The following is a 115,343-nucleotide window of genomic DNA, read 5'->3' on the forward strand; positions in this document are numbered from 1 at the left end:
ACTGCCCGCACTACACCCGCCCGGAGGTGTATGCGGATAAACGTGTTCCTGAAGTGTTGCTTAGTGGCAACCACGAACACATCCGGCGCTGGCGTTTGCAGCAGTCCCTTGGTCGGACCTGGCAGCGCCGCGCTGATCTTCTGGATAGCCGCTCGCTTTCTGGAGAAGAGAAGAAGCTGCTGGAGGAATACATCCGCCAGCGGGACGATAGTTAACGTATCGATGGCAGGCCGGGAGGCTTGTCTTAGGAGCGCAGCATGACCAACAAGATTATCCAGATGCTCGAAGCTGAGCAGATGAACAAAGAAATCCCGACTTTCGCCCCGGGTGACACCGTAGTGGTTCAAGTGAAGGTGAAGGAAGGCGACCGTCAGCGTCTGCAGGCCTTCGAAGGCGTCGTGATCGCCAAGCGTAACCGCGGCCTGAACAGCGCCTTCACCGTGCGCAAGATCTCCAGCGGTGTTGGTGTTGAGCGTACCTTCCAGACCTACTCGCCGCTGGTCGACAGCCTGAGCGTCAAGCGTCGCGGTGACGTGCGCAAAGCCAAGCTGTACTACCTCCGCGATCTGTCCGGCAAAGCCGCACGCATCAAGGAAAAGCTGTCCTAAGTTCGGACGCTTCTCAAGAAAAAAGCAGCCTGCGGGCTGCTTTTTTCGTTTCTGGGCCGCGTTGACCGACGGGTTTCGCGGTCAGCTCCATCCATCGAATGAGCAGTCGTGGCATGACCTTGAGAGAGCAAGAAATTCAGCGGCGCACTGCGCTGTCGGAGACCCGCGTGACCAAGGCGGTATTTCCGCCAACCACCAATCATCACAACACGTTGTTCGGCGGCACGGCGCTGGCCTGGATGGACGAGGTGTCGTTCATCGCTGCCACGCGTTTCTGTCGTTTGCCGTTGGTGACGGTGTCCAGTGATCGTATCGATTTCAAGCATGCGATACCGGCGGGCTCCATCGTCGAGTTGGTCGGCCGGGTGATCAAGGTTGGCAATACCAGCCTCAAGGTGGAGGTCGAGGTGTTCGTCGAGGGCCTGTATCAGGAAGGGCGCGAGCGGGCGATCAGTGGCAGTTTCAGCTTCGTCGCCGTCGATGACCAGCAAAAGCCCGTGCCGGTATTACCGGGCTTCGCTCACTAGGCCGTCATCGCGGTCAGGGGCGCAGGCTGATTTTCAGGCTGGCCTGTGACAGGTCGATATTGTGCAGGCTCAGGCTGCCGAAACTCTGGCTGGTCGGGGCGTCCTTGACGCGGATGTTGTCGAAGCGCAGTTCGCCGATGGAGCTGGGCAGGTTGACGTTGAACGAGCCATCGTCGTTCAGCGTCGAGCGCAGCTTGCTGGTGTCGTAGCGCACGTCGCGCAGGCTGGTTTCAGCGTCCAGGTTGTCGAGTACCGGCATCACCAGCTTGGCCAGTTGCTTGACCGTGCCCAGGTCGTCACCGCTTTCCGCGCGCAGCAGCAAACCTTGCAGTGCTTCGTCGAGGCCTTGGGCGCTGACCGCGCTCATCTCGCTGTCGCTCAGCGACTGCATGCCGCGCGGCGTTTCATCCTGGCTGATGGTGCTGGGGGGCTGCAGTCGCTGAATGTCGGCGCTGGCCATTTGAAACGGTGTCATCAGCGCTGCCACCAGGGTGGCGGCCAGGCGCAGATTGCTCTGCTTCTTCAGTGCCTTGCTCAGTTGTTTCTGGGTCAGCAGTCCCTGCTCCACCAGAACTTCGCCGAGCCGCTTGTGGCTGGTCAGTTGGGCCTTGATTGCAGCATCCAGCTGCGTGGCGCTAATCAGTCCCTTGTTGATCAGAATCTGGCCGAGTCGCGAGTTGACGTGTTGGGACATGAGAAGCTACCGGGAAGGTGATGGCATGGTGAAATCATCGTTCCGCCCGGCCTGCCTGTCACCCAACCAAAGATAGGCTGGCCGCGCGAATCGTCATGTGGCTGCGGGTTCTTGCTGCACAGTGCTCTCGGTCGTTGTTTCTTCTGTTTCGATTAGTGCCATCAGCGTCCAGCCTGTGCCGGGTGTGAAGGTCAGGGGTTGCGTGGCGATATGCAGCCAGCCATTGGGCGCGCGGGCCAGCAGCAGGGTCGCGCGTTTGCCGTACAGCGCGTTGTAGGCGTTCCAGTCGAAGGTCTCGGTGAGGGTGGTACTGCGCACTTCGTCACCACGTGCCAGGCGGCTGGCGAACTGCGGATAGCTCAAGGCCTGGCCGCCCAGCGCCAGGCCGCGCACCTCGTCACTGCTGCGGTGCTTGTCGCTGCGTCGTCCGTCGGCGCTGGTGGGCAAGGTAAAGCGCCGGTTGCTGGGGAAGTCGTGACGGTAGTGCATGCAGGCCAATGCGTTGAGTTCTGCCGAGGGCGCCAGTGCCAGCAGGTGACCCAGGCCGACCAGGTCCAGGTGTGCTTCGGCATGCTGCGAGGTTGGATTGCCAAAGTAGGTGGGTAGACCGGACATGCGCGCCGCGCGAATATTCTCCCAGCTGGAGTCGGTCAGCAGGACCTGGCTACCCAGGCCCTGGATGGCCTTGCCTATCGCTCGCGCGACCGGGTTGGCGCCGACGATCAGAAAGCCGCTGGGAGAGGGCTCGGCGACCTTGAGCAGGCGCGCCAGTGGGCGTGCGGTTGCGCTCTGCAGGACCACGGTGCCAATGATCACCAGAAAGGTGAGCGGCACCAGCAGTTGCGCCTGCTCATTGCCCTGTTGCTCCAGGCGCAAAGCGAAGATCGCCGAGACCGCAGCGGCGACGATGCCGCGCGGTGCGATCCAGGCCAGCAGCGCGCGTTCGCGCCAGTTGAGGCTGGAGCCCAGGGTGCAGACGGCGATATTCAGTGGGCGCGCGACCAGCTGGATGACCGCGAGCAGGGCCAGCGTTGCCGGGCCCAGCGCCAGCAGCGCCTGCAGGTCGAGGCGGGCGGCGAGGATGATGAACAGGCCGGAGATCAGCAGCACGCTGAGGTTCTCCTTGAAGTGCAGGATCGGCCTGATGTCCACGCCGCGCATGTTGGCCAGCCACATGCCCATGACCGTCACGGCCAGCAGGCCGGACTCGTGCACCATCAGGTTGGCGGCGATGAATATGCCCAGTACTGCAGCGAGGGAGGCGAAGTTGTGCAGGTATTCCGGCAGCCAGCGCCGCCGCAGGACGACGCCGAAGGCCCAGCCGGCAGCCGCGCCGAGCAGGCTGCCGCAGGCGATCACCGCGGCGAAGGTGCTCAGGCTCTCGCTCAGGGCGTTGCCTTCTGCGTAGCTGACGATGAAGGCAAAGGTCACCACGGCCAGCAGGGCGCCGATGGGGTCGATGACGATGCCCTCCCAGCGCAGGATGTTCGCCACTGCCGAGGTGGGGCGCACCACGCGTAGCATCGGGGCGATCACCGTCGGGCCGGTCACCAGGGTCAGGGTGCCGAACAGCAGTGCCAGGTCCCAGGAAAACCCCAGCAGGTAATGACTGGCGATGCTGATCACTGCCCAGGTCAGCAGTGCGCCGATGGTCACCAGGCGATGCACGACCTTGCCGATCTCGCGCCACTCGGAGAGGTGCAGGGTCAGACTGCCTTCGAACAGGATCAGCGCCACGGCCAGCGAGATGAACGGAAACAGCAGTGGGCCGAACAGCTCCTGCGGGTCGAGCACGCCCAGCAGCGGCCCGGCGAGAATGCCGCCGAACAGCAGGAACAGGATGGCCGGCAGGCGCAGTCGCCAGGCCAGCCATTGACTGGCCAGGGCCAGCAGGCCGATGCCGCCCAGGCTCAGCAGGATGTGTGTCTCGCTCATCGGATCTCCCTATCGAGCATTTCTGGCAACTGGCTGTGGTGCCATTGCCGCGTTGAAGGCGAGCGCCTGTATGAGTCAGATGGCATGCCCGATAAACTTCGCTTCTCGCCTGCTTGATTCGCTGGCGCTGACCCTTCGGGCGTTACTCCCGTTGGTCGTTGTGTCTTGCTCTGGCGGCCCCGTCTGCGTTTTTCAGTTGCCCTGTCGCGGTGGGGCTGTGGAACACTGGCGCTCATCTTTCTTCGTGGACTCTCGATGGCAACGTTAACTCATCCTCTGATCGAGCGCTTCCTCGAAGCCTTGTGGTTGGAGAAGGGGCTCTCCGCTCACACCCAGGCCGCCTATCGCAGTGATCTGGAGCACTTCAATGCCTGGCTCGATGCTCGCGGGCTGGAGCTGCCGCATATCGGTCGTGACGCCATTCTCGATCACCTGGCCTGGCGTCTGGAACAGGGCTATCAGGCGCGCTCCACCGCACGTTTTCTTTCGGGGCTGCGCGGTTTCTATCGGTTTCTGCTGCGTGAAACGCTGATCGGCGAAGACCCGACCTTGCAGATCGATTTGCCACAGATAGGTAGGCCACTGCCCAAATCGCTGTCCGAGGCGGATGTCGAAGCGCTGCTGCAGGCGCCGGATCTGGATGACCCGATTGGTCTGCGCGATCGCGCCATGCTCGAGGTGCTCTATGCCTGCGGTTTGCGCGTCAGTGAACTGGTCGGGCTGACGCTGGAGCAGGTCAACCTGCGCCAGGGCGTGCTCCGGGTCTTCGGCAAGGGCAGCAAGGAGCGTCTGGTGCCGCTGGGTGAAGAGGCGATTGCCTGGATCGAGCGCTACATGCGCGAGGCGCGCCCGTTGTTGCTGGGCGGCAAGCCCAGTGATGTGCTGTTTCCCAGTCTGCGCGGCGAGCAGATGACCCGGCAGACCTTCTGGCATCGCATCAAGCACCAGGCGCAGGTCGCGGGAATCAGCAAGTCGTTGTCACCGCACACGTTGCGCCATGCCTTCGCCACCCACCTGCTCAATCACGGCGCCGACCTGCGTGTCGTGCAGATGCTGCTGGGGCATAGCGACCTTTCTACCACGCAGATCTACACCCATATCGCGCGTGCCCGATTGCAAGAGTTGCATGCCAAGCACCACCCGCGCGGCTGAGGGCGCCGTCTGGTCGTCCAGGCGCTGCCGGCCGGGTCATCTGTGGTAGGCTGTAGCGATTTTCACCGGTCCGTCGTTCGACAGGAGTGTTCATGTCCCTGCCCCGTATTTCCATTGCTCTGGCGCTCGCGCTGGGCAGTAGCGTCACCCTGGCTGCCGACCCTGATCAGGTCATTCGGCAGTCGCTCAAGTCGCTCGACGCCAACCTGCCGATCGAGGCCATTGCCGAGAGCCCGATGACGGGTATTTACCAGGTACAGCTCGAAGGCGGTCGTCAGCTCTACACCAGCGCTGACGGTCAGTTCCTGATTCAGGGCTATCTGTTTCAGGTCAAGGACGGCAAGGCCGTCAACCTGACCGAGATCGAGGAAAGCCGTGCGGTGGCGCAGCAGATCAATGCCATTCCGGCCAAGGAAATGGTGGTGTTCGCGCCGAAGGATCCGAAGACCCACATCACCGTGTTCACCGATACAGACTGTGGCTATTGCCAGAAGCTGCACAGCGAGGTGCCCGAGCTCAATCGTCTGGGCGTCGAAGTGCGTTACGTGGCCTTTCCGCGTCAGGGCATGAACAGCCCGGCTGCCAAGGAACTGGCCAGCGTCTGGTGCAGCAAGGATCGCCAGGCGGCGATGAATCTTGCCAAGACTCGCCAGCCAGTGCCGGAAGCGACCTGCGACAACCCGGTGGCCAAGCAATACCAGCTCGGCCAGATGATCGGGGTCAACGGTACGCCGGCCATCGTCCTGGCCAACGGCAAGCTGATTCCGGGCTATCAGCCGGCGCCGCAGCTGGCCAAGATTGCGCTGGAGTCGAACGACTGACGGTGGATTGACTAACAAACAGCCGCTTCGTAAGGTGCGGCTCTTTATCTGCGGCCGGAGCATGCTCCGGCCGTTTCGTGCAGTGCTGATGGGGAATTGAGTGTGAAGCCGGTCAAAGTGGGCATCTGTGGGTTGGGCACCGTCGGTGGCGGTACTTTGAATGTACTCAAGCGCAACGCCGAGGAGATTACTCGGCGTGCCGGTCGCGGCATCGAGATTGCCCAGATCGCCATTCGTTCGCCCAAGCCGCAGTACGACACCACCGGCATTGCCATGACCAGCGACGTATTCGAGCTGGTCAACAATCCCGAGATCGACATCGTCATCGAGCTGATCGGCGGCTACACCCTGGCCAAGGATCTTGTGCTCAAGGCCATCGACAATGGCAAGCACGTGGTCACCGCTAACAAGGCGCTGATCGCCGTGCACGGTAACGAGATCTTCGCCAAGGCGCGCGAGAAGGGCGTGATCGTCGCCTTCGAAGCCGCCGTAGCCGGCGGCATCCCGGTGATCAAGGCGATCCGTGAGGGGTTGGCGGCCAACCGTATCAACTGGCTGGCCGGCATCATCAACGGCACCGGCAACTTCATTCTCACCGAGATGCGCGAGAAGGGTCGTGCCTTCGAAGATGTGCTCAAGGAAGCGCAGGCGCTGGGTTATGCCGAGGCCGATCCGACCTTCGACGTCGAAGGTATCGACGCCGCGCACAAGCTGACCATCCTGGCGTCCATCGCCTTCGGGATCCCGCTGCAGTTCGACAAGGCCTACACCGAGGGCATCACCAAGCTGACCACGGCCGATGTGAACTACGCCGAGGCGCTGGGTTATCGCATCAAGCACCTGGGCGTGGCTTGCCGCACCGAGGCCGGTATCGAGCTGCGCGTGCACCCGACGCTGATCCCGGCCGATCGCCTGATTGCCAACGTCAATGGCGTGATGAATGCGGTGATGGTCAATGGCGATGCTGTTGGCAGCACGCTGTACTACGGTGCTGGCGCCGGCATGGAGCCGACCGCTTCGGCGGTGGTGGCCGACCTGGTGGATGTGGTGCGTGCGCTGACCACCGATCCGCACAATCGCGTGCCGCACCTGGCCTTCCAGCCTGACTCGCTGTCCGATCACCCGATCCTGCCCATCGAGGCATGCGAGAGCGCCTACTACCTGCGTATCCAGGCCAAGGACCATCCGGGTGTGCTGGCGCAGGTGGCGAGCATCCTGTCCGAGCGTGGCATCAACATCGAGTCGATCATGCAGAAGGAAGTCGAGGAGCAGGACGGCCTGGTGCCGATGATCCTCGTGACCCATCGCGTGGTCGAGGCGCGTATCATCGAAGCCATCGCCGCCATGGAAGCGCTGGATGGCGTGACCTCGCCGGTCATGCGTCTGCGCGTCGAACAGCTCAACTAATCCCGTGTCCATCCGCAGGTTTCGCCCTGCGGATGCTGCAGAACGAAGGTTTATCCCATGCGCTATATCAGTACCCGTGGCCAGGCGCCGGCCCTGAATTTCGAAGATGTGCTGCTGGCTGGCCTGGCCAGCGATGGCGGCCTCTACGTGCCGGAGAATCTGCCGCGCTTCACCGTCGAGGAAATCGCTTCCTGGGCGGGCTTGCCGTATCACGAGCTGGCCTTCCGGGTAATGCGCCCGTTCGTTGCCGGCTCCATCGCCGATGCCGATTTCAAGAAAATCCTCGAAGAAACCTACGGCGTGTTCGAGCACAACGCTGTCGCGCCGCTGCGTCAACTGAACGGCAACGAATGGGTGCTGGAGCTGTTCCACGGCCCGACCCTGGCGTTCAAGGATTTCGCCCTGCAGCTGCTCGGTCGCCTGCTCGATCACGTGCTGGCCAAGCGCGGTGAGCGCGTGGTGATCATGGGCGCCACCTCCGGCGACACCGGCTCGGCGGCCATCGAAGGCTGCAAGGCCTGCGATAACGTCGACATCTTCATCATGCACCCGCACAAGCGCGTGTCCGAGGTGCAGCGCCGGCAGATGACCACCATTCTCGGTGAGAACATCCACAACATCGCCATCGAAGGCAACTTCGACGACTGCCAGGAGATGGTCAAGGCCAGCTTCGCCGACCAAGGCTTCCTCAAGGGCAATCGCCTGGTGGCGGTCAACTCGATCAACTGGGCGCGGATCATGGCCCAGATCGTCTACTACTTCCACGCTGCGCTGCAGCTCGGCGGCCCGGCGCGTTCCATCGCCTTCTCGGTGCCGACCGGCAACTTCGGCGACATCTTCGCCGGTTACCTGGCGCGTAACATGGGCCTGCCGGTCAGCCAACTGATTGTCGCCACCAACCGCAACGACATCCTGCACCGCTTCATGAGCGGCAATCAGTACGTCAAGGAAACCCTGCATCCGACCCTGTCGCCGTCGATGGACATCATGGTGTCGTCCAACTTCGAGCGCCTGCTGTTCGACCTGCACGGTCGTAATGGCGCTGCCATCGCCAGCCTGATGGATGGCTTCAAGCAGGGTGGTGGTTTCAGTGTCGAGGAAGATCGCTGGGTCGAAGCGCGCAAGCTGTTCGATTCGCTGGCGGTGAACGACGAGCAGACCTGCGAGACCATCACCGAGGTGTACAAGGAGTGCGGCGAGTTGCTCGATCCGCACACTGCCATCGGTGTGCGTGCCGCGCGTGAGTGCCGCCGCAGCCTGGCAACGCCGATGGTGGTGCTGGGCACCGCGCACCCGGTCAAATTCCCCGAGGCGGTGGAAAAAGCCGGTATCGATGCCGTTCCGGCGCTGCCGGCGCACCTGACCGATCTGTTCCAGCGCGAGGAGCGCTGCACGGTGCTGGCCAACGACCTGAAGGCCGTGCAGCAGTTCGTCGCTGCCCACGGTAATCGCGGCAAGCCGCTCTAGGCTGGCTGCTTCGATGAAACCGGCGCCCTAGTGGCGCCGGTTTCGTTTGGGCGTTGCTCAGAGGGCGAAGATCAGCGCCGCAAGCGCCATCAGGACGATCAGTGTCAACCAGATCAGCGCATTGAGGCGGCTGGCGCGGAGGATGGCGGCGCCGCGCAGGTGCGCGGGCGGGTTCTCTTCCAGGTACTGATCGACGCGGCGCTCGGCTTCCTCCTGGTCGTTCGCCAGGTATTCGCTCAGCAGGTCGATGGCTGCCTGGCGTTGGTCGGCCTGTGCGAGTTGGCGTACTGCGGGTGGAAGTTCTTGCATGACGCTACCTCTCTCCTGGGGTTGGTCAGGGGCGCAACTGCGACCCGGTTAGCGCTTTTTTCCGTGCGCGGCGAATGCGCCTGAGGTTTAATTCGACACTTCGCGAATGGATGCGTTTTAACCGAATCATGGATGACTTCTGCTGCCTGTCTCTTTTCTTTCCATTTCAGTCTGCTTTTCGGCCAGCCTTGCGCCGAGGATGACATCTGCGCGCTCATCTGACGAACGGCATCACATTTATCACATGTGATTACTTTACGGTTTACATGTAAGGGTCTAGGCTGCATTCATGGATAGCAAATCATCAGCCCATTACCAGCGTCTTTATCGTCAGCGCCTGCGCGAGCAGGGGTTGGTCAAGAAGGAAGTCTGGATATTGCCCGAGCACGCGCCGCTGTTGCTTGCGTTCGAGCGAAAACTGCGCCAGCCACAGTCGCTGCTGGCTTCGATGGAGAAGGAGGAGGGTATGAACATGCCTCAGGTTTGGACCGCTCAGGCGCTGCATGAAGCGCTGGCGGCAACGGAACTGTTCCAAAACGGCCAGGCCGGCATCGAGCTGCTTCAGGGGGCCGACGCCAGTCTTCACATCACCATGCACGAGTACGGCGACCTGCCGCTGTTCGTCGCCGTGTTCGGCGAGCAGATCATCGTCGAGGCACTGCTTTGGCCGGCGGCGGACGTCGAGGATGCTGCAGCCTTCAATGAAGAGGTGCTGCGTACCCACAAGCTGTTCCCGCTATCGTCCATCGGCCTGGAAAGAACGGCTGACGGACGTGATTGCTACACCATGTTCGGCGCACTGAGTTCGTATTCGAGCCTGTCCGACGTGGTGTTCGAGATCGAGCTGCTGGCGGACAACGTGATCAAGGCCACCGAAGCCTACGAAGGCTTCCTCAAGGGTTAAGGGAGAGTGCGATGAACGTCTGGAGCAAATTGCTGACGGCGCTGCGTGGCGGCGCCAATGAAGTGGGTGAGGCTGTGGTCGATGGTCAGGCCCTGCGTATCCTCGATCAGGAAATCCGCGACGCCGATGTCGAGCTGCGCAAGTCCAAGGAAGCGCTGGCCGAGATCATGGCCAAGCACAAGCTGGCCAGCGACAAGGTGAGCAAGAGCGCGGCGAGCATCGCCGAGTACGAGCAGTACGCGCTCAAGGCGCTGGACGCCGGTAATGAGACTCTGGCCAAGGAAGTGGCCGAGAAGATCGCCAATCTGGAGCTCGAGCAGGCCAGCGAGCGTGAGCAGGCCGAAGGCTTCGCCGCCAGCGTGGCGCAACTGCGCAAGGCCGTGACCCAGGCCGAGGGCAATATCAAGCGCCTCAAGCAGCAGGTGGATACGGTCAAGGCCACCGAGAGCGTGCAGAAGGCGCAGATGGCCGTGGCCCAGCGTTACGGCGGCTCCCAGGCCAAGCTGCAGACGGCGGTCGAGTCGCTCGAGCGCATCAAGCAGAAGCAGGCCGAGCGTGCGGCGAAGATGGAGGCCTCGGCCGAACTGGCCGCCACCAGCGCGCCGGACGACTCGCTGGAGGTCAAGCTGCGTGCCGCTGGTATCAAGGCCGATAACGCCAGCGCCGACAGTGTGCTGGCGCGCCTGAAGGACAAGTCCAAGGCTTGACCCTGGTGTGAAAGATACGGGGCGCTCGCGCCCCGTTTCCCTGATTCGGGAAAGGAATAAATGGAACTCTTCCTGCAGACTTCGCTGTCGTTTCCCACTGCCATCTACAGCTTCCTGCTGTGTGTGGCGGTCATCTATTGGCTGGTGGTTGCGGCTGGTTTGATCGAAATCGACCTGCTCGACATCGAGGCCGATTCGATGATGGACGGCGGCGGCCAGACCGAGGGCCTCGCCGGCCTGCTCTACAAGTTCAAGCTCGACGGTGTGCCGGTGACCCTGGTGCTGACCCTGCTGTTCTTCATCGGCTGGTTCATCTGTTATTTCATCGAGCTGTGGCTGCTGCGTCATTTGCCGCTGGGCATTCTGCGCTACCCGCTGGGGCTGGTGGTGATCGCCGGCGCGCTGGTTGTGGCGGCGCCGCTGTGCGCGGCCATCTGCCGGCCACTGCGCCCGCTGTTTCACAAGGTCGAGGCGATCAGCAGCAAGTCGGTGCTGGGGCAGGTGGCGGTGGTGCGCAGTGGCCGCGTTACCGCCAGTCATGGCGAGGCGTTGCTGGAAGACGGTGGCGCCGGGTTGATCCTGCGCGTACGTGCCGATGAGGCGCTGGGCTTCAAACGCGGCGACCGTGTGGTGTTGCTGGAATACCTGGCCGCCGAACACGCCTATCGCATCATCACCGAAGAAGAGTTTCGCGGCGTATAGCGTCTGCCGACAATCCGTACGTCACACAGGGCTGGCAGGGTAGGGCATCACCGAGCCGGTCTGCACAATTAGCAAAGGAGTACAGCTGTAATGGAAAACCTCATCCCCTTCATCGTCGGGGCAGGGCTGGTCGTCCTCTTCGTGATCGCCTTGATCGCTCTGTTCAAGGCCTTCTACATCAAGGTTCCACAAGGCACCGCGCTGATCGTCAACGACATGAGCTCGACGCCCAAGGTGCACTTCACCGGCTCCCTGGTGTATCCGGTGATCCACCTCAAGGAGTTCATGAAGATCTCCCTGATCACCCTGGAAGTCGACCGCCGCGCCAAGGACGGGTTGATCTGCCGCGACAACATGCGCGCCGACATCACCGTGGCCTTCTACCTGCGCGTCAACGAGACCCAGGAAGACGTGCTCAAGGTGGCCAAGGCCATCGGCGTGGACCGCGCCTCCGATCGCGCAGCAGTGAACGAGCTGTTCAACGCCAAGTTCTCCGAAGCACTGAAGACCGTCGGCAAGCAGTTCGATTTCGTCCAGCTGTTCGAGAATCGTCAGGACTTCCGTGATCGCATCGTCGAAGTTATCGGCAACGACCTCAACGGTTACGTGCTGGAAGACGTGGCCATCGATTATCTGGAGCAGACAGCCAAGCATTCGCTGGACCCGAGCAACATTCTCGATGCCGAAGGTATCCGCAAGATCACCGAGCTGACTGCCGCACAGAACGTCATCACCAACGAGCTGGAGCGTAACGAAGAGCTGGCGATCAAGAAGAAGAACGTCGAGACCCGCGAGGCGACCCTGTCGCTGGAGCGCCAGCAGGCCGATGCCGAGGCCCGTCAGAAGCGCGAGATCGAGACCATCCAGGCCCGTGAGGAAGCGGAAACCCTCAAGGTGCGCGAGGAGGAGCGTCTGAAGGCCGAACAGGCACGTATCCAGACCCAGCAGGAACTGGACATTCGCGCCGAGAATCACCAGCGCGAAGTGGAAGTGGCGCAGCAGAACCGCCAGCGTGCCGTGGTCATCGAGGTGGAGAAAGTCACCCGCGCCAAGGATCTGGAAGTGGTCTCGCGCGAGCGCGAGGTCGAGCTGCAGCGCATCGAGAAGGAAAAGGCGCTGGAAGAAGAGCGCAAGAACATCGCCGCCGTGGTGCGCGAGCGCGTCGCGGTCGAAAAGACCGTGGCTCAGGAAGAAGAGCGCATCAAGGAAGTGCGCGAAGTGTCCGAGGCCGAGCGCTTGAAGCAGGTCACCGTGCTCAACGCCCAGGCCGAAGCCGAGCAGGAGCTGGTGCGTCAGGTCAAGCAGGCCGAAGCCGACGAGACCCGCTCCAAGCACAAGGCGGTGGAAATCAACAACCTCGCCCAGGCCGAGCTGGAAGCGGCGGCCAAGAGCGCCGAAGCCAAGAAGAAACTGGCCGAAGGTATCGAAGCCGAGCGCGCCGCGCCTGGCCTGGCCGATGCGCGTGTGCGTGAAGTCACTGCCGCGGCCAAGGAGAAGGAAGGTCTGGCCGAAGCCCGCGTGCAGGCCGAGCGTCTGATCGCCGAAGCCAAGGGCGAGCAGGAGAAGGGCCTGGCCCTGGCACGTGTCACCGAAGCGCAAGCGGCGGCCAAGGAAAAAGACGGCCTGGCCGATGCCAAGGTGCTGGAAGAGAAGCTCGGCGCCCAGGCCCGTGGCGAAGAACAGCTCGGCACTGCCAAGGCCAAGGCCACCCAGGACCTGGGTATGGCCGAGGCGCAGGTCTTGCTGGAGCGTCTCAACGCCGAGGCAGAAGGCCTGAGCAAGAAGTTCGGCGCCCTGGATGCGCTCAGCGACAACGCGCGTCAGCACGAAGAGTTCCGCATGCAACTGGAAAAGAGCTTCGAGGAGGCCATGGCCGCCATCGCGGCGAACAAGGAAATCGCCAAGGATCAGGCCGAGGTGCTGGCTACCGCGCTGGCCAAGGCGAAGATCGAGATCGTCGGCGGCGAGGGCGACTTCTTCAATTCCTTCGCCAAGTCGCTGTCGGTGGGCAAGGCCATCGAAGGCGTGGTGGGCAAGAGCCCGGTGGTACAGGACGTGCTTTCCCGTCTGCTGGCGGGCAAGGCAGCGCCAGCCGCGCCGGTGGCCGCACCGAACACCGGTTCGGAGCAGGCCTGAGTCAGGCCTGAAAAGTGTAGGGTGGACAACGCGAAGCTTGTCCACTGCTCTAGGCGTCGCCAATGGTGGACAAAAAGAGCGTTGTCCACCCTACCGGCCACAGCATGCCGAGCCTTGTGGGAGGGGCTTTAGCCGCGAGCCTCCCACGCTTTTTCCAGACCCCTTGCCTGCTGAACGGGCGAGGGTGCTCGATGCCGCATATCCAGGAAGAACACGATGTCGGACGCACAAACACAGGACGTATTGGACAAGGCCGTCGCCGAGGGTGGCGCCTACGAGGTGCTGCACAAGCGCCTGCAGGAGCAGGGCCAGCGCCTGCGCAGTTTGACCGAGACGCTCAATGGCCAGCGTCTGGCCGAGTTTGGCAGCAGCCACATGGAGGCTGTCGGTCGGGTGCGTATCCGCACCGAGAACAACTGCATCGCCCGCGACATCGTCCAGGTCGGCGACTGCCTGCTGTTTGGCTACAACGTGTTCATCGGGCTGAAGAAGGAAACCGGCGTTTCCGACGTGTTCTCCCTCTACCGCCTGGTGGAGAATGCCGAAGGTTACGAGGCCGAGCCGGTGCCGCTGGAAGGCAGCTTCCTGGCGCAGTCCAGTTTCGTCGCCGACTTCAACGAGCTGTACACCTACTACAAGAACACCCGCCTGCTGCAGCTGGCCATTCGTGACGGCAAGCTGCTGGCGAGTTTCCAGATCGGCGAACGGATCACCGATATCCGCGTGTTCCGCTGGTCGATCTCGGTGGATGGGCGCGAAGTGCGCTACATCGACAACCGCGGCGAGCGCGATATTGCGCTGCCGGCGCCGTTCGACTTCGAATGGCAGAAGACTTCCCGCGAGATGGTGGTCATGGGCCGCCATCCGCACATGAACATCCTCGACACCGTATTCGTCGAGACCGTGGGTGGCGACCTGACCATCAAGGTCGAGAACAACACCCAGGACGGCCTGGGCATCTACCGTGAGCCGGTGGTGGACAAGACCCAGTCGCTCGATGATGCGCAGATCGAATACGCCCGCCTGGGCAGCCTGATCCTGCTCAAGGTGCTGCCGTACCGCGAGGAGCAGTGGCGCTATCTGGTGTTCAACAGCCTGACCAATCAGGTCGAGCGCATCGATGCCATCGGCCTCGCCTGCGTACAGCTGCCGGAAGACCACGGCATCATCTTCCCCGGTGGTTACTACCTGCAGAGCGGCGAGTACAAAACCTTCGAGCAGCCCATGGGCGGCATGCGCTTCAAGCGCTCGGTGCGCTCGCCCAATGGCGAGGACGTGCAGTACATCTTCTATCACCCGGAAGAAGGCCGCGCGGCGCTGTTCACCTACAACATGATCAACCGCCAGCTGCATAACCCGATCTTCGGCCACGGTTATGCGCGCCTGGAAGACGGGCGCATGGTGATCTTCTCCGCCGAGGGCAGCGAGCCGACCCGCATCCACCCGATGCAGATCTGGCAGACGCCGTTCGAGAGCGACGACCATGCCGCCCGCCAGCCGGCGCGCAGCGGCTTCTTCGGGCGTATCGGCAACGCCGAGCTGGTGCGCGGCGTGTCCGACCTGTTGGGCCTGAGTCGCGAGATCGACAGCCGCGAAGTGTCGGTGGCGCGTTACACCCAGCTGTGCCAGAACACCCGCCGCCTGTTCGACGTATACCACTGGCTGGGCGACGCTCAATGCGCCGAGCTGGCGCCGCTGCTGCGTGAGGTGGCGGCCACCTCCGAGCTGGTGCTCGATGAGTTCGAGAAGGTCGAGAGCATCCGTCAGCAATCGGCCCGCGCCATGGCCGAGGCCGAGACGCAGCACAAGAGCCTGCTTTCCGGCCTGCTGGTCGACAGCTGGGACGAGGTGCAGCACTTCGTCGAGGCGCTGGGTGCCATCAACGCGCAACGCGGCCAGCTGCTGACCATCCGCGATTATCGCTACATCGACGTGGCGCGCATCGACGCCATGGAAGCCGAGTTGCTGCAAGCTCAGGAGCGGGTGGCCACAGCCACCTCCGCCTTCCTCGCCAGCGACGCCGCACTGCAACCCTACGTGCAGCGCCTGGGGGAACTGGATGGCCTGGCGCAGAAGGCCGAGACCGTCACCCAGTTGAACGAGCCGCTGGCCGAGATGCAGGTCATGGCCGGCAACCTCGACATGCTGTCGAGCCTGATGGCCTCGCTGAAGATCGACGATGCCACTCAGCGCACCGCCATCGTCGAGTCGATTTCCGAGGTCTACGCCCACCTCAACCAGGCCAAGGCGCGTGCCGAACAGCGGCGCAAAGGCCTGGGCTCGGCCGAAACCGTGGCGCAGTTCGGTGCCCAGTTCAAACTGTTCAGCCAGGGCATTACCAACGCCCTGGCGCTGGCGCAGGATCCGGAGAAGTGTGACGAGCAGCTGTCGCGCCTGCTGGTGCAGCTCGAAGAGCTGGAAAGCCAGTTCGGTGACCACGAACAGTTCCTCAGCGATATTCTCGGCAAGCGCGAAGAGCTGCTGGAGACCTTCGAGTCGCACAAGCAGAGCCTGCTCGACGACCGCCAGCGCCGCGCCCAGGGCGTGCTCGACGCCGCTCAGCGCATCCTCGATAGCCTGGGCCGACGCACCGCGCGCCTGAGCCAGATGGAGGAACTCAACGCCTTCTTCGCCGCCGACCCACTGATCCTCAAGCTGCGCGAGATGGCCGAGCGCCTGCGCGAGCTCAAGGACAGCGTCAAGGCCGATGATGTCGAGGCGCGCCTCAAGGCCGCCCGCGACCAGGCGGTGCGCGCCCTACGCGACAAGAGCGAGCTGTTCGAAGAGGGCGGCAACGTCATCAAGCTCGGCCCGCGTCACCGCTTCAGTGTCAACACCCAGGAACTCGACCTGACCCTGATGCCGCGCGGCGATGCGCTGTACCTGCACCTGACTGGCACCGATTTCCTCGAACCGCTGCGCGACGAGACCCTCGAAGGCCTGCGTGACTACTGGCAGGTATCGCTGGAGTCCGAATCGCCCTCGCTGTACCGCGCCGAATACCTCGCCGGCCTGGTGCTCGATGCCGCCGTGGCGGGCCGGGAAGGCCTGAGCCTGGATCTGCTCAAGACCCACCTGGCGCAGCCGGAAACTCTGACCCGGTTGATCCGCGACTTCGCCGCGCCGCGTTACAAGGATGCCTACGAGAAGGGCATTCACGACCACGACGCGGCGCTGATCCTCGCCCAGTTGCTGCCGCTGCGCGAAAGCGCCGGTCTGCTGCGTTACGCGCCGAAGGCGCGGGGCTTCGCCGCGCTGTTCTGGAATCGCTGGGGGCAGGATATCGAGGCCGAGCTGTGGCCGGAGCGGGCGCGCAGCAGCCTGCACCTGCGCCAGTTGTTCGGCAGCGAGGACGGCGTGCAGCGCCTGCGCGAAGAGATCGACGCGGCCATGCTGCGCTTCCTGGGCCAGCATCCGCTGCCTGTGGATACTGCGCAGCGCCAGGCGGCAGCGGCCTATCTGATCGAGGAACTGGCGGCCAAGCCCATCGAATTCAGCTTCAGCAAGTACGCCCGGCAACTGCTCGACACCCTGCAGCAGCGCATGCAGGCCAGCCATGTCTGGGACGATTACCGCGCCGCGCTGGACAACCTGCGTGGCCGCCCGCTGCAGCGCTGGTCGCTGGCGCAGACCTGGCTCGACGGCCTGTGCGCGCAGGACGCCGCCATGGCCGAGCTGGCCGACTACGTGCCCGAAGCGATCGCCGTCAGCCTGCTGGATGACGAGTTCCCGCGGCGCTTCACCGAGGTCGACCTGCGCTTTACCGTCAGCGGCCTGCTCGGCGATCACCCGCGCTTGCACGAGGGACGTCTGTCCCTGGCCATCGACGACTACTTCGCCCGCCTGCAGCAGCATCTGCACGACTTCGTGCCGCAGTTGCAGCGTTACCAGGCGTTGCGCCAGGAGGTCATCAACCGCGAACGCGAGGCGCTGCGCCTGAGCGAGTTCAAGCCACGGCCGTTGTCGTCCTTCGTGCGTAACAAGCTGATCAATGACGTCTACCTGGGCTTTATCGGCGACAACCTGGCCAAGCAGATGGGCACCGCCGGCGAGAACAAGCGCACCGACCTGATGGGCCTGTTGATGCTGATCTCGCCGCCCGGCTACGGCAAGACCACCCTGATGGAGTACGTCGCGCACCGCCTGGGCCTGATTTTCATGAAGGTCAACGGCCCGGCGCTGGGCCACGAGGTGCGCTCCATCGACCCGGCGCAGGCGCCGGACGCCACCTCGCGCCAGGAGCTGGAAAAGCTCAACCTGGCGCTGGAAATGGGCAACAACGTGATGCTCTATGTCGACGACATCCAGCACACCCACCCCGAGTTCCTGCAGAAATTCATCTCGCTGTGCGACGGCACACGGCGCATCGAAGGCGTGTGGAAGGGCAAGACCAAGACCTACGACATGCGCGGCAAGAAATTCTGCGTGGTGATGAGCGGCAACCCGTACACCGAGTCCGGCGACGTGTTCAAGATTCCCGACATGCTCGCCAACCGCGCCGACATCTACAACCTCGGCGACACCCTGGGCGGCATGCAGGAGGCCTTCGCGCTGTCCTACATCGAGAACAGCCTGACCTCCAACCCGGTGCTGGCGCCGCTGGCCACCCGCGATATGGCGGACGTCTACCGCTTCGTCGCCAAGGCCGAGGGCAAGCCGTTCTCCGCCAACGAGCTGAGCCACACCTACGGCGCTGCCGAGATCAACGAGATCAGCTCGACCCTGCAGCGTCTGATGCAGGTGCGCGACGTGGTCGGCCGGGTCAACCAGCAGTACATCGTCAGCGCCGCGCAGGCCGACAGCTACCGCACCGAGCCGCCGTTCAAGCTGCAGGGCAGCTACCGCAACATGAACAAGATGGCCGAGAAGATCAGCTCGGTGATGAACGATGCCGAGCTGCTGCAACTGATCGCCGACCACTACCAGGGCGAGTCGCAACTGCTCACCACCGGCGCCGAGGAGAACCTGCTCAAGCTCGCCGAGCTGCGTGGCAATCAGACCCCCGAGCAAGCCGAGCGCTGGGCGCAGATCAAGCGCGACTTCATGCGCAACAAGGCCATGGGCGGCAGCGATAGCGACGTCGGTGGCCGCGTGGTGGCGCAACTCAACGACCTGGTGGAAAGCGTGCGTGGCCTGGGTGCCGGCAAGCCGGCCAGCGAGGCGGCGAGCATTCCCTGGGCGCAATTGCTGGCCGGGTTGGACAACCTCGGCAAGCTGCATCCGCAGGTGGAGGTGATCGCACCGCCGCAGCCGGGCACGCAGAAATTGCTGGAAAGCCTGGCCGATAGTCTGGAAAACAGCTTCCTGCCGCTGATCAAGTCGATGGACAAGAAGATCGACATCGACTTGCGTACCCACAATCGCATGCTGGAAATCTCCACCCAACTGCGTGACCTCGGCACGCTGCTGGGCCAGGAGCGACGCAGCGACCCAGCCGATAACGAGGCGCCGTGAGACGAGGGTGGCTGATCGAGCTGCGCCCGCTGCTGCTGATCAGCGGCGTGATGCTGCTGGTGCAACTGGTCAATGGTGCCCTTGGCGGTGCCTTGAATGTCTGGGGCCTGCTGCCCCGGCATATCGAGGCGCTGCCCGGGATTCTCTTCGCGCCCTGGTTGCATGGCAGTTGGGCGCATCTGCTGAGTAACCTCAGCGGTCTATTGGTGCTCGGCAGCCTGGTGCTGCTGCGCTCGCGCCGCGATTTCTTCCTCGCCAGCGCCTTCATCATCATCGGCAGTGGGGTGCTGGTCTGGCTGTTCGGTCGCACCGGTCTGCATGTCGGCGCCAGTGGCTGGCTGTTCGGCTTCTGGGGACTGTTGCTGGCGCGCGCCTGGTTCGAGCGCAGCCTGCTCGATCTGCTGCTCGCCGTGCTGGTGTTCTTCCTCTACGGCGGCTGGTTCTTCGGCCTGCTGCCGCGTGCCGGCGTTTCTTTCGAATACCATCTGGCGGGGGCTTTTTGTGGCGTGCTGTACGCCGCCTTGTCTCGCCCTCGCCGCAACCATCGATAAAAGGGATTTTCCATGGACTTCAATCGCCTTGATCAGCAATTGCGCGAGAGCATCGCCGACCTGCGCCTGAGCAATGAGGAGCGCGACGAGCTGCGCCAGCTGGGCAGCGAGCTGAGCAGCGATCAGGTGCGCTTCATGCGCAACCGCGCCTTTGCCCTGGCCCGTGAGCTGATGCGCGAGCCGGGCAATGTCGAACCGGTGCTGAAATGGCTGGAGCAGGTGGTCAAGACTCTCGACAGCGTTGGCAGCGCGCCGCGCGTGGAACATGCCACGGCGCACTTCAGTCCCGGCGAGAGCTGCCGGCGCAAGATCCGCGAGTTGTGCCGGCAGGCGCGCAAGAGCGTGGAGATCTGCGTCTACACCATTTCCGATGATCAGCTCAGTGAAGAGGTGTTGGCGTGCCATGAGCGGGGTATCGCCGTGCGCGTGATCACCGACAACGAAAAACAGTTCGACGTTGGCAGCGATATCCAGTGGCTGCGCGACAAGGGCGTGCCGCTGCGCATCGACGCCGGGCCTTATCACATGCACCACAAGTTCGCCTTGTTCGACGGTCGCCTGTTGCTCAACGGCAGTTTCAACTGGACGCGCAGTGCCAGCACCAGCAACGAGGAAAACCTGCTGGTGATCGACCACCCGCAACTGGTGGCGGCCTACAGCCGTGAATTCGAGTCGCTCTGGGCGCGTTACGAAGGTAACTGATGAGTCAGCCTCACGCCCGCCAGCTCCTCGGCTTTTATCGCAGCTGCTACCTGGCCGACAGCCGTGATCTGGATCTGGATAACCTGGCCAAGCTGCCCGCCAAGCGCTGGGCCTGGCTCGATGGACGTGAGGAACTGGCCAGCGGTGGCGTGCCGCTGTTGCCATTGTCGGCTGAACTGGGCCAGGCCCTGGCCGAGGCGCAGGCGCTCTATCAGCGCGAGCTGCAACTAGTTTACGGCGTATTGCCGATCTGTGGCCGTCTGCAACTGGAAACCGGTGCCTCGCAGGCGATCTGTGGTCCGCTGTTCTATTACGAGGCCAGCCTGCAAGCGACGGTGGATGGCCAGAGTCAGCTGCTCGCCATCGACGTGCAGCGTGCGCATGGCAACTGGCGCCTGTTGCGCCGCTTGTTCGAGGAGCACGGCAACGAGAGCCTCGATGCTCTGCCGCTTCCGACAGGCGCGTTGGATGCCGCCTCACTGGGGCAATTGCTGGGCTGGGTAGAGCGCAACACGCAGGTGCGTGAGGTCAGCGAAGCCGCAGGTTTTCCGCAGCTGGCCGGTGACGAGGTGTTGGCCAAGGCCCTGCGTCGGCGCAGCCTGTCGCTGCAGCCCGGCGCCTTCGTCGCGCTGGTGCCGCGTGGCAGCGGTAGCCGCGGTATCGCCCATGAGCTGCAGCTGCTGCAGGAAGCCGAGCAACTGTCGCCTGCCTTGCTGCAACTGCTCGGTGAAACGCCAGCCGTGCAGGCGCCGGGCTCGATCAGCACGCCGCAGCGCTTGCCGGCGCAGCTCAGCGCGGCCCAATGCCGGGCGCTGGCCAATGCCGCACGTTATCCGCTGAGCCAGATATCCGGCCCGCCCGGCACCGGCAAGAGCTACAGCCTGGCCGCACTGGCACTGGATCGTTACCTGCAGGGCGAGAGCGTGCTGCTGGTCAGCCGCAGCGCCCAGGCGGTGCGGGTCATCGCGCACAAGCTACGCGAGGATTTCGGCCTGCGCGACGGCGTGCTCGAAGGCGATGGCCAGAGCCTGCGTCAGGCTCTGCGCGAACGCCTGGAACGCATGCTGCAGGGTGAGATTTCCGATGTCTCCGAGCAGCTCGAGGCGCGTCAGCGCAGCGAACTGGAAGTGCTGACCCAGGCCGAGCGGCGCCTCTACGCGGATTTCCGCCAGCGCTGCGAACAGGCCGTGCGCTGGAGCCGCTTGCTGCTACGCGCCCAACGCGGCAGCCTTGCCTTCTGGCAGCGCTGGCTGCAGGTGCCCTGGGTGCGCAAGCGGGTTGGCAGCAGCGTACGTCCCTGGGCCTTGCTGGACGAATTGCGCGACAGCCAGCAGCACCGCCAGTTGCTCAGTCGCGAGCACCTCAACAGCCATCGCAGCCTGGCGCTCAAGCGCCTGCTGCTGGCTGACCGTGGGTTGTTCGTGCGTTACAACCAGGCCATTCGCGCGCGCAATTCGCAGCGCCAGCTGGCCCTGTTCGAGGATATCGACCCGGCGCGTCTGCTGGCGGCCTTCCCGATCTGGGTGGTGACGCTGGACGAGCTGCACCGCCTGCTGCCGCTGCGCCCGCAGCTGTTCGACGTGATGGTGATGGACGAGGCGACCCAGTGCGACATCGCCTCGGCGCTGCCGGCGTTTCAACGCTGCAAGCGTGCGGTGGTGACCGGCGATGCGCGCCAGTTGCGGCACATTTCCTTCCTCTCCCGTGTGCGCGAGACGCAGCTGTTGCAACGCGCCGGCCTGCAGGCCGAGGCGCGTGAGGCCTGGAGCTACCGCGACAATAGCGTACTGGATCTGGTCGGCCTGCAACTGGCCAGCCAGGAGGCGGTGGTGTTTCTCGACGAGCACTTTCGCAGCCGCCCGGCGCTGATCCGCTTCAGCAACGAGCTGTTTTATGACCAGCGCCTGCGGGTGATGAAGGAGCGGCCGGGCGGTGAGGCTTGCGACAGCCTGCAGTTGCTGCGCATTCAAGGCCAGCGCGGGCGCAATGGCGTCAATGAGGCAGAAGTGGAACGGGTGCTAGCGCTGATCACCGCGCACCTGGCCGAGTACGGCGGCAGCCCGATCAAGCCCAGCATCGGCGTGTTGTCGCCGTTTCGCGATCAGGTCGAGCGCATCCGTTTGCGCATCGGCGAAACCCTGCCGCTGGAGCGACTGCGCGAGTTCCGTCTGCTGGTGGATACGCCCTACGGCTTTCAGGGCGAGGAGCGCGATCTGATGATCCTCAGCTTCGCCATCGACCGAGAATCGAGCCAGGCGGCGGCCTACCTGAATCGTGCCGACCTGTTCAACGTCGCCATCACCCGCGCCCGCGAGCGCCAGGTATTGCTGTTCAGCGGCGACGAGCGCCAGCTGCCGGCCACGCACCTGTTGCGCCGCTATCTGGAGTACCTGGAGAAGCCCAGCGCGGTCTGGCAACCCGGCGCCACCGAGGCGGCGCGGCAGACGCTGTGCGCCGCGTTGCAGGCCCAGGGCGTCAGCGTCTGGAACCACTACCCTTTGGCCGGGCAGGTGCTGGACCTGTTCTGCCGGCGTGGCGACAAATGCCTGGCCATCGACCTGATCGGTTTTCCGGGGGAGGGCGAGGGCTTCCTCGAACTGGAACGCTACCTGGTGCTGATACGCGCCGGCCTGGAAACCCTGCCGCTGAGCTACGGCCTCTGGCACGAGGCGCCGGAGCAGGCGCTGCAAGCGGTGCTGGCGCGGCTCTGAGTGGTATTCAGCCAGCACCCTGGATGTCAACTTGCCCCCAGCTGCGCCAGGACTGGTCGTCGTTCAGACGCTCATGCAGTTGCGTTTGCAGACGCTGATAGCGTTGCGCATCCGCCTCCTTCATCGCCGCGATGGAGTGGTGCAGGCGCTGCAGGTTGGAGGTGCCACAGCTACCGATCAGCGTGTGCAGGTCGATGCAGGCGAGCGCTTCCTCCAGCAGACCGGCATCGAGATAAGCCGTCATCAGCGGCTGCTTCATGCCGTTATCGGCACGCTTGCGAGTCAACATGTCCCTGGCTTGCTCGAGTTCGCCCATGTCGATCAGAGCCTGCGCGATTTCGTTGTAGTGATAGCGCGCATCTTCTGGCTCGATATCCTCTCCTGCCTCCAGTTGCTGGCGCAGCTGCTGCAGTAGATCCCTGGCCGCCTCGGGTTGACCCAGTTTATCCAGTAGCTGGCTGTAGAGGATGCGCTCGCTCAGGCTGTCTTCGGGGGCGAGTTCGGCGTGCAGCCGTTCGGCCTCTTCGAGGAAGTTGCGCAACGACCAGGTGTCGCGCTGAGCAGGCGTGCGGCCGGCCTGTTCACGTAGCAGGTGCTGCAGGTGATAAAGGCGCATGCCTGGCCATGAGGCCTTGCCTTGTTCGCCGACGAGCAGGCGCTCGGCCTGGCGCCGCAGGCTGGTCGCCCATGACGCGTTGCTCTGGGCATGCTCCTCGGCCAGGCTCAACACCAGCCAGTGCTGCACCGAGGCATCCAGGCGCTGTATTTCTCGATCCAGTAGTTGCTGGGCCTGGGTGATGTCGCCACGCCGTGCATGCCAGCTGACATGGCACTGCAGCAGTTGCGACGTCAGACCGTCCTTCTGCGTTGCAAGCAGGCGCTGCAGGAGCTCGGGACGCTGGGCTTCGATGAAATACTCGAAGAGCTGCGGCGCGTCGATCATGTAGGTTTTCGAGGCATCCGTAGCTGCCAGCAGTTGCAGTGCCTGGTCATATCGTCCGTGGGCCGCCAGAAGCTCCACGATGCTGTATCCGGGCAGATCGCTGCGCTGGGCAAGTTGCAGCAGCTGTGGAAAGCGTTGCAGATCGGCCAGTGTTTGCAGCAGCGGGCGCCAGCTGAAATCGGGTTCGTTATTGCTGTCGAGCTGCGCCTCGACCCTGGCCAGAGCAGCATCGGCCAGCTCTGTCTGGTCGCAAACCTGTCGCAGGCGAGCGAGTTCCAGCAGTTGCCCTTCACCGATCTGCTGATTCAGGTCCAGGGCGTCCAGTGCTTGGCGAGCTTCTTGCGTTTTGCCCTCGGCCAATAACAGCGTGCCGTGCGCTAGTGGTGAGTTGGAGCAGGTGACGTCGAAACGGTTCTGCAATTGGAGAGCCTTGCCGGTATCGCCTCGGTTCACCAACTCCTGCAGCATCGTTTGCAGGGCCTGCTCGCGGTAAGCGGAGTCAAGTTTCCAGAGCAGCTCCAGAGCCTCTTCTTCGCGATCCAGCAGCATCAGTCTTGAGCTGAGGGAGACGTGGGCGAGTTGCCAGGCGTCGCCCCAAAGCTGTGCGGCCAACTGCAGGGCGAGGTCGGGGGCGCTGCCTTGCAGCACGAATAGGCGGTTGAGTTGAGTCGCCTCGCTGGGGGTGAGGCGAGCGGTGCCGCCCTGCAGCTCTAGCCTGGGCTCTTCAGGCGCATTGGACAGGTGAAGAACGAACAGAACAACGACGACAGCGATGACCCCAACGAACAGCTCCACGACGACTTCCTTATCAGCTAACGATCCCTGGCCAGCCTTTTGCTCATGTTTCGGCCGAGGCGTTTTATACGGATTGCCAAGCGGGCTTACAACCGCGTTGCACAGCATTTGCCAACCGGTTTGAAGGTGAGGCGCATGTTCCCGGCAGCGGGGCGTGTGGCAAGCTAATCTCGCGGGGTGGCGTGACGAACGAAACGAGGGTGACCTAGGTCTTCTGAAAGACCATCTAGATGCCGGGGGGCTCATGACATTGCGTAACGCTGTTCAGCTGATCACCTATCCCGACCGCCTGGGGCGCAACCTGGGGGAACTCTACCAATTCCTGGATCGGCACCTGGGCGATGCCCTGGGCGGCGTGCATATCCTGCCGCTATATCCGTCCAATGCCGATGGCGGCTTCTCGCCGCTCACGCACATGGAGGTGGACCCGCGCTACGGCGACTGGACGGATGTCGAACATATCTCCGCACGTTTCGACCTGTGCGTCGATCTGGTGATCAGCCATATCGCCGATGAGTCGCCGGAGTTTCTCGACTTCGTCGCCAAGGGTCAGGACTCGGCCTACGCCGACCTCTTCGTGCAGGTCGACGGCCTGGGTGAGATCAGCCATGACGACCTGGCCAAGATCCATATCCGTAAGGAAAAGGAGCCATTTCGCGAGGTGCGTCTGGCCAATGGCGAGACCTGTCGGGTCTGGTGCACCTTCACCGAACGGCAGATCGACCTCAACTACGATTCGCCGCAGACCTACCAGTTGATGGAACAGTACATGGCCTTTCTCGCCGCGCGCGGGGTCAAGCTGTTCCGTCTGGATGCCTTCGGCTATACCACCAAGCGCATCGGCACCAGTTGCTTCCTAGTCGAGCCGAACGTCTACCGCATCCTCGAGTGGTTCCGCGAAACCGGGGCCAAGTACGATGCCGAGATGATGCCGGAGGTACACGACCACATCAGCTACCAGTACGCCATCTCGCGGCGGCAGATGCGTCCTTACGGCTTCGCCCTGCCGCCGTTGGTGCTGCATGCCCTGCTCAGCGGCAGCAGCCGCTACCTGAAGAACTGGCTGCGCATGTGCCCACGCAACCAGGTCACCGTGCTCGATACCCATGACGGCATCTGCATCCCGGATGTCGAAGGCATGCTGCCCGAGGCGCAGATCCAGTACCTGATCGATGAAGTCTCGACCCGCAGTGCTGACCCCATCCTGCGGCGCTCGGCGGTGAACGTGCATAGCGTCGGCGCCATCTATCAACTCACCTGCACTTTCTACGAAGCCTTGATGCGCAATGACGAGGCCTATATCGCCGCGCGTGCCATCCAGTTCTTCGTGCCCGGTATCCCGCAGGTGTATTACGTCGGCCTGCTGGCTGGCTGCAACGACTTCGACCTGCTCGAGCAGACCGGCGAGGCGCGTGACGTCAATCGCCATTACTACAGCCTGGAGGAAGCCGAGCAGGCCTTGCAGCAGCCGCTGGTCCAGCGCCTGTTGGCGCTGATGCGCTTTCGTTGCCAGCACCCGGCTTTCGAGGGGCGCTTCGAGCTGAATTATTCGACGGACGATCAGCTGCTGCTGGCCTGGCGCCATGGTGAGCATTACTGCCGCCTGCACCTGGATCTGAGCAGCCTGCAGGCGATCATCGACTACACCGATGAGCAGTTGCGGATCACCCGAATGACCTGCTGAAGGTCGGCGGGGGCCATGCTTTCGCGGTAGACTGGCGCTCTTTCGACCAGTCAAGAAGCCCGCCATGGCCCTGCCATCGACCACCTACAAGATCGACCTGAACCTCACCGACATGGATCGCAGTGTTTATGAAAACCTGCGTTTCACCGTCGCGCGCCATCCTTCGGAAACCGAGGAGCGCCTGGCCGCACGGTTGATTGCCTACGCGCTGTTCTACCACGAGCAACTGGCGTTCGGCCGTGGCCTGTCGGATGTCGACGAGCCGGCATTGTGGGAGAAGAGCCTGGACGATCGTGTGCTGCACTGGATCGAAGTCGGCCAGCCGGACAGCGAGCGCATCACCTGGTGCTCGCGGCGTACCGAGAAGTTCAGCCTGGTGGCCTACGGCAATCTGCGCGTGTGGCAGGGCAAATGCCTCGACCCGGTGCGCAGCCTGAAGAACATCAATGTGGTCGCCCTCGGTCAGGAGGCATTGGCTGACCTGGCGCTGGACATGCCGCGCTCGCTGTCCTGGAGCGTGATGATCAGCGATGGCGAGCTGTTCGTCACCGACGAGCGTGGTCAGCACGAAATCCCGATGGAGTGGCTGGCTGGCGAACGTTGAGCCAGATGCGTGGCGTAGGGCGGACGACGCTGTTTTCGTCCGCCATAGTGAGCGCCCATGGTGGACGGATGAAGCGTCGTCCACCCTACGAAACCTGATGCTTCAAGGCGGGGCAACCCGCCAGGCCGTAGCCCGGATGCAATCCGGAATACGGTGCAGTTCCCTCTTCCGCAAGCGCGGGAGGGGAGACAACCCCCGTCCCATCTGAACAAGTGACACCCTGCCCATGCGTATCGAAGCCCGTCCCTTGCCCGCTCAGTTGCCTGATCTGGGCAACCTGCCGCCCCTGCTCACACGCCTCTACGCCGCCCGTGGCGTGCAGAGTGCCGAAGAGCTGGACAAGGGCCTGGCGCGGCTGATTCCGTATCAGCAGCTCAAGGGCATCGATGCCGCAGTCGAGCTGCTGGTCGCGGCGCTGGAGCAGCGTCAGCGCATCCTCATCGTTGGCGACTTCGATGCCGATGGCGCCACAGCCAGTACGGTCGGCGTGCTCGGCCTGCGCCTGCTCGGCGCGGCGCATGTCGATTATCTGGTGCCCAATCGCTTCGAATACGGCTACGGTCTGACCCCGGAAATCGTCGCCGTGGCGCTGCAGCGCCAGCCCGACCTGCTGCTGACCGTGGACAACGGCATTTCCAGCGTCGATGGCGTCGCTGCAGCCAAGGCCGCCGGGCTCAAGGTGCTGGTCACCGACCACCACCTGCCGGGGCCGGAGCTGCCGGCCGCCGATGCCATCGTCAACCCCAACCAGCCGGGCTGCGAGTTCCCGAGCAAGGCCATGGCCGGGGTCGGGGTGATGTTCTACGTGCTGCTGGCGCTGCGCGCACGCCTGCGCGAGAGCGGCTGGTTCGCCAGCCATGCGGAGCCGAATCTGGGCGAGCTGCTCGATCTGGTGGCGCTCGGTAGCGTGGCCGATGTGGTGCCGCTCGATGCCAACAACCGCATCCTGGTGCACCAGGGCCTGGCGCGGATTCGTGCCGGGCGTGCGCGGCCGGGGTTGCGGGCGATTCTCGAAGTGGCCGGGCGCGACCATCGGCGTATCACCTCCACCGACCTGGGTTTCATCCTCGGCCCACGGCTGAACGCGGCAGGGCGCCTGGACGATATGAGCTTGGGGATAGAGTGCCTGCTCTGCGATGACGAGGCCCTGGCCCGCGACATGGCAGTGCAGCTCGATCAGCTCAATCAGGACCGCAAGGCCATCGAGCAGGGCATGCAGCGCGAGGCGCTGGCCCAGCTCAAGGATCTGTCACTGGACGACATGCCGTTCGGCCTGTGCCTGTTCGAGCCAGACTGGCACCAGGGCGTGATCGGCATTCTCGCCTCGCGCCTGAAGGAGCGTTATCACCGCCCGGCCATCGCCTTCGCCGATGCCGGTGATGGGCTGCTCAAGGGCTCGGCGCGCTCGGTGCCGGGGCTGCATATCCGCGATGCGCTGGATGCGGTTGCAGCCAAGCATCCGGGGCTGATCAGCAAGTTCGGCGGGCATGCCATGGCCGCCGGACTGTCACTGCCGCAGGCCAATTTCGGCGCCTTCGCCGCCGCCTTCGATGCCGAGGTGCGCCGCCAGCTCTGCGAGGACGACCTGACCGGTCGCCTGCTGTCCGACGGCCAGCTCGATGCCACCGAATTCCACCTGGAGCTGGCGCGTGCCCTGCGCAATGCCGGGCCCTGGGGCCAGCACTTCCCCGAGCCGCTGTTCCACGGGGTGTTCCAGATCGTCAATCAGCGCATCGTTGGCGAACGTCATCTGAAGCTGGTGCTCAAGACCGAATGCGGTAGCGTGCAGCTCGATGGCATCGCTTTCAACATCGACCGCGACGTCTGGCCCAACCCCACGCTGCGCTGGGCCGAGCTGGCCTACAAGCTCGACCTCAACGAGTTTCGCGGCAACGAGAGCGTGCAGTTGATGGTGGCGCATATCGCCCCACGCTAACGCGCGAGGCTGGCCAGCACCTCTTGCAGGTGTTCACGCGTCGCGGTGGTGCAGGGCAGCAGTGGCGCTCGCGGGGCTGCATCGTCGATCACGCCTTCAAGCGCAAGCGCAGCTTTGATCGCCGCCGGGTTGGCTTCGCTGAAGGCGGCCTGCATCCAGGGCAGCAGGCGGTAGTGCAACTGCCGTGCGCCCTGCAGATCGCCTTGCGCCACGCGCTGCTGCATGGTCACGAATAGATCGGCGCGAATGTGCGCCGAAGCGCAGATAGCCCCCGCGCCGCCCAGGCACAGGGTATTGAAAATCTGCACGTCTTCACCGGTCAGCACCTGCACCTGAGCATCGGCGATCAGCGCCATGGTGGTTTCGGCATCGCCCCCGCAGTCCTTGATCGCCTGGATATTGGGGTGGCGGACGATGCGTCGCAACGTTTCGCGCTCGATGCGCACGCCGCTGCGGTAGGGTACGTCATACAGCACCAGCGGCACTTCGGCGGCGTCGGCCAGGGTGGTGAAGAAGTGCTCCAGACCCGCCTGGGACGGACGGATGTAGTAGGGCGCTGGCACCAGCAGGCCGGCCAGTGGGCGGCGCTGGATTTGCCGCTGCAGGTCGAGCAGGGCGCTCAACTGGTTACCGGCCAGACCCATGATCACGCGCTGGGCGGGTACGCGCTGGAGCACGGCATCGAGCACCGCCAGTTGTTCGCTCTGGCTCAGCGCCGCAGCTTCGCCGGTGGTGCCGCAGACCACCAGGCCTGCGACGCCATCTTCCATGAGGGTGCCGACCAAGCGGTCGAGACTGGCGAAATCGATCTCGCCGTTGCGAAAAGGGGTGACCAGCGCCACCCAGATACCGTTGAAGCCTGACATGCGAAAAACTCCTTGCGACTGACCGTCTGGGTCGCCGTCAGGGAGGGTGAGGGTTACGAGCGGGAGGGGAGATGCAACCTGGCGCTTGTCCTGTCAGCCCATCTGACGGGACAGCACGCCCCGGTCAAATGAGCGACTGTTTCTTGGATTTCTTGGCAACGACGACGCACGCGCACTGGCAGGCAGTGAAGCCTGGGAGCAGTGGCAGAGTGTCGAAGGTGGCGTACATGGAAGGCCCGTTGCCTGAATCGTTCGGCGATGTTGCTTGGCCGCGCGCACGGCTGTCAAGCGGGGCGCGCGGTAATATCTGGAAGCATTCCGCTGGCTGCCGGGCAAATCGCCGAGGCCTACACTCGGGCGGGATTTCCTTTGGAGGATGCTCGATGAATACCCGTGGCTTGCTCGATCAACTGCTCAAATCCGGTCAGGACATGCTGCAACAGAAGGGCGCTGGTGGCGCTTCTTCCGGGCTGGGTGGCGCGCTCGGTGGTCTGCTCGGTGGTGGCGCAGGCAAGGCCAAGGGCGGCGGCAGCGATCTCGGCTCCATGCTCAAGGGCGCCGGTGGCGGCGCGGCGCTGGCCATGCTCCTGGGCAACAAGCGGGTGCGCAAGGTGGGGGGCAAGGTGGCGGTCTATGGTGGTCTGGCTGCGCTCGGCGTGCTGGCCTACAAGGCATACGGCAACTGGCAAGCGCAGCAGGCCCCGCAGGGCGGGGCGCAGCCGGTAGAACCGCAGACCCTGGATCGCCTGCCGGCGCCGCAGGTCGAGCAACACAGCCATGCGATTCTCAAGGCACTGGTGGCGGCGGCCAAGGCCGATGGCCATGTCGATGATCGTGAGCGTCAGTTGATCGAGGACGAACTGGGCAAGCTGGCGCAGGATGCCGAGCTTCAGGCCTGGCTGCATACCGAGCTGAACAAGCCGCTGGACCCGGCCGATGTGGCGCGCGCCGCCTCCACCCCGGAAATGGCCGCCGAAATGTACCTGGCCAGCGTGCTGATGGTGGACGAGGAACATTTCATGGAGCGTGCCTACCTCGAGGAGCTGGCGCGCCAGCTACAGCTTCCAGCGGCGCTCAAATCCGAACTCGAAGCTCAGGTCCGGGCGCTGCCGGCCGGCGTCTGACGCACGCTCTTCACCTCAGTCCGCATGCCAGGTTTGGTGGCCTGGCATTGCCTCTGCTCCGTGGTCGCTCAGGTAGTCATCGACAGCCGCGCCTACCGTGGGCTGATGATGTCGCTCGAACGCTTCAGGCAGCAGGCCGAAGCGGCGCAGCTTGTCCTTGACCGGTCCTTTGACCTCGGCGAAGTGCAGCTCTATGCCGGCGTCCGTCAGCATCTGTTGCAGTTCGCCCAGCATGTCGGCCGAGGTCACGTCGATACTGGTTACCGGCTCGGCGGCGACTACCACACGGCGTATCGGGGCGGGTGATTGTGCGATCGCCTGCAACAGGCACTGCTGGAACAATTCGGCATTGGCGAAGAACAGCGGGGCGTCCCAGCGAAACAGCAAAAGGCCGGGGATCTGCCGGGCATCGGGATGTCGCTCGATGTCGTGGAAACCACGGATACCGCCGACGCGGCCGAGAACGGCGTAGTGCGGGCGCCAGCCATCCCAGAGAAATTCGATCACTGCCAGCGCCACGGCGATGCCGATGCCGGGGATGACGCCGAAGGCCACCACGCCGGCGAAACAGGCCATCGATAGCCAGAACTCCCATTGTTGCACGCGGAAAATGCGCTGCAGATCGGTGATGACGAACAGGCCGATGACGGCGGCGATCACGACTGCGGCCAGTGCGCTGCTGGGCAGGTGCTGCATCAGGTTGGGGGCGACGACCAGCAGCAGGGTGACACTCAAGGCACCGACCACGCCGGTGACCTGCGTCTTCGCACCTGCTGCTTCGGCAACGGGCGTGCGTGACGCACTGCTGCTGATGGGAAAGCCCTGGAACAAGCCGCCCGCCAGGTTGGCTGCGCCGAGGGCGACCAGCTCCTGATTGGGGTCCACCGGGCGCCCGGTGCGGGCGGCATAAGTTCGCGACAGCACGCTGGTGTCGGCGAAGGCCACCAGGGCGACGGCGATGCCACCCAGCACCACGCTGGCGAGATCGATACCGCTGAGCCACGGCAGCGTGAAATCAGGCAAGCCTTGCGGCAGTTCGCCGAGCACCTGGACGCCCTGTGCATCGAGATCCAGCAGGGCGACCGCGAGTGTTGCCAGGGTCACGGCGATGAGAATGCCGGGCAGTTGCTTGAAGCGGCTCAGCAGCAGAATCAGCGCCAGCGTGCCGCCGCCCACGGCCAGACTGTAACCATTGACCTGGCCAGCCAGCACCGCGTTGATGATTGCCCGGAGGTCGCTGATCGGGCCCTGGCTGTCGATGGAAAAGCCCAGCAGCTTGGGCGTCTGGCTGATCAGAACGCTGAGGGCAATGCCGTTCATGTAGCCGTAGCGGATGGGCTTGGACAGCAGCTCGGTGATGAAGCCAAGGCGCAGGAGCCCGGCGATCACGCAGGTCAGACCGGCCACCACGGCCATCATGCTGGCCAGGGTCACCGCGCGCATCGGATCGCCGCCGGAGAGTGGCAGCACCACTGCGAGAATCAGCGCCGCCAGGGCCGAGTCGGGGCCCAGTACGAGAATGCGGCTGGGGCCGAACAATGCGTAAGCCAGCAACGGCACGATGGTCGCGTACAACCCGTAGATACCCGGTACGCCGGAGGCTTCGGCGTAGGCGATGCCCACCGGCACCAGCATGCTGGTCAGCACCAGGCCGGCGGCGATATCCCTGGGCAGCCACGCCAGGCGATAGTCCTTGAGTACTCGCAGGCCGGGAAGCCAGCGTTGCCAGCCGCTCTGTTTGGGGACGACGGGCAAGGGCTTGCGCGTGGGGCTCGATGGGCTTGGCGGCATCGCGGCAGGGCTCGGACGGAAACAACTGCAAGTAAAGCGCAGAGCGCCGCTGTTTCACCACAGGTATTGCCGGGGCATGGGCGAACATTCATCCCGGGCATCAGACCAAAAGATCATTCTGCCTGGCTTGCGAGCAGGCTAGTCTCCAGGTTCCGATTCGCAGGTCGCGAGGATATTCATGACGCAGTTGCTCCAGGACACTTATGACTACCTGATCGTCGGCGCCGGACCGGCCGGTTGCCTGCTGGCCAATCGGCTCTCCGCCGACCCTGGCGTCAGCGTGTTGCTGATCGAAGCCGGTGGTCGTGACAACTATCCCTGGATCCATATTCCCGTCGGTTATCTCTATTGCATTGGCAATCCGCGTACCGACTGGTGCTACAGCACCGAGGCCGATCCCGGCCTGCACGGTCGCTCGCTGAAATACCCGCGCGGCCGTGTGCTCGGTGGCAGCTCCTCGATCAACGGCATGATCTACATGCGTGGTCAGGCGGCTGACTACGATGGTTGGGCTGGCGCCGGCAATCCCGGCTGGGCCTGGCGCGATGTGTTGCCGCTGTTCAAACGCTCGGAAAACCATTTCGCCGGCACGAGTGAAGTGCATGGCGGCGACGGCGAGTGGCGGGTCGAACGCCAGCGATTGTCCTGGGAGATTCTCGAGGCCTTCCGTGAGGCGGCGGCGCAGAGCGGTGTCGCCAGCATCGATGATTTCAACGGTGGCGATAACGAAGGTTGCAGCTACTTTCAGGTCAACCAGAAACGCGGGGTGCGCTGGAATGCTTCCAAGGCCTTTCTGCGCGACATCCGCCAGCGTCCCAATCTGCAGGTGCTGACCGGCGCCGAAGCCGAGCGTCTGGAGCTGGCCGATGGGCGTGCCAGTGCCCTGCACCTGCGCTACCACGGGCGAGCGCTGCGCGTCACGGCGCGGCGCGAGATCATCTTGTGTGCTGGCGCCATCGGGTCACCGGCCTTGCTGCAGCGCTCCGGCATCGGCCCGCGCGCGCTGCTCGAAAAGCTGGGTGTCGGTGTTCGCCACGAGCTGCCCGGTGTCGGCGGCAACCTGCAGGATCATCTGCAGTTGCGCCTGATCTATCGGGTCGAGGGCGTGAAGACGCTCAATCGCATCGCGGCCACGCCCTGGGGCAAGCTGGGCATGGGCCTGGAGTACCTGCTCAAGCGCAGCGGCCCCTTGTCGATGGCGCCCAGTCAGCTCGGCGCCTTCGCCAAGTCCGACCCCGGGCAGGCGCGCGCCAACCTGCAGTATCACGTACAGCCCTTGTCTCTGGAGCGCTTTGGTGAGCCCTTGCACGACTTCCCGGCTTTCACCGCTTCGGTGTGCAACCTGCGCCCGCATAGCCGCGGCCGTGTGGACATCGCCTCGGTCGATGCCAGCGTCGCCCCGCTGATCCGTCCCAACTATCTGAGTGATGAGCGGGATCTCAAGGTGGCCGCCGATGCCATTCGCCTGACCCGGCGTATCGTCGCCGCGCCTGCGCTGGCGAGCTACCGGCCCGAGGAATACAAGCCGGGGCCGGCCTATGACAGCGAGGAGGATCTACAGCGCGCTGCTGGTGAGATCGGCACCACCATCTTCCATCCGGTGGGCACCTGCGCGATGGGGCGGGGGCGTGAAGCGGTGGTCGATGCGCGCCTGTGCGTGCACGGCATCGCTGGTTTGCGCGTGGTCGACGCCTCGATCATGCCGAGCATCACCTCGGGCAACACCTGTTCGCCGGTGCTGATGATCGCCGAGAAGGCTGCGCAGATGATCACCGAGGACGCGCGACGCCAGCACCAGGCGAGTTCGGTGCGTGAGACTGCGCTCAGTTGAGGCGCTCGTCCTGGCCGTCGTGGAATACGGCGCGGTTGCGCCCGCCGTGCTTGGCCTTGTATAGCGCCTCGTCGGCCAGTTGCAGGACCACGCTGAGTTCGGCGTGATCCACTGGCCAGAGCGCGCCGCCGACGCTGCAACCGACGCGCACGTCGGCGACCTCCAGCAGTACCGGCTGGCCAAGTGCGGCGATGGCGCGCTCGGCTACCAGGCGTGCGTGGCTTTGCCCATCCTGCCCGGGCACTTGCAGCACCATGAGAAACTCGTCGCCGCCTAGGCGCGCAACCATGTCGCCGTCACGCAGGCAGCCGCGCAGGCGTTGGGCGATCTCCCTCAACAGGTGGTCACCGCTGGCATGGCCGTGGGTATCGTTGACCGGTTTGAAGCCATCGAGGTCGAGATAGAGCAACGCCAGACAGTCATGTTGCAGGTGGCTGCGTTGCTGGGCCTGGGGTAGAAATTTCTCCAGCGCCATGCGGTTGGGCAGGCCCGTCAGTGCGTCGTGGTGGGCGAGGCTTTCCATCATGCCCAGTGCTGTCTGCTGCAGGGTCAGGCTTTCCACCAGGTGGCGGATGGACTGACTCAACTGGTGAATTTCACGACTGCCGCGCAGTTCGGGTATCTCGGTGATCTCCCCGGCGCTGAGGCGGTCCGCTGCATTGGCGATGTCGCGCAGCGGCCGGGTGAAATAGCTGCTGACCAGCCAGCCAATCACCGCGAACACCAGTGCCAGGCCGCTGCCCCACAGCAGGATGCTGCGCAGCAGGTTCTGCGCCGGAGCATCGGCGATTTCCAGTGATTGCCGCGCTACGACCGTCCAGCCCAGACCGGGGTAGTCCCGATAGCCCTGGCTCAGGGTCAGGCCGGTAAGGTATTCGTTGCCGTCCGGCCACTGCTGCACCTGCCAGCGACTCTGCCCGGGCTGCAGTCCGGCCAGGGCTGGCAGCTCCAGCTTCTGGCCGATCAGGTCCTGCGGGCCAAGCAGGATGTCGTGGTCCTGGCCGATCACGAAGAATTCGACCAGGTGCCGATCCTGGCTCGGGCCAAGGATCGAATCGCGGATCTCGTTTGCCCAGGCCCAGGACAGGTGACTGGACAGGACGCCGGCCAGGCTGCCGTCGTCTGCGATGACCGGCAGGCTGATGTCGACGAACTTCATCGCCTCACCACTTGGGTTGGGCAGCAGCTTGGCCAGCATGGCCGCTTCGTGCACATCGCCGATGAACAGCCCGTTGCGTCCTTCCAGATAGACGGGCCTGTGCGCGATGCTGACGTTTTCCAGTATGCCGTTGCTCGACGCCAGGACCCGGCCGTTCGGGTCGGTGAAGCCGATCCAGGCGATGCTCGGGATTTCCTGCTGCAGGCTGTCGAGCAGGCGTCGTACCTCGGCGATGTCATCGGGCTGGCGTAGCGCCTGGAGGTTGCCGAGCACCCGCAGCACCGAGGCGCGCGATGCCATGTCGCGATCCAGTCGATCGACCATCGAGTAGGACAGCTCGGCCATGTCGCGGCCCACATCCTGGCGAATCTGCTGGCTGGTGTGCTGGCCGATCAGCGTGCCCAGCAGCCAGCTGAGGGCACACACCAGCAGGGCGACGAAAAGGGCGAAGATGCTGCGCAGGCTGTAGGTGAAAGGCATGTAAAGCGATTCCTGAAGCATCAGGCGAAGAGTAGTAGGGCGTATTCCACATAAACACCACACAATCTGCAAACTGCATCCACAGTGGCGTTGCAGCATCGCGGGCATTGATTCCCTCTACAAGGATGCCTGCGATGCTACGCCGTCTGATGATTCATTGTGTTGTGCTGCTGCTCATGGTGCCGCCAGCGGTACTTGCTGATGAGCAGGGCTTCAGCCCTTATTTCGCGCTGGATGGCGCTGACCCCGAGCTGGACCGGCTGCCGCTCAAGTCCACGGCGGTCGAGGTGCAGGTGCTGGGCATGATCGCTGATGTGCGGGTGGTCCAGCAGTACCGCAATGAAGGCAGCCGTGCCCTGGAGGCGCGCTACGTGTTCCCTGCCTCGACCCGCGCGGCAGTGCATCACATGCAGGTGCGGATCGGTGAGCGCGTGCTCCAGGCGCAGATCCGCGAGAAGCACAAGGCCCAGGCTGAATTCCAGCAGGCCAAGAGTGAGGGCAAGACCGCGGCGCTGCTGACCCAGCAGCGAGAAAACGTGTTGCAGATGAATGTGGCCAACATCCTGCCAGGTGATGTGGTGGATGTGGAGCTGCGTTATACCGAGCTGCTGGTGCCGCGCGAGGGTGTGTACAGCTTCGTTTATCCGACGGTGGTGGGGCCGCGCTACAACGGCGCGCCGGGTATGGCGAGCCACAAGCCGCTGGGCTGGACGGCGACCGCACATCTGCCAGAGGGTGTGCCGCCGGCAACCGGTTTCAGTCTGCAGGTGGAGCTGGCCAGCCCGACCTCGCTGACCTCGGTGGTCTCGCCGACTCACCGTATCGAGCAGCAGGTGCTGGGGGAAGGGCGGGTCAAGGTGAGCCTCGCCGATGACGGTCGTCCGGCGGACAACCGTGATTTCATCCTCGATTACCGCCTGGCCGGCGACGCCCTGGAAAGCGGCGTGCTGCTCAGTCAGGGCGCCGAGGAGAACTTCTTTCTGGCGCTGATCGCACCGCCCAAACGGGCGGCAGCGAGCATGGTCGTGCCGCGCGAGTACATCTTTGTGGTGGATATCTCCGGCTCCATGCACGGTTTTCCGCTGGACACCACCAAGGCGCTGCTGCGCAATCTGATCGGTGAACTGCAGCCGACGGACCGCTTCAATGTTCTGCTGTTTTCCGGCAGCAATACCGTTTTGGCGCCGCGGCCGCTGGCAGCCAGCCAGGACAATATCGACAAGGCGCTCAAGTTGCTGGAAACGCGCATGGGCAGTGGCGGTACCGAACTGCTGCCGGCGCTGCGCGAGGCCATGGCCATGCCGCGTGACCCGGAGCGCTCGCGCAATCTGATCGTGGTCACCGATGGATATGTCACTGTCGAAAGCGATGCCTTCCGCCTGGTGCGCGAGAACCTGGGGCAGGCCAACCTGTTTGCCTTCGGTATCGGCAGCTCGGTCAACCGTGCCTTGATTGAGGGCCTGGCCCGGGCCGGGCAGGGCGAGCCGTTCGTGGTGCTCAATAATCAGGATGCGCAGCTGGAGGCTGAGCGCCTGCGGCGGATGATCGAGGCGCCGCTGCTGACCCAGGCGCAGATGAGCTTCCATGGCCTGGATGTGTATGACGTCGAACCAGCGGCCTTGCCCGATCTGTTCGCCGACCGTCCGTTGCTGATGTTCGGCAAATGGCGCGGGAAGCCGCAGGGCTACCTGCAGGCCGGCGGGTTGAGCAGCCAGGGCAGCTTTCACACCGAGGTACCGATTGGCCCGGCGCAGGTGTTGGAAAGTGGACAGGCGCTGCGCCATCTCTGGGCCCGGCACAAGGTGGCGGCGCTGATGGACGAGGAGAACCTGAGCCGGGGTTATGCCCATAGCCAGGCCATTCTCGATCTGGGGCTGAAATACGGCCTGCTGACTCCCTACACCTCGTTCGTGGCGGTCGACGAGCAGGTACGCAACCCGCAGGCCGCTGAGACTGCGACCGTCGACCAGCCGCTGGCGCTGCCGCAGGGCGTGAGCAACCAGGCGGTGGGGGCTATGGTGCCGTCGACGCCGGAGCCGGGCGTGTGGGCAATGTTGCTGCTGGCTGCTTGCCTGGGAGGCTGGATGTGCTGGAGGCAGCGTGATGCACGCTAGGTGGCAATTGCCGGGTGGCGTCTGGCTGTTGCTGCCGGTGGTGGCTCTGTGGCCGCTGTGGCAATGGAGCGCCAGCCGTCTGTTCGATGGTTCGGACGACCCGTTCGGCATTCTCGCCCTGCTGGCGCTGCTGCTCCTGCTTGGGCGTGAGCGTGCACGGCTGCTGCCGGCGCCGCGTCCATCTTGGTTGCTGGGGGCGTTGCTGCTCAGCGCCTGCGCCACCTTCAGCGCTGCTGCCTGGCCGATGCTGCTGCGCGCGGCGTTAGGCGTGTGCGCGGTGATGGCGGGCATTCAGGCGCTGCGCCAGCCCGCGCAGCCGCGCCTGGCGTGGTTCGGTCTGGCCGTTCTGGCGCTGCCGCTGCTGGCATCGCTGCAGTTCTTTCTGGGGTATCCGCTGCGGGTGATTACCGCCGAGGTCAGCAGCTGGCTGCTGCAATTGGGTGGCGTGGCGGTCGAACGGCGCGGCAGCACCTTACAGGTGGCGGGGCAGTTGGTGATGGTCGATGCGCCCTGTTCGGGCATTCAGATGATCTGGGTGGCCTACTTCACGGCGTTTTTCAGTGCGGCCTGGTGGCGTGTAAGTGATGGCAGTCTGCTGCGGCGCCTGCCACTACTCGGCGCGCTGGTGCTGGTCGGCAATATCCTGCGCAACAGCGTGCTGGTGATGTTGGAAAGTGGTCAGTGGCAGGGCGCACCGTGGTTGCACGAGGGCGTGGGGCTGCTGGTGTTCGCGGTGGTCTGCCTGCTGGTGCTGCGGCTGATGGCTGGCGCGCCGCAGGCGGCTTCGCCTGCGCAAGCGCTGCAAGGTGTGCAGGCACTGCCTGGGCGACCCTTGCTGCTGGCGGCCTTTGCCGGTCTGGCGTGCTGGCCGTTGCTGGGCGAGCAGGCGAGTGCAGGAGCGCCGCAAACGAGTTTCGTCGAATGGCCGCAGCAGTTCGAGGGGCGGCCGTTGCAGCCCCTGGCTCTGTCGGAGGTGGAGCAGCGCTTCGCCGCCGGTTTCCCTGGCGCCATCGCGCGCTTTGATGATGGCGAGCGGCTGCTCAGCCTGCGCCATGTCACCCGGCCGAGCCGCAAGCTGCATCCGGCGGCCGACTGCTATCGCGCGCTGGGTTTTGTCATCGAACGCATCAGCCTGCAGCGCCGGGTCGGCAATCCGGGGCTGCAACGCTGCTTTACTGCCCGCGACGGGCAGTCCGTGCAGCGCGTGTGCGAATACATCGAGGACGCCGCGGGGCAGAGCTTCACCGACACGTCCGCCTGGTATTGGGCAGCGCTCAGTGGCCGTTCTGCGGGGCCCTGGCTGGCCGTGACCACGGCGACGGTTATCACGGCGCAAACGCGCTGAGTGGGTGTGCACATGGCGGCTTGCGCAGATGGTACCGCCTGCCGCTTGGCCCTTATCCCCGGGCGGCGCTCTAAGGTATACTTGCGGGCTTTTCCGCAAACTTCGGGTCGCGGCCGGCCAGCAGCCCAGCCTTAGCGTCGTCGCCGCCACCCTTCAGCCTGAATGAGTGCCGTCCGCCATGGAAATCAATCCGATCCTCAACGCCATCAAGGACCTGTCCGAGCGAACCCAGTCAATTCGGGGGTATCTTTGACTACGATCACAAGCATGATCGCCTTGTCGAAGTAAACCGCGAGCTGGAAGACGCCAGCGTCTGGAACAAGCCCGAGTACGCGCAAGCGCTGGGCCGTGAGCGCGCCATGCTGGCGCAGATCGTCGAAACCATCGACGATCTGACCGGCAGCCTGGCCGACTCCAAGGATCTGCTGGACATGGCCGCCGAAGAGAACGACGAAGGCGCGGTGAACGACATCGTTGCCGAAGTCGAGCGCCTGCGCGAGATCCTCGAGAAGCTGGAATTCCGCCGCATGTTCAGCGGCGAGATGGACCCGAACAACTGCTACCTGGATATCCAGGCCGGCTCCGGCGGCACCGAGGCCCAGGACTGGGCCAATATCCTGCTGCGCATGTACCTGCGCTGGGCCGACAAGCGCGGCTTCAGTGCCGAGATCGTCGAACTGTCCGAAGGCGAAGTCGCCGGCATCAAGGGCGCCACCGTGCACATCAAGGGCGAGTACGCCTTCGGTTGGCTACGCACCGAGATCGGCGTGCACCGCCTGGTGCGCAAGAGCCCGTTCGACTCCGGCGCGCGTCGCCACACCTCGTTCTCGGCGGTGTTCGTGTCGCCCGAGATCGACGACAAGGTCGAGATCGAGATCAACCCGTCCGACCTGCGCGTTGACACCTACCGCTCCTCGGGCGCCGGTGGTCAGCACGTCAACACCACCGACTCGGCAGTACGTATCACCCACGTACCGACCAACACCGTGGTGGCCTGCCAGAACGAACGTTCGCAGCACGCCAACAAGGACACCGCCATGAAGATGCTGCGGGCCAAGTTGTACGAGCTGGAAATGCAGAAACGCAATGCCGCCTCGCAGGCATTGGAAGACAGCAAGTCCGATATCGGCTGGGGCCACCAGATCCGCTCCTACGTGCTCGATGATTCGCGCATCAAGGACCTGCGTACTGGTGTCGAACGCAGTGACTGCCAGAAGGTGCTCGACGGCGACCTCGACGGTTACCTCGAAGCCAGCCTCAAGCAGGGCCTGTAAGCCCAGTAACCCATCCGTGGGCACCGAGCAGTCGGTGCCTGCTCAAATTTTGTACGATACGCCAGGCAGATAAAGCGACCATGAGCGACCAACAACTCGACCAGAACGAACTGCAACAGGAAGAAAACAAGCTGATTGCCCAGCGCAAGGAAAAGCTTGCTGCCGTCCGTGAGCAGGGCATTGCCTTCCCCAACGATTTCCGCCGCGACAGCCTGTGCGCTGACCTGCAGAAACAGTACGAGGGCAAGAGCAAGGAAGAGCTGGAAGCCGCTGCCATCCCGGTCAAGATCGCCGGGCGCATCATGCTCAATCGCGGCGCCTTCATGGTGCTGCAGGACACCTCCGGTCGTCTGCAGGTCTACGTCGACCGCAAGGGCCTGCCGGCCGAGACCCTGGAAGCGATCAAGACCTGGGACCTGGGCGACATCATCGCCGCCGAAGGCACCCTGGCGCGCTCCGGCAAGGGCGACCTGTACGTGCACATGAACAACGTGCGCCTGCTGACCAAGTCGTTGCGCCCGCTGCCGGACAAGCACCACGGCCTGACCGACACCGAGCAGCGCTACCGCCAGCGCTACGTCGACCTGATCGTCAACGACGAAGTGCGTGACACCTTCCGCGTGCGCTCGCAGGTGATCGCCCACATTCGTCGTTTCCTCAACGAGCGCGGTTTCCTCGAAGTGGAAACCCCGATGCTGCAGACCATCCCAGGTGGCGCCGCGGCCAAGCCGTTCGAGACCCATCACAATGCGCTGGACATGGCCATGTTCTTGCGTATCGCCCCGGAGCTGTACCTCAAACGGCTTGTTGTTGGCGGCTTCGAGAAAGTCTTCGAGATCAACCGCAACTTCCGTAACGAAGGCGTTTCGACCCGGCACAACCCCGAGTTCACCATGCTCGAGTTCTACCAGGCCTATGCCGACTACCGCGACAACATGGACCTGACCGAGGAACTGTTCCGCGAGCTGGCTCAGGCCGTGCTGGGCAGCACCGACGTGCCGTATGGCGACAAGGTGTTTCACTTTGGTGAGCCGTTCGTGCGCCTGTCGGTGTACGACTCGATCCTCAAGTACAACCCGGACATCACCGCGGCTGACCTGAACGACGTCGAGAAAGCCCGCGCCATTGCCAAGAAAGCCGGCGCCAAGGTGCTTGGCCACGAAGGTCTGGGCAAGCTGCAGGTGATGATTTTCGAAGAACTGGTGGAGAGCAAGCTGGAGCAGCCGCACTTCATCACCGAGTACCCGTTCGAAGTGTCGCCGCTGGCCCGTCGTAATGACCAGAATCCGGCCGTGACCGACCGCTTCGAGCTGTTCATCGGCGGTCGCGAGATCGCCAACGCCTACTCCGAGCTCAATGACGCCGAAGACCAGGCCGAGCGCTTCCTCGCCCAGGTGGCCGAGAAGGACGCCGGTGACGACGAAGCCATGCACTACGACGCCGACTTCGTCCGCGCCCTGGAGTACGGCATGCCGCCCACCGCCGGTGAAGGCATCGGCATCGACCGCCTGGTCATGCTGTTGACCAACTCGCCGTCGATTCGTGACGTCATCCTGTTCCCGCATATGCGCCCGCAGGCCTGATGCCTCACAGAAAGCCGCCTTCGGGCGGCTTTTTGCTACTTGTCCGTGTCGATTACCTGGCAATTTCGTTTGGCTCGTCGCCTGCAAGCGAAGCGGGGCCTTTTGGTTGTTTGTCCAAGCTATTACTCTGCCAGTCATAACTAGAACCTCGAGGGTCGACCCACCGTGAGCACCGTACCTGCATCCCCGAATGCCACCCGGGCTGCCAACGCCGTCGCCGAGAGCGTTCAGTACCAGGGCCGCAAGGCCAGCCGTCAGGGTAGTGAACAGCGTCGTCAGGCCATTCTCGATGCCGCCATGCGCATCATCGTGCGCGAAGGCGTACGCGCCGTACGCCACCGCGCGGTGGCTGCCGAGGCGCAGGTTCCGTTGTCGGCCACGACCTACTATTTCAAGGACATCGATGACCTGATCACCGATACCTTCTCCCAGTTCGTCGAGCGCAGTGCGGCGCAGATGGCTGCGTTCTGGGCCAGTACTCAGGGGGTGCTGGAGGAGATGGTCGGGCGTCTGGATGGCAGCGAGGGCGCGCGCAGGCAACTGGCTGACGAAATCGCCGCAATGGCAGTGCAGTACGTGCAGCGCCAGCTACGCGAGCGCCGTGATCACCTGGTCGCCGAGCAGGCGTTCCAGCAGGAGGCCCTGCTCAATCCGCGCCTCGGTGACCTGATGCGCGCCCATCGGCAGATTCTGCAGCAGGGCGTTACCCACTTCTTCGAGGTGCTGGGCTCGCGCCAGCCCGAGCAGGATGCGGTGCTGTTGACGGCCACCATCGTGCGGATGGAGTATCAGGGCCTGCTCGACGGTGTCGAGAATCTGGACAGTCAGGGAATGCTGGCCATCCTTAAACGTTACATGAATCTGGTTCTGGGGCTTTGATGCCCGACCGGCTGGTGGTTTTCACAAGGAGAGCGTAATGAAAGCCTGGCGCGCACTGGTCGCCCTGTCCTTCCTGCTATTGAGTGGTTGCCTGGTCACCTTCAAGGATCCCATCCCGGCCAACGAGGCGGCACCCATCCCGCTGCTGGGGGAGTGGACCCGGCAGGACGAATGGGGTGATCAGCTGTATCTGGAAATCACCCGTGCCGGCTCCAACCTCTATGAGGCGCGCATCTACGAAGGCAGTCCGGACAACGCCGGCGACCTCGAGGAGTTCGGCTTTACCGTCGCCCACCATGGCCGCCGCTGGTATCTCTCGGCGGGCCTGCCGAAGAGCTTGGGGGCCAACTTCGCCATCGCCGGTTTCGAGTTGACCAAGGACAACGAGCTGGTGGTGTACAACCTCGACACCGACCGCATTCTTCAGGATATGGACAAGGGCCTGCTCGAAGGGCAGACCGTCTCCATGCCGGAAGCTGACGGCGCACTGATCACCAGCCCGCTGGACAAGGTGTTCGCCTATCTCGACGATCCGGCCAACGCCGACCTGTTCGTCGAGGTCGCGCGCTACCAGCGGGTGGCCGAGTAGGAATCGCAATGAACAGCCAGCAAAAACTGGACGATTATCAGATTTGCATACGCGCGCTCAGCGACCGCATCGTCGAAGCGCAGACCCCGATCCGAGTGCTGGATGCGGTGAAATGGGACGACGGCGTCCGCGATGCCTTTCTCAAGGCCAAGGGCACGCAGCCGCCGGCGGTGGATCGCGACTACTACCTGAGTCGGCCGCTGGCTTTCGATGCCGCGGCGAAGAAGCTTGAATTTCAGAACATCGAGCGTGACATCACCCGTCAGCTCGGCCAGTTCAATCCGGTCGGGCAGATCATGCGGCGCATGTGCAAGGAATACCGCATGGTCATCCGCATGCTCGAGGCGCGTGGCACCGAGGACTTCGGCCTGATCAGCCAGGAGCTCTACGGTGCGGCTTCCGACGCCTTCCATGCCGGTGATCCGACCCTGGCCGACCTCGGCCTGATGCTCTCGGACTACCTCAATAACATCGCCGCACGTGGCGACCTGGAGGACGAGCCCAAGACCCTTGCCGCCAGCGACGCCGTCAACATCCTGCAGCAGCGCCTGGCCGGCGTGTTCGGTGATGACACCGTACGGGTGTTGGAGTCCGATGGCATTCTCGCCGATGCCGCCGCTGGCGCCGACTACATCAAGATTCGCAGCGATGCCCGCTTCAACGAGCGCGACGTCAAGGCGCTGGAAGTCCACGAGGGGCTGGTGCACGTCGGCACCACGCTCAATGGCCTCAATCAGCCGATCTGCACCTTCCTGGCCAAGGGCCCGCCCTCGTCGACCGTGACCCAGGAGGGGCTGGCGATCCTCATGGAAGTGATCGCCTTCGCCTCCTACCCGACTCGCCTGCGCAAGCTGACCAACCGCACTCGCGCCATCCACATGGCCGAGGAGGGCGCGGACTTTCTGGAAGTGTTCGAGTTCTTCCGCGAGCAGGGTTACGGTCTGGAAGGTGGCTACAGCAACGCCAGTCGGGTATTCCGTGGCTCGCTGCCCAATGGCCTGCCATTTACCAAGGACCTGTCGTATCTGAAGGGTTTTATCCTCATTTACAACTACATCCAGCTAGCGGTGCGCAAGGGCAAGCTGGAGCAGATCCCGCTGCTGTTCTGCGGCAAGACCACCCTGGAGGACATGCGTACCCTGCGCAAGCTGGTGGACGAAGGCCTGGTGCAGCCACCCAAGTACCTGCCACCGCAGTTCCAGGACATGAACGCGCTGTCGGCGTGGATGTGCTTCTCCAACTTCCTCAATCATTTGAGCCTGGATCGCATCGAAGCGGACTACGCCAACATTCTCTGAATCACGCCGCACACCGGGTGCGCTGCGCGCATCGCTTGCCAGCGCATGGCCTCGGTGTGGATCGTTGCGGTGTGAGCAACCTGTCTTAGCCCGGATGACGTCCGGGCCACCCGGAGACCAACCCGTGCCCAGCCATCAACTCGAATACGAAATCCTCGGTGCTTCGGCGCAATCGGTAGAGATCATCCTCGATCCTGGCGAGACGGTGATCGCCGAAGCCGGGGCGATGAACTACATGACCGACGGCGTGCGTTTCGAAACGCGCATGGGGGACGGCTCGTCCAGTGGTCTGCTGGGCAAGCTGTGGAGCGTCGGCAAGCGCATGCTCACCGGTGAATCGCTGTTCATGACCCACTTCAGCAATGCCGGCAAGAGCCAGGCGCGGGTCGCTTTCGCGGCGCCTTATCCAGGCACCGTGGTGCCTATCGATCTGGCGCAGATCGGCGGTCGCTTGATCTGCCAGAAAGACGCCTTCCTCTGTGCGGCGCATGGCACCAGCATCGGCATCAGCTTCGCCAAACGCCTGGGCGCCGGATTCTTCGGTGGCGAAGGGTTCATCCTGCAGAAGCTCGAAGGAGACGGCCTGGCGTTCGTGCATGCCGGTGGCACGGTGATCCGCAAGGAGCTGAACAATGAAACCCTGCGCCTGGATACCGGTTGTCTGGTCGCCTTCAGCGGCGGCATCGATTACGACATCGCCCTGGCCGGCGGACTGAAGAGCATGCTCTTCGGCGGCGAAGGGATCTTGCTGACCACGCTCAAGGGGACTGGCACCGTGTGGATTCAGAGCCTGCCGTTCTCGCGCCTGGCTGAGCGTGTCTATGCCGCAACCGTTCAGGCGCGTGAAGAGGTTCGAGCCGGTGGCAAGTAGTCTGCGAGCGCTGGCGTTGCTGCTGGCCGGCCTGTGGCTGGCCGGTTGCAGTGGCCTGTTGTTCTACCCGGAGCCAGGGCTGCCAATCACCCCCGAGCGTGCCGGGCTGGAGTACCGCGATATCGAACTGCATGCCGCCGATGGCACGCGTCTGCATGCCTGGTGGCTGCCGGCCAAGGCCGGGGTGAAGGTCAAGGGCACGGTACTGCATCTGCATGGCAATGGCGGCAATCTGGCCTGGCACCTGGGCGGCGTGCACTGGCTGCCGGAGCAGGGCTATCAGGTACTGATGCTGGATTACCGGGGGTATGGTCTGTCTGCAGGCAAGCCGCGGTTACCCGAGGTCTATCAGGACATCGATGCGGCCTTTGCCTGGCTCGAACAGGCGCCGCCGGTACAGGGGGCGCCGCTTTTCGTGCTGGGACAGAGCCTGGGTGGTGCTTTGGCCGTGCATTATCTGGCGGAGCACCCCGAGCGCCGGTCTGCCGTGCAGGCCATGGCGCTCGATGGTGCGCCGGCCAGCTATCGTGACGTCGCTCGTTATGCCCTGAGCAACTCCTGGCTGACCTGGCCGCTGCAGGTGCCGCTGTCCTGGCTGGTGCCGGATGGTGACAGCGCGATTCACAGCATCGAACGACTCGAAGGGCTGCCTCTGCTGATTTATCACAGTGTTGACGATACGATCGTGCCGCTTTCCAATGGCCAGCGTTTGTATCAAGCTGCGCGCCCGCCACGTGCCTTTCAGGCGACTCGTGGCCCGCACGTGCAAACCTTTGCCGAGCCCGTCTGGCGCCAGTCACTGCTGGCGTTCTTCAGCGCGCCGCAGGCTTATGTCGAGCGCCAGGCGCCGATGACCGAATCCGCAACAGAGAGTCCGCAATGACCGAACGCAATCCTATCCCTCTGATCCTTACGGGTGTCGCCAGCGTCTTTGGCACCGTCGCTGTGCTCTGGTACTACGGCTACGTCCATTTCGCCAAGCCGGAAGACGCGCTGCTGTTGTCCGAGTTCACCATGCTCAAGACCATTCCCGGCGAGGACTACAAGGTTTCGCTGAAACCGGCCAGCCAGGTAGCGCAATGCGTCGATGGCGTGCTGGTGCTGTTCGATCTGGAGCAGAAGGGCCTGACCGGTGTGCTGGTCGACAGCAAGAAACAGGCGGTGCGCTGCATGGGCCAGGAAACCCCGGCGTTGCAGCAGTAATGCCCAGGCGTCCCCCGCGTAAAAAGAAACCCGCCTGATGGCGGGTTTCTTTTTTGCAGCGCTGCGATCAGGCGCCAGCGGAGGAGCGCGGAGCTACCGGCTGGTTGTCGTTGGAGATGGTCACCTCCACGCGACGGTTCTGCGCACGACCGGAGTCGCTAGAGTTGTCCGCAACCGGATACTCCTTGCCATAACCCTGAGCGACGATGCGTGTCGGCTCTACGCCAGCGCGAATCAGCGCGCGGCGTACGGACTCGGCGCGACGCTCTGACAGGCTCTGGTTGTAGCTGGCCGAGCCGACGCTATCGGTATAGCCCTCGACGATCACCTGACGCTCCGGGTTCTCCTGGAGGAAGCGCGCCAGCTGCGTGACGTTGGGCAGTGCGCTGCTCTTGAGTTCGGCCTTGTTGAAGTCGAACAGAACGTCACCGAAGGTCACCAGGGTGCCGCGTTCGGTCTGCTTGGCGTCGAGGCTGTTCTGCAGTTTGCGGATTTGTGCATCGCGAGCGTCGAGCAGGGCCTGGGCGCGCTGAGCCGAGGAGTTCTTCAGGTCTGCTTCAGCAGTGCGCAGAGCGATGGTCTGCTTGGCGACCTCGACGCGTTTGTTGGTCAGGTAGGCCAGTTGGTCGACCTTCTTCTCGTCTTCTTTATCCATGTAGGCCTTGTCGGCCTTGTTCAGCCATTCCTGGGCTTCCTTGGTCTCCAGCGCGGCCACCTTGTTTGCCTGCGGGTCGCTCTGCAGCGAGGAAAAGTTGCTGCGCGCAGATTCCAGGTTGGCATTGGGCTGGTGCGAGCAGGCGGCCAGGCCGACGCTCAGGGCCAGAAGGGCGGGGATCATCACGTGTTTACGCATGGCGTTCATCCTTTGATCTGTCAGCGAATGGGTGGGTGACATGCCGCTCATTGAGCGTTGCGCATGCCTTCCTCACGCAGTTCCTGAACACCCTGGCGGGCGTCCTGCAAAGCCTGCTCGGCCTTGGCGGCCTGGGCCTTGCGCTCGGCGAGTCGAGCGTCCCACTCGGCCTGCTCGGCCAGGCGACGGGCTTTCTCGTACTCTTCATCGTGCATGGCGAACTCGGCTTCTTTGAGCTTGTCCTGCGCGGCCTTCATCTCGACTGGGGCGAACTCGGTGCCCCCGGCGCTGATCGCCGAGTTCACGGCAGATTGCGTCACTGCGTATTGCTCGCTGGGCGGGTTACCAGCACAGCCAGCCAATACCAGGCTGCTACCCAGCACCAGGGCAGCCAGCTTGATGCCGTGCATGCGGCTGCGCGGGGCTTTTTCGGTATGGGTCTTCATGGCGGCTAACTCCATTTGAAACACTCCTATGAACGACGATATCCGTAGTGATTGGCCTGTCGTGTTGTCCGTCAACCAAGTGGTTTGGCGATGTCGGCATGTCACGCTGGCCTGCAGTTGGGACCGGTCGTTTTTTTGAATGGTTCAGAAAAAAACACAGCCTGCTTACGATTTTCAGGATGACCGGTTGGTCAGGTTTTCGTATTCGGCAAGAGCTGCGAGCGGCTTTTTACGTTCGCTCGGGATGCTCATGGAGTCCTCTGATTTAGAGGGTTTGGCTGGTTTTTGTGGGGCGAAGGCAGGCCGTAACGCAGACGCGCTCGCTGATGTTGGAGGAGCCCTTCGCGGGTGCGTGAAGAGCTGAGTGGGAGAGGCGCTGTCTCCCTGAACATCCGAGATTGAGCAATATGTCGAACGTCAGAGGCCGTTCAAGGCGTCAATGGCTCGTTTCATTGCCTATGTCGTTGAGTTCGCGCAGGTATTTGCGCGAGAGCGCCAGAAAGCGCGGCGTCGGACCGATGTCCTCGTACAGCGGGTCGCCCTGTTCGTCCAGCGCCACCACCTTGCTGCCGCGTACGTAGGGCAGGCTGGCCTCCAGTTCCTCGAGCGCTGCACCAATTAACTCGCCGAGCAGTTCTTCGCTGTGATGCTTGGGATACATCTCGGTAAGGGCCGCCAGGCGAGCAGCCGATTCGATGTCCAGATGAATGTGGTAGCGAGTCGGGGTCAGGTGACCCTTGGCGTTCTGTTCCCAGTGTTTTGCCAGTTCGCGAATTCTCATGTCGTAGCTCCTCACGGCGGGCGCAGATGGTGCCGGTTGGCGAATCCGCAGCGCCCAACAATTAGCCTAGACCCAGCACGCAGGCTTACCTCGGTGTGCGTCGCACGCTTGTAAGAAGTTGGCGCGCTGGGCACTCTGTTGACACTGGATGGGACAAGGAGTGCGACATGGCGGAAATCGATGCGCGTCTGCGTGAAGAAGTGCACCTGCTCGGCGATCTGCTCGGGCATACCATCAGCACCCAGCTGGGCGATGAGTTTCTCGACAAGATCGAGCGCATACGCAAATCGGCCAAGGCCGGTCGTCGTGGTTCAGCCGCAGGTGCCGAGCAACTGACCAGCACCCTTGGCGATCTGGGCGACGATGAGCTGCTGCCGGTGGCGCGTGCCTTCAATCAGTTCCTCAACCTGGCCAACATCGCCGAACAGCAGCATCGCGTGCGTCGCCGCCGCGCGGATGAGCCCGAGCCCTTCGAGCTCCGTGTGCTCGACGAACTGCTCGAACGTCTGCTCGCTGCAGGGCAGAGCGCAGATGAGCTGGCGCGGCAACTGGGGCGCCTGGACATCGAGCTGGTGTTGACCGCTCACCCCACCGAAGTGGCGCGCCGTACGCTGATCCAGAAGTACGATGCCATCGCGGCGCAATTGACGGCACTGGATCACAGCGACCTGCTACCCACCGAGCGTGAAGCCATTGTCCAGCGCCTGCAGCGGTTGATCGCCGAAGCCTGGCACACCGAGGAAATCCGTCGTAGCCGGCCCAGCCCGGTGGATGAGGCCAAGTGGGGCTTCGCTGTCATCGAGCATTCGCTGTGGCAGGCGGTGCCGCAGTTTCTGCGTCGGGCCGACCGGAGTCTGCATGGTGCAACGGGGTTGCGCTTGCCGCTGGAGGCCGCGCCGATTCGCTTCGCCTCGTGGATGGGCGGCGACCGCGACGGCAACCCCAATGTCACCGCGCGGGTGACACGCGAGGTGTTGCTGCTGGCGCGCTGGATGGCGGCGGACCTGTATCTGCGTGATATCGACCAACTGGCCGCCGAGTTGTCCATGCAGCAGGCCAGTGACGAACTGCGCGCTCAGGTTGGCGACAGTGCCGAACCCTACCGCGCATTGCTCAAGCAACTGCGCGAGCGCCTGCGTGAAACGCGCAGTTGGGCGCAGCAGGCACTCAGTGCCGATGTGGCGCCGAGCGCCGCAGTGCTGCGTGACAACCATGATCTGCTGGCGCCGCTGCAGCTGTGCTACCAATCGCTGCATGCCTGCGGCATGGGCGTGATTGCCGATGGCCCGCTGCTCGATTGCCTGCGCCGTGCGGCCACCTTCGGCCTGTTTCTGGTGCGTCTGGATGTTCGTCAGGACTCCAGCCGGCACGCGGCGGCGATGTCGGAAATCACCGACTACCTGGGGCTCGGTCGCTACGCCGAATGGGATGAGCAAACGCGCCTGAGCTTCCTCCAGCGCGAACTGGAGAACCGCCGGCCGCTGCTGCCAGGCGACTATCGACCCTCGGCCGACACCGCCGAGGTGCTCGCCACCTGCCGTGAGGTGGCTGCCGCCCCAGCCGCTTCGCTAGGCTCCTACGTGATCTCCATGGCCGGTGCCGCCTCCGATGTGCTGGCCGTGCAACTGTTGCTGAAAGAAGCCGGGTTGCGCCGACCGATTCGAGTGGTGCCACTTTTCGAAACCCTGGCTGATCTCGACCACGCCGGGCCAGTGATCGACCAGCTGCTGGGCTTGCCCGGCTATCGTGCGCGCCTGCACGGCCCGCAGGAGGTGATGATCGGCTATTCCGATTCGGCCAAGGACGCCGGTACAACCGCAGCGGCCTGGGCGCAGTACCGCGCGCAGGAGGAGTTGGTGCGGCTGTGCCGTGAGCATCAGGTCGAGCTGCTGCTGTTCCACGGTCGCGGTGGCACCGTCGGCCGTGGCGGTGGCCCTGCGCATGCGGCCATCCTCTCGCAACCTCCTGGATCGGTCGCGGGGCGTTTCCGCACCACCGAGCAGGGCGAAATGATCCGCTTCAAGTTCGGTCTGCCGGATATCGCCGAGCAGAATCTCAACCTGTACCTGGCGGCAGTGCTGGAAGCCACGTTACTGCCGCCGCCGGCGCCGGAACCGAGCTGGCGCGCGATGATGGATCGTCTTGCCGATGTTGGCGTGAAGGCTTATCGCGGTGTGGTGCGCGAGCATCCGCAGTTCGTCGAGTACTTCCGCCAGGCCACGCCGGAGCAGGAGCTGGGGCGCTTGCCGCTGGGCAGTCGCCCGGCCAAGCGGCGTGAGGGTGGTGTGGAAAGCCTGCGGGCCATTCCATGGATCTTCGCCTGGACCCAGACGCGCCTGATGCTGCCGGCCTGGCTCGGCTGGGAGCAGGCGCTGGGGCAGGCGCTCAAAGGTGGGGATGCCGAGCTGCTCAAGCAGATGCGCGAGCAGTGGCCGTTCTTCCGCACGCGCATCGACATGCTGGAAATGGTGCTGACCAAGGCCGACGCCAGCATCGCTGCGCTGTATGACGAGCGTCTGGTCGAATCGGGGCTGCAACCGCTGGGTGCACAATTACGCGACCTATTGTCGCAGGCGTGCGCTGCCGTGCTGGAATTGACCGGCCAGACTCGACTGCTCGCACACAGTCCGGAGACCCTGGAATCGATCAGCGTACGCAACACCTATCTCGACCCGTTGCACCTGCTGCAAGCCGAGCTGCTGGCGCGCTGCCGGCAACGCCAGCAGGCGCCGGAGAGCCCTCTGGAGCAGGCGCTGCTGGTCAGCGTGGCGGGTATCGCGGCGGGTCTTCGCAACACCGGCTGAGCTCGCCAGTGCGCTGAAAAACAGGGAGCCAAGCGGCGCGTGATGCCAGGTCCAGGCCGCCAGGAGGAGGGTTTTTATCCGACTTTTGGCGGCTTGTGCGCCTGGGGTGCGCTGTGTATCTTGATCAGCCTTTTGGCCGCTACAGCTGCCGCCTACCACTTAAGAGATTGGCCCCACGAGGCGAGTCCGACCGATTACTACATAACTCTTGAGGAGCACATCGATGCGCGTGATTCTGCTGGGAGCGCCCGGTGCCGGCAAAGGTACCCAGGCTCGCTACATCACCGAGAAATTCGGCATTCCGCAAATCTCCACTGGCGACATGCTGCGTGCTGCGGTCAAGGCTGGTACCGAGCTCGGTCTGAAGGCCAAGAGCGTGATGGACGCTGGCGGTCTGGTCTCCGACGACCTGATCATCAATCTGGTCAAGGAGCGTATCGCTCAAGCCGATTGCGCCAACGGTTTCTTGTTCGACGGTTTCCCGCGCACCATTCCCCAGGCTGAAGCCCTGCGTGATGCTGGCGTCGCTCTGGATCACGTGGTGGAAATCGCCGTGGACGACGAAGAAATCGTCAAGCGCCTGTCCGGTCGTCGCGTGCACCCGGCTTCCGGCCGCGTTTACCACACCGAGTACAACCCGCCGAAGGTCGCAGGCAAGGACGACATCAGCGGTGAAGAACTGGTCCAGCGTGAAGACGACAAGGAAGACACCGTGCGTCATCGCCTGTCCGTCTACCACTCGCAGACAAAGCCGCTGGTGGACTTCTACCAGAAGCTTTCCGCTGTTACCGGCACCCCGAAATACAGCCACATTCCGGGTGTAGGCAGCGTCGAGCAGATCACCGAGAAGACCCTGGCCGCACTGTCCTGAGTCGATCGGCATCACCCAGCGCCCTGCCTGGCAGTCGGCGCTCCCCACAAAGGCCCGTTACGGGCCTTTGTCGTTTGTGCAGGCCGAATCGACCAGTTTCGGTCGACATCGGGCATGAAGTCCTCGGCGAAGCACGCTAGCATCAGGCTGCTGTCTTCGGCTCACGTCGCCTCGTGGCAAGCGCGCGGCATGGGTCATCACCCAAGGAAAGAGGACATTCAATGACCGAGAAATCAGCACATCGCCGCATCTGGCTGGGGCTGGCTGTTGCCCTGTTGAGCGCTCCCGCGGTGCAGGCGGCGGACACTGCGTCTGCCAAGCCCGATTGCGCGGTGGCGGAATTCACCATGGGGCTGCGTTTTCAGCAGCAGTCCGCGGAAATCCAGGCGCTGCAGTTGCAGGCCTACAACATCGCCACGGAGAGGCTGGACAAGGCCGTCGCGGCGGCCAAGGATCCATCGAAGCTGGCCATCGTCACTGACCTCGATGAAACCGTGATCGACAACAGCGCCCTGTTGGCGCGCGATCTGGCCAACTGTCACCAGTACGACGCGTGGGACACCTGGCTGCCGTGGGAGCGTGACGGCACGCCCGAGCTGATCCCCGGCGCGAAGCAGTTTCTCGAGCATGCCGACAAGCTCGGCGTGACCATCCGCTACATCTCCGACCGTGCCGACGAGCAGAAGAAATACACCCTGGCCACCCTGAGCAAGCTGGGCCTGCCACAGGTATCGGAGCAGAGCGTGCTGTTGCTGGGGCCGCCCAAGGTCGAGCGCCGTGCCATCGTCAGTGCCGATCACCAGATCATCATGTTGCTGGGCGATACGCTGCATGACTTCGACGCGCGTTTCCGCAAGACGCCGCTCGATGCGCAGCGCAAGACCGTTGCCGAAGAGTCGGGCAAGTGGGGCGTTGAGTGGATCGTGTTCCCCAATGCCGGCTATGGCACCTGGTCCAAGGCGCCGCTCAAAGGCTGGGATGCCGAGCCGGTGGTCGAACCCTGGTAAGGCCGCGCTGGTCCCCGTCGGTCGCTCGGCGCGAGCCGGGCACCGTCATGGCGCTGGAAAAAATGTTGTCGAGCCGGTCTAATGCCGGCTCTTTTTCTTCAGCTGTCCGAATGCAATGACCACTCTCCTGGCCCTCGATACCGCCACCGAAGCCTGCTCCGTCGCGCTGCTGCACGATGGTCGCGTGCTCAGCCATTACGAAGTCGCCCCGCGCATGCATGCGCAGCGCCTGTTGCCGATGATTCAGCAACTGCTGGGGGAGGCGGGTATTGCCGCATCGGCGCTGGATGCCATCGCCTTCGGCCGTGGTCCGGGGGCATTCACTGGCGTGCGCATCGCCATTGGCGTGGTGCAGGGCCTGGCCTTTGCCCTGGAGCGGCCGGTGCTGCCGGTCTCCAACCTGGCCGTGCTGGCCCAGCGTGCGCTGCGTGAGCAGGGCGCGACCCGGGTGGCCGCCGCCATCGACGCTCGTATGGACGAGGTTTACTGGGGCTGCTATCGCGCCGAGGCCGGTGAGATGCGCCTGCTCGGTCAGGAGGCGGTGTTGCCGCCGGAACAGGCCGAGGCGCCGCGTGGTGCTGGCGAAGATTGGTTCGGTGCCGGTACGGGCTGGGGCACTTTCGCCGCGCGCATCGCGCTCAGGCCGACCAGCATGGATGGCAGCATGCTGCCGCATGCCGAAGACCTGCTGACCCTGGCCCGTTTTGCCTGGGCACGTGGCGAGGCGCTGCCGGCCGATCAGGCGCAGCCGGTGTACCTGCGTGACCAGGTCGCCACACCGAAAGCACCGCCGGCATGACAATTGGTCGGATGCCCGCGGCCAAGTTCCCTTCGGGATTTGCCAAGGGCGCAGCCCGCCGCTACATTGCCAGCACTGTCCCTTGTTCAGCCAGGCCCACCGAGCAGCCCTAGATGCGGATCGACGGTTACCTACCTTCCTACTCGCCAGATCGCGGCCCCCGTTCGGGGACTGCGGTCACGCCCTATCGTGAGGCGCAGCGGGAAGTCGAGGCTCAGCGTGAGCAGCCGGCCGCTCCGGCCAGCAGTCAGGGGCTGGAGCAGGCACCGCAGATTCGCCGTGTACAGGCCAGCAGCAGTAATACCGACAGCCTGCCGGCCCGTTCGCAGGATCTCGGTTATCAGCAGCCCACGCTGAGCAACCGTGCTGCTCAGGCGTTGTCCAGCTACAGCACCACCGCCGCTTACGCCAGCGAGTACGATGCGCAGGAAGTGCTCGGGCTCGACCTCTACGCGTAACTTCGTGTCACGGCGTGCTTCACGCCCTCAGCCAGGCCCGCCACTTGTCGATGAGCGCTGCGCTTCCCTATTACCTTGGTTGTCCGTCCTGGAGCGAAGCTGCCTGGCGCGCCACCTTGTATCCGCAGAACACCCGGCCCACCGAGTTTCTCAGCCGCTACACCGAAGTGTTCAATGCGGTGGAAGGCAACACCACGTTCTATGCCAGGCCCAGCGAGCAAACGGTGGCACGTTGGGTGCTGGCGATGCCGGCGCACTTTCGTTTCTGCGCCAAGTTGCCGCGAGATATCAGCCACAGCGAAGACCTCTGCCAGCAACTGGATGAGGTCACACGGTTTCGCCAGTTGCTGGCGCCGCTTGGCGAACGGGTGGCGCCGTACTGGTTGCAACTGCCCGCCAGCTTCGCACCATCGCGATTGGCGGAGCTGGCGGCGTTCATCGAACAGTGGGGCGACTGGCCACTGGCGATCGAGGTGCGCCACCCGGAGTTCTTCGCCAAGGGCGATGCCGAGCGCGTGCTCAATCGCCTGCTGCACGAGCATGGCATCGAGCGTATCTGCCTGGACTCGCGTGCGCTGTTCAGCTGCGACTCGCAGGAGCCCGCCGTGCTGCATGCGCAAGCCAAGAAGCCGCGCCTGCCGACTCGGCCTGCCGCGTTCAGCCAGCGCCCGCAGTTGCGCTTCATCGGTCACCCCGAGTTGCTGGCCAACGACCCCTTCATGCTGCCCTGGCTGGACAAGGTCGCCGGCTGGATCGAGCAGGGCCTGCGCCCTTATGTATTCGCCCATACTTCGGACAACCGCCTGGCGCCGGAGCTGGCGCGACGCTTTCATGAGCAGCTGATGCAGCGCCTGCCCGGCTTGCCCGAGCTGCCGGTGCTGCAGATCGAGCCGGAACTGGAGCAGTTGGGCTTACTCTGATGGAGCATGGATATGCTGATACGGATAATCGGCCGGTTGCTGTTGCTCTCCCTGTTGTTGGGCGCAGCACTGCTGGTAGCGCTGTGGCGTGGCTGGCTGGACGTGGCCCCGCGTTTCAACCCCTGGGCGCCGCTGGACGTGCGAGAGACGCCGAACCTGCTGACCTCCTTCAAGCTCTGGCGCCTGAGCGATGACCGCGAGCTGTGCGATCGTGCCCTGGCGACGTCCGGGCTGCGCTTCACCCGTCTGGCCGACAGCACGCCGCACCCGGGCTGCCCGGTAGAGAACGCCGTGCGCATCCAGGGCGCCAACGTCAGTCTGAGCAGCAGCTTCATGGCCACCTGTCCGCTGGCGGTGAGCTTCGCCCTGTTCGAACGACATGGCTTGCAGCCGGCTGCGCAGGCGGTGTTCGGTCAGCCAGTCAGTCGTGTCGAGCATGTCGGCAGCTTCGCCTGTCGCAGCATTGCCGGTAGCCAGCGGCCCAGCCAGCATTCCTATGCCAATGCACTGGATGTGGTCGGTTTCCGGCTGCGCGATGGCCAGCACATCAGCGTTCTGCGCGACTGGCCGGGGCAGGGCGACAAGGCGCACTTTCTGCGTCTGGTGCAGGAGGCGGCCTGTGACAGTTTCAACGTCACTCTGGGGCCGGAGTACAACGCTGCCCACCGCGATCACTTTCACCTGGATATGGGCATGTGGCGGATGTGCCGTTAGTGGGGTAGGCCACCGATCAACTGTCGGTCGGCGGCTATACGTGGAGTGCGCCGTGCGCACCCTACCTGCATGCCGGCGTGGCGCGACTAGCGTTTGGCCAACAGCAGGTCGGCCGCCTGTCCGCTGCGCCCATCGGCGAATTCGAAGCGGCCCAGCTGCGCGATCTGATCATATGCACCCAGGGCGATGCTGACATCGCGGGCGCTCAGGTCGATGGCGCTGACCCCGGCTTGGCCGAGCGTCTGCAGCTGCTGGCGGCCCTGTGCGTCGAAACGCAGCAGGCGCAGTTGGTCGAACACGGCGTCGGCCGCATCGATACGCCCGTCACCGTTGTCGTCGAAGCGTGTCAGTTCGGCGAAGCCATTGGCTGCGCCATGCTGATCACCGAACAGTTCGCGGCCATCGTCGATGCGCCCGTTGCCGTTGCGGTCCAGCGCCAGCAGCGCATCGTCGCCGGTGGGTGCGCTGATCGCATCCAGGCGCCCGTCGGCATCCAGATCGAAGCGTACGGGGCGGCTCAGGCCACTGGTGGAAAAGCCGTTGCCGGCCAGGTCCAGCACCAGCGGGTCGACCTGCTGCGGGGGCTGTGCGCTGCTGACGTTAAGCTCCAGGCTGCGTTGGTCGATCACGGTGACCGCTACGGCATTGCTGGTGACGGCCGGTGGCGCGGTCGTCTGCCGCAGCTCGCGGGCGATCTCTCCGGGCTTTTGCTCGTCCTCTATGCCCAGCGTGCGGCGCAGAATCTGATAATTGATGGAGTCGTGCGCCGCGCGGTCGAGCTCATCGTCCGGTGGGCGCGGGCTGGTGGCGGTGTTGCTTGGGCGTGGAGCGGAGAGGGCGTCGAACATGTTCACTCTCGATGCGGCTGTCGGCGGCCGGGTCTGGCAGAATGCCGCTTCTTCGATATCGGCCGCGTGGCCGGTGATTTGAGTGATTTTTGAGCAGAACGAGCCAATGACCGACGAGCGGCACAACGCCAGCATCCGCATCCAAGCCTTGCATCCCCAGTACGCCGACGCAGCCGCCCGATGGGCGTCGCGTCTGGGCCTGACGCAGGAGGGGGAAACCGAGTTCGCCCTGCAACTAGGTGACGACGGGTTGCAACTGGTCGAGCTGGGCGACAAGGCGCCTGGCCCGGTCAGGGTGGATTTCGTCGAGGGCGCGGCGGCGCATCGACGCCAGTTCGGCGGTGGCAGCGGGCAGATGATCGCCAAGGCGGTCGGCGTGCAGTCGGGCGTTCGCCCACGGATTCTCGATGCGACGGCGGGGCTGGGGCGCGATGCCTTCGTACTGGCCAGCCTGGGTTGCGAGATGACCCTGATCGAGCGCCAGCCGCTGGTGGCGGCGTTGCTGGAAGATGGTCTACAGCGTGCTGCGCTGAACCTCGACGTGGCGCCCATCGTCGCGCGCATGCGCCTGCTCACGGGTAACGCCATCGAGCTGATGAGCAACTGGCAGGGCGAGGCGCCGCAGGTGATCTACCTCGACCCGATGTTTCCGCATCGCGACAAGAGCGCGCTGGTGAAGAAGGAAATGCGCCTGTTCCGGCCTTTCGTGGGCGATGACCTGGATGCGCCGGCGTTGCTCGAAGCCGCGTTGGCGCTGGCCAGCCACCGGGTCGTGGTCAAGCGTCCGCGCAAGGCACCGGCAATCGAAGGCAGCAAGCCGGGCTATGTGCTGGAAGGAAAGTCCAGCCGTTACGACATCTACCCGAAGAAGAAGCTGGAAGCCGGCGCCTAGGGCTCAGGGCCGGTAAGCGCGCAGAAACAGCTGCACTGCGTCCTGTACATGATGCTCGGCGGCTTCGCCCTGCAGCGGTTCACCACAACCGATCAGCAGGCGGAAATGCGCGCCACCCTTGAGCAGGCTGAAGAAGTGATCGGCGGCCAGGTGTGGATCGTTCAGGCGCAACAGGCCGCGTTGGCTGGCCTTGTGCAACAGCACTTCCATTTCGTCCTGTACCCGCTTCGGGCCGGCCTCGTAGAACATCTGCGACAGCTTCGAGCCCTGGCTGGCCAGGCTCACCATCATCCGGTGCATTTCCACTGACTCGCGGCTGTTGACCAGCGCCAGGAAGCCGCGAGCAATGCCCAGCAACTGGCTTTCCAGCGGCACGTTATCCGGCAGTTCGAACAGCAGTTCAGGGAGTTGCTCTTCGCACTTGGCCTTGATCGCCGCGGAGAACAGGGTCTCCTTGTCGGTGAAATGGCTGTACACGGTGAGCTTGGAGACGCCGGCTTCGGCAGCGATGGCATCCATGCTGCTGCCGTCGTAGCCATTACGCAGGAACAGGCTCTTGGCCGCCTCGAGAATGGCGCGGCGTTTGGCGGGATCCTTCGGACGACCGGGACCGGAAGGTTGTAACAACTTGTCAGGCATTGGCGGATTTTAATACTGGACTGGGGAGTTTGCTATTTTTACTATACCCGGCAGTACAAATATTCCAAAGGGCATCTCAAGAAGCGTCGACGAAGTGGTCAGCGCAAGGCGAAAGCAGGCGAGGATGCGCGTAAATGAGCATTCCTGGCCCGTTTAAATGCAGCGATGATGGCGCCGTTCGCGTTTGCAGGTAGCCCTAAACCTTCTCCGAAAGGTGTTTGACATGTCCCGCCATGTTCTTCTGCTCGCTGCTTCTCTGGGTCTCGTATTTCTGTTGTCTGCCTGCGGTAATGGCGAACAGATGGAGCAACCAATCCGTCCTGCCATGGTGGTGCACCCCCAGCCGGCTACCGCGCTGGTCGACAGTTATCCTGGCGAAGTGCGCGCCCGCCTGGAGCCGGAACTGGCGTTCCGCATCGCCGGCAAGGTGAGCAAGCGCATGGTCGACGTTGGCGACCGGGTGAAGAAGGATCAGGCGCTGGCCGAGCTGGATCCGCAGGACGTACGCCTGCAGCTGGAGGCCACCCGTGCCCAGGTGGCGGCAGCCGACGCCAACCTGCAGACCGTTCGTGCCGAGCGTGAGCGCTACAAGACGTTGCTCGAGCGCAATCTGGTCAGCCGTTCGCAGTTCGATAACGTCGAGAACCAGTATCGCGCCGGCCAGGCGCGCCTGAAGCAGGTCAAGGCCGAGTACGACGTGGCCCGCAACCAGACCGACTATGCCGTACTGCGCGCCTCCCAGGATGGCGTGATCGCGCGGCGCACGGTGGAGGTCGGGCAGGTGGTGGCGGCGGGGCAAACGGTCTTCACCCTGGCTGCCGATGGCGAGCGAGAGGTTTCGATCAGCCTGCCGGAACAGAGCTTCGGCCGTTTCGAGATCGGTCAGCCGGTAGAGGTGGAGCTCTGGTCGCAGCCTGATCTGCGTTTCCCCGGGCGTATCCGCGAGATGGCACCGGCGGCCGATTCGCAGTCGCGCACCTTCGCTGCTCGCGTCGCCTTCACCGAAGGCAAGGTACCGGCCGAGCTGGGGCAGAGCGCGCGCGTGTTCATCGCCAGCCAGGGCGACGTACCGCTGTCGGTGCCGCTGTCAGCGCTCAGTGCCGAGCGCGGGCAGCCATTCGTCTGGGTCGTCGATCCCAAAGTATCCACAGTGCAGCGTCGCCCGGTGCGCGTCGGCGCCTACGGCGATAACCGCGTCCCCGTGCTGGAGGGCCTTGCCGCTTCCGACTGGGTGGTGGCTGCGGGTGTCCAGGTCTTGCGCGAGGGGCTGCAGATACGTCCGGTGGATCGCGACAATCGCAATGTCGAACTGGCCGCCAAGGAGTAAGCCCGCATGAGCTTCAACCTGTCTGCCTGGGCGCTGCGTCACCGTCAGATCGTTCTGTACATCATGCTGCTGTTCGCGGTGGTGGGGGCGATTTCCTACACCAAGCTGGGGCAGAGCGAAGACCCGCCGTTCACCTTCAAGGCCATGGTGATTCGCACGATCTGGCCGGGCGCCACGGCGGAAGAAGTTTCCCGTCAGGTCACCGAACGCATCGAGAAGAAGCTGATGGAGACCGGCGAGTACGAGCGCATCACCAGTTTCTCCCGTCCGGGTGAATCCCAGGTCACCTTTATGGCGCGCGACTCCATGCACAGTGCGGAGATTCCGGACCTCTGGTACCAGGTGCGCAAGAAGATCAGCGATATCCGCCATACCCTGCCGCCAGGCATCCAGGGGCCATTCTTCAACGATGAATTCGGTACCACCTTCGGCAATATCTACGCACTGACCGGCAGCGGCTTCGACTACGCCGTGCTCAAGGACTACGCCGACCGCATCCAGCTGCAACTGCAGCGGGTCAAGGACGTCGGCAAGGTCGAGCTGGTCGGCTTGCAGGACGAGAAGATCTGGATCGAGCTGTCCAACACCAAGCTGGCCACGCTTGGTTTGCCGCTGTCGGCGGTGCAGCAGGCGCTGGAGGCGCAGAACGCGGTGGCCGCCGCCGGTTTCTTCGAAACTGCCAGCGAGCGTATCCAGCTGCGCGTGACCGGGCGTTTCGAGTCCGTGGATGAGATTCGCGAGTTCCCCATCCGCGTTGGCGGCCGCACGTTCCGCATCGCGGATGTCGCCGAGGTCAAGCGCGGCTTCAACGATCCGCCCGCGCCGCGCATGCGCTTCATGGGCGAGGACGCCCTTGGCATTGCCGTGTCGATGAAGGAGGGCGGTGACATTCTGGTGCTGGGCAAGGCGCTGGAAGAGGCCTTCGCCCGCCTGCAGCAGACGCTGCCGCTGGGCATGGAACTGCGCAAGGTGTCGGATCAACCGGCCGCGGTGAAGACCGGCGTGGGCGAGTTCGTCAAGGTGCTGGTGGAGGCCCTGGTGATCGTGCTGGCGGTCAGCTTCTTCTCCCTCGGGCTGCGCACGGGGCTGGTGGTGGCCCTGGTGATTCCGCTGGTACTGGCGATGACCTTCGCCGCCATGTATTACCTCGGCATCGGCCTGCACAAGATATCTCTCGGCGCACTGGTACTCGGCCTTGGCCTGCTGGTGGACGACGCGATCATTGCCGTGGAGATGATGGCGATCAAGATGGAACAGGGCTACGACCGCCTCAAGGCGGCCAGTTTTGCCTGGACCAGCACGGCCTTCCCCATGCTCACCGGCACGCTGATCACTGCAGCCGGTTTCCTGCCCATCGCCACGGCGCAGTCCGGCACCGGCGAGTACACCCGCTCGATCTTCCAGGTGGTGGCGATCTCGCTGATCGCCTCATGGATCGCGGCGGTGATGTTCGTGCCTTACCTTGGCGACAGGCTGTTGCCTGACCTGGCCAAGCTGCACGCCGCCAAGCACGGTGGCAGCGATTCAGGTCACGACCCCTATTCGACGCCGTTCTATCGCCGCGTACGGGCCACGGTGCAATGGTGCGTGCGCCACCGCGGCACGGTGATCATGCTGACCATCGGCCTGTTCGTTGCGTCCTTGCTGCTGTTCCGTTTCGTGCCGCAGCAGTTCTTTCCGGCTTCTGGCCGTCTGGAGCTGATGGTCGACATCAAGCTGGAGGAGGGCGCTTCGCTGAGTGCCACCGAGGCGGAGGTGCATCGGCTGGAGAAGCTGCTCAAGGACCAGCCCGGTATCGACAACTACGTGGCCTACGTCGGCACGGGTTCGCCGCGTTTCTACCTGCCGCTGGATCAGCAGTTGCCGGCGGCCAGCTTTGCCCAGTTCGTGGTCCTGGCTTCGAGCATCGAGGAGCGTGAACGCCTGCGTGGCTGGTTGATCCATGTGCTGAACGAGCAGTTCCCGACCTTGCGCAGTCGTGTCAGCCGCCTGGAGAACGGGCCGCCCGTGGGTTACCCGATCCAGTTTCGTGTCAGCGGCGAGCACATCGAGGAGGTGCGTGCGCTGGCGCGTCAGGTGGCGGACAAGGTGCGTGAGAATCCGCATGTGGTGAACGTGCACCTGGACTGGGAAGAGCCGAGCAAGGTGGTGATCCTCAATATCGATCAGGATCGCGCCCGTGCTCTGGGTGTCAACACTGCCGAGCTGTCGCGCTTTTTGCAGGGTTCGCTGTCCGGTACCAGCGTCAGCCAGTACCGCGAGGGCAACGAGCTGATCGAGATTCTCCAGCGTGGTACGCCGCAGGAGCGCAAGTCGCTGAGCCTGCTGCCGAGCCTGGCAGTGCCGACCGACAGTGGTCGCAGCGTAGCGCTGTCACAGGTGGCGACTCTGGAGTACGGCTTCGAGGAGGGCATCATCTGGCACCGCAATCGCCTGCCCAACGTTACCGTGCGTGCTGACATCTATGGCAAGCAGCAACCGGCGACCCTGACCAAGCAGATCCTGCCGACGCTGGAGCCGATCCGCGCCGAACTGCCGGCGGGGTATCTGCTGGAGGTCGGTGGCACGGTGGAAGATTCCCAGCGCGGACAGAAGTCGGTCAACGCCGGTGTCCCGCTGTTCATCGTGGTGGTGCTGACGCTGCTGATGCTGCAACTGAAAAGCTTCTCGCGCTCGGCGATGGTGTTTCTCACCGCGCCGTTGGGGCTGATCGGGGTGACCTTGTTCCTGCTGATCTTCCGCCAGCCATTCGGCTTCGTCGCCATGCTCGGCACCATTGCCCTGGCCGGGATGATCATGCGCAACTCGGTGATTCTGGTCGATCAGATCGAGCAGGACATCAGCCACGGCCTGGATCGCTGGAACTCGATCATCGAAGCCACCGTGCGTCGCTTCCGGCCCATCGTGCTGACCGCCCTGGCGGCGGTGCTGGCGATGATTCCGCTGTCGCGCAGCGTGTTCTTCGGGCCGATGGCGGTAGCCATCATGGGTGGGCTGGTGGTGGCCACGGCGTTGACTTTGCTGTTCCTGCCGGCGCTGTATGCGGCCTGGTTCCGGGTCAAGGAAAGCGAAGCGCATTGAGTTGTGGGGCGCTTGAGTTGCGATTTGCCATCGCGCTTCAAACCCCTTCCACGCGCTTTGTGATAGCGATAAAAAACGGGAGCCAAGGGCTCCCGTTTTTTCGAGCGATGCGAACTTATTCGTCCATTTGCGACTGCAGGTAGTTCTGCAGGCCGACGGCTTCGATCAGGCTGAGCTGGGTTTCCAGCCAGTCGATGTGATCTTCCTCGGAGCAGAGAATTTCTTCCAGCAGTTCGCGGCTGGCGTAGTCACCGATGCTCTCGCAGTAGGCGATGGCAGCCTTGAGATCACCGTGTGCCTTGTGCTCGATCTTCAGGTCGCACTCGAGCATTTCCTTGGTGTTTTCACCGATCAGGATCTTGCCCAGGTCCTGCAGGTTCGGAATGCCCTCGAGGAACAGAATGCGCTTGATCAGCTTGTCGGCATGCTTCATCTCGTCGATGGACTCGTGGTACTCGTGCTCGCCGAGCTTCTTCAGGCCCCAGTCTTCGTACATGCGCGCATGCAGAAAGTACTGGTTGATGGCGACCAGTTCGTTACCAAGAATCTTGTTCAGATGTTGAATGACCTTCTTGTCGCCTTTCATGTTCGCTCCTGCTGTTTCAATGACCGTGTCGGGCATGAATTTTCGGCTTCGTTTTTCTTTATGTCAAACCTAAGTAGTTGAAACATAAGTGAAAATAAAACCGAATAAGAATGTTTTTATTCCGCATCATGGCGCCAAGTTATTGAATTGACGCAATAAAAAAGTTGCTGGAAGTTTGCTGATGAGGCGATTGGGCAAATACCGGCGGTTTTTTATTTTTCTGTGCCCATAAAAAAGCCCCGCAACGCGGGGCATGGGGCACGCAGCATTCAGGCGGCATGAGCCGAATGCGGGTCGCGGCTGCGCAGATAGTCCTGCAGACGGGTTTGCTGCGCGGGCGTCATGAACAGGCCCAGCTTGCTGCGTCGCCAGAGAATGTCGGCGCTGCTGCGCGCCCATTCTTCGCGACGCAGGTAATCCACTTCGCGGGTGTAGAGCCCGGCACCCAGGTGTTCGCCAAGGTCGGTGAGGTTGTGCACGCCATCGAGCAGGCGCCAGGTGCGGCTGCCATAGCTGGTGGCCCAGCGTCTGGCCAGGCTGCTGGGGAGCCAGCCGTGACGGTCGCAAAGGGCTTCGACCAGAGTGCTCTGGCTTTCCAGGTCCTCGCCGCCGGGTAGCGCTGCGCTGGCTGTCCAGCTCGGCCCCAGGTCAACGAAGTAGGGCGCCAGTTGCTGCATGGCAGACTCGGCGAGCTTGCGATAGGTGGTCAGCTTGCCGCCGAACACCGACAGCAGCGGTGCTTCGCCCGGCGCACCGGAGAGCGACAAGGTGTAGTCGCGGGTGATGGCCGAGGGTTCATCGGATTCGTCATCGCACAGCGGGCGTACGCCGGCGAAACTGTGCAGCACGTCGTCGCGGCTGAGCTGCTGCTTGAAGTGATCATTGACCACCTTGAGCAGGTAATCGGTTTCCTCGGCGGTGATCGCCACTTCAGCGGGGTCGCCCTGATATTCACGGTCGGTGGTGCCGATCAGGGTGAAGCGCTCCAGGTAGGGGATGGCGAAGACGATGCGGCGGTCTTCGTTCTGCAGGATATAAGCCTGCTCACCCTCGTAGAGGCGCGGCACGACGATGTGGCTGCCTTGAATCAGGCGAATGCCGTAAGGCGATTGCTGCTTGAGGTCATCACGGATGAAGCGCGCGACCCAGGGGCCGGCGGCGTTGACCAGGGCGCGTGCGCGAATCGACAGCAGGCTGCCGTCGCTGCGCTCCAGGTGGATATGCCACAAGCCTTTGCTGCGCCGCGCACTGACGCAGCGCGTACGTGGGTGAATGTGCGCGCCATTTTCCCGGGCGGCCATGGCGTTGAGTACCACCAGGCGGGCGTCGTCCACCCAGCAGTCGGAATATTCGAAGCCGCGGCTGATTTCCGCTTTCAGCGGGCTGCCGGCGCCGAAACGCAGGCCGCGCGAGGCCGGCAGGCGCTTGCGTTTGCCCAGGTGGTCGTAAAGAAACAGTCCGGCGCGAATCATCCAGGCCGGGCGCAGGTGGGGGCGGTGCGGCAGGACGAAGCGCATCGGCTTGACGATGTGCGGCGCCTTGGCCAGCAGCACTTCGCGCTCGGCCAGGGCTTCACGTACCAGGCGAAATTCATGATGTTCCAGGTAGCGCAAACCGCCGTGAATCAGCTTGCTGCTGGCCGAGGAGGTGTGATTGGCCAGGTCGTCCTTTTCGCAAAGGAACACGGAGAGGCCGCGACCGGCTGCATCGGCGGCGATGCCCGCACCGTTTATACCGCCGCCAACGACGGCGAGGTCATAGACTTCCGCAACAGGGCTGGCGAACTGGTCGTGGGGCATGTGGCACGCTCGGCTATTGGATTCGAATGTGTTTATGTTCACTTTCGAAAATATGCTAGACGAAGATGTGCAGCTTCGCTACCCCGGCGCGCGATTGCGCGCCGAGTGGTCGTGGCGAGAATTGGCTCAAAGCTGGCGCTGTGAGTAGGGTCAGACCAGGTCGAGCTGGACCTTGTGGCTGTGCAGCAGGCGGGTGATGGCTGCCGACGGGGCGCTATCGGTGAATACGCGATCGACCAGGGCGACGGAGCCCAGGCGCACCACGGCGTTGCGGCCGAACTTGCTGGAATCGACGGCAAGGAAAACCTGTCGGGAATTGTCGATGATGGCCTGGGAAACCCGCACTTCCTGGTAATCGAAGTCGAGCAGGCTGCCGTCGTCGTCTATGCCGCTGATGCCGACGATGGCGTAGTCGACCTTGAACTGCTGGATGAAATCCACCGCCGCCTGGCCGACGATGCCTCCGTCGCTGCGTACCGTGCCGCCGGCCACCAGCACCTCGAAGTCGGCCTTGGCGCTGAGTTGCGCGGCGACGTGCAGGTTGTTGGTGATGATCTTCAGGCCCTTGTGGTTCTGCAGTTCGCGGGCGATGGCTTCGGTGGTGGTGCCGATGTTGATGAACAGCGAAGCGTGGTCGGGAATCTGCGCCGCCACGGCCTCGGCGATGCGCTGTTTCTCCTCGCGCATCTGCCCGGCGCGCATGCCATAGGCCGTGTTCTGAATGCTCGAGGCTTCGCAGGCGGCGCCGCCATGGGTTCGACGCAACAGGCCATGATCGGCCAGTTGGTTGATGTCGCGGCGGATGGTTTGCGGGGTCACGGCGAAGGCTTGAGCCAACTCGTCGATGCTGACGTAGCCGCGTTCGCGGGCGAGGTTGAGAATGTCGTGCTGGCGCGGAGCGAGGTTCATGAGCGCTTCCTGTGATGGTCACTCATTATAGGATGTGGCGGTGGTGGATTTGGGCCTGCTACTGTAAGGCATCTTTCATTGTGTTTTCACATTCGAACATGACGCCAGCAATCGATCTGTTGAAAAAGGCCAAGGCCGAACATCGGGTGCACAGTTACCAGCATGATCCCAAGGCACCGTCCTACGGGCTGGAGGCGGCGGAAAAACTCGGGCTGGCGCCCGAATGCGTGTTCAAGACCCTGCTCGCGACGACGGACAAGGGCGAGCTGCTGGTGGCCGTGGTGCCGGTGGTGGGCAGTCTTGATCTGAAGGCGCTGGCGGCAGCGGCGGGGGCGAAGAAGGCTGACATGGCCGACCCGAGCGCTGCGCAGCGCGCCACCGGTTATCTGGTCGGAGGCATCAGCCCGCTGGGGCAGAAGAAACGCCTGCGCACCTTCATCGACGAGAGTGCACGCCAGCATCCCAGCATTCACGTCAGCGGCGGCCGGCGCGGGCTGGAGCTGGAACTCTCGGCCGAAACCCTGGCGCAGCACACTCAAGGACAGTTCGCCGCTATCGGCAAGTCCTGAGCGCAGCAGTATGCTGCAGTCGAATACGCCCCTCTGCGGTCAACAGCCTGCTACCGATAACAACAAGGAATCTTGCATGAGCCAATACCTGCTAGCCATCGATCAGGGCACCACCAGCTCCCGCGCCATCATTTTCAGCGCCGAGGGATTGCCGGTTGCGCGAGCCCAGCAGGAGTTCAAGCAGTATTTCCCGCAGGATGGCTGGGTCGAGCACGACGGTGAAGAGATCTGGTCGTCCACGCTCAAGGTGTGCCGCGATGCCATTGCCAGCAGTGGCCTGCAGCCTGAGGCGATCGCCGCCATCGGCATCACCAATCAGCGTGAAACCACCCTGGTGTGGGACGCCGTCAGTGGCGCGCCCATTCATCCGGCCATCGTCTGGCAGGATCGCCGTACTGCCGATTATTGCGCCGGGCTCAAGGAGCAGGAGCACGAAGCGATGGTCTCGGCCAGGACCGGCCTGCTGATCGACCCGTATTTCTCCGCCACCAAGCTGCGCTGGATTCTGCAAAACGTGCCGGGTGCCCGTGAGCGTGCCGAGCGTGGCGAGCTGCGTTTCGGCACCGTCGACAGTTTTTTGCTGTGGCGCCTGACCGGCGGCAAGGTGCATCGCACCGATGCCAGCAACGCATCGCGCACGCTGATGTTCAACATCCATACCCAGCAGTGGGACGAAGAGCTGCTCAAGTTGTTCGAGATTCCCGCCAGCCTGCTGCCCGACGTGCTCGATTGCGCCGCCGATTTCGGTCACACCGACAGCGAGCTGCTCGGCGCCAGCATCCCGGTGCTGGGCATGGCGGGTGACCAGCAGGCAGCCCTGATCGGCCAGGCCTGCTTCGAGCCTGGTATGGTCAAGAGCACCTATGGCACTGGCTGTTTCATGATCCAGAACACCGGCGATCAGCCGGTGAGTTCGAAGAATCGCCTGTTGACCACGGTCGGTTATCGCCTCGATGGCAAGGTGACCTACGCGGTGGAGGGCAGCATCTTCGTCGCTGGCGCGGCGGTGCAGTGGCTGCGTGACGGCATCAAGCTGATCAGCCATGCGCGTGACAGCGAGGCGCTGGCCGAGGCGACCGGGGAGGCCTGCGGCGTCTATCTGGTGCCAGCCTTCACCGGGCTGGGCGCGCCGTATTGGGACCCCAAGGCGCGTGGTGCCATCTTCGGCCTGACCCGCGATACCGGGATCAAGGAAATCGTCACCGCCGGTCTGCAGTCGGTTTGCTATCAGACCTGCGACCTGCTCGAAGCCATGCGCCAGGATGGCGCGGCGGCGCCCAGCGCGCTGCGTGTCGACGGCGGCATGGTGGAGAACAACTGGGTCATGCAGTTTCTCGCCGATATTCTCGGGGTCAGTGTCGAGCGCCCCGAAGTCACCGAAACCACGGCGCTCGGAGTCGCCTACCTGGCAGGTCTGAAACTCGGGCTGTATCAGGACCTCAAGGCCATTGCCAGCCACTGGCATCGTCAGCAGCGCTTCGAGCCGCGGATGGACGAAGCGCATCGCCAGCGTCTCTACGCCGGATGGCTGGATGCAGTGAAGCGGGTGCGCAGCGAAGCGTGAGAAAACCGGCCCTGTTTAGCCAGGTCAGCGCTGCCGTGCTGCTGACGCTGCTGCTTTGCAGCGGCCTGGCGCGGGCTGAAAAGCTGGTGATCGCCGGTGACCTGTGGTGCCCGATCAACTGCGCCGTGGATGCACAGAAGCGCGGCATTTTCGTCGAACTGGCCGAGCAGATCTTTGCCGAGTCCGGTATCGAGGTTGAGTACCGCGTGATCAACTGGGCGCGCGCGGTGCACGACACCCGGCTCGGCAAGCTGGGGGCGGTGATCGGCGCCGGGGTGCAGGATGCGCCGGACTTCATCTTCACTCCCACGGCCCCCGGTATTTCGCGCATGTGCTTCTACGCCCTGCGCGGTGGAACCTGGCGTTATCAGGGGTTGCAGTCGTTGCAGGCCGTGCGCCTCGGTGCGATCTACGGCTACAGCTACGGCGCCGACCTCGACCTGTATCTGAGTAATCATGATGACCCGGCTCAGGTGCAACTGATGACCGGTGACAGCGCGCTGCTCAGCAACCTGCGCAAGCTGCACCATGGACGCATCGATGCGTTGGTGGAAAATGCCTGGGTGATGCAGGCGCTACTCAGCGAGCGCTACCTGCATGGCGAGATCGTCGAAGTTGGCTGCCGTCAGCCGGACATTCCCATCTACCTGGCGTTCGCTCCCGGCTTGGCCGACAGCCCGCGTTATGCCCAACTGTTCGAGCAAGGACTGCAGCGCTTTCGCGAGGACGGGCGGATGGTGGAACTGTTGCGGCGCTACGGCCTGCGCTGAGGCGCACTGTTCGGGAAAAATACAGGCCCTCTGTACATGGCTCGTCTTCGCTGAACTGGGCATGCTTTGCTTTCCCCACCTTGGCCAGGAACGCCCCATGCCCCTCGAATTTCACCAGATCGACGCGTTCACCGATCAGCCCTTCGCCGGTAATCCGGCCATCGTCTATCGCCTCGAGCATTGGCTCGATGAGGCGCTGATGCAGCGCATCGCCGCCGAGCACAACCTGGCGGAAACTGCATTCGTGGTCAAGGAGGGTGGCGCCTGGCATATCCGCTGGTTCACACCGGTCAGCGAGGTGCCGCTGTGCGGGCACGCTACCCTGGCAGCGGCCAAGGTGCTGTTCGACATCTATCAGGAACCCGCCGAGGTGCTGGATTTCACCTGTTTGTCCGGGGCGCTGCAGGTCACCCGCCAGGGAACGCGCCTGGAGCTGGATTTTCCGCTAAGGCGCGCACAAGTGGTCGCGCGGCCACTGCATGAGCAGACCGAGCACGCGCTGGAGCGCCAGGTGGAACAGGTGCTGGCACTGGGCAATGCCGATGGCAGCGTGCAGGAGCTGATGGTGGTGCTGGGCTCCGAGGCTCAGCTGCGCGAGCTGAAGCCGAACCTGCCTGCACTAGCGACCTTGCCGGGGCTTGGCGTGCTGGTCACTGCCGCCGCAGAGCAGCATGACTTCGTCTCGCGCTATTTCGCGCCGAGCATCGGCATCGATGAAGACCCGGTCACCGGCTCGACCCACTGCATCCTGGTGCCTTACTGGGCCGAGCGTCTGGGGCGTACCACGCTCAACGCCTTCCAGTGCTCGGCACGTGGCGGTGAGCTGCTATGCCGGTTGGAGGGGGAGCGGGTGAAAATCGCTGGCCACGCGCGACACATCGCCAGTGGCCAGCTGATGCTCTGATCAGTCGCTGCTGACCCGGCGTACGCCGCCTGACTCGCTCAACTGCAATTGGGCGGCGACGCTGCCCAGGGCTGGGAAGGCCACCAGGTGGTCGGCGGCAATGCGGATGCCCACTTCGTCGCCCGGCTGGTGGTCGGCATGGCTGGGGAAGATCGATTCCAGCTGGCTGCCGGTGGGCAGCTGCAGGCGATAGAGGGTGGCGGCGCCGAGGAAGGTCTTGCCGACGATGCGCCCCTTCAGCGTGCTGCTCTCGTCCGGCACGATGTCGTCCGGGCGCAATAGCACATCCACCGCACTGCCCTGTGCCCAGGTATAGGCACGGTTGCCGCGGATCACGCCGAGTTCGGTCTGCACCGTTTCCGGGGTGAGCAACTGGCCGCGGATGAAGTAGCCCTGGCCGATGAAGCTGGCGACGAAGGGCGTCAGCGGCTCGTGATAGAGATTGAACGGCGTGTCCCATTGCTCCAGGCGGCCATCCTTGAACACACCGACGTGGTCGCTGACCGCGAAGGCTTCTTCCTGATCATGGGTCACCAGGATGGCGCTGGTGCCGCGCATCTTGAGGATCTCGCGCACTTCATGGCTCAGGCGTCGACGCAGTTCGCCATCGAGATTGGAGAAGGGCTCGTCGAGCAGCAGCAGTTTCGGCGCTGGTGCCAGGGCACGGGCCAGGGCCACGCGTTGCTGTTGGCCGCCGGACAGCTCGTGCGGGTAGCGTTTGGCCAGATGGCCGAGCTTGACCAGCTCCAGCAGCTCCTGGGTCGCGCGCTCGGCATTGCCCTGCTTGCGAATGCCGAAGGCGACGTTCTGCGCCACGCTCAGGTGGGGGAACAGGGCGTAGTCCTGAAACACCATGCCGATCTGGCGTTTCTCCGGTGCCAGGGTGAAGCCGGCGCGGGAGATGACGTCGCCATCGAGCACGATCTCGCCTTCGAGTACCGGCTCGAAGCCGGCGATGGCGCGTAACGTCGTGGTCTTGCCGCAGCCGGAGGGGCCAAGCAGGCAACCGATATCGCCAGCGTTGAGGTGCAGGTCGAGATCCTGCACCACCTTGTGCGCGTGGTAGCCGCAGTTCAGCCCGTTCAGCTGCAGCAGGGGTGGGTTCATGCGTGGTGGTACGCCGGATCGACCAGCATCTCCAGCAGCGCTTTCTGTGCGTGCAGACGGTTTTCGGCCTGACTCCAGGCGACCGAGCGGGGATCGTCGAGCAGGTCGACACTGATTTCCTCGCCGCGGTGGGCCGGCAGGCAGTGCATGAACAGCACGTCCTGGGCGGCTGCATCGAGCAGCTCACGGGTGACCTGGTAAGGACGGAACAGCGCCATGCGCTGCTCGGCTTCGTCTTCCTGGCCCATGGAGGCCCATACGTCGGTGCTGACCAGATGGGCGCCGGTCATCGCTTCACGCGGGTCACGCAATACCTGCACGCGATCACCGGCCAGGGCCAGGAAGCGCGCGTCCGGCTCGTAGCCCTCGGGGCAGGCGACTTTCAACTGGAAGTTGAACTGGATCGCCGCCTCGATGTAGGAGTTGCACATGTTGTTGCCGTCACCGATCCAGGCCACCGTCTTGCCGGCGATGTTGCCGCGGTGTTCGAGGAAGGTCTGCATGTCGGCAAGCAGCTGGCATGGATGCAGATCGTCGGACAGGCCGTTGATCACCGGCACCCTGGACTTGGCGGCGAACTCGGTGAGGTTGCTGTGGGCGAAGGTGCGGATCATCACCGCATCGAGCATGCTCGACATGACGATGGCAGCGTCGCCGATCGGCTCGCCTCGGCCCAGCTGGGTATCGCGCGGCGAGAGGAAGATGGCCTGGCCGCCGAGCTGGATCATGCCGGCTTCGAACGACAGGCGGGTACGGGTCGAGGCTTTCTCGAAGATCATGCCCAGTACGCGGTTCTTCAGCGGTTCGAACAGCACGCCGCGATTACGCAGATCCTTCAGCTCGATGCCTCGGCGGATCAGTCCCACCAGTTCGTCCGGTGTGTAATCCATCATCGAGAGAAAGTGTCTGACGCTCATCGTTAACTACCTTTATCACTACAGTTCGCAAGTCTGTGGCCGGTGACAAAACCGACAAAAACAGCAGAGCTTGCGGCAGGAGGCCGCAGGGTGCGACGAAACAGGGGAAGCCGCGATCCTATAAGGAAATGGCGAGACGACGCAAGTTACCGCCTGCGAGTGCGCAGAATCCTGTTTTACAAGCTTTTTTGCCAAAGCTTTGGCGCCAGCGATAGCACAGACTTCAGCGCCTGGATCGGCACCCATGATGCCTGCCGATTCACGGGACGAACGCTGCTGGCGTCGCCCTCGGGCTCGGCCCATAGTTCATGACCTGCGACCTGACCGGTCGTCTCGGATCAGAACAAGAGGCCAGGCCATGACCAAGTCCCTCCATTACCGTGCATGCCATCTGTGCGAAGCCATCTGCGGCCTTGCCATCGAAACCGAAACCCAGCCCGACGGCAGCACGCAGATTCGCTCGATCAAGGGCGATGCTCAGGATAGCTTCAGCCGAGGCCACATTTGCCCCAAGGCCGTGGCGCTGCAGGACATCCAGAACGACCCCGACCGTATCCGCCAGCCCATGCGTCGCATTGGCGAGCAATGGCAGGCCATCGCCTGGGAAGACGCGTTCGAGCTGGTAGCCGAGCGCATGAGCGCGATTCAGGCCGAGCATGGGCAGAACGCCGTGGCCGTCTATCAGGGCAATCCCAGCGTGCACAACTACGGGCTGATGACCCACAGCAACTACTTCCTCGGTCAGCTGAAAACCCGCAATCGGTTCTCCGCTACCTCGGTCGACCAGTTGCCACACCACCTGACCAGTCACCTGATGTATGGCCACGGCCTGCTGATTCCGATTCCCGATATCGATCACACCGATTTCATGCTGATCCTTGGCGGCAATCCGCTGGCTTCCAACGGCAGCATCATGACGGTGCCGGATGTGGAAAAGCGCCTGAAGGCCATCCAGGCCCGAGGCGGCAAGCTGGTGGTGGTCGACCCGCGTCGCAGTGAGACCGCAGCCATCGCCGACCAGCATCTGTTCGTGCGCCCTGGCAGCGATGCCGCGTTGCTGCTGGCGCTGCTCAATACCCTGCTCGAGGAGGGCCTGACCCGTGACAGCCATCTGCCGGTGGAAGGCCTGGAGCAGGTGCGCGCGGCGATTGCCGGCTTCGATGCCGAAGCCATGAGCGCGCGTTGTGGCGTGCCGGCACAAACCATCCGCCAGTTGGCGCGCGACTTCGCCGCGGCAGACAAGGCGGTGTGCTACGGCCGCATGGGTGTTTCCACCCAGGCATTCGGCACCCTGTGCCAGTGGCTGGTGCAACTTATCAACCTGGTGACCGGCAATCTGGATCGCAGTGGCGGTGTGCTCTGCACCACGCCAGCGGTGGATCTGGTAGCGAGCACTTCGGGTGGACATTTCAATCGCTGGCAGAGCCGGGTATCCGGGCTGCCGGAATACGGTGGTGAACTGCCGGTTTCGGCCCTGGCCGAGGAGATGCTGACCCCCGGCGAAGGGCAGATTCGCGCTCTGGTCACTGTGGCCGGCAACCCGGTGCTGTCCACGCCCAATGGGCGTCAGCTGGAGCAGGCGCTGGACGGCTTGGACTTCATGCTTTCGGTGGATTTCTACATCAACGAGACCACTCGCTACGCCGATCTGATCCTGCCGCCGACCGCGCCGCTGGAGCATGATCACTACGACACTACCTTCAATGTTTTCGCGGTGCGCAATGTCACCCGCTTCAACGAGGCAGTGCTGGCCAAGCCGGACGGCGCCTTGCATGACTGGGAAATCTTCGTGGGGCTGGCCAAGGCCTTCGCCGCGCGCAATAACCTAGAGCTGAAGCCGACCCTGGCGCCGGAGCAGATGATCGACATGGGTTTGCGCTTCGGTTCCTACGGTGATCGCAGTGAACGCAAACTCAGCCTGGCTGCCTTGCGCGAGCATCCCCATGGACTCGACCTGGGGCCGCTGCAGCCGAATCTTGCTGCGCGCCTGAAAACGCCGAGCAAGGCGGTGCAGGCCGCGCCTGAGCTGCTGCTGGCCGATCTGGCGCGGTTCGCCGAGCAGCAACAGCCCGCCGCTCATGAACTATTGCTGATCGGCCGTCGCCATGTGCGCAGCAACAATTCCTGGATGCACAACTATCACCGTCTGGTGAAGGGCAAACCGCGCCACCAATTGCTGATGAATCCGCAGGATCTGGCCAGTCGCGGTCTGGCCGATGGTCAGCGCGTGCAGGTTCGTTCGCGGGTCGGCAGTATCGAAGTGGAAGTGGCTGCCAGCGACGAGGTGATGGCGGGTGTGGTCAGTCTGCCCCATGGCTGGGGCCATGCCCGGCCGGGAGTGCAGATGGAGATCGCGCGTGCGCAACCAGGTGCCAGTGCCAATGACCTGACCGATGAGCGCAGGCTCGATGCCTTGTCCGGTAATGCGGTGCTCAATGGTGTGCCGGTGGAGGTGGTGGCTGCTTAGCTTGGATGCAATCGGGGGTCGCATCAAGACAATGTGACGACGGCAAGGCCGAGCATTATGCTCGGCTTTTCGCTACAATCGCGCCACCGTGGCGACCGTCGGGTCGCGAAGTCTATGCTGAGGTGCCCCCATGGATATCATCGAAACCATCAAAGAGCAGATCGCCAACAACACCGTTCTGCTGTACATGAAAGGCTCGCCCAATGCGCCGCAGTGTGGCTTCTCTGCCCGCGCTGCCCAGGTAGTGATGGGCTGCGGCGAGAAATTCGCCTACGTCGACATCCTGCAGAATCCGGAAATCCGCGCCAACCTGCCGAAGTACGCCAACTGGCCGACTTTCCCGCAGCTGTGGGTCGGTGGCGAGCTGGTCGGCGGTAGCGACATCCTTACCGAGATGTTCGAGAAGGGCGAGCTGCAGACCCTGATCAAGGACGCTGTAGGCAAAGCCGACGCCTGATCGCTGCGCTTGCAAAGCAAAGAACCCGCCTAGGCGGGTTTTTTCGTTTCTGCCAGCTGCTCTCTATTTCTGCAGCCACTGGCCATTGAGCTGGATGAACTGGCCCTTGGGGGTACGCTCGATGGCCTTCTTGCCGGCGATGGCTTCCACGTCGCTCAGGCTGATGCCGTTGTCCTGGGCCACCTTCTGGTATTCGGCGCGACGCGCCTGGTTGATCAGGCGGGCGATTTCATCGGCCTGGCCGCCAGGTTTGACCACGCCGAGGTAGCCATTGGCCTGCTCGCCCAGTTGGCCGCTGGCCTTGGCGTCGCCGAGGGCGCTCATGGCCTGGTTGAGGTTCAGTGCGTAGGCCGGCAGGCTGAGGGTCAGTGCCAGTAGCAGGGTCGAAATGTATCGAATCATCGTCTCTCTCCGTGGAGCCTTTTCACGCCGTAACGGCGGGCTCAAAACAGACCACTGTCTTCGTTGAATACGTTGTCCAGCGCCTTGTCCACCTTGATGTAGATCTCGTGCTCGACCTTGACGTTGAGGTTGATGTTGATCGGCTCGTTGGGCATGGCCAGCTGCACCGTCGGGGTACAGGCCTGGCAGAGCAGGCCCAGGCTCATGGAGACGAGGAGGCGGTACGTACGCATGGCGCTACTCCTTTGATTCTTGGGGGACACGCTGACGCATCCGTTGCTGAATCCGTTGCTGGATGATGTCGTTGACCTTGTCGGTCAGTTGCAGGCTGGCCAGCAGGGTCGGAATGTCTTCTTCCAGGTTGATGTTGAAGTGGATAGGCCGGCCCTGTTCGATGGCCGGGTTCTGTCCATGTAGACGCATACCGAGGCGCAGTGTGCCGGACGAATCATAGTCGAGGCTACTGCTGAGCAGGTCGTAGTGAAAATCCTCCAGCGCGTCGGTGACCAGCTTCATGCCCGGGTTGGCCAGGCCCATGGCGCGGATGCGTGGCGAGTGAAAGCGTAGGCGCCCGCCCGGTGCTCGTGCTTCGATCAGCCCCTGCTCGATGCTGATCGCCTCGCCCAGGCGCAGCGGCAGCGTGCCGTCGATCAGGCCATTACCCGCCAGCCCTTCGGCCGGATACACGCGAAACAGTTCTTGCAGATCCAGACCGCGAAGCTTCAGTGGCAGCAGCTGGCTGGGCCGCTCCAGCGCCCAGGTCGCCGGTTCCAGACTCAGGCTGCCACCAAGGATGCCCAGTTCCGCCCGCTGATGGCTGAGGCTGCCAGCCAGGGGGCGTTGCACGCTGGCCTGATAGCTGGCCTGCAGCTGCAAGGGGCCGAGGGCGATGCCCGGGTCGATCTGTTTCGCGCTCAGGCTCGGCAGCTCCAGCGTCAGGCGATCGCCCGCCAGTTGCAGGCGCAGCTCAGCGTCCACACCGCTCAGCGTGCTGCGGTCATAGATGCCTGCCAGGCCCTTGCCGGTCAGGTTGGCCCGCAGGTGCAACGGCTGGCCAGTGGGCAGGCTGAGGTTGGCGTCGCCCTGGATGCGGCCGTTGTCCAGGGTCAGCAGCGCTGGCCAGCTGGCCAGGGTTCGTGCCAACGGGTTGCCTGCGCGCAGGAAGAGTTCGTCGAGCCTGGCGTTGAGCGTCAGCGCATCGGTTGCGTGGTCCAGGCCCAGGGTCATGCTCAGCCCCGAATCAGCCAGCAGGGCGCCTTCGAGTGTCTGGCTGGCGCTGTCTGCTGCTACCCGGCCTTGCCATTGCCAACCCTGCGCTTGCAGTTGCGGGTGTTGCAGGCTGTGTATGCGCAGTGCCAGCGGCCCGCTCAGTGTCGCTGAACTTGGAGCGCCAGCCAGTTCGAGAGCGCCGAGTGTCAGTCGAGTCTGCTGCAGCTGCAGATCGCCGCTGCGCAGCTGCTGGATAGTCAGGTGAGCGTCTTCGGCCAGGTTGAATTGCAGTTGTTGCGTGGTCGCGCTGCCGCTCAGGTCCAGTTTCAGCTGCAGATCATCGGCCCGGCTGCCTGCCAGGTCCACGCGCTTGCTGCGGGCGTCGAGTTGCAACTGGCGTACGTTCAGCGACCAATCGGGGGCTTGTCGCAGGCCAAGCTCGGCGTTCGCCTGCAGCTCGAGTGCGCCCAGGCCGGTGAGCTTGAGTTGCACGGCCAGTTCGTTGTCGTGGCTGCTCTGCACTGGCGTCAGCTGCATCTGCAGATGGCTGGGTTGCAAGCCGCTCGGCAGCGTGGCCAGCCAGGCGGCGTCCTGCATGTCGAGTTGCAGGTTGCCGTGCAGCTTGCGTGCTTGCCAGGTGCCGCTGGCGTTGAGCAGGTCGAGCTGCAGTTCGCCGCTGAGCAGGCCCGCGCCGGGCAGCGGCCAGGGCTGCGGCAGCTGGGCGTCGACCCGCAGCCATCCAGGCGCGGCGAGCAACTCGCCGAACTCGCGGGTGGTCTGCGGCAGCTGCAGTTGCCACTGGGCGATGATCCCGGCTTGCTGCGGTGTCGTGGGCAGGTTGGTGGCGTCGAGTGGGGTCCATTCGCTCAGCCAGGTACCGACCCAGGCAATCTCCTGCAAAGGTGCGAGCAGCAGGTTGCCGGCCCATTGCATTGCGTCGCCCTCGGCGCGTAGATAGCTGCGCAGCTCCATTTGCTGCTGATCGTCGAGGTGCAGGCTCATCTGTAGGTGGCGCGTGCTGTCTGGTGCGCTGCCCAGGCCCTGCCAGCGGGCATCTAGCTGTGCGCTGTGAGTCTCACGCTCAAGCTGCAGGTGCAACTGCAAGGCATCGTTCAGATGCTGCAGGCTGAGGTTGCCGGCAAGCGTGCACAGGCCGCTGTGGCAGGGCAGCCGCGCCTGGGTGTCGCGTAGGTCGATCTGTCGCGGCAGCCATGGCAGGGTGTCGAGCACTGACTGGAAGAGGGCGTCGAGGTCGCTCTCGGTTGATGGCTGCGTCGCGGTCGATGCGGGTTGCCAGTCGATTTGCAGACTCTGGACAGCAAGGCGATAGCGTGGCGTCTCGCTGGCCAGCCAATCGAGTTGCAACTGGCTGGCCTGCGCGTGCAACTCACCGCCCTGGCGCTGCGTCAGGCGCAAATCGTGCAGCTGCACACCGCGCCAGGACAGGCTCAGTCGCTGCCAGTCCAGTTCGATGTGTTGCTCCTTGAGCAGTTGCTGCACGCGGTAGCTGGCATAGCCGATCAGTAGCGACGGCAGCGCCAGAGTCGCCACGCAGATGCTCAGCCAGAAACGCCGGCGGCTCATGAATGCTCCTTGTCAGATGCCGTGAAGGGACGGTACCCCATGCTCGGGTAGGTGCCAAGCGGCTATCCGTGCTATTGTGTGTTTGCAGCTTTTATTATTTTTTTTGTTCTAAACACGCGTAGGAGGACATGATGAGTGCAGTCACTCGCAGCCAGCCTGACGCCGATGCGGTACTGGCCAAGGCCTTGCTCAGTACCCGCGAACAGCTGGGGCTGACCCAGCAGGAGCTGGCCGATATCGTCGGTGTGCATCGCAGCGCCATCAGTCGCTGGGGTGAGCAGGGTGGTTTGCGACCGCAGAGCAAGACCGGTGAACTGGCCCTGCTGCTGATTCGCGCCTACCGCGCCCTGTTCGCCCTGTTCGGCGGCAACCAGCAGGACATGCGCCACTTTTTGCGCACCGAAAATCGCCATCTGGCCGGCGTGCCGTTGCAGCAGATGAGTCAGGTGCAGGGACTGGTGCGCGTCGTCGAGTATCTGGACGCCATTCGCGGCAAAGTCTGAGAGCCTGCTCAAAGCCTGCTGCGCGTCGGGCCTGCTGCGTTAAAAACAGACTCGGTAGGCCGTTTGCGGCCAACGCACGTTAGTGCGGCCCCGAAGGGGCGAGCGCAGCGAGTCATGCGAATGTACAAAAGTACAGTTGTCCGCGACTCCGACCGTTCCTCGCCTATTTTTGCCTTGCACGGCTCTAGCTCGCGATGCTTTGAGCAGGCTCTACGCTAATTGGAGGTATCGCCTTGGACATCTGGCAACTATGCGACGGCGAGCGGCAGGTGCGACCGTTGCGCGGCAAACTGCTGCGCATGGTGGAAAGCCAGGCGCAGGTCGCGACCCTGCAACTGGTGGATAACCTCGCCGAGCAGGCGCTGCTCGAAGAGTTGCTCGAGAGCAGCAAGCCGCCGCTGCCCGAAGCCAGCGAGCCTCTGCACTATCTGCTGAAGACGCCGTTTCGTTATCCACCGCTGCGCTGGGGGTCGCGCTTCGGCAACGTTTATGAGCCCAGCCTGTTCTACGCCGCACAACGTCTGGAAACGGCGATGGCCGAGGCCGCCTATTATCGCTTCGTACTGTGGAACGGCATGGCCACGCCGCCGCCCAGTGGTCGCATCCTTTCCGAGCATTCCACCTTCGAGGCGCGTTATCGCGTCGAGCGTGGTATCCAGCTTCACAAGCCGCCTTTCGATCAGCATGGCTCCCTGCTGGCTCATCCCAGCGATTACAGCGTGTCCCAGCGTCTCGGCACGGCGATGCGTGCGGCGGGTATCCAGGCCTTCGAGTACCGCTCGGCACGTTGCCCGGAGGGGGGCAGCAATGTCGCTCTCTACGTGCCCGCTGCCTTCGCGGAGAAGCGACCGCGCAATCTGACGGCCTGGTTGTGCGAAACCACGGCTGACTACGTGGCGTTCAAGCACGCGCAGACGCCCGATCAGCCACGACTGTTTCACTGGGAGCAGTTCCTGGTGCAGGGGCAGCTGCCGCGCCCCGCCTGAGCGCGGCGCTGGCCGTGCAGATGCCCCGAAACAGAGCGCTGCGCGGATATGCCGCAGAGAGTTGTGCACAAAGCTGGAGCGGGCTGTCACATCACTGTCAGAATCGCCGCTAAACGTTTGATTTTTCGTGGTTGTTTTTTAAGTCAATGAAAAATATGCATTTTTTTCATTGGTGAAAAAATCGTCAGTTTGACTGAGAGCCCCATAGCATAGGGTCTGTAAGGCATTTCTCCCAAGTTGTGCACGGAGTTATCCACAGCTTCTGTGGATTGTGAGGGAACTCTTTTCTGGTGTCGAAATCGTTCCGGCAGTCGGGGCTTTACCTTCAGAAAAAAAGGAGTAGAGTGGCGCGCCCCGGCACTCACCCCCCTGTTTTTTATGCCTCGCGCTTTACCGTCTTCATCCTCCGCTGCCCGTCCAAGCTCTTCTCGTCTGCCCATGCGCGTTGCGCTTTGGCTGCTCGACAGTCCGCGTCTGGGACAAACGCCCAGCGTCAAGCGTATCGCTGGCAATCTGCTCAAGCAGCCGGCGCGCAAAGGCTGTGTACAAGCGCAAAGTCGGCTGGGCCAACTGCTCTGCCGCGATTGCGGCAATACCCGCGACCGCCGCATCGGCTTTGAACTGTTGCGTCAGGCGGCGCGAGCAGGTGACCGTGGTGCCCAGCTGGAACTGGAGCGTCTGTCGCGCTGACTGCGTGCTGGCCCTGTGTAAATCGCCGGCTGGGTATACTGCTCGGCGGCCAAACATGGAGCCTCTATGCCAATCGATCCCCTTTCTCTCGCCATTGGTGCTGTCGTCGCGCTGGTTCCGCTGTTGGCAGGCCTCTGGTCCTTGCAGCGCCGGCTGACTCGCGAGCAGGGCGAGCAGGCGCTGCTGCAGGAGCGCCTGGAGCATGCGCAGCTCAGCCAGACCGGGCTACTGGCGCAACTCGATGATTGCCGCGCCGAGCTGGCCGAGGTCAGCGAGATCAAGGTGGAGCAGCAGACCGAGCTGGCCGGGCTGCGCCGCGAGAACGAGTTGTTGCAGCAGGAGCGGCAGATTGCTCGTGAAGCCGCGCAGTCGTGGAATCAGCAGCGCGAGCGCAACGAGGCAGAGCTGCGCCGGCTCAGCGCCGAATGTGCAGCGCTGGCCGCCGAGCTGCAGGAGAACCGCGACAACCAGCAACAGCGCCTGGATGACCTGCAGGGCGCACGCAACGAACTGCGCGCGCAGTTCTCCGAGCTGGCGACGAAGATCTTCGATGAGCGCGAGCAGCGTTTTGCCGAGAACAGTCAGCAGCGCCTCGGCCAGCTGCTCGATCCACTCAAGGAACGCATCCAGGCATTCGAGAAACGCGTCGACGAGAGCTATCAGCAAGAAGCGCGCGAGCGTTTTTCCCTGAGCAAGGAGCTGGAGCGTCTGCAGCAGCTCAATCAGCGTCTGGGCGATGAGGCGACCAACCTGACTCGCGCGCTGAAAGGGCAGAAGACCCAGGGCAACTGGGGTGAGCTGGTGCTGGAGCGGGTGCTGGAGCATGCCGGCCTGGAGAAGGGCCGCGAGTACCAGACCCAGGTGAGCCTCAAGGGCGCCGGCGGTGAGCGTTTCCAGCCTGACGTGCTGATTCGCCTGCCGGGCGACAGGCAGGTGATCGTCGACGCCAAGGTCAGCCTCAGCGCCTATCAGCAATATGTCGCGGCGGTCGACGAGCCGATCCGCCAGCAGGCGCTCAAGCAGCACCTGCTTTCTGTACGCAGTCACCTCAAGGGGCTCTCCGGTAAGGACTACCAGCGCCTGGAAGGGCTGCACAGCCTGGATTTCGTTCTGCTCTTCGTTCCCATCGAAGCGGCTTTCGCTGCGGCATTGCAGGCCGAGCCGGATCTGTTTCAGGAAGCCTTCGAGCAACAGGTGGTGATCGTTAGTCCGACCACCTTGCTGGCCACGCTGCGAGTGATCGACAGCCTCTGGCGCCAGGAGCGCCAGGGCCAGAACGCCCGTGAGATCGCCGAACGTGCGGGGCAGCTATACGACAAGTTCGTCGCTTTCGTTGCCGATCTGGACGAGATGGGCAGTCGCTTGCAGCAGCTGGACAAGGCCTACGCCAGTGCTCGCAACAAGCTGGTCGACGGTCGCGGCAACCTGGTCGGCCGTGTGGAAAACCTCAAGCTGCTGGGGGCTCGTGCCAGCAAGAGCCTGCCGTCGGAGCTGCTGGAGCGTTCAGCCGACCTGCCGGCACTGGACGAACTGGGCGAGTGAGAGCGCCCTTGGCCCGCTATCGCAGCGGCGCTTGCTGGGGTGCCTGCTCCAGCCTGTTCACATAGTCACGCAGCCAGCCGGCCAGGGCGCTGGGCTCGGCCAGCAATTGCCAATGGCCGGCATGAACTTCGCGGCGGCTCAGTAGTGGCGCCCAGTGCTGCAGGTCCTCGAACAGCTGCGGGCGCACGAAGCGGTCGTTCAGTGGCACGATCAGTTGCACCGGTACGCGGGTGCTGCGTGAGCGAGGTCTGAGCAGGCTGCGGATGAAGTTGGCGCGATACAGCTGCACGCCACGCATGCCGTCTGCGCGCTGCGTAGGGCTCGGTGGCAGATGACGTATGCCTTCGAGGCGACGCAGCAGCCAGGGCCAGGCGCGATCCAGCCCCAGGTGCCAGCACAATTCCGGCAGCAGTGGGATATGGAAGAAGGCGATGTACCAGGAACTGAGCACCTGCCTCAGCGCCTGCAATAGTGCATCAGGACGACGCAGACTCAGGCGCTCGCGCAGCCAGTGGCCGACATGGTCGAGACAGGGACCGGATATGCTGGTGTAGGACGCCAGCAGCGGCTGGATGCGCGCTTCTGTCACCGCTTCCCAGCTCTGGATCGAGCCCCAGTCATGGGCGACCAGGTGCACCCGGCGACCTGCGCTGGTGGCGTGGATGACCGCTTCAAGATCGCCTGCCAAGCGCTCCAGTCGATAGTCAGGCAGGCGCTTCGGTACCTGCGACGCGCCGCAGCCACGCACGTCGTAGGCGACGATGCGGTAGTCGGCAGCCAGTTCATGGATCAGCGGCAGCCAGATCTCGTGGCTGTCCGGATAACCGTGTACCAGCAGCAGAGTCGGCGCGTCGGCCTTGTCCCAGATGTAGGTGCACAGACGCAGGCCTTGGCTGTTCACGTCCAACTGTCGTGGTGGCCGTTCGTGGCGTTGCAGTGGCGCGTTCATCGAAGGACGCCGGGGTGATGGGCGGGCGAGAACATGGCAGGCTCCGGAATATGACAATTACATTGTTTGATGTCATCGTCATTGTTGAGCGCCATGTTGCCTTTGCCTAGCCATGCGCACTGGCCCTAAGGCCTGCGTTACTTCGTTACCTGAACTGCCCGGGCCGCTCTGTTAAGAGGCTTGGCGGTGGGCTTGGGCGGTTGCTTGTCGGAGTGCGGTCGTGCAAGTCCAGCCCTTGGTTGGGGCCAGCGATGCGGTTGGCGGGGGCTCCGCTCGGGACTATGATCGGCGCATGACTGACGTTTCCCTGTTCTTCCAGCGCCTGCTCGGCAGCGCTGACCCGATGGCTGCGGCGGTTGCCGCCGAATATACGGTCGACGAACTGGCGCAGGCGGCGCAGACCACCGTGCGTAACGTGCGCGCCTATCAGGACCGCGGCTTGCTGTCGCCGCCGGAGCGCCGCGGGCGTGTCGGCATTTACAGCGGCGAGCATCTGGCGCGTCTGCGGCTGATCGGCCAACTGCTGGAGCGCGGCTACAGCATCGCCAGCATCCGCGAACTGTTCGACGCCTGGGCCCAGGGCCGTGATCTCGCCCACGTGCTGGGGCTCGACCAGGCCATCCGCGGCCCCGGTGAGCCCGAGCAACCCGGGCGCCTGGAGTTCGCCGAGCTGCAGGCGATCTTCGCTGACGATCTGGATGACGCGATGATCGAACGAGCCATGGCCATGGGCCTGTTGCAGTTCGCCGGTGACCATCTCTGCGTACCCAGCCCGCGCTTGTTCGCTGCGGGTGTCGAGTTGTACCGCGCCGGCATCCCATTGCCGGCGCTACTCGATGAGCTGGAGTCGATTCGTCGGCACGTCGAGCAGGTATCCACCGGTATCGTGCAGATGATCGTCGGCCACCTGGTCAATCCGCTGCTGCAGAGTTCGCTGCCTCGCGTCGATCAGCTGGAAGGGCTCAGCGCCCAACTGCTGCAACTGCGGCCGCTGGTCGAGCAGGTGGTCGAGGCGGAGCTGGCGCGCGGCCTGCCGGTGGCGGCCAACCGCGAACTGAGCGAGCGGGTGCATCAACTGCTGCAGGGGTTCCTGCAGCGCGGTTGATGCCCGTCGGGCGCCAGTACTCCTTAGCCGCGCAGCACCAGATGGCGGCTCAGCAGAGCGCGCAGGGCGGCTGGCTTGACCGGCTTGGGCAGGTAGTCGAGGCCGGCGGCATGCACTTCGGTGATCAGCTCGGGACGGCCGTCGGCGCTGATCACCACACCGGGTACCGGCTCGCCCATGCGGGTGCGCAGCCAGGCCATGAGTTCGGTGCCGGTTTCGCCTTCGTCGAGGTGATAGTCGACCAGCGCCAGTTGCGGATGCACGTTCTCGCTGAGCAGGTGTTCGCATTCCAGGCGATTGCGCGCCGTCCATACCTGGCAGCCCCAGCGTGACAGCAGGCTGTGCATGCCGGTGAGAATGCTGTCTTCGTTGTCGATACAGATCACCTGGGTACCCTGCAGCGGTTGGCCGTCTACGGTCGGCGCGCTGGTGCTCTGCGGTTTCGTCGCCGGTCTTCTCGCCAGTGGCACGCTGACGCTGAACACGCTGCCCTTGCCCGGCCAGGAGCGCACCTCCAGGCGGTGGCTGAGCACGCGGCACAGCCCGTCGGCAATCGCCAGGCCCAAGCCCAGGCCTTTCTCGGCGCGCGTCTGGTGGCTGTCGAGGCGCTTGAATTCTTCGAAGATCACCTTGCGCTTATCCTCGGGGATGCCCATGCCGCGATCCCACACCTCCAGGCGCAACTGCTCGCCCTCGCGCCGTACACCCAGCACCACGCGGCCCTTGGCGTAGCGGAAGGCATTGGTCAGGAAGTTCTGCAAGACCCGGCGCAGCAGCTTGATGTCGCTGTCGATCCACTGCCGGCTGCCACGTACGCGCAGGTCGATGCCCTGCTCGGCAGCCAGTACGCCGAACTCGGCGGCGAGGGTGTCGAACAGGTTGGCCAGGGCGAAAGGATGGCGATCCGGGGTGATCCGGCCGTTTTCCAGTCGCGAGATGTCCAGCAGGTCGGTGATCAGGTCCTCGGCCGAACGCAGCGAACTGTCCAGGTGACGGACCAGCTCCTGGGCCTCGCCGGGCAGGGCGTCGTCCTGGTGGGACAGCGCTGCGGAGAACAGACGAGCGGCGTTGAGCGGTTGCATCAGGTCATGGCTGACTGCGGCGAGAAAGCGCGTTTTCGACTGGTTGGCGGCTTCGGCGTGGGACTTGGCCTCGGTCAGCGCCTGGTTCAGCTTCGACAGTTCATGGGTCCGTTCGGCAACCCGCTGTTCGAGGCTTTCGTTGGCGTCCTTGAGGGCGCGCTCGGCTTCGCGGAACTCGGTGATGTCGGTGAAACTCATGACGAAACCACCGCCCGGCATCGGGTTGCCGATCAGCTCGATCACCCGGCCGTTGGGGAATACCCGCTCATAGCTGTGCGCGGTGCCCTGGCGCATCCAGTACAGGCGCTTGGCGACGTTCTCTTCCAGGTCGCCGCCGCCGAGCATGCCGCGCTCGGCATTGAAGCGGATGATCTCGGCAATCGGCCGGCCGACGTAAATCAAGCCTTCGGGGTACTCGAACAGCTCCAGATAACGGTGGTTCCAGGCCACCAGGCGCAGGTTCTGGTCGACCACGCTGATGCCCTGGGTGATGTTCTCGATCGCCCCCTGCAGCAGGGCCCGGTTGAACTGCAGCACCTCACTGGCTTCGTCGACGATGCGCACCACGTCTTCGACCTGCATCTCGCGGCCTTCGATGGCAGCCTTTACCACCGCGCGGGTCGAGGAGGCGCCCAACACACCGGCGAGCAGGCGTTCGGTGTGGGCGATCCACTCGCTGTTCGCCGGCTGGTTGGGGTCGAAGTCCTTGCCTTTGCCCTGGTGCAGGGCGAAACGGGTGAAGCTCTGGCGGGCGCGTTCTTCGCCGACGAAGCGGCTGGAGAGCATCAGCAGGTCCGCCACTTGGACGGCCAGCAGGCTGCGGTTGCTCGGTTTGGTACCCAGGTCATGGCCGATGAAGCGCCCGGCCTGCCAATGTTCGGAGACGCGTGTGCGCGAGAACCAGGAAACCCAGGCGAACAACAGCATGTTGCCGGCCAGCGAAAGCACCACGCCGCGTGTCAGCGGGTCGACTTGCAGGCCGATGGGGGCGTGGAGCAGGGCCGTGAGCCCGGGGAAGCTTTCCAGCGACCATCCCATGCCACGTGCCGCCAGCGGTAGCACCAGGGTGTAGAACCAGAGCAAGGCGCCGAAGATCAGGCCGGCGAACACGCCACGGCGGTTGGCCTGCTTCCACACCAGTGCACCGAACATGGCCGGTGCCAGCTGGCCGATGGCGGCGAACGAGACCTGGCCGATGGTCGCCAGGCTGGTGCCCTCGCCGAGCAGGCGATAGCAGACGTAGGCCAGCAGCAGGATCAGCACGATGCTGACCCGCCGGGCCGTGAGCATCCATTGGCGGAAGGCCTCGAACGGCCGCTCGGTACTTTGCCGGCGTAAAAGCCAGGGAAGCAGCATGTCGTTGGAGATCATGGTCGACAGCGCCACCGAGGCGACGATCACCATGCCGGTGGCGGCCGATGCACCGCCGATGAAGGCCAGCACCGCCAGACCCGGGTGGGCTTCGGCCAGGGGCAGGCTGATGACGAAGGAGTCCGGTGTCACGCCGGCCGGCAGCAGCATCTGCCCGGCAAGGGCGATGGGGACGACGAACAGCACGGCCAGCACCAGATAAGCCGGGAATACCCAGCGCGCCAGGCGCAGGTCCTTGGGTTCGATGTTCTCCACCACGGTGACATGGAACTGCCGCGGCAGGCAGACGATAGCGATCATCGCCATGCCGGTCTGCACCAGCATCGCTGGCCAGTTCACCGCCTCGTTCCAGAAGTCGTCCAGCTCGGCGGTGTTGTGCGCCTGCTCCAGCAGGTCGTTGAAACCGTTGTACAGGCCGAAGGTGACGAAGGCGCCCACGGCCAGGAACGCCAGCAGCTTGACCAGCGATTCGAAGGCAATCGCCAGCACCATGCCGCGGTGGTGCTCGGTGACATCGAGGTTGCGGGTGCCGAACAAGATGGTGAACAGCGCCAGTGCCAGCGACACGATCAGTGCCGTGTCCTGGGCGCTGGTGCCGGTGTCCAGCGCGTGCTCGCCGATCAACAGATTGACCCCGAGCACGATGCCCTTGAGTTGCAGGGCGATGTAGGGCAGCACACCGACCAGGCAGATCAGCGCCACGACGATGGCCAGCGACTGCGACTTGCCGTAGCGCGCGGCAATGAAGTCGGCGATGGAGGTGATGTTCTCCTGTTTGCTGATCATCACCATCTTCTGCAGCACCCAGGGCATGGTCAGCAGCAGAATGATCGGGCCCAGGTAGATCGGCAGGAACGACCAGAGTTGTTCGGCGGCCTGGCCGACGGCGCCGAAGAAGGTCCAGCTGGTGCAGTAAACGGCCAGCGACAGCGAGTACACCCAGGCGCGGATCTTCGGCGGCATGGGCGCGCTACGGCGGTCGCCATAGAAGGCGATGGAGAAAAGAACGGCCATGTAGATGAGGGCGACCGCGGCGATCAACCCAGGGGACAGCGACATGCAGACTCCGAAACGCGCAGTGGGACGAACTGAGCCTGGCCGCCGAGGCGAGGCCGATGCTGATCAGTGTTGCACAAAGCCAGGCGCTGTCGGCTGCGACCAAGGTCGCAGGGCGGTTCGCGTGCTTTGCGACGACGCTCGATTGTGCCGCAGCGCTGGGGCTGATAGCTTGGTCGGTTTGCGATTCTGCCCAAGGAAGGACCCGAGGAAACCCCTATGTTCAAGCCGCAGCTGGTGACTTTGCAACGTGGCGCACTGCGCCTGGAGCCGCTCTCTGACGCCGATATTCCGGCCTTGGTAGCGTTGGCCGAGGCCAATCGTGAGGCGCTGCTGTACATGAGTGGCACCCAGCGTCTGGATTGGTACCGCAGCGCCCTGGCCGATCTGCGTGAGCAGCGGGCCTTGCCATTCGTCATTCGCCTGGGTGACGAACTGGTGGGAACCACGCGCTTCGCCGACTTCATGAACAACCTGCCAGCCTGCGAAATCGGCTGGACCTGGCTCGATCGCAGCCAGCATGGCACCGGCCTGAATACCACCATCAAGTACCTGATGCTCAAGCATGCTTTCGACAACTGGGGCATGGTGCGCGTGCAGTTGAAGACCGCCGGCAGCAACCTGCGCTCGCAACGCGCCATCGAGAAGCTTGGCGCGGTCCGTGAAGGGCTGCTGCGCAACCATCGCCGGCTGGCCGATGGCCGCCTCGACGATACCGTGCTGTACAGCATCACCGACCAGGAATGGCCAGCCTTGCGCGAGGCGATGGAGGCAGGCTTCGGCGCTTGAGCAGTATGCAGACTCGTGAGCAGACCCGCTTCTGGCAAGCCTCCGCATTGAGAGGGGTCGAGCTGTTGCAGGCGCACTACCTCGAGCAGCGTTTCGCGCCACACGTGCATGAAGGCTTCGTGTTTACCGTGATCGAGCATGGTGCCCAGCGTTTTCATCATCGCGGCAGCGATCACCTGGCGCCGCAGGGCAGCATGGTGCTGATCAACCCGGATGAAGTGCACACCGGCTCCAAGGCGCACGAAGACGGTTGGCGCTATCGCGGTTTCTATCCCGACAACGCCCAGGTACTGGGCGCGCTGCAGGAGCTGGGCCTGGCCAGGGCCGGGATGCCGTCGTTTTCCTTTAGCGTGTTGCACGATCCGCGCCTGCATGCGGCCTTTCTGCAACTGCATCAGTTGCTCGAGCATGGCGCCGAGGCGTTGCAGCAGCAACTGGCCTGGCGTGAAGCGATACTATTGCTGTTCCAGCACCATGCGCGGCTTGCTGAGCCTCGAGCAGCCGGGCGTGAGCCCTGGGCAGTGTCCTGTGCCAAGCAGATGCTGGCCGAGCGGCTGGTCGAACCGCCCTCGCTGGAGGAGTTGGCCGCCGCGGTCAATCTTTCACCCTTCCACTTCGCCCGCGTCTTTCGCCGTGCAACGGGCCTGCCGCCACATGCCTGGCTCAAGCAGCGCCGTCTGGAGCAGGCACGGGCGCTACTCAAGAGTGGCTGCGCGGCGGTTGCCGTGGCGATGCAATTGGGCTTTGCCGATCAGAGCCATCTGTCGCGCCAGTTCAAGCAGGCCTATGGTGTGAGCCCCGGCGAGTACCGCAGCGCGGTGGCCCGGAGCTGACCGCAGGAATAAAAAGGTTCTTCGCATTTTCGCGGGGAGGATACGTTGACACCGGACTGGCAAGTTTGTGTGCGTATTGCTCACGGGCTTAGCAATATCCGTTACCGCGTGCGCTGAACGTTTGGGTTGCGCCCCTTACGGGCGCCACACCTTGATTCGCTGCGCTCACCCTTCGGGCCAGCCTGCGGCTGTTACTGCGCTTCGCTGCGTTTCTTTGCTTGCCCAAGAAAGGTGTGCCAAAGAAGGGCACCCCGACATCCGGGTTTCGCTACGCGCCCCTCGCTCCAGCGCCGCTCCGGGGAGCCAGATCGCAAGCTTGCGACAGCTCTGGAAGATCAAAGTCGGTAGCGTTTGGCTTTTGCTCTTGAAGCGCGATCTCACAGACGACACCCAAGTCCCCTTCAGGAGGCCGAGTGGAATCGCCACGTAAGGGGTTGAGCGACATGGATGTCGCGAGAGCCACGATGGGCCAGGGATGGCCCTTCGTGGCGTGCCCCAGGAGTGGTGATGTAGCGAGGGAACCCCGGCGCAGCCGGGGCCGGATGGTGGGGTGCCCTTCTCTTTGGTTACTTTCTCTTGGGCAAGCAAGAGAAAGTGACTCGCCCGTGAGGGGCGAAACCAAGACGAAAGATCGACACGCTAATGATCGTGGCCCGGAGATAAATAGCGCTGCGTACAGAACACACAAACTTGCCAGTCCGACGTCAAGCGTATCCTCCCCGTCAGAATGCAAAGAACCTTTTTCTTTGAGCAGCAAATGCCAGGTGCGCACGGCGCCCCCTACGCGGCGGACACCGTCCGTAGTTATGCACCGCACACACTGCCTTTGGCAAAGCGGCCTGAATAGCCGCACCAACCCAGCACCCCAAAGCAGATCAAGCACCATCTCGGTGCGCAATCGGATACATCCAAACCACTTCCCGACCAGCACTTTGCAATCACGCAACTGACTGCGAGGTCAAGTTTTTGATCACAAAATACAGATTTTTTGTGTGCAATTTATCCGAAAGCCATATTCATCAATGCATTTTCTGTGTACAAGACAATCAGGTTCCTACCGAATCACTGTCGAATTGGCTGTATACACTGAATCAGTCATGACGCGAATACAAAACCGGAACGAAACCTGCAGACAAATCTCCTCATAGAACGCCGCGGCGCAAGAACAAAACTGGGAGCTGTCCATGTCCAACACCGAAGACTTTCGCATCAAGAACATTGATCCCTCGCTACACAACGAGGACCTCGCCCCGCTGGCTCCCGAGAAACGCACCTGGGGCTGGTTCGAGATCTTCAACGTCTGGTCGAACGACATTCAGAGTCTGTTCGGCTACACCCTGGCGGCGACGCTGTTCATCTCCTACGGGCTCAATGGCTGGGCCGTGCTGGCCGGCATCGTGCTCGCCGGTTTCATCGTCATGGGTCTGGTGCAACTGACCGGCAGACCGAGCGTCAAGTACGGCATCCCCTTCCCGGTGTTCGCCCGCGCCAGCATGGGCGTGCGCGGCGCCAACTTCCCTGCGCTGGTGCGCGGCATCGTCGCGATCTTCTGGTACGGCGTGCAGACCTACTTCGCCTCCACCGCCGTGGCACTGCTGCTCAATTCATTGCTGCAACCGCAGGACCCGGCTCTGTACCTGGGCCTGACCGCCATCGGCTGGCTGTCCTACGTGATCGTCTGCCTGTTCCAGGTCGGCCTGTTCGTCTGCGGCATGAGCTGGATCACCCGCTTCCTCAACTGGGCCGGGCCGCTGGTCTACGTGGTGATGATCGCGCTGATGGGCCTGATCTGGTACAAGGCCGGCCCGAGCCTGCTCAGCGAGCTGGGCAACATCTTCAGTGGCACGGGTGAATACAAGGCCGGTCCGGTGACCGCGTTCTTCGCCGTGGTCGGCACCATGGTCGCCTACTTCGCTGCAGTGGTAATCAACTACGGCGACTTCGCCCGCTTCGTCAAAAGCGAAAAGCAGATGACCATCGGCAACTTCCTCGGCCTGCCGGTTAGCCTGGCGTTCTTCTCGCTGATCGCCCTGGTGATCACCGCCGGCACCGTGGTGGTGTTCGGTGAAACGTTGACCAACCCGACCGACATCGTCGCACGAGTGGACAACCTGACCCTGACCATCATCGCCGCGCTGACCTTCTTCGCCGCGACCGTGGGTATCAACCTGGTAGCCAACTTCATTCCGCCAGCCTATGACCTGGCCAACCTGGCGCCGGCGCATATCAGCGCACGCACCGGGGGCTTCATCACTGCCGGCATCGCCTTCTTCATCGGCGCCCTGTGGGTGGCCTTCATCAGCAACGTCGGCATCGCTGCCTTCGTCGACACCCTGGGCGCCGTGCTCGCGCCGCTGTACGGCATCATCGTCGCCGACTACTACCTGGTGCGTCGGCGCAAGCTCGACCTGCAGCAGCTGTTCAGTGCCGAGGTGGGTTCGACCTACTACTTCGATGGCGGCTGGAACCGCAAGGCGATGCTCGCCTTCGTCGTCGGCTCGGTGTTCTCCGTCGCGTCGGTGTGGGCGCCCGGCCTCAGCCAGCTGTCCGGCTACGCCTGGCTGCTCGGCGCCCTGCTCGGCGCAGTGCTGCACTATGGCCTGATGCACGGCCATGCACAGGCACTGAAACGCGCCGACGCCAGTCTCTGAGCAATCACTGACGGGACGAAGCCGGCGCCTGCGCGCCGGCTTTTTCTTTCTGCCGCTCGAGAAAGTCCACCTTCCATTGCTCGACCCCCATGTACTCACTATCGAGATTGGCCTCTACCCGATAGCTCGCCTTGAGCGCCGCCACCTGGGCCGCGTGTTCCGCGAGAAAACGATCGAAACGGGTGATCAGCTGCGGATGGCGCAGGCTCGACAGATGAAAACTGCCACGGGTGTGCGGCAACTTGGGGTCGAACACCAGGGCACCAGGCCGGGCGCGAATGTTGTCCAGATAGTGGGTGGCCACCACCACGTTGAAGTAGGCACCATCGGCGTCCTGTTTCAGCGCTTGGCGAATCATCTGGCGCAGGTCCTCGCTGTAGCTCAGCTGGATCTGCCCGCTGTCGATGGCCTGCTCGTAACCCCGCGGCGTCCAGCCCTGCACCATGGCCAGCCGATGGATGCCCGCCAGCGTTCGCCCCTTACGCTGCGGCGCCACCAGCACACCATCGACGTAATCGACCACGGCCTGACTGTAGTGCAGCGTCATGCCGGCCTTCTGTGCTGCGGCCCAGTGCGGACTGTCGGGATACTTGAGGTCGATCTCGCCACGCTGCAAGGCCGGCAGCAACTGATCCACCGCCAGCGCCTTGTAGCTCAGGCTGACACCACTGTCGGCGGCGAAAGCATCCAGCAACTCGCGAGCGAAACCACGGTACTGGCCTTCGTCATCGAGGCTGTAATGCGGTGCGAACGGCAGATCCTCGACGCCGACCACGTAGGTCTGGGCCAGGGCGCCGGGGGCCACAAGGGCAAATAGCAGACACAGTCGTACGGGCTTCATGTAGAGCCTCCTTATTGTTGTAGTGGAATCCGAAGGCGGTTCTACCCGCCGGTGATGCTCATGAAGCGCACCACCTGGACCTGCTCGTCGGTGGCGAAGTGGTGCCGCTCGGGCTTGAGCCGCAGCGCCTCGATCAGCGCCTGACGCAGGCGCTCGCCGTCACCCGGATGAGCGCGCAGCAGGCGCTTGAGATCCAGTGCGTTGTCGTGGCCGAGGCAGAGCACCAGCTTGCCCTCGGCGGTGACCCGCACACGATTGCAGTCGCCGCAGAAGTTGTGGCTGTGCGGTGAGATGAACCCTACCTGAGTCTGCGTACCGACCACTTGCCAGTAGCGCGACGGCCCGCCGGTGACCTTGCTGCTGCGCACCAGCGCATGACGCTGCTCGATGCGCTGGCGCACTTCGTCACTTGAGCAGAAGGTCTGCTCGCGGCTGTGGCTGACCACGCTGCCCAGCGGCATCTCCTCGATGAAGCTGATATCCAGGCCGCGCGCGATGGCGAACTCGACCAGGTCCAGTACTTCGTCGTCGTTACGCCCGCTCTGCACCACGCTGTTGAGCTTGATCCGCTCGAAGCCGGCGGCACGCGCCGCGTCGATGCCGGCCAGCACCTGATCGAGCTTGTCGCGCCGGGTAAAGGCGGCGAAACGCTCGCGCTGCAAAGAGTCCAGGCTGATGTTCAGGCGCCTCACGCCCGCTGCGCGCAGCGGCGCGGCCATCTCCACCAGTTGCGAACCATTGGTGGTGATCGCCAGGTCATCCAGTTCCTCGCGCTGCCCCAGGCGCTGCAGCAGGCTCAACAGGTTCTTGCGCACCAGCGGCTCACCGCCGGTGATGCGAATACGCTGCACACCGAGGCCGATGAAGGCGTCGGCCACGGCGTAGAGTTCTTCCAGGCTGAGAATCTGCGCGCGCGGGGCGAACTGCATGTCTTCGCTCATGCAGTAGGTGCAGCGAAAATCGCAGCGATCGGTCACCGACAAACGCAGGTAGGTGATACGCCGACCGAAGGGATCAACGAGCTGATGGGTATTCACGGTGGGTCTCCTGCAGCGTCACGCGCCGAGACTTTTTGTCATGGATAACGCTGTGCGCGATAGAAACAGAAAAGCGATTTCCTGTATACAAAAATTTGACTACGGAGTCAGTTAAGCGCTGAGCAGCCCGTGGCCACTGCCTTGAGCCTCGCGCAAAGCCGGTGCTACCATGCCCGACCGCCGTCCGGCGGCAGAGCAAACCACAGGGCCTTATGACCAGCATCCGCGAGCGTAACAAAGAGCTCATCCTGCGTGCAGCCAGCGAGGAGTTCGCCGACAAGGGCTTCGCCGCCACCAAGACCAGTGATATTGCGGCCAAGGCAGGCCTGCCCAAGCCCAACGTCTACTACTACTTCAAGTCCAAGGAAAACCTCTACCGCGAGGTCCTGGAAAGCATCATCGAGCCGCTGCTGGCCGCCTCTGCCCCCTTCAACCAGCCGGGCCACCCGAGCGAAGTACTGACTGCCTACATCCGCTCGAAGATCCGCATCTCCCGCGAACTGCCCCATGCTTCCAAGGTGTTCGCCAGCGAAATCATGCACGGCGCGCCGCACTTGTCAGCGGAACAGACCGAACAGCTCAACGCCCAAGCCAAACACAACATCGCCTGCATCCAGCGCTGGATCGATCAGCGGCAAATGGCGCAGGTCGACCCACACCACCTGCTGTTCAGCATCTGGGCAGCGACCCAGACCTACGCCGACTTCGACTGGCAGATCTCCACCGTCACCGGCAAGGCCAGCCTCGATGATGCCGACTACGAAGCCGCCGCACAGACCATCATTCGCCTGGTGCTCAAAGGGTGCGACGTCAGCCCGATGCCGTCGAAGGCTTCCGAGCTGATCACCAGCGCCTGAGTCGAGTCCGCGGCATATACCGAACCCGTAGGGTGCGCCGCGCGCACCGAGTTTACGACACGGACGTTCGGGAAGCCTTGGTGCGCACGGCGCCCCTGCGAACTGGTGGATGTAAAAAGCGACATCCACCCTACGCATAGCCGAAAACCGTGGGAGGCGCTTTAGCGGCGACGCTTCGATGCGGGAGTCGCGGCTGAAGCCCCTCCCACAGTCGTAGCCCGGATGCAATCTGGAGCATCGCGCAGTCGTGATCAAACCGGTGCGCAGCCTAGGCGGCCCCGCAACACCCTACGCCCCCGCGTCGGCCTTCAGGCCCAGAGACTCCAGCGCACTCACCGCACATTGCTCATCGATATCCGAGGTGTCGCCGGTGATCCCGACGGCGCCGATCACCTCGCCGTGTGCATCACGGATCAGCACCCCGCCCGGCGCCGGCACCAGGCTGCCCTGGGCCAGATTGTTGACCGCACCGATAAAGGCTGGGCGCTGCTGTGCATCCGCGGCGATCAGGCGCGAACCCTTGCCCAGCGCCAGCGCGCCCCAGGCCTTGCCAATGGCGATCTGCGGACGCAGCAGACTGGCACCATCCTCGCGCTGCAGGCTGATCAGATGCCCGCCGGCATCCAGTACCGCGACCGTCAGCGGTGCAGCGTGAAGCTCACGACCAACGGCAAGCGCGCTGTGAGTGATGCTCACGGCGGTGGACAGGTTGAGCGCATTCATAAGGATTCTCCAAAAACCGAACAGGAAGTCGCCGCATGCGCGAACGGCAGCATGCGACATGAGAAAGCGCCTTATGCAATAGCCGAACAGAAGGATTGTTTCAACAAAAAAGAACAAAACAACTTAAAAATGTACACAATAAAAATACCCATGAATAACAAGATAAGTATCGAATAAGTACCTCATCCTCCCCTTACCTCCCAGTATCCAGGGGCGTTGTAGATGTCCTTCAGGTAGTCGATGAAGAAACGCACCTTGGCCGGCAGATAACGCTGCTGCGGGTACACCGCCTGGATGTCGTAAGCGGGAATCTCGTAGTCATCCAGCACCGTCACCAGCTCACCGGCCTTCAGCTCCGCCTGAATCTCCCAGGTCGACCTCCAGCCGATTCCCAGCCCCTGCTTGACCCAGTCGTAGAGAAGCTCGCCATCGTTGCAGTCGAGATTGCCGGCCACCTTGACCGCCACCTGACGGCCGTCACGCAGGAAGGTCCAGCCGCGCTGCTGGCCGCCCTGCAGATTGAACGCCAGGCAGTTGTGCCGCGCCAGGTCTTCGAGGGTGCGCGGCACGCCATGCAGCTCGAAGTAGCTGGGTGCGCCACAGACCACGCGGCGATTGGGGAACAGCTTCACTGCAACGTAGTTGGGGTCGGTCACCTCACCGATGCGGATGCCCATGTCGTACCCCTGGCGCACCAGATCGACCAGGCTGTCGGTGAAGTTGAACGACAGCTTCAGGTCCGGATAGCGCTTGAGAAAAGCCGGCGCATGCGGCGCGATATGACGCCTGCCGAACGCGGCAGGCGCCGACACCACCAGGTGCCCGCGCACCGACCGGCCACCACGCGCCACGCTGGCGTCGGCTTCATCGAAGTCCTTGAGCAGGCTGCGGGCACGGTCGAGGTACTGCTCGCCAAGGTCGGTCAGTTGCAGGCCACGTGTGGAGCGATGCATCAGCTTGACGCCGAGGTGGCGCTCCAGCGTATCGAGGCGACGCCCCATGACCACCGGGGTGACGCCTTCACTGAGCGCAGCAGCGGCGAAGCTGCCGTTGTCAGCGACCAGAACGAAACTGCGAATGAGGGTATGACGGTCCATTCGGTACTCCAAGTATCGGCAGAACTGAAGTATCCGACAATTCCGTCCCCCCGGTACAGCCGTCATCCTTGCTCCCAAGAAGAAAAACCACTGACTCGGAGAACAATGGTCATGGCCAGAATGAGAGCAATCGAGGCCGCCGTACTGGTGATGCGTCGCGAAGGTGTCGATACCGCGTTCGGCGTCCCCGGCGCTGCCATCAACCCCCTGTATGCCGCACTGAAGAAACTCGGTGGCATCGATCACGTCCTGGCCCGTCACGTCGAAGGCGCTTCGCACATGGCCGAGGGTTACACCCGCACCAATGCCGGCAACATCGGCGTGTGCATCGGCACCTCCGGCCCCGCCGGCACCGACATGGTCACCGGTCTGTACTCGGCCTCCGCCGACTCCATTCCGATTCTGTGCATCACCGGCCAGGCGCCGCGTGCCCGCATGCATAAGGAAGATTTCCAGGCCGTCGACATCACCAGCATCGTTGGTCCGGTGACCAAATGGGCCACCACCGTGATGGAACCCGGCCAGGTGCCGCGTGCCTTCCAGCGCGCCTTCCATGAGATGCGCAGCGGCCGCCCCGGCCCGGTACTGATCGACCTGCCGTTCGACGTGCAGATGGCCGAGATCGAATTCGACATCGATGCCTACGAACCGCTGCCGGTGGCCAAGCCGAGCACCAGCCGCCTCCAGGCCGAGAAAGCCATCGCCATGCTCAACGACGCCGAGCGCCCGTTGCTGGTCGCTGGCGGCGGCATCTTCAACGCCGACGCGGCAGGCAAGCTGGTGGAATTCGCCGAGCTGACCGGCGTCCCGGTGGTGCCGACGCTGATGGGCTGGGGTGCGATCCCTGACGATCACAAGCTGATGGTCGGCATGGTCGGCCTGCAGACTTCGCATCGCTACGGCAACGCCACCCTGCTCGCTTCCGATCTGGTGTTCGGCATCGGCAACCGTTGGGCCAACCGTCACACCGGCTCGGTCGACGTCTATACCGAAGGTCGCAAGTTCATCCACGTCGACATCGAACCGACGCAGATCGGCCGCGTGTTCAACCCGGATCTGGGCATCGTTTCCGACGCCGGCAGCGCGCTGGACGCCTTCCTCATCGTTGCCCGCGAATGGAAGGCCGCCGGCAAGCTGAAAGACCGCAGCACCTGGGTCGAAGCCTGCCGCGAGCGCAAGCGCACCCTGCAGCGCAAGACCCACTTCGACAACGTGCCGGCCAAGCCGCAGCGCGTGTACGAAGAGATGAACGAAGCCTTCGGCAAGGACACCTGCTACGTCAGTACCATCGGTCTGTCGCAGATCGCCGGCGCGCAGTTCCTGCACGTGTACAAGCCGCGCCACTGGATCAACTGTGGCCAGGCCGGTCCGCTGGGCTGGACCATTCCGGCGGCCCTCGGCGTGGTCAAGGCCGACCCGCAACGTCAGGTCGTGGCGCTGTCTGGCGACTATGACTTCCAGTTCATGATCGAGGAGCTGGCCGTCGGTGCGCAGTTCAACCTGCCGTACATCCACGTGCTGGTGAACAACTCCTACCTGGGCCTGATCCGTCAGGCGCAGCGCGGCTTCGACATCGACTACTGCGTGCAGCTGGCGTTCGAGAACATCAACGCGCCGGAGCTCAATGGTTACGGCGTCGACCACGTCGCCGTGGTCGAGGGCCTGGGCTGCAAGGCGATCCGCGTGTTCGACCCGAACGAACTGCAGAACGCCTTCGCCGAAGCCAAGCGCCTGATGGCCGAGCACCGCGTACCGGTGGTGGTCGAGATCATCCTGGAGCGTGTCACCAACATCTCCATGGGCACCGAGATCAACGCCATCAACGAGTTCGAAGAATTGGCCGAGCGCGGCGTCGACGCGCCGACTGCCATCTCGCTGCTCGACTGATGCAAACAATCTCCTCTCCCGCTTGCGGGAGAGGAGAGACAAACGAAAGGAGCGACACCATGCCCCGTTTTGCTGCCAACCTGTCCATGCTGTTCACCGAGGTGGACTTCCTGGACCGTTTCGCCGCCGCCGCCGAAGCCGGTTTCAGCGGCGTGGAATACCTCTTCCCCTATGACTTCCCGGTCGAAGAGATCAAGGCCCGCCTGGACGCCAACGCGCTGACCCAGGTGCTGTTCAACCTGCCGGCCGGCGACTGGGGCAAGGGTGAGCGCGGCATCGCCTGCCACCCGGACCGCATCGAGGAATTCCGCGCCGGCGTCGACCAGGCCATCGCCTACGCCAAGGTACTGGGCAACCAGCAGATCAACTGCCTGGCTGGCATCCGCCCGCAGGGCGTGGACTGCGCGACCGTGGAAAAGACCTTCGTCGACAACCTCCGCTACGCCGCTGACAAGCTGGCCGGCGCCGGCATCCGCCTGGTCATGGAAGCCATCAACACCCGCGACATTCCCGGCTTCTACCTGAACAACACCCGGCAGGCCCTGGAGATTCGCGACAAGGTCGGCAGCACCAACCTGTACCTGCAGTACGACATCTACCACATGCAGATCATGGAAGGTGACCTGGCCCGCACGGTTGAAAGCAACCTGGCCGCGATCAACCACGTGCAGCTGGCCGACAACCCGGGCCGCAACGAGCCGGGCACCGGCGAGATCAACTACCGCTTCCTCTTCGAGCATCTGGACCGCATCGGCTACCAGGGCTGGGTCGGCTGTGAATACAAGCCGGCAACCACCACCGCTGCCGGCCTCGGCTGGATGAAAAGCCACAACGCAATCTGAAAGCGACATCTGTAGGAGCGGGTTCACCCGCACTGCATGGCGCCGGCCTCGCCGGTGTTCGCGGATGAATCCGCTCCTACAGGCTCACCCCCTACATCGAGGTTATCTCTCATGGCTAAAATTGGATTCATCGGCACCGGCATCATGGGCAAACCCATGGCGCAGAACCTGCAGAAAGCCGGCCACACCCTGTTCTTCTCCGAGCACTTCGACAAGGCCCCGGCCGATCTGGTTGGCGACAACGGCATTGCCCTGGCCAACCCCAGGGAAGTCGCTCAGGAAGCCGAGTTCATCATCGTCATGGTGCCGGACACCCCGCAGGTCGAAGACGTGCTGTTCCGCGCTGATGGCGTTGCCGCTGGCGTCGGCGCCGGCAAGGTAGTGATCGACATGAGCTCGATCTCGCCCTCCGCCACCAAGACCTTCGCCGAGAAGATCAAGGCCACCGGCGCCACCTACCTGGACGCTCCGGTGTCCGGCGGTGAAGTCGGCGCCAAGGCCGCGACCCTGTCGATCATGGTCGGTGGCTGCCCGAATGCCTTCGAGCGCGCCCTGCCGCTGTTCCAGGCCATGGGCAAGAACATCACCCGCGTCGGCGGCAACGGCGACGGTCAGACCGCCAAGGTGGCCAACCAGATCATCGTCGCGCTGAACATCCAGGCAGTGGCCGAAGCCCTGCTGTTCGCCGCCAAGAACGGCGCCGATCCGGCCAAGGTGCGTGAAGCGCTGATGGGTGGTTTCGCCGGCTCGAAGATTCTCGAAGTGCACGGCGAGCGCATGATCAAGGGCACCTTCGATCCGGGCTTCCGCATCAGCCTGCACCAGAAGGACCTCAACCTGGCGCTGTCCGGCGCGCGCGAGCTGGGCCTGAACCTGCCCAACACCGCCAACGCCCAGCAAGTGTTCAGCACCTGCGCGGCACTCGGTGGTAGCGGTTGGGACCACTCCGGCCTGATCAAGGGCCTGGAGCACATGGCCAACTTCAATATTCGCGGCGAGTAAAAAAGTGCCCTCTCCCCCGGCCCCTCTCCCGCATGCGGGCGAGGGGAGACAAGCAACTCGGTGTTACACGGATTTTCGACCTACGCCACACCAGCCGCTTCTCACACTTGTGGGAGAAGCGAGACGAGCAGCTCGGCGTTACACGGATTTTCGGCGTACGCCAAGCCAGTCCCCTCTCCCACTTGTGGGAGAGGGTTAGGGAGAGGGGCTTTGCTTCTGGCCCACCCTTTCGACCTTCCTGGCAGGAGGTGTCACGGCCCGATTGCCAGGTCGGTCGATTCCACTCCCCAGGCGCTGCCAGGCGGCGCCTGCGGACTGGAATCGATCCAGCACCACCCAAGAGCCTATTCAAGGTCTCGCGAATTGGAGCCTGTTTTTAACGCAGCAGGGCCGGCGCGCAGCAGACGTTGAACAGGCTCCAAGAACAAGAGAACACCGCCATGACCTTCGACCCGCAACGCCTGCTGCGCGACCTGTTCGCCACCGCCATCGCCGCCGCGCATCCGCGCCAGGTGCTGGCCGATCACCTGCCCGCCGAGCGCAGCGGCCGCGTCATCGTCATTGGCGCCGGCAAGGCCGCCGCGGCGATGGCCGAGGTGATCGAACAGGAATGGCAAGGCGAGATCAGCGGCCTGGTGGTGACCCGCTACGAGCACGGCGCCGACTGCAAGAAGATCGAAGTGGTGGAAGCCGCGCACCCGGTGCCGGACGATGCTGGCGAGCGCGTTGCGCGCCGCGTGCTGGAGCTGGTGTCGAACCTCAGCGAAGACGACCGGGTGATCTTCCTCCTCTCCGGCGGCGGCTCCTCGCTGCTGGCGTTGCCGGCAGACGGCATCAGCCTCAAGGACAAGCAGGCGATCAACAAGGCGCTGCTCAAATCCGGCGCCACCATCGGCGAGATGAACTGCGTGCGCAAGCACCTCTCGGCGATCAAGGGTGGTCGTCTGGCCAAGGCCTGCTGGCCGGCCACCGTCTACACCTACGCCATCTCCGACGTACCCGGCGACGAAGCCACGGTGATCGCCTCCGGCCCCACCGTGGGCGACCCGACCACCTCGGCAGAAGCCCTGGCGATTCTTGCCCGCTACGCCATCGACATCCCGGCCAACGTGCGCGCCTGGCTACAGGACCCACGCTCGGAAACGGTCAAGCCGGGTGACCCGGTGCTGTCACGCAGCCACTTCCAATTGATCGCCACACCCCAGCAGTCGCTCGACGCCGCCGCTGCCAAGGCCGAAGCGGCCGGTCTGCCGGTGCTGATTCTCGGCGACCTGGAGGGTGAATCGCGTGACGTCGCCAAGGTACACGCCGGTATCGCTCGCCAGGTGCAGCTGCACGGCCAGCCGATCAAGCCGCCCTGCGTGATCCTCTCTGGCGGCGAAACCACCGTCACCGTGCGCGGCAATGGCCGTGGCGGGCGCAACGCCGAATTCCTCCTCAGCCTCACCGACAGCCTCAAGGGTCTGCCCGGCGTCTACGCGCTGGCCGGTGACACCGACGGCATCGACGGCTCCGAAGACAACGCCGGCGCCATCATGACGCCGTACAGCTATGCCCGTGCCGGCATCAAGGGCCTGAGCGCCCGCGACGAGTTGGACGACAACAACGGCTACGGCTATTTCGCCGCCCTCGACGAGCTGATCGTCACCGGCCCGACCCGCACCAACGTCAACGATTTCCGCGCTCTCCTGATTCTCGAGGCCCCAACCCAATGAACGCTGACAAGAAAGTGAAGATCCTCGCCACCCTCGGCCCGGCGATCCGCGATGCCGCGCATATCCGCCAACTGGTGGAAGCCGGGGTCAACCTGTTCCGTCTCAACTTCAGCCACGGCGAACATGCCGATCATGCCCAGCGCTACCAGTGGGTGCGTGAAGTGGAACGCGAGCTGAACCAGCCGATCGGCATCCTCATGGATCTGCAGGGACCGAAACTGCGCGTCGGCCGTTTTGCAGAAGGCAAAGTGCAACTGGTCAACGGCCAGAGCCTGCGCCTGGATCTGGACACGACGCCCGGTGACGCCAACCGGGTCAACTTGCCCCACCCGGAAATCATCGAGGCGCTGCAGCCGGGCATGAGCCTGCTGCTGGACGACGGCCGCCTGCGCCTGAAAGTGACCGCCAAACAGAATGATGCCGTGATCACCGAAGTGATCGCCGGTGGCGAACTGTCCGACCGCAAGGGCGTCAATGTGCCCGAGGCCGTGCTGCAACTGTCGCCGTTGACCGAGAAGGACCGCCGCGACCTGACCTTCGGCCTGGAGCTGGGCGTGGACTGGGTGGCGCTGTCGTTCGTGCAACGCCCCGAGGACATCGTCGAAGCCCGCGAATTGATCGGCGGCAAGGCCTTCCTCATGGCCAAGATCGAGAAACCGTCGGCGGTGATCCACCTGGAAGAAATCGCCAAACTGTGCGACGCCATCATGGTCGCGCGCGGTGACCTGGGCGTGGAAGTGCCGGCCGAAAACGTGCCGCGTATCCAGAAAGATATCGTGCGCACCTGCCGCCAGCTTGGTCGCCCGGTGGTGGTCGCCACGCAGATGCTCGAATCCATGCGTTTCTCGCCGGCGCCGACCCGCGCCGAAGTCACCGACGTGGCCAACGCCGTCGCCGAAGGCGCCGATGCAGTGATGCTGTCGGCCGAGACCGCCTCCGGTGATTACCCGCTGGAAACCGTGCAGATGATGAGCAAGATCATCCGCCAGGTAGAGAACGGCCCGGACTACCAGAGCCAGCTCGACGTCGGCCGCCCGCAGGCCGAAGCCACCGCCAGCGACGCCATCAGCTGCGCCATCCGCCGCATCAGCTCGATCCTGCCGGTCGCGGCCCTGGTCAACTACAGCGAGTCCGGTGCCAGCAGCCTGCGCGCCTCACGCGAGCGCCCGAAGGCGCCGATCCTCAGCCTGACGCCGAGCCTGACTACCGCGCGGCGCCTGACCGTGGCCTGGGGCATCTACTCGGTGGTCAACGAACGCCTGCGCAAGGTCGAGGAAGTCACCAGCACCGCGCTGGAAATCGCCCAGGCCCAGGGCATGGCCCAGCGCGGCGAAACCGTGGTGATCACTGCCGGTGAACCCTTCGGCCAGCCCGGCAGCACCAACAGCCTGAGGATCGAAACGCTGCATTGACCCTACACGGCTCCTCCAAGCGACACGGACCGCTCCCCCTCTCCCATTTATGGGAGAGGGGTTGGGGGAGAGGGCCCTTGGCACAGACATCATGCCTCCACTACCAACCTCACACCCAACCCTGCAAAGCCTGCGTGCCCTGCTCAGCGGCTTCGCCCAGATATTTCTCCAGCAACACCCGGGCTGTGGCCTGCTGGTGCTGCTGGCCATCCTTATCGGCGCACCCGATCTGCTACCTGGCGCGCTGCTCGGCGGCCTGTCCTCGACCCTGATCGCGCAGCGACGCGGCCACCCGCCTACGGACATCGCCATCGGCCTGTACGGCTACAACGGCATCCTGCTCGGCCTGCTGCTCAGCCTGAAGTTGCCTTGGACTCCGCTGTTGCCCGTGCTGATCATCGCCAGCGCAGCCCTCTCCAGCCTGTTGCTGGCGCCCTGGATGCAGCGCATGCGTATACATGGCTGGCTGCCTGCTTTCACCTTTCCCTTCGTGCTGCTCGGTTGGCTGTTGCTGGCACTGATCGTCCAGCTCGAGCTGCCAGTTGCGCAGCCCAGCCATGCCCCCGAACAGCCGGAGCTGAGCGTTCTGCAGTTGATGCTCGCGGTGCTGCGCGGCCTGAGCCAGGTCATCTTTCTCGACTCACCATTGGCCGGCCTGTGCCTGTTGATCGGCTTGCGCCTGGCCGATGGGCGCACGGCACTGTGGGCGCTATTGGGGTCCGCTAGCGGCACAACCCTGGCCCTGTTCTACGGCTGGCCCGCCGAGGACGCGCTGGCGGGTGTGTACGGCTACAACGCCAGCCTCGCCGCCATCGCACTGGCGCAGGTCCACCGCTGCCCGCTGGTACCGGCCTTCGGCGTCCTCCTCGCACTGGTGCTGCAGCCGGGCTTCAGCGCCCTTGGCCTGCCCGCCCTGACCATGCCGTTCATCCTTGCCTGTTGGCTGATCAGAGCCGGCGCGCAAAGCTGCCAGCGCGCAGCCCGCAACCGCAGGCCCACAGGCTGATCCCTCAAGGGGGAAACCATCACGCGATGTCATTCAATTGTCATCCCCTTACCCTAGGGTCCTGCGCATCCAAAGCAGGAGCTACCGTGATGCATGACAATCAATTGACCGACCTTGAACGCCTGACACTGTCCCGTCGCCGCTTCATCAGCGCGGGCGCTCTGACTGGCGCTGCTCTGTTTCTTGGCGGCGGTCTGCTGGGGCGCAGCGCGCTGGCCGAGGCGGTCAGTGCCAACAGCCGCAGCCCGCTGATGGGCTTCGCCAATATCGCCGCCTCCAGCGCCGACACCATTACCCTGCCGTCCGGCTATTCGTTCAATACCCTGATCAGCTGGGGCCAGCCGCTACATGCAGGCGGACCGTCGTTCAAGGGCGACGGCAGCAACAGCGCCGCCGAGCAGCTGCTGCAGTTCGGCGACAACACCGACGGTATGAGCTTCTTCCCCTGGCCGGGTGACGCGGATCGCGCACTGATGGCGATCAACAACGAGTACGTCAACTACCGCTACCTGCTGCCACACGGCGAGCTGCCGAAATCCGCCGAGGACGTGCGCAAGGCGCAGAACGCTGAAGGCGTGACCGTGATCGAGGTGCGCCGCCAAAACGGCGCCTGGAGCTTCGTCCAGGGCTCGCCCTACAACCGCCGCATCCACGGCAACCTGCCCATCGAAGTCAGCGGCCCGGCCCGCGGTCACGACCTGCTCAAGACCAAGGCCGACCCGGCCGGCATCGAGGTGCTTGGCACCTTCCAGAACTGCTCCAGCGGTCAGACCCCGTGGGGCACCTACCTGACCTGCGAAGAGAACTTCAGCGACTGCTTCGGTAGCAACGACGCCAACCTGCAATTCAGCGCCGATCAGAAGCGCTTCAGCGTCGAGCACGACAGCGGCGAAAACCAGTGGCACCACTTCGACCCGCGTTTCGATCTGGCCCAGAACCCGAACGAGCTGAACCGCCACGGCTGGATCGTCGAAATCGACCCCTTCGACCCAACCTCCAAGCCGATCAAGCGCACCGCCCTGGGCCGCTTCAAGCACGAGAACGCGGCGCTCACCACCACTCGTGATGGCCGCGTGGTGGTGTACATGGGCGACGACGAGCGCGGCGAGTTCATCTACAAGTTCATCACCCGCGACCGCCTGAACCGCAGCGACGCCAAGGCCAACCGGCATATCCTCGACCACGGCACCTTGTACGTCGCGCAGTTCGATGCTGGTAACGGCGACGCCGACCAGCCGCGCGGCCAGGGCCGTTGGATCGAGCTCAGCGCCGGCAAGAACGGCCTGACCGCAGCAAACGGCTTCGCCGACCAGGCCGAGGTGATGATTCGTGCACGCCAGGCCGGTACCCTGGTTGGCGCTACCCGCATGGATCGCCCCGAGTGGATCACCGTCAGCCCGCAGGACGGCCAGGTCTATTGCACCCTGACCAACAACAGCAAGCGCGGCACGGACGGCCAGCCCGTCGGCGGCCCCAACCCGCGCGCCAACAACCTCTACGGGCAGATCCTGCGCTGGCGCGAAGCGGCCGATGACGCCGCGGCCGACACCTTCGCCTGGGACCTGTTCGTGGTCGCTGGCAACCCGGTGGTGCATCCCGGCACGCCCGAGGCAGGCAGCCACGCAATCAACGCCGACAACATGTTCAACAGCCCTGACGGCGTCGGTTTCGATGGCGGCGGTCGCTTGTGGATCCAGACCGACGGCAAGTACAGCAACGAGGGCGACTATGCCGGCATGGGCAACAACCAGATGCTCTGCGCCGACCCGCAAAGCGGCGAGATCCGCCGTTTCATGGTCGGCCCCGTGGGCTGCGAAATCACCGGCCTGGCCTTCTCGCCGGACTACCGCACGATGTTCGTCGGCATCCAGCACCCTGGCGAAGCGGGCGGCTCGTCCTTCCCCGACCACCAGCCCGGCGTGCATCCGCGTTCGAGCGTGGTGACCATCACCCGTAAAGACGGCGGCGTGATCGGCGCCTGACGCCGGCAGCGGCATACGACGCGAGCCCTGCGCAGGCTCGCGTCGTTAATACCACCAGAAATGCCCTATAGTCGTGATGCCTGCCGCAAGGCTGCCACTGGACGACACACGCATGAAAGGATGGATTCTAGGCCTGAGCCTGCAATTGCTGGCCACACTGCTGCTGGCTGGTGAGGTGACGACAGTGATCGGGCCGGTGGAGCAGATCGAAATCCTCGAGATCGGCCAGGGCCCCAATACGGCCGTGGACAGCTGCCAGGAATACAGCGTGACAGCAGAGGAAGTCGCCGACTTCCTGCGCCACGCCATCGTCATCACTCACCGCCAGGAACACGACTGGTACCTCTACGGCCCCTGCTACGCCAGTGGCACGCTGACCAGTCGCTACGGCCACTGGCACTGGCTGCTGCGCAACATGGGCACCGGCTGGCTGACGGCCGTCACCGGCGAGACCTTCGTGCTCGCTGATCCACGGCAGGAGTCGTCGCTGGGCGACGATTAACCTGACAACGGCCTGTTGAGGCGTTTTCAGGAGAAACTGCCCTCGCCTCCGCGGCGTCTGATCCACCGCTCGCGCACGCTCAACCAGGCAGGCGGCAAGACGTTTCCCCGGTACCCGATGTCGCTGCCACGACTGGCTCCGTTATCCGACCCTGCTAGCGTGCATGACCTACAGCCCTTATCGAGCGAGAACGACATGCTGCACAGCATCAAGCAAGGCATCACCCTGGACGAACTGGAACTGGCCGGCACCCTCGAGGACATCGGTGTCGAGATGCTCGAAGGTGACAACGCCATGTTCGCCCTGACCACCTTCGCCACCGAGGACGAGTCGGTCAGCGCCGGCTACTTTGGCGTGCGCCGCAGCCGCTTCCGCCTGCCCTACACCTTCCACGAGCAGGCAGTGGTAACCCTCGGCGAAGTGAAGATCACCAACGAAGCCACTGGCGAAACCGCCCACTACAAGGCCGGTGATTCCTTCTTCGTCGCCAGCGGCACCAACACCCTCTGGGAAGTCGTGAGCGACAGTTTCACCAAGCACTACCTGGCCGTCGACTGAAGGGCACCTCTAAAAACTACCTGCGTTGCCATCGCGGCGTTAAAAACAGGTTCACAGCCGAAGGCTGAACGTGCTTTAGCGCGGCCCCGAAGGGGTGAGCGAAGCGAATCAAGTGCTCATTTACAGCTCGTAAACTCCGCTTTTTCGCCTGTTTTTGCGGGGCCGCCATCGGTATTGCGCTGGCTGCCTCGGCTCGGGCTTCCTGCTTCGCTCTACCTCCTGCATCCATGCAGTCGTCGCATACGTTCTTAGAGGTGCCCTGAAACGACAGATGTTCAGAAGGTAACGCCGGCCACCAGCGCGATATTGCTGTAGGGCCGGCACTCGCCGGTGCGGATTTGCACCCGCGCCGTGCGGCAGGCAGCTTTGAGCTCTTCATGGCTGACCAGTTGCCGCTCACCCAGCTCACCCGCTGCGGTCAGCGCCTCGATGGCCTCCAGGGTCAGAGGCGCGACTTCAAGGGTTTCGCGGGCCAGCAGATGGCCCTGCACCTGCATTTCGCTGAGCACCACCTTGAGCGTGGTGACGAAATCCGGCACGCCAGCGGTCAGCGCCAGATCGATGCACGGCGTGCCCGGCGGGATCGGCATACCGGCATCGCCGATGACGATGACATCGCCATGGCCGAGCCGAGCGATGGCGGCGGAGAGTTCGGCGTTGAGCAGCGGAGTCTTCTTCATGCGGGCAACTCGTGACGATGAGGGATCGAGGGTTGGGCGCCTGGCCGGGTAACGGCCAGGGCGGCGGCCTGCTGGCCAAGGGTGATGGCCGCCTCCAGGCTCATGCCTTCGGCCAAACCGGCGGCAAAACCACCGACGAAGGTGTCGCCGGCGGCCGTGGTGTCCACGGCGACCACCGGCGCGACCGGTACGTGCAGGTGGCGAGTGGCATCGGCATACAGCACGCCCTGACGACCCAGGGTGATCAGCACGCGCCGGGCGCCGGCCTCGAGCAAGCACTGAGCAGCGCGCAAGGCGGTTTCCGGCGAGTCCACCGGCAGGCCGGTCAACAACGCGGCCTCGCTTTCGTTAGGAATCAGGTAATCGACCAGGCCGTACCAGTGCGCCGGCAGCGGGCCGACAGCCGGAGCCGGGTTGAGGATCACCATACGCCCCAGCGCATGGGCGCGGGACAAGGTGGCCTCGACTGCCGCCGCTGGCACTTCCAGTTGCGCGATCACCACCTCGGCATTGGCCAGCAGCGCCTCGTGGCGCTCGACGCGCACGGGGCTCATCTCACCATTGCCACCGGCGACGATGACGATGGCGTTCTGCCCGGCATCATCGACCAGAATCGAGGCGATGCCGGTTGGCGTACCGACAGCGACATCAACCGCGCTGCAGTCGATACCCTCGGCCAGCAGGCCACCGCGCAGCTCGCTGCCGTAGGCGTCATCACCCACGCAGCCCACCATCGCCACTCGCGCGCCGAGGCGCGCTGCCGCCACGGCCTGGTTGGCGCCCTTGCCACCGGCAGCGGTGAAGAAGCCATGCCCGGCCAGGGTTTCACCGCCAACCGGCAGACGCGGCGCGCGCACGATCAGATCCATGTTCAGGCTGCCGACTACCACTACGTTCGCTTGCATTGCAGGTGTTCCTCTCCATCGAGCACAAGGCTGCGGGCCTTGCGCTCGATCATGCGTCAGGCGCTGCACTGGACTCGCGCAGCACCAGAATGGGTTCGATCAGTTGCTGAGTAACGGCCAGCCCCGGGGTGCGGATACGCTCCAGCAGGCGTGCGGCGACCTGTTCACCCAGCTGGCCGATGCACTGACCAACCGTGGTCAGCGCCGGATGCAGATAGCGGCTCACTTCGATGTCGTCGAAGCCCACCACCGACAGCTGCTGCGGCACCTGCAGCTGGCGTTCGGCGGCGGCGCGCAGCACGCCCAGCGCGATCATGTCGTTGCCGGCGAAGATCGCCGTAGGCCGTGGCTCGGCAGCCAGCAGCACCTGCGCGGCAGCGTGGCCGGCCGGGCTGGTAAACGGGCAATCCACTACCGCCAGTGCCTCGATGCCCGCCTCCTCCAACGCACCGCGATAACCGGCGGCGCGCAGCTGGGCCACCTGGGTGCTGGCCGGGCCGCCGATGCAGGCGATGCGCCGATGGCCCAGTTCCAGCAGATGGCGGGTCGCGAGATAAGCGCCCTGCTCATGATCGACGCGCAACTGGTCGGCGCTGACGCCGTCCAGCGAGCGGTCGACCAGCACCAGCGGCACACGCAGACTGGCCAGCGCTTCGGCGAAGGCCGCGTCGCTGGCCACGGTGGCGACGATCAGGCCGTCGATGCGCCGCTCCAGCAACACGCGCAAGTAGCGCAGCTGTTTGTCGATGTCGTCGTCGGAGTTGCACAGGATCACGCTGTAGCCGTTGCGCTCGGCGTGATCCTCGATGCCGCGGGCCAGCTCGGCGAAATACGGGTTACTGGCATTGGGCAGCAGCAGGCCAAGGGTGCCGGTGGCACGCCCCCGCAGCGAACGGGCCACGCCGCTGGGCACGTAGCCCAGCTCGGCAATGGCCGCTTCGACCTTGCGACGAACCTGCTCGCTCACAGGGCGAGTGCCGTTCACCACGTGAGACACCGTGGTGTAGGAAATGCCGGCGCGGGCGGCGACGTCCTTGATGGTGGCCATGGACGGTCAGGCCCGGCGCTTGGCGCGGTAGCTGCGGTAGGTGTCGAGAATCACCGCGACGACGATCACCGCACCGGTGATGATGCGCTTGGTCGGCTCGCTGGCGCCGATCTGCGCCAGACCCGCCGCCAGCACGGAGATGATCAGCACACCGAAGAAGGTACTGATAACCGAACCACGCCCGCCCATCAGGCTGGTACCGCCGATCACCACGGCGGCGATCACTTGCAGCTCCAGGCCGGAGCCGGCGTTGGGGTCGGCGGCTTCCAGGCGGGAAATCTGGAACAGCGCGGCCAAGCCGGCGAGCAGGCCCATCAGGGCGAACACGGAAATCTTGTACGGCTTGGGGTTGATGCCGGCCAGGCGTACCGCTTCCTCGTTGGTGCCGATGGCCACCAGGTAACGGCCGAACACGGTGCGGGTCAGCAGCAGGTGCGCGGCGCCGATCACCAGCAGCGCGATCACGAACGACGGTGAAATGCCGGCAACCAACGGCGTCGACAGCCAGGCATAGGCGTCGCCAATGTAGGCAGTGCGCGAGTCGGTGAGCTGGTAGGCCACGCCCCGTGCCATCTCCAGCACGCCGAGGGAAACGATGAACGAAGGAATACCCCAGGCCACGGTGATGATCCCGGTCACGCTGCCGGCCAGCGCGGCGCAGGCCATGCCCAGCAGCGCGGCGGGCAGGATGCCCCAGCCGAAGCCGAGGGTGGCGACGCTGACCACCGCGGCGGCCAGGGCCAGCACCGAGCCCACCGACAAGTCGATGCCGCCGATGATCAGCACCAGGGTCATGCCCACCGCCAGCACCATCAGGTCGGGAATCTGGTTGGCCAGGGTGGTGAAGGTCGCATAAGACAGAAAATGGCTGCTCAACGAAGAAAACAGCACGATCATCGCCAGCAGCGCGCCGGCCAGGCCCAGGTAGGTGCCCAGGCCCTGATGGGTGCCGCTGCGCTTGGCCGGCGTGGCGGATGGAGTGGTCATTGGCAAAGCTCCTGTAACGGGGGGGCGACGTCGCCGAGCAAGGCCTCACGGCTGCGGTAGCCGGCGAAGGCGGCGGCCAGCAGACGATCCTGGCTCCAGTCATCGCGGTCGAAGGTTTCGATCAGGCGGCCAGCAGACAGCACGCCGATGCGGTCGCAGATCAGCATCAGCTCGCGCAGGTCGCTGGACACCACCACCAGGGCCTTGCCCTGGCGCGCCAGCTCACCGAGCAGGCCATAGATTTCGAATTTGGCGCCGACGTCGATGCCACGCGTTGGCTCGTCGAACAGCAGCACCTGGCAGTCGCGCTCCAGCCAGCGGCCGATCACCACCTTCTGCTGATTGCCGCCGGACAGCTCGCCAACTGCCTGATGAGCGCCATTGCAGCGGATGCGCATGGCATCGATCTGCCGCTGCGCCAGGGCCTGCTCGGCCGCCGGGCGCATCAGGCCGTGTTTGGACACCGCTGGCATATTGCCCAGCGCCAGATTGGCGGCGATTGGCTGGCCGAGTAGCAGGCCTTCGCCCTTGCGGTCTTCGGTGATCAGCGCGATGCCGTGGCGCACCGCCTCGGCAGGCGAGCGCACCTGCACCGGCAGCGGCGGATTGCCGATGGCCACCTGGCCGCTGTCGGCGCGATCGGCGCCGTAGATCAGGCGCAGCAGCTCGGTACGGCCAGCGCCGATCAGCCCGGAGATGCCGTAGATTTCCCCTGCCCGCACGCTGAACGATACGTCGTCGACCTTGCCGCGGCGGCTCAGATTGCTGATTTGCAGCAGCGGCGCGCCGATCTGCCGTTCGCCCAGATCGATGGCCTCTCCGACCTCGCGGCCGACCATCAGGGTGACCAGCTCGTCGCTTGAGTAGCGGTCGATGGGCTCCACCGCCACCAGCTGGCCGTCGCGCAGCACGGCGATGCGCTGCGCCACCTTGGCCAGTTCTTCCAGGCGGTGGGAGATGTAGACGATGGCCACCCCTGCCTCACGCAGGCGCTGGATCTGCTCGAACAACAGATCGACCTCGCGGGCGGTGAGCATGGCCGTCGGCTCGTCGAGCACCAGCACGCGGCACTCGCCGATCAGGTTGCGGGCGATCTCGACCATCTGCTGATGGCCGACGCCCAGCGCCGCCACCGGTGTATCCGGATCGATGGCCTCCAGGCCGACCCGCGCCATGGCTTCGCGCGCCATCTCGCGCAGGCGACCACGGGCAATCCAGCCAGCCCGGCTGGGCAGGTTATCGAGAAACAGGTTCTCGGCCACGGTCAGGGTCGGCAGCAGGTTGAGCTCCTGCAGCACCATGCGCACGCCGAGGCGCTCGGCCTCGCGGCGACTGGCCGGCGCATAGGGCTGGCCGAGGAAGCTCAGCGAGCCCGTGGTCGGTTGCTCCAGCCCGCAGAAAATCTTCGAAAGGGTACTTTTGCCGGCGCCGTTCTCGCCGGTCAGCGCCAGCACTTCACCGGCGCGCAGCTCCAGCTCGACCCCGCCCAGCACAGGCTGGACGTAGGTCTTGCCGATATCGCGAGCGGCGAGAACGGTCTCGCCGCCGGTTACCGCGTGGGTCACGGTTTGGTCACGAGTTCGACAGGGGTCTCGATCACGCCGTCTTTGGCACCGGTAGACTCACCCTTGACCAGCTTGAGCGCCGCTTCGATACCGAACACCGCCTGGCGCGCCGCAAACTGGTCGGCGGTGGCGAGTACGCGACCGTCCTTGAGCATCGGCTTGATGGCGTTGATGTTGTCGTAGCCGACCACCTGCACCTGGTCCTTCTTGCCAGCGGCGCGTACAGCCGACACGGCGCCCAGAGCCATGCTGTCGTTGCCGGCCAGCAGTGCTTTGAGGTTCGGGTATTCGTTGAGCATGGCCGAGGCCACGGCGTTGCCACGGTCGATTTCCCAGTTGCCGGACTGCACACCGACGATCTTCATGCCGGCCGCTTCCATGGCGTCCTTGAAGCCTGCGGTGCGCTGCTGGGCGTTGGTGGTGGTGGACACGCCTTCGATGATGCCGACTTCGTCACCAGCCTTGAGTTTTTCCTTGGCCAGGTATTCACCGACCAAGCGCGCGCCCTTGCGGTTGTCCGGACCTACGAAGGGCACGTCCAGACCTTTGCTCTTGACCACTTCGGGGTCGAGGCGGTTATCGATGTTGACCACCTTGATACCGGCATCGCTGGCCTTCTTGATCACCGGCACCAGGGCCTTGGAATCGGCGGGCGCAATCACCAGGGCATCGACCTGGGAGACGATCATCTGCTCGACGATGCGGATCTGCGCCGAGGTATCGGTTTCGTCCTTGATGCCGTTGGCGATCAATTCGAACTGGCCGGGGTGTTCTTTCTGGTAGGCCTTGGCGCCGTCTTCCATGGTGCGGAAGAACTCGTTGGCCAGGGATTTCATCACCAGCGCGACGCGAGGCGGCTCGCCTTCGGCGGCATGGACACTGGAAAAGCTGACAAGGGCGGCGGCGCCAAGGGCGATGGCAGCGCAGAGACGGGCAGGACGGAAAACGGACATGAGGAAGCACTCCGTGGTTATTGTCGTTTTTATCGGCACGCAAACGTTTGCGAGGCGCTGAAATTATGAAACGCTCGGAGAATTGTCAAATTTTCAGAGAGGCCGGGAGCGGCAAACACCGTTCGCACGGGTCTGTCACTTGCCCTCATGGCGTCGTCCTGCCTAGGCTTGCCCCTCGCATCACAAGGAGAGTCACGCCGTGGCCAAAGACCAGACCTGGCGCCAGCGCCTTTACATCATCATTTTCGAGACCAGCACGCCGGCGGCGCAGCGTTTCGACAACTGGCTGCTGGTGGCCATTCTCGCCAGTCTGATCGTGGTGATGCTCGACAGCATCGAGCGCTTTCACAACCAGTACGCCGGCATGTTCAGCGCGCTGGAGTGGTTCTTCACCGCATTGTTCGCGATCGAATATGGCTTGCGCCTGTACTGCTCGCCCAAGCCCCTGCGCTATGCCTTCAGCTTCTTCGGCCTGGTCGACCTGCTGGCCGTGTTGCCCGCCATCCTGGCACTGGTGTTCGTCGACGCGCAGTACCTGATGATCGTCCGGGCCATCCGAATGGTGCGTATCTTCCGCGTGCTCAAACTGCGCCACTACCTGACCCAGGCCAATTTCCTGCTGGTGGCGCTACGTGGCAGCAAGCAGAAGATCGTCGTCTTTCTGGTCAGCGTTTCTACCCTGGTCACAGTGTTCGGTGCGCTGATGTACGTGGTCGAAGGCCCTGCCCACGGTTTTACCAGCATTCCCACCAGCATCTACTGGGCAGTGGTGACGCTGACCACCGTGGGTTTCGGTGACATCACGCCGAAGACCCCGCTGGGCCAGATGCTGGCGACGATGGTGATGATTACCGGTTACTCGATCATCGCCGTACCGACCGGCATCTTCACCGCCGAGCTGGCCAATGCCATGCGCCAGGACGGTTTGCTGGAACACGACTGCCCGCACTGCCACAAGAATCGCCACGAGCACAGCGCAGCGTTCTGCAGCCGTTGTGGTGGACCATTGTTCAGCAGACAGGCCGAGCCATCACCGTCGGCGCAAAGCACGCCTGAAACAGACTGAAGCAAAACCGATCGGCCATCGCGTGGTCATAACGTCGCCCTGTGGGCTATAAAGCCCGACTTTTTAGCTGAAGGAAGCGCGCCATGGCCGTTACCACCAATGAATCCACGGCACCCGCCAAGGCTGCCTGGATCGGCCTGATTCTGGGTCCATTGTTACTGCTCGCCTGCCTGGTCACCGAGCCGCCAGCCGGCCTTTCCAGCACGGCCTGGGCCACCATCGGTCTGACCCTGCTGATGGCCACCTGGTGGTCGACCGAAGCGATCCCGATCCCGGCCACT

The 115,343-nt window shown here is 63.9% G+C and carries 98 protein-coding genes (2 of these 98 running past the window's edge); 66 read left to right on the forward strand and 32 right to left on the reverse strand.

Translation table 11 applies throughout. From position 1 onward, the window contains the following. From trmD to PCLY_RS19100, 3 genes are all read left to right on the forward strand, one after another. Nucleotides 1-215 carry the 3' portion of a tRNA (guanosine(37)-N1)-methyltransferase TrmD gene (gene trmD / locus PCLY_RS19090; RefSeq protein WP_061241179.1) on the forward strand. 529 nt of this gene lie to the left of the window's left edge, so the window shows 215 of its 744 coding nt (coding positions 530-744); the start codon falls outside the window, past its left edge; it ends in the stop codon at nt 213-215. Nucleotides 216-257: 42 nt separating this feature from the next. Continuing rightward, nucleotides 258-608 (forward strand): 50S ribosomal protein L19, encoded by a 351-nt coding sequence (gene rplS / locus PCLY_RS19095; protein ID WP_003246155.1) that lies wholly within the window; start codon nt 258-260, stop codon nt 606-608. Nucleotides 609-721: 113 nt separating this feature from the next. Continuing rightward, nucleotides 722-1,135 carry an acyl-CoA thioesterase gene (locus PCLY_RS19100; protein WP_061241180.1) on the forward strand — a complete coding sequence of 138 codons (414 nt, stop codon included), beginning with the start codon at nt 722-724 and terminating at the stop codon, nt 1,133-1,135. Between the two features lie 13 nt (nt 1,136-1,148). On the opposite strand, the gene PCLY_RS19105 is transcribed toward PCLY_RS19100, so the two are convergent. Both PCLY_RS19105 and PCLY_RS19110 read right to left on the reverse strand, forming a co-directional pair. After that, a complete protein-coding gene (locus tag PCLY_RS19105; RefSeq protein WP_061241181.1) occupies nt 1,149-1,829 on the reverse strand; it encodes a hypothetical protein in 681 nt (226 codons plus the stop codon). A gap of 93 nt (nt 1,830-1,922) precedes the next feature. Continuing rightward, entirely contained in the window at nt 1,923-3,764 is a 1,842-nt protein-coding gene (locus tag PCLY_RS19110; RefSeq protein ID WP_061241182.1) for a cation:proton antiporter, read from the reverse strand. 255 nt (nt 3,765-4,019) lie between these two features. Here PCLY_RS19110 and xerD point away from each other — a divergent pair, with 255 nt between their 5' ends. The 4 genes from xerD (at nt 4,020) to thrC (ending at nt 8,611) form a co-directional block, all read left to right on the forward strand. After that, nucleotides 4,020-4,916 (forward strand): site-specific tyrosine recombinase XerD, encoded by an 897-nt coding sequence (xerD, locus tag PCLY_RS19115; protein ID WP_061241183.1) that lies wholly within the window; start codon nt 4,020-4,022, stop codon nt 4,914-4,916. A 92-nt stretch (nt 4,917-5,008) separates the two neighbouring features. Continuing rightward, nucleotides 5,009-5,737, forward strand: a complete 729-nt coding sequence (locus tag PCLY_RS19120; RefSeq protein ID WP_061241184.1) for a disulfide isomerase DsbC N-terminal domain-containing protein — start codon at nt 5,009-5,011, stop codon at nt 5,735-5,737. Nucleotides 5,738-5,839: 102 nt separating this feature from the next. Next, nucleotides 5,840-7,144 carry a homoserine dehydrogenase gene (locus PCLY_RS19125; RefSeq protein ID WP_061241185.1) on the forward strand — a complete coding sequence of 435 codons (1,305 nt, stop codon included), beginning with the start codon at nt 5,840-5,842 and terminating at the stop codon, nt 7,142-7,144. 57 nt (nt 7,145-7,201) lie between these two features. Then, complete coding sequence (thrC, locus tag PCLY_RS19130; RefSeq protein WP_061241186.1) at nt 7,202-8,611, forward strand: threonine synthase; 1,410 nt, start codon at nt 7,202-7,204, stop codon at nt 8,609-8,611. 57 nt (nt 8,612-8,668) lie between these two features. On the opposite strand, the gene PCLY_RS19135 is transcribed toward thrC, so the two are convergent. Beyond that, entirely contained in the window at nt 8,669-8,920 is a 252-nt protein-coding gene (locus PCLY_RS19135) for a hypothetical protein (protein WP_061241187.1), read from the reverse strand. 289 nt (nt 8,921-9,209) lie between these two features. Here PCLY_RS19135 and bacA point away from each other — a divergent pair, with 289 nt between their 5' ends. From bacA to PCLY_RS19175, 8 genes are all read left to right on the forward strand, one after another. Next, nucleotides 9,210-9,824, forward strand: coding sequence for a biofilm formation regulator BacA (gene bacA / locus PCLY_RS19140; RefSeq protein ID WP_061241188.1), 615 nt, complete (start codon nt 9,210-9,212; stop codon nt 9,822-9,824). An 11-nt stretch (nt 9,825-9,835) separates the two neighbouring features. After that, nucleotides 9,836-10,531 (forward strand): PspA/IM30 family protein, encoded by a 696-nt coding sequence (locus PCLY_RS19145; RefSeq protein ID WP_061241189.1) that lies wholly within the window; start codon nt 9,836-9,838, stop codon nt 10,529-10,531. 60 nt (nt 10,532-10,591) lie between these two features. Beyond that, complete coding sequence (locus tag PCLY_RS19150) at nt 10,592-11,233, forward strand: OB-fold-containig protein (protein ID WP_061241190.1); 642 nt, start codon at nt 10,592-10,594, stop codon at nt 11,231-11,233. Between the two features lie 90 nt (nt 11,234-11,323). Then, nucleotides 11,324-13,369 carry a flotillin family protein gene (locus PCLY_RS19155; RefSeq protein ID WP_061241191.1) on the forward strand — a complete coding sequence of 682 codons (2,046 nt, stop codon included), beginning with the start codon at nt 11,324-11,326 and terminating at the stop codon, nt 13,367-13,369. A 216-nt stretch (nt 13,370-13,585) separates the two neighbouring features. Further along, nucleotides 13,586-18,823 (forward strand): DNA repair ATPase, encoded by a 5,238-nt coding sequence (locus PCLY_RS19160; RefSeq protein WP_061241192.1) that lies wholly within the window; start codon nt 13,586-13,588, stop codon nt 18,821-18,823. Further along, nucleotides 18,820-19,374 (forward strand): rhomboid family intramembrane serine protease, encoded by a 555-nt coding sequence (locus tag PCLY_RS19165; protein WP_061241193.1) that lies wholly within the window; start codon nt 18,820-18,822, stop codon nt 19,372-19,374. Before PCLY_RS19160 ends, PCLY_RS19165 begins: the two co-directional genes overlap by 4 nt. 12 nt (nt 19,375-19,386) lie before the next feature. Next, nucleotides 19,387-20,076, forward strand: coding sequence for a phospholipase D-like domain-containing protein (locus PCLY_RS19170; protein WP_061241194.1), 690 nt, complete (start codon nt 19,387-19,389; stop codon nt 20,074-20,076). Next, entirely contained in the window at nt 20,076-22,787 is a 2,712-nt protein-coding gene (locus PCLY_RS19175) for a DEAD/DEAH box helicase (RefSeq protein ID WP_061241195.1), read from the forward strand. The genes PCLY_RS19170 and PCLY_RS19175 overlap by 1 nt, the downstream gene beginning before the upstream one ends. Before the next feature lie 7 nt (nt 22,788-22,794). Here the strand turns inward: PCLY_RS19175 and PCLY_RS19180 are convergent, their stop codons facing one another. Continuing rightward, the gene (locus PCLY_RS19180; protein WP_061241196.1) at nt 22,795-24,525 is read right to left on the reverse strand and encodes a tetratricopeptide repeat protein; all 1,731 of its coding nucleotides are present in this window, start codon (nt 24,523-24,525) and stop codon (nt 22,795-22,797) included. Between the two features lie 244 nt (nt 24,526-24,769). Between PCLY_RS19180 and gtfA the strand changes: the two genes are divergently transcribed. The 3 genes from gtfA (at nt 24,770) to recJ (ending at nt 28,749) form a co-directional block, all read left to right on the forward strand. Further along, the gene (gene gtfA, locus PCLY_RS19185; RefSeq protein WP_061241197.1) at nt 24,770-26,209 is read left to right on the forward strand and encodes a sucrose phosphorylase; all 1,440 of its coding nucleotides are present in this window, start codon (nt 24,770-24,772) and stop codon (nt 26,207-26,209) included. A 64-nt stretch (nt 26,210-26,273) separates the two neighbouring features. Continuing rightward, entirely contained in the window at nt 26,274-26,813 is a 540-nt protein-coding gene (locus tag PCLY_RS19190; protein ID WP_061241198.1) for a YaeQ family protein, read from the forward strand. Nucleotides 26,814-27,039: 226 nt separating this feature from the next. After that, a complete protein-coding gene (gene recJ, locus PCLY_RS19195) occupies nt 27,040-28,749 on the forward strand; it encodes a single-stranded-DNA-specific exonuclease RecJ (protein ID WP_061241199.1) in 1,710 nt (569 codons plus the stop codon). Here recJ and dapA read toward each other — a convergent pair. Then, nucleotides 28,746-29,615 carry a 4-hydroxy-tetrahydrodipicolinate synthase gene (gene dapA, locus PCLY_RS19200; protein ID WP_061241200.1) on the reverse strand — a complete coding sequence of 290 codons (870 nt, stop codon included), beginning with the start codon at nt 29,613-29,615 and terminating at the stop codon, nt 28,746-28,748. The genes recJ and dapA overlap by 4 nt on opposite strands. Nucleotides 29,616-29,998: 383 nt before the next feature. On the opposite strand from dapA, the gene PCLY_RS19205 reads away from it, so the two are divergent. Beyond that, nucleotides 29,999-30,739: a tellurite resistance TerB family protein gene (locus PCLY_RS19205; protein ID WP_061241201.1), complete on the forward strand. Its 741-nt coding sequence runs from the start codon at nt 29,999-30,001 to the stop codon at nt 30,737-30,739. 15 nt (nt 30,740-30,754) lie between these two features. On the opposite strand, the gene PCLY_RS19210 is transcribed toward PCLY_RS19205, so the two are convergent. After that, nucleotides 30,755-32,530, reverse strand: a complete 1,776-nt coding sequence (locus tag PCLY_RS19210; protein WP_061241202.1) for a SulP family inorganic anion transporter — start codon at nt 32,528-32,530, stop codon at nt 30,755-30,757. Between the two features lie 178 nt (nt 32,531-32,708). On the opposite strand from PCLY_RS19210, the gene PCLY_RS19215 reads away from it, so the two are divergent. Then, a complete protein-coding gene (locus tag PCLY_RS19215) occupies nt 32,709-34,361 on the forward strand; it encodes a GMC family oxidoreductase (RefSeq protein ID WP_061241203.1) in 1,653 nt (550 codons plus the stop codon). On the opposite strand, the gene PCLY_RS19220 is transcribed toward PCLY_RS19215, so the two are convergent. Then, the gene (locus tag PCLY_RS19220; protein WP_061241204.1) at nt 34,354-36,000 is read right to left on the reverse strand and encodes a GGDEF domain-containing protein; all 1,647 of its coding nucleotides are present in this window, start codon (nt 35,998-36,000) and stop codon (nt 34,354-34,356) included. The genes PCLY_RS19215 and PCLY_RS19220 overlap by 8 nt on opposite strands. A 134-nt stretch (nt 36,001-36,134) precedes the next feature. Here PCLY_RS19220 and PCLY_RS19225 point away from each other — a divergent pair, with 134 nt between their 5' ends. From PCLY_RS19225 to PCLY_RS19270, 10 genes are all read left to right on the forward strand, one after another. Beyond that, nucleotides 36,135-38,114, forward strand: a complete 1,980-nt coding sequence (locus PCLY_RS19225) for a VIT domain-containing protein (RefSeq protein ID WP_231740177.1) — start codon at nt 36,135-36,137, stop codon at nt 38,112-38,114. Next, nucleotides 38,104-39,459: an exosortase Q gene (gene xrtQ, locus PCLY_RS25060; protein ID WP_197432204.1), complete on the forward strand. Its 1,356-nt coding sequence runs from the start codon at nt 38,104-38,106 to the stop codon at nt 39,457-39,459. The genes PCLY_RS19225 and xrtQ overlap by 11 nt, the downstream gene beginning before the upstream one ends. 178 nt (nt 39,460-39,637) lie before the next feature. After that, nucleotides 39,638-40,733 (forward strand): peptide chain release factor 2 gene (gene prfB, locus PCLY_RS19235; RefSeq protein ID WP_156458619.1). Its coding sequence is split into 2 segments (ribosomal slippage): nt 39,638-39,709 and nt 39,711-40,733, totalling 1,095 coding nucleotides; the frame shifts between segments, so codons are not numbered across the junction. Nucleotides 40,734-40,813: 80 nt separating this feature from the next. Further along, nucleotides 40,814-42,316, forward strand: coding sequence for a lysine--tRNA ligase (gene lysS, locus PCLY_RS19240; protein ID WP_061241206.1), 1,503 nt, complete (start codon nt 40,814-40,816; stop codon nt 42,314-42,316). A gap of 165 nt (nt 42,317-42,481) precedes the next feature. Beyond that, a complete protein-coding gene (locus PCLY_RS19245; protein WP_061241207.1) occupies nt 42,482-43,195 on the forward strand; it encodes a TetR/AcrR family transcriptional regulator in 714 nt (237 codons plus the stop codon). 37 nt (nt 43,196-43,232) lie between these two features. Further along, nucleotides 43,233-43,784 (forward strand): hypothetical protein, encoded by a 552-nt coding sequence (locus tag PCLY_RS19250; RefSeq protein ID WP_061241208.1) that lies wholly within the window; start codon nt 43,233-43,235, stop codon nt 43,782-43,784. Between the two features lie 8 nt (nt 43,785-43,792). Continuing rightward, nucleotides 43,793-45,082 (forward strand): flavohemoglobin expression-modulating QEGLA motif protein, encoded by a 1,290-nt coding sequence (locus PCLY_RS19255; protein WP_061241209.1) that lies wholly within the window; start codon nt 43,793-43,795, stop codon nt 45,080-45,082. 124 nt (nt 45,083-45,206) lie between these two features. Next, entirely contained in the window at nt 45,207-45,953 is a 747-nt protein-coding gene (locus PCLY_RS19260) for a TIGR00266 family protein (protein WP_061241210.1), read from the forward strand. Beyond that, entirely contained in the window at nt 45,943-46,836 is an 894-nt protein-coding gene (locus PCLY_RS19265; RefSeq protein ID WP_061241211.1) for an alpha/beta hydrolase, read from the forward strand. The genes PCLY_RS19260 and PCLY_RS19265 overlap by 11 nt, the downstream gene beginning before the upstream one ends. Further along, nucleotides 46,833-47,156: a hypothetical protein gene (locus PCLY_RS19270; protein ID WP_061241212.1), complete on the forward strand. Its 324-nt coding sequence runs from the start codon at nt 46,833-46,835 to the stop codon at nt 47,154-47,156. The genes PCLY_RS19265 and PCLY_RS19270 overlap by 4 nt, the downstream gene beginning before the upstream one ends. 67 nt (nt 47,157-47,223) lie before the next feature. On the opposite strand, the gene PCLY_RS19275 is transcribed toward PCLY_RS19270, so the two are convergent. From PCLY_RS19275 to PCLY_RS19285, 3 genes are all read right to left on the reverse strand, one after another. Continuing rightward, a complete protein-coding gene (locus tag PCLY_RS19275; RefSeq protein ID WP_061241213.1) occupies nt 47,224-48,009 on the reverse strand; it encodes a lipotoxin F family OmpA-related protein LptF in 786 nt (261 codons plus the stop codon). Between the two features lie 47 nt (nt 48,010-48,056). Further along, nucleotides 48,057-48,470 carry a DUF4398 domain-containing protein gene (locus tag PCLY_RS19280; protein WP_061241214.1) on the reverse strand — a complete coding sequence of 138 codons (414 nt, stop codon included), beginning with the start codon at nt 48,468-48,470 and terminating at the stop codon, nt 48,057-48,059. Nucleotides 48,471-48,891: 421 nt separating this feature from the next. After that, on the reverse strand, nt 48,892-49,236 hold the full coding sequence (locus PCLY_RS19285; protein ID WP_061241216.1) for a hypothetical protein: 345 nt from the start codon (nt 49,234-49,236) through the stop codon (nt 48,892-48,894). 167 nt (nt 49,237-49,403) lie between these two features. Here PCLY_RS19285 and ppc point away from each other — a divergent pair, with 167 nt between their 5' ends. The 7 genes from ppc to PCLY_RS19320 all read left to right on the forward strand — a co-directional run bounded on the left by ppc (nt 49,404) and on the right by PCLY_RS19320 (nt 56,809). Beyond that, nucleotides 49,404-52,040, forward strand: a complete 2,637-nt coding sequence (gene ppc / locus PCLY_RS19290) for a phosphoenolpyruvate carboxylase (protein WP_061241218.1) — start codon at nt 49,404-49,406, stop codon at nt 52,038-52,040. A 223-nt stretch (nt 52,041-52,263) separates the two neighbouring features. After that, a complete protein-coding gene (adk, locus tag PCLY_RS19295; RefSeq protein WP_061241220.1) occupies nt 52,264-52,911 on the forward strand; it encodes an adenylate kinase in 648 nt (215 codons plus the stop codon). Nucleotides 52,912-53,132: 221 nt separating this feature from the next. Further along, on the forward strand, nt 53,133-53,918 hold the full coding sequence (locus PCLY_RS19300) for a 5'-nucleotidase, lipoprotein e(P4) family (protein ID WP_061241222.1): 786 nt from the start codon (nt 53,133-53,135) through the stop codon (nt 53,916-53,918). A gap of 115 nt (nt 53,919-54,033) precedes the next feature. Next, nucleotides 54,034-54,717 (forward strand): tRNA (adenosine(37)-N6)-threonylcarbamoyltransferase complex dimerization subunit type 1 TsaB, encoded by a 684-nt coding sequence (tsaB, locus tag PCLY_RS19305; RefSeq protein ID WP_061241225.1) that lies wholly within the window; start codon nt 54,034-54,036, stop codon nt 54,715-54,717. Nucleotides 54,718-54,830: 113 nt separating this feature from the next. Then, entirely contained in the window at nt 54,831-55,175 is a 345-nt protein-coding gene (locus PCLY_RS19310; RefSeq protein ID WP_061241227.1) for a hypothetical protein, read from the forward strand. A 50-nt stretch (nt 55,176-55,225) separates the two neighbouring features. Further along, nucleotides 55,226-56,095: a DUF72 domain-containing protein gene (locus PCLY_RS19315; RefSeq protein ID WP_061241229.1), complete on the forward strand. Its 870-nt coding sequence runs from the start codon at nt 55,226-55,228 to the stop codon at nt 56,093-56,095. A 12-nt stretch (nt 56,096-56,107) separates the two neighbouring features. Continuing rightward, a complete protein-coding gene (locus tag PCLY_RS19320) occupies nt 56,108-56,809 on the forward strand; it encodes an extensin-like domain-containing protein (RefSeq protein WP_061241231.1) in 702 nt (233 codons plus the stop codon). Nucleotides 56,810-56,895: 86 nt separating this feature from the next. On the opposite strand, the gene PCLY_RS19325 is transcribed toward PCLY_RS19320, so the two are convergent. Then, nucleotides 56,896-57,657, reverse strand: a complete 762-nt coding sequence (locus PCLY_RS19325) for a hypothetical protein (RefSeq protein ID WP_231740178.1) — start codon at nt 57,655-57,657, stop codon at nt 56,896-56,898. A 106-nt stretch (nt 57,658-57,763) separates the two neighbouring features. Between PCLY_RS19325 and PCLY_RS19330 the strand changes: the two genes are divergently transcribed. Continuing rightward, on the forward strand, nt 57,764-58,549 hold the full coding sequence (locus PCLY_RS19330; protein ID WP_061241233.1) for a class I SAM-dependent methyltransferase: 786 nt from the start codon (nt 57,764-57,766) through the stop codon (nt 58,547-58,549). Nucleotides 58,550-58,552: 3 nt separating this feature from the next. On the opposite strand, the gene PCLY_RS19335 is transcribed toward PCLY_RS19330, so the two are convergent. Continuing rightward, complete coding sequence (locus tag PCLY_RS19335) at nt 58,553-59,188, reverse strand: TetR/AcrR family transcriptional regulator (RefSeq protein ID WP_061241235.1); 636 nt, start codon at nt 59,186-59,188, stop codon at nt 58,553-58,555. A gap of 223 nt (nt 59,189-59,411) precedes the next feature. Here PCLY_RS19335 and PCLY_RS19340 point away from each other — a divergent pair, with 223 nt between their 5' ends. Continuing rightward, a complete protein-coding gene (locus tag PCLY_RS19340) occupies nt 59,412-60,515 on the forward strand; it encodes an efflux RND transporter periplasmic adaptor subunit (protein WP_061241236.1) in 1,104 nt (367 codons plus the stop codon). Between the two features lie 6 nt (nt 60,516-60,521). After that, the gene (locus PCLY_RS19345) at nt 60,522-63,596 is read left to right on the forward strand and encodes an efflux RND transporter permease subunit (RefSeq protein WP_061241238.1); all 3,075 of its coding nucleotides are present in this window, start codon (nt 60,522-60,524) and stop codon (nt 63,594-63,596) included. A gap of 115 nt (nt 63,597-63,711) precedes the next feature. Here PCLY_RS19345 and bfr read toward each other — a convergent pair whose 3' ends face one another. The 3 genes from bfr to PCLY_RS19360 form a co-directional block, all read right to left on the reverse strand. After that, entirely contained in the window at nt 63,712-64,182 is a 471-nt protein-coding gene (gene bfr / locus PCLY_RS19350) for a bacterioferritin (RefSeq protein WP_003462607.1), read from the reverse strand. Nucleotides 64,183-64,451: 269 nt separating this feature from the next. Then, nucleotides 64,452-65,981: a glycerol-3-phosphate dehydrogenase gene (gene glpD / locus PCLY_RS19355; protein WP_061241241.1), complete on the reverse strand. Its 1,530-nt coding sequence runs from the start codon at nt 65,979-65,981 to the stop codon at nt 64,452-64,454. Nucleotides 65,982-66,131: 150 nt separating this feature from the next. Next, entirely contained in the window at nt 66,132-66,890 is a 759-nt protein-coding gene (locus PCLY_RS19360; RefSeq protein ID WP_061241242.1) for a DeoR family transcriptional regulator, read from the reverse strand. Nucleotides 66,891-66,988: 98 nt separating this feature from the next. On the opposite strand from PCLY_RS19360, the gene ybaK reads away from it, so the two are divergent. The 4 genes from ybaK to PCLY_RS19380 all read left to right on the forward strand — a co-directional run bounded on the left by ybaK (nt 66,989) and on the right by PCLY_RS19380 (nt 70,697). Then, complete coding sequence (ybaK, locus tag PCLY_RS19365) at nt 66,989-67,459, forward strand: Cys-tRNA(Pro) deacylase (protein WP_061241245.1); 471 nt, start codon at nt 66,989-66,991, stop codon at nt 67,457-67,459. Nucleotides 67,460-67,535: 76 nt separating this feature from the next. Next, complete coding sequence (gene glpK, locus PCLY_RS19370; protein WP_061241247.1) at nt 67,536-69,023, forward strand: glycerol kinase GlpK; 1,488 nt, start codon at nt 67,536-67,538, stop codon at nt 69,021-69,023. Then, a complete protein-coding gene (locus PCLY_RS19375) occupies nt 69,020-69,793 on the forward strand; it encodes a substrate-binding periplasmic protein (RefSeq protein WP_231740179.1) in 774 nt (257 codons plus the stop codon). The genes glpK and PCLY_RS19375 overlap by 4 nt, the downstream gene beginning before the upstream one ends. 97 nt (nt 69,794-69,890) lie before the next feature. After that, nucleotides 69,891-70,697, forward strand: a complete 807-nt coding sequence (locus PCLY_RS19380; protein WP_061241249.1) for a PhzF family phenazine biosynthesis protein — start codon at nt 69,891-69,893, stop codon at nt 70,695-70,697. On the opposite strand, the gene PCLY_RS19385 is transcribed toward PCLY_RS19380, so the two are convergent. Together PCLY_RS19385 and argF are read right to left on the reverse strand one after the other, a co-directional pair. After that, nucleotides 70,698-71,804 (reverse strand): ABC transporter ATP-binding protein, encoded by a 1,107-nt coding sequence (locus PCLY_RS19385; RefSeq protein ID WP_061241251.1) that lies wholly within the window; start codon nt 71,802-71,804, stop codon nt 70,698-70,700. Next, nucleotides 71,801-72,721: an ornithine carbamoyltransferase gene (gene argF / locus PCLY_RS19390; protein WP_061241253.1), complete on the reverse strand. Its 921-nt coding sequence runs from the start codon at nt 72,719-72,721 to the stop codon at nt 71,801-71,803. The genes PCLY_RS19385 and argF overlap by 4 nt, the downstream gene beginning before the upstream one ends. A gap of 358 nt (nt 72,722-73,079) precedes the next feature. Here argF and PCLY_RS19395 point away from each other — a divergent pair, with 358 nt between their 5' ends. Further along, complete coding sequence (locus PCLY_RS19395; RefSeq protein ID WP_061241255.1) at nt 73,080-75,188, forward strand: molybdopterin oxidoreductase family protein; 2,109 nt, start codon at nt 73,080-73,082, stop codon at nt 75,186-75,188. 130 nt (nt 75,189-75,318) lie between these two features. Next, a complete protein-coding gene (grxD, locus tag PCLY_RS19400) occupies nt 75,319-75,645 on the forward strand; it encodes a Grx4 family monothiol glutaredoxin (RefSeq protein WP_037049304.1) in 327 nt (108 codons plus the stop codon). Between the two features lie 63 nt (nt 75,646-75,708). Here grxD and PCLY_RS19405 read toward each other — a convergent pair whose 3' ends face one another. Genes PCLY_RS19405 through PCLY_RS19415 form a run of 3 tightly spaced genes read right to left on the reverse strand, consistent with a single transcriptional unit; the run spans nt 75,709 to nt 78,840 of the window. Beyond that, entirely contained in the window at nt 75,709-76,047 is a 339-nt protein-coding gene (locus tag PCLY_RS19405) for a YdbL family probable chaperone protein (RefSeq protein WP_061241257.1), read from the reverse strand. A 41-nt stretch (nt 76,048-76,088) separates the two neighbouring features. Further along, on the reverse strand, nt 76,089-76,280 hold the full coding sequence (locus tag PCLY_RS19410) for a YnbE family lipoprotein (protein ID WP_061241259.1): 192 nt from the start codon (nt 76,278-76,280) through the stop codon (nt 76,089-76,091). 4 nt (nt 76,281-76,284) lie between these two features. Continuing rightward, complete coding sequence (locus PCLY_RS19415; protein WP_061241261.1) at nt 76,285-78,840, reverse strand: intermembrane phospholipid transport YdbH family protein; 2,556 nt, start codon at nt 78,838-78,840, stop codon at nt 76,285-76,287. Between the two features lie 131 nt (nt 78,841-78,971). Here PCLY_RS19415 and PCLY_RS19420 point away from each other — a divergent pair, with 131 nt between their 5' ends. The 4 genes from PCLY_RS19420 (at nt 78,972) to PCLY_RS19435 (ending at nt 82,561) form a co-directional block, all read left to right on the forward strand. Then, nucleotides 78,972-79,343, forward strand: coding sequence for an XRE family transcriptional regulator (locus tag PCLY_RS19420; protein ID WP_061241263.1), 372 nt, complete (start codon nt 78,972-78,974; stop codon nt 79,341-79,343). Between the two features lie 233 nt (nt 79,344-79,576). Beyond that, entirely contained in the window at nt 79,577-80,329 is a 753-nt protein-coding gene (locus tag PCLY_RS19425) for an RES family NAD+ phosphorylase (RefSeq protein ID WP_061241265.1), read from the forward strand. Nucleotides 80,330-80,767: 438 nt separating this feature from the next. Beyond that, on the forward strand, nt 80,768-81,019 hold the full coding sequence (locus PCLY_RS19430) for an SEL1-like repeat protein (RefSeq protein WP_061241267.1): 252 nt from the start codon (nt 80,768-80,770) through the stop codon (nt 81,017-81,019). Between the two features lie 66 nt (nt 81,020-81,085). Further along, entirely contained in the window at nt 81,086-82,561 is a 1,476-nt protein-coding gene (locus PCLY_RS19435; protein ID WP_061241269.1) for a DNA recombination protein RmuC, read from the forward strand. A 16-nt stretch (nt 82,562-82,577) separates the two neighbouring features. Here the strand turns inward: PCLY_RS19435 and PCLY_RS19440 are convergent, their stop codons facing one another. Beyond that, nucleotides 82,578-83,510 carry an alpha/beta fold hydrolase gene (locus PCLY_RS19440; protein WP_061241271.1) on the reverse strand — a complete coding sequence of 311 codons (933 nt, stop codon included), beginning with the start codon at nt 83,508-83,510 and terminating at the stop codon, nt 82,578-82,580. 292 nt (nt 83,511-83,802) lie between these two features. Here PCLY_RS19440 and PCLY_RS19445 point away from each other — a divergent pair, with 292 nt between their 5' ends. Then, nucleotides 83,803-84,615 (forward strand): MerR family transcriptional regulator, encoded by an 813-nt coding sequence (locus PCLY_RS19445; RefSeq protein WP_061241273.1) that lies wholly within the window; start codon nt 83,803-83,805, stop codon nt 84,613-84,615. Between the two features lie 23 nt (nt 84,616-84,638). On the opposite strand, the gene PCLY_RS19450 is transcribed toward PCLY_RS19445, so the two are convergent. Then, a complete protein-coding gene (locus PCLY_RS19450; RefSeq protein WP_061241275.1) occupies nt 84,639-88,127 on the reverse strand; it encodes a hybrid sensor histidine kinase/response regulator in 3,489 nt (1,162 codons plus the stop codon). Between the two features lie 216 nt (nt 88,128-88,343). On the opposite strand from PCLY_RS19450, the gene PCLY_RS19455 reads away from it, so the two are divergent. The 3 genes from PCLY_RS19455 to PCLY_RS19465 all read left to right on the forward strand — a co-directional run bounded on the left by PCLY_RS19455 (nt 88,344) and on the right by PCLY_RS19465 (nt 92,397). After that, the gene (locus PCLY_RS19455; RefSeq protein WP_061241277.1) at nt 88,344-88,913 is read left to right on the forward strand and encodes a GNAT family N-acetyltransferase; all 570 of its coding nucleotides are present in this window, start codon (nt 88,344-88,346) and stop codon (nt 88,911-88,913) included. A 5-nt stretch (nt 88,914-88,918) separates the two neighbouring features. Beyond that, the gene (locus PCLY_RS19460; protein WP_061241279.1) at nt 88,919-89,746 is read left to right on the forward strand and encodes a helix-turn-helix transcriptional regulator; all 828 of its coding nucleotides are present in this window, start codon (nt 88,919-88,921) and stop codon (nt 89,744-89,746) included. A gap of 1,184 nt (nt 89,747-90,930) precedes the next feature. Next, nucleotides 90,931-92,397 carry an NCS1 family nucleobase:cation symporter-1 gene (locus PCLY_RS19465; protein WP_061241281.1) on the forward strand — a complete coding sequence of 489 codons (1,467 nt, stop codon included), beginning with the start codon at nt 90,931-90,933 and terminating at the stop codon, nt 92,395-92,397. A gap of 4 nt (nt 92,398-92,401) precedes the next feature. Here PCLY_RS19465 and PCLY_RS19470 read toward each other — a convergent pair whose 3' ends face one another. Both PCLY_RS19470 and moaA read right to left on the reverse strand, forming a co-directional pair. Beyond that, the gene (locus tag PCLY_RS19470) at nt 92,402-93,238 is read right to left on the reverse strand and encodes a substrate-binding periplasmic protein (protein ID WP_061241283.1); all 837 of its coding nucleotides are present in this window, start codon (nt 93,236-93,238) and stop codon (nt 92,402-92,404) included. 41 nt (nt 93,239-93,279) lie between these two features. Beyond that, a complete protein-coding gene (gene moaA / locus PCLY_RS19475; protein WP_061241286.1) occupies nt 93,280-94,275 on the reverse strand; it encodes a GTP 3',8-cyclase MoaA in 996 nt (331 codons plus the stop codon). A 212-nt stretch (nt 94,276-94,487) separates the two neighbouring features. Here moaA and PCLY_RS19480 point away from each other — a divergent pair, with 212 nt between their 5' ends. After that, nucleotides 94,488-95,132: a TetR/AcrR family transcriptional regulator gene (locus PCLY_RS19480; RefSeq protein WP_061241288.1), complete on the forward strand. Its 645-nt coding sequence runs from the start codon at nt 94,488-94,490 to the stop codon at nt 95,130-95,132. 288 nt (nt 95,133-95,420) lie between these two features. Here the strand turns inward: PCLY_RS19480 and PCLY_RS19485 are convergent, their stop codons facing one another. Together PCLY_RS19485 and PCLY_RS19490 are read right to left on the reverse strand one after the other, a co-directional pair. Next, the gene (locus tag PCLY_RS19485; protein ID WP_061241290.1) at nt 95,421-95,855 is read right to left on the reverse strand and encodes a GlcG/HbpS family heme-binding protein; all 435 of its coding nucleotides are present in this window, start codon (nt 95,853-95,855) and stop codon (nt 95,421-95,423) included. 182 nt (nt 95,856-96,037) lie between these two features. Next, a complete protein-coding gene (locus tag PCLY_RS19490; protein ID WP_061241292.1) occupies nt 96,038-96,952 on the reverse strand; it encodes a LysR family transcriptional regulator in 915 nt (304 codons plus the stop codon). 111 nt (nt 96,953-97,063) lie between these two features. Here PCLY_RS19490 and gcl point away from each other — a divergent pair, with 111 nt between their 5' ends. The 9 genes from gcl to PCLY_RS19535 all read left to right on the forward strand — a co-directional run bounded on the left by gcl (nt 97,064) and on the right by PCLY_RS19535 (nt 107,858). Next, nucleotides 97,064-98,839, forward strand: a complete 1,776-nt coding sequence (gene gcl / locus PCLY_RS19495; RefSeq protein WP_061241643.1) for a glyoxylate carboligase — start codon at nt 97,064-97,066, stop codon at nt 98,837-98,839. A 59-nt stretch (nt 98,840-98,898) separates the two neighbouring features. Then, the gene (gene hyi, locus PCLY_RS19500; protein ID WP_061241294.1) at nt 98,899-99,681 is read left to right on the forward strand and encodes a hydroxypyruvate isomerase; all 783 of its coding nucleotides are present in this window, start codon (nt 98,899-98,901) and stop codon (nt 99,679-99,681) included. A 111-nt stretch (nt 99,682-99,792) separates the two neighbouring features. Further along, the gene (locus tag PCLY_RS19505; protein ID WP_061241296.1) at nt 99,793-100,683 is read left to right on the forward strand and encodes a 2-hydroxy-3-oxopropionate reductase; all 891 of its coding nucleotides are present in this window, start codon (nt 99,793-99,795) and stop codon (nt 100,681-100,683) included. Between the two features lie 440 nt (nt 100,684-101,123). Further along, entirely contained in the window at nt 101,124-102,398 is a 1,275-nt protein-coding gene (locus PCLY_RS19510; RefSeq protein WP_061241298.1) for a glycerate kinase type-2 family protein, read from the forward strand. Further along, nucleotides 102,395-103,810 carry a pyruvate kinase gene (pyk, locus tag PCLY_RS19515; protein WP_061241300.1) on the forward strand — a complete coding sequence of 472 codons (1,416 nt, stop codon included), beginning with the start codon at nt 102,395-102,397 and terminating at the stop codon, nt 103,808-103,810. The genes PCLY_RS19510 and pyk overlap by 4 nt, the downstream gene beginning before the upstream one ends. A gap of 91 nt (nt 103,811-103,901) precedes the next feature. Beyond that, a complete protein-coding gene (locus PCLY_RS19520; protein ID WP_061241302.1) occupies nt 103,902-104,816 on the forward strand; it encodes an urea transporter in 915 nt (304 codons plus the stop codon). An 89-nt stretch (nt 104,817-104,905) separates the two neighbouring features. Then, nucleotides 104,906-106,798 carry a PhoX family protein gene (locus PCLY_RS19525; RefSeq protein WP_061241304.1) on the forward strand — a complete coding sequence of 631 codons (1,893 nt, stop codon included), beginning with the start codon at nt 104,906-104,908 and terminating at the stop codon, nt 106,796-106,798. A 112-nt stretch (nt 106,799-106,910) separates the two neighbouring features. Then, the gene (locus PCLY_RS19530; protein WP_061241306.1) at nt 106,911-107,300 is read left to right on the forward strand and encodes a hypothetical protein; all 390 of its coding nucleotides are present in this window, start codon (nt 106,911-106,913) and stop codon (nt 107,298-107,300) included. Nucleotides 107,301-107,495: 195 nt separating this feature from the next. Next, complete coding sequence (locus tag PCLY_RS19535; RefSeq protein WP_061241308.1) at nt 107,496-107,858, forward strand: cupin domain-containing protein; 363 nt, start codon at nt 107,496-107,498, stop codon at nt 107,856-107,858. Nucleotides 107,859-108,133: 275 nt separating this feature from the next. Here the strand turns inward: PCLY_RS19535 and rbsD are convergent, their stop codons facing one another. The 6 genes from rbsD to PCLY_RS19565 are packed head-to-tail and all read right to left on the reverse strand — an operon-like array spanning nt 108,134 to nt 113,996. After that, nucleotides 108,134-108,538, reverse strand: coding sequence for a D-ribose pyranase (gene rbsD, locus PCLY_RS19540; RefSeq protein WP_061241310.1), 405 nt, complete (start codon nt 108,536-108,538; stop codon nt 108,134-108,136). Continuing rightward, entirely contained in the window at nt 108,535-109,443 is a 909-nt protein-coding gene (rbsK, locus tag PCLY_RS19545; protein WP_061241312.1) for a ribokinase, read from the reverse strand. The genes rbsD and rbsK overlap by 4 nt, the downstream gene beginning before the upstream one ends. A gap of 49 nt (nt 109,444-109,492) precedes the next feature. Further along, a complete protein-coding gene (locus tag PCLY_RS19550) occupies nt 109,493-110,491 on the reverse strand; it encodes a LacI family DNA-binding transcriptional regulator (protein WP_061241314.1) in 999 nt (332 codons plus the stop codon). A gap of 6 nt (nt 110,492-110,497) precedes the next feature. Continuing rightward, nucleotides 110,498-111,478 carry an ABC transporter permease gene (locus tag PCLY_RS19555; RefSeq protein WP_061241316.1) on the reverse strand — a complete coding sequence of 327 codons (981 nt, stop codon included), beginning with the start codon at nt 111,476-111,478 and terminating at the stop codon, nt 110,498-110,500. Next, nucleotides 111,475-113,043, reverse strand: coding sequence for a sugar ABC transporter ATP-binding protein (locus tag PCLY_RS19560; protein WP_061241318.1), 1,569 nt, complete (start codon nt 113,041-113,043; stop codon nt 111,475-111,477). The genes PCLY_RS19555 and PCLY_RS19560 overlap by 4 nt, the downstream gene beginning before the upstream one ends. Beyond that, a complete protein-coding gene (locus tag PCLY_RS19565) occupies nt 113,040-113,996 on the reverse strand; it encodes a sugar ABC transporter substrate-binding protein (RefSeq protein WP_061241320.1) in 957 nt (318 codons plus the stop codon). Before PCLY_RS19565 ends, PCLY_RS19560 begins: the two co-directional genes overlap by 4 nt. Nucleotides 113,997-114,195: 199 nt before the next feature. On the opposite strand from PCLY_RS19565, the gene PCLY_RS19570 reads away from it, so the two are divergent. Together PCLY_RS19570 and PCLY_RS19575 are read left to right on the forward strand one after the other, a co-directional pair. After that, a complete protein-coding gene (locus PCLY_RS19570) occupies nt 114,196-115,062 on the forward strand; it encodes an ion transporter (protein ID WP_061241322.1) in 867 nt (288 codons plus the stop codon). 83 nt (nt 115,063-115,145) lie between these two features. Continuing rightward, nucleotides 115,146-115,343, forward strand: partial view of an SLC13 family permease gene (locus PCLY_RS19575; protein ID WP_061241324.1) — the 5' portion only. Its footprint extends 1,260 nt past the window's final position; only the first 198 of its 1,458 coding nucleotides appear in the window; the start codon lies at nt 115,146-115,148; its stop codon lies off the right edge, out of view.

Source organism: Ectopseudomonas composti, from assembly GCF_001567565.1.
GTDB classification, from domain to species: domain Bacteria; phylum Pseudomonadota; class Gammaproteobacteria; order Pseudomonadales; family Pseudomonadaceae; genus Aquipseudomonas; species Aquipseudomonas composti_A.

Bases quoted from the DNA above. Each gene is read 5' to 3' on its own strand.
- rplS (WP_003246155.1), top strand. From the start codon at position 258: ATGACCAACAAGATTATCCAGATGCTCGAAGCTGAGCAGATGAACAAA.
- PCLY_RS19100 (WP_061241180.1), top strand. From the start codon at position 722: ATGACCTTGAGAGAGCAAGAAATTCAGCGGCGCACTGCGCTGTCGGAG.
- PCLY_RS19105 (WP_061241181.1), bottom strand. From the start codon at position 1,829: ATGTCCCAACACGTCAACTCGCGACTCGGCCAGATTCTGATCAACAAG.
- PCLY_RS19110 (WP_061241182.1), bottom strand. From the start codon at position 3,764: ATGAGCGAGACACACATCCTGCTGAGCCTGGGCGGCATCGGCCTGCTG.
- xerD (WP_061241183.1), top strand. From the start codon at position 4,020: ATGGCAACGTTAACTCATCCTCTGATCGAGCGCTTCCTCGAAGCCTTG.
- PCLY_RS19120 (WP_061241184.1), top strand. From the start codon at position 5,009: ATGTCCCTGCCCCGTATTTCCATTGCTCTGGCGCTCGCGCTGGGCAGT.
- thrC (WP_061241186.1), top strand. From the start codon at position 7,202: ATGCGCTATATCAGTACCCGTGGCCAGGCGCCGGCCCTGAATTTCGAA.
- PCLY_RS19135 (WP_061241187.1), bottom strand. From the start codon at position 8,920: ATGCAAGAACTTCCACCCGCAGTACGCCAACTCGCACAGGCCGACCAA.
- bacA (WP_061241188.1), top strand. From the start codon at position 9,210: ATGGATAGCAAATCATCAGCCCATTACCAGCGTCTTTATCGTCAGCGC.
- PCLY_RS19145 (WP_061241189.1), top strand. From the start codon at position 9,836: ATGAACGTCTGGAGCAAATTGCTGACGGCGCTGCGTGGCGGCGCCAAT.
- PCLY_RS19150 (WP_061241190.1), top strand. From the start codon at position 10,592: ATGGAACTCTTCCTGCAGACTTCGCTGTCGTTTCCCACTGCCATCTAC.
- PCLY_RS19155 (WP_061241191.1), top strand. From the start codon at position 11,324: ATGGAAAACCTCATCCCCTTCATCGTCGGGGCAGGGCTGGTCGTCCTC.
- PCLY_RS19160 (WP_061241192.1), top strand. From the start codon at position 13,586: ATGTCGGACGCACAAACACAGGACGTATTGGACAAGGCCGTCGCCGAG.
- PCLY_RS19170 (WP_061241194.1), top strand. From the start codon at position 19,387: ATGGACTTCAATCGCCTTGATCAGCAATTGCGCGAGAGCATCGCCGAC.
- PCLY_RS19175 (WP_061241195.1), top strand. From the start codon at position 20,076: ATGAGTCAGCCTCACGCCCGCCAGCTCCTCGGCTTTTATCGCAGCTGC.
- gtfA (WP_061241197.1), top strand. From the start codon at position 24,770: ATGACATTGCGTAACGCTGTTCAGCTGATCACCTATCCCGACCGCCTG.
- PCLY_RS19190 (WP_061241198.1), top strand. From the start codon at position 26,274: ATGGCCCTGCCATCGACCACCTACAAGATCGACCTGAACCTCACCGAC.
- recJ (WP_061241199.1), top strand. From the start codon at position 27,040: ATGCGTATCGAAGCCCGTCCCTTGCCCGCTCAGTTGCCTGATCTGGGC.
- dapA (WP_061241200.1), bottom strand. From the start codon at position 29,615: ATGTCAGGCTTCAACGGTATCTGGGTGGCGCTGGTCACCCCTTTTCGC.
- PCLY_RS19205 (WP_061241201.1), top strand. From the start codon at position 29,999: ATGAATACCCGTGGCTTGCTCGATCAACTGCTCAAATCCGGTCAGGAC.
- PCLY_RS19210 (WP_061241202.1), bottom strand. From the start codon at position 32,530: ATGCCGCCAAGCCCATCGAGCCCCACGCGCAAGCCCTTGCCCGTCGTC.
- PCLY_RS19215 (WP_061241203.1), top strand. From the start codon at position 32,709: ATGACGCAGTTGCTCCAGGACACTTATGACTACCTGATCGTCGGCGCC.
- PCLY_RS19220 (WP_061241204.1), bottom strand. From the start codon at position 36,000: ATGCCTTTCACCTACAGCCTGCGCAGCATCTTCGCCCTTTTCGTCGCC.
- PCLY_RS19225 (WP_231740177.1), top strand. From the start codon at position 36,135: ATGCTACGCCGTCTGATGATTCATTGTGTTGTGCTGCTGCTCATGGTG.
- xrtQ (WP_197432204.1), top strand. From the start codon at position 38,104: ATGCACGCTAGGTGGCAATTGCCGGGTGGCGTCTGGCTGTTGCTGCCG.
- lysS (WP_061241206.1), top strand. From the start codon at position 40,814: ATGAGCGACCAACAACTCGACCAGAACGAACTGCAACAGGAAGAAAAC.
- PCLY_RS19250 (WP_061241208.1), top strand. From the start codon at position 43,233: ATGAAAGCCTGGCGCGCACTGGTCGCCCTGTCCTTCCTGCTATTGAGT.
- PCLY_RS19255 (WP_061241209.1), top strand. From the start codon at position 43,793: ATGAACAGCCAGCAAAAACTGGACGATTATCAGATTTGCATACGCGCG.
- PCLY_RS19270 (WP_061241212.1), top strand. From the start codon at position 46,833: ATGACCGAACGCAATCCTATCCCTCTGATCCTTACGGGTGTCGCCAGC.
- PCLY_RS19275 (WP_061241213.1), bottom strand. From the start codon at position 48,009: ATGCGTAAACACGTGATGATCCCCGCCCTTCTGGCCCTGAGCGTCGGC.
- PCLY_RS19280 (WP_061241214.1), bottom strand. From the start codon at position 48,470: ATGGAGTTAGCCGCCATGAAGACCCATACCGAAAAAGCCCCGCGCAGC.
- PCLY_RS19285 (WP_061241216.1), bottom strand. From the start codon at position 49,236: ATGAGAATTCGCGAACTGGCAAAACACTGGGAACAGAACGCCAAGGGT.
- ppc (WP_061241218.1), top strand. From the start codon at position 49,404: ATGGCGGAAATCGATGCGCGTCTGCGTGAAGAAGTGCACCTGCTCGGC.
- adk (WP_061241220.1), top strand. From the start codon at position 52,264: ATGCGCGTGATTCTGCTGGGAGCGCCCGGTGCCGGCAAAGGTACCCAG.
- PCLY_RS19300 (WP_061241222.1), top strand. From the start codon at position 53,133: ATGACCGAGAAATCAGCACATCGCCGCATCTGGCTGGGGCTGGCTGTT.
- tsaB (WP_061241225.1), top strand. From the start codon at position 54,034: ATGACCACTCTCCTGGCCCTCGATACCGCCACCGAAGCCTGCTCCGTC.
- PCLY_RS19310 (WP_061241227.1), top strand. From the start codon at position 54,831: ATGCGGATCGACGGTTACCTACCTTCCTACTCGCCAGATCGCGGCCCC.
- PCLY_RS19315 (WP_061241229.1), top strand. From the start codon at position 55,226: ATGAGCGCTGCGCTTCCCTATTACCTTGGTTGTCCGTCCTGGAGCGAA.
- PCLY_RS19320 (WP_061241231.1), top strand. From the start codon at position 56,108: ATGCTGATACGGATAATCGGCCGGTTGCTGTTGCTCTCCCTGTTGTTG.
- PCLY_RS19325 (WP_231740178.1), bottom strand. From the start codon at position 57,657: ATGTTCGACGCCCTCTCCGCTCCACGCCCAAGCAACACCGCCACCAGC.
- PCLY_RS19330 (WP_061241233.1), top strand. From the start codon at position 57,764: ATGACCGACGAGCGGCACAACGCCAGCATCCGCATCCAAGCCTTGCAT.
- PCLY_RS19335 (WP_061241235.1), bottom strand. From the start codon at position 59,188: ATGCCTGACAAGTTGTTACAACCTTCCGGTCCCGGTCGTCCGAAGGAT.
- PCLY_RS19340 (WP_061241236.1), top strand. From the start codon at position 59,412: ATGTCCCGCCATGTTCTTCTGCTCGCTGCTTCTCTGGGTCTCGTATTT.
- PCLY_RS19345 (WP_061241238.1), top strand. From the start codon at position 60,522: ATGAGCTTCAACCTGTCTGCCTGGGCGCTGCGTCACCGTCAGATCGTT.
- bfr (WP_003462607.1), bottom strand. From the start codon at position 64,182: ATGAAAGGCGACAAGAAGGTCATTCAACATCTGAACAAGATTCTTGGT.
- glpD (WP_061241241.1), bottom strand. From the start codon at position 65,981: ATGCCCCACGACCAGTTCGCCAGCCCTGTTGCGGAAGTCTATGACCTC.
- PCLY_RS19360 (WP_061241242.1), bottom strand. From the start codon at position 66,890: ATGAACCTCGCTCCGCGCCAGCACGACATTCTCAACCTCGCCCGCGAA.
- ybaK (WP_061241245.1), top strand. From the start codon at position 66,989: ATGACGCCAGCAATCGATCTGTTGAAAAAGGCCAAGGCCGAACATCGG.
- glpK (WP_061241247.1), top strand. From the start codon at position 67,536: ATGAGCCAATACCTGCTAGCCATCGATCAGGGCACCACCAGCTCCCGC.
- PCLY_RS19380 (WP_061241249.1), top strand. From the start codon at position 69,891: ATGCCCCTCGAATTTCACCAGATCGACGCGTTCACCGATCAGCCCTTC.
- PCLY_RS19385 (WP_061241251.1), bottom strand. From the start codon at position 71,804: ATGAACCCACCCCTGCTGCAGCTGAACGGGCTGAACTGCGGCTACCAC.
- argF (WP_061241253.1), bottom strand. From the start codon at position 72,721: ATGAGCGTCAGACACTTTCTCTCGATGATGGATTACACACCGGACGAA.
- PCLY_RS19395 (WP_061241255.1), top strand. From the start codon at position 73,080: ATGACCAAGTCCCTCCATTACCGTGCATGCCATCTGTGCGAAGCCATC.
- grxD (WP_037049304.1), top strand. From the start codon at position 75,319: ATGGATATCATCGAAACCATCAAAGAGCAGATCGCCAACAACACCGTT.
- PCLY_RS19405 (WP_061241257.1), bottom strand. From the start codon at position 76,047: ATGATTCGATACATTTCGACCCTGCTACTGGCACTGACCCTCAGCCTG.
- PCLY_RS19410 (WP_061241259.1), bottom strand. From the start codon at position 76,280: ATGCGTACGTACCGCCTCCTCGTCTCCATGAGCCTGGGCCTGCTCTGC.
- PCLY_RS19415 (WP_061241261.1), bottom strand. From the start codon at position 78,840: ATGAGCCGCCGGCGTTTCTGGCTGAGCATCTGCGTGGCGACTCTGGCG.
- PCLY_RS19420 (WP_061241263.1), top strand. From the start codon at position 78,972: ATGAGTGCAGTCACTCGCAGCCAGCCTGACGCCGATGCGGTACTGGCC.
- PCLY_RS19430 (WP_061241267.1), top strand. From the start codon at position 80,768: ATGCGCGTTGCGCTTTGGCTGCTCGACAGTCCGCGTCTGGGACAAACG.
- PCLY_RS19435 (WP_061241269.1), top strand. From the start codon at position 81,086: ATGCCAATCGATCCCCTTTCTCTCGCCATTGGTGCTGTCGTCGCGCTG.
- PCLY_RS19440 (WP_061241271.1), bottom strand. From the start codon at position 83,510: ATGAACGCGCCACTGCAACGCCACGAACGGCCACCACGACAGTTGGAC.
- PCLY_RS19445 (WP_061241273.1), top strand. From the start codon at position 83,803: ATGACTGACGTTTCCCTGTTCTTCCAGCGCCTGCTCGGCAGCGCTGAC.
- PCLY_RS19450 (WP_061241275.1), bottom strand. From the start codon at position 88,127: ATGTCGCTGTCCCCTGGGTTGATCGCCGCGGTCGCCCTCATCTACATG.
- PCLY_RS19455 (WP_061241277.1), top strand. From the start codon at position 88,344: ATGTTCAAGCCGCAGCTGGTGACTTTGCAACGTGGCGCACTGCGCCTG.
- PCLY_RS19460 (WP_061241279.1), top strand. From the start codon at position 88,919: ATGCAGACTCGTGAGCAGACCCGCTTCTGGCAAGCCTCCGCATTGAGA.
- PCLY_RS19465 (WP_061241281.1), top strand. From the start codon at position 90,931: ATGTCCAACACCGAAGACTTTCGCATCAAGAACATTGATCCCTCGCTA.
- PCLY_RS19470 (WP_061241283.1), bottom strand. From the start codon at position 93,238: ATGAAGCCCGTACGACTGTGTCTGCTATTTGCCCTTGTGGCCCCCGGC.
- PCLY_RS19480 (WP_061241288.1), top strand. From the start codon at position 94,488: ATGACCAGCATCCGCGAGCGTAACAAAGAGCTCATCCTGCGTGCAGCC.
- PCLY_RS19485 (WP_061241290.1), bottom strand. From the start codon at position 95,855: ATGAATGCGCTCAACCTGTCCACCGCCGTGAGCATCACTCACAGCGCG.
- PCLY_RS19490 (WP_061241292.1), bottom strand. From the start codon at position 96,952: ATGGACCGTCATACCCTCATTCGCAGTTTCGTTCTGGTCGCTGACAAC.
- gcl (WP_061241643.1), top strand. From the start codon at position 97,064: ATGGCCAGAATGAGAGCAATCGAGGCCGCCGTACTGGTGATGCGTCGC.
- hyi (WP_061241294.1), top strand. From the start codon at position 98,899: ATGCCCCGTTTTGCTGCCAACCTGTCCATGCTGTTCACCGAGGTGGAC.
- PCLY_RS19505 (WP_061241296.1), top strand. From the start codon at position 99,793: ATGGCTAAAATTGGATTCATCGGCACCGGCATCATGGGCAAACCCATG.
- PCLY_RS19510 (WP_061241298.1), top strand. From the start codon at position 101,124: ATGACCTTCGACCCGCAACGCCTGCTGCGCGACCTGTTCGCCACCGCC.
- pyk (WP_061241300.1), top strand. From the start codon at position 102,395: ATGAACGCTGACAAGAAAGTGAAGATCCTCGCCACCCTCGGCCCGGCG.
- PCLY_RS19520 (WP_061241302.1), top strand. From the start codon at position 103,902: ATGCCTCCACTACCAACCTCACACCCAACCCTGCAAAGCCTGCGTGCC.
- PCLY_RS19525 (WP_061241304.1), top strand. From the start codon at position 104,906: ATGCATGACAATCAATTGACCGACCTTGAACGCCTGACACTGTCCCGT.
- PCLY_RS19530 (WP_061241306.1), top strand. From the start codon at position 106,911: ATGAAAGGATGGATTCTAGGCCTGAGCCTGCAATTGCTGGCCACACTG.
- PCLY_RS19535 (WP_061241308.1), top strand. From the start codon at position 107,496: ATGCTGCACAGCATCAAGCAAGGCATCACCCTGGACGAACTGGAACTG.
- rbsD (WP_061241310.1), bottom strand. From the start codon at position 108,538: ATGAAGAAGACTCCGCTGCTCAACGCCGAACTCTCCGCCGCCATCGCT.
- rbsK (WP_061241312.1), bottom strand. From the start codon at position 109,443: ATGCAAGCGAACGTAGTGGTAGTCGGCAGCCTGAACATGGATCTGATC.
- PCLY_RS19550 (WP_061241314.1), bottom strand. From the start codon at position 110,491: ATGGCCACCATCAAGGACGTCGCCGCCCGCGCCGGCATTTCCTACACC.
- PCLY_RS19555 (WP_061241316.1), bottom strand. From the start codon at position 111,478: ATGACCACTCCATCCGCCACGCCGGCCAAGCGCAGCGGCACCCATCAG.
- PCLY_RS19565 (WP_061241320.1), bottom strand. From the start codon at position 113,996: ATGTCCGTTTTCCGTCCTGCCCGTCTCTGCGCTGCCATCGCCCTTGGC.